Source organism: Planktosalinus lacus, assembly GCF_014640155.1.
In the GTDB taxonomy this organism is placed as follows: Bacteria; Bacteroidota; Bacteroidia; order Flavobacteriales; family Flavobacteriaceae; genus Planktosalinus; species Planktosalinus lacus.
On the sequence record NZ_BMGK01000008.1, the window covers coordinates 57672 to 154667 of the forward strand.

Annotated in this window: 95 protein-coding genes and 1 pseudogene (1 of these 96 cut by a window edge); 61 read left to right on the forward strand and 35 right to left on the reverse strand. The window is 38.1% G+C overall.

The window, feature by feature from the left end; all coding sequences use genetic code 11:
• Nucleotides 1-1456, reverse strand: partial view of a T9SS type A sorting domain-containing protein gene (locus IEV69_RS10375; protein ID WP_188442183.1) — the 5' portion only. 236 nt of this gene lie to the left of the window's left edge; only the first 1456 of its 1692 coding nucleotides appear in the window; its start codon is at nucleotides 1454-1456; its stop codon lies off the left edge, out of view.
• 231 nt (nucleotides 1457-1687) lie between these two features.
• On the opposite strand from IEV69_RS10375, the gene IEV69_RS10380 reads away from it, so the two are divergent.
• From IEV69_RS10380 to hutI, 4 genes are all read left to right on the forward strand, one after another.
• Entirely contained in the window at nucleotides 1688-2227 is a 540-nt protein-coding gene (locus IEV69_RS10380; RefSeq protein ID WP_188442185.1) for a helix-turn-helix domain-containing protein, read from the forward strand.
• A gap of 97 nt (nucleotides 2228-2324) precedes the next feature.
• A complete protein-coding gene (locus tag IEV69_RS10385; protein WP_188442186.1) occupies nucleotides 2325-3785 on the forward strand; it encodes a serine hydrolase domain-containing protein in 1461 nt (486 codons plus the stop codon).
• A 550-nt stretch (nucleotides 3786-4335) separates the two neighbouring features.
• Complete coding sequence (locus tag IEV69_RS10390) at nucleotides 4336-4488, forward strand: hypothetical protein (protein WP_188442188.1); 153 nt, start codon at nucleotides 4336-4338, stop codon at nucleotides 4486-4488.
• A 703-nt stretch (nucleotides 4489-5191) separates the two neighbouring features.
• Nucleotides 5192-6421: an imidazolonepropionase gene (gene hutI, locus IEV69_RS10395; protein ID WP_188442190.1), complete on the forward strand. Its 1230-nt coding sequence runs from the start codon at nucleotides 5192-5194 to the stop codon at nucleotides 6419-6421.
• A gap of 81 nt (nucleotides 6422-6502) precedes the next feature.
• On the opposite strand, the gene IEV69_RS10400 is transcribed toward hutI, so the two are convergent.
• A complete protein-coding gene (locus tag IEV69_RS10400) occupies nucleotides 6503-7339 on the reverse strand; it encodes an ABC transporter permease (protein WP_188442192.1) in 837 nt (278 codons plus the stop codon).
• Nucleotides 7340-7345: 6 nt separating this feature from the next.
• The gene (locus IEV69_RS10405; protein WP_188442194.1) at nucleotides 7346-8245 is read right to left on the reverse strand and encodes an ABC transporter ATP-binding protein; all 900 of its coding nucleotides are present in this window, start codon (nucleotides 8243-8245) and stop codon (nucleotides 7346-7348) included.
• 104 nt (nucleotides 8246-8349) lie between these two features.
• On the opposite strand from IEV69_RS10405, the gene IEV69_RS10410 reads away from it, so the two are divergent.
• A complete protein-coding gene (locus IEV69_RS10410) occupies nucleotides 8350-9429 on the forward strand; it encodes a hypothetical protein (protein WP_188442196.1) in 1080 nt (359 codons plus the stop codon).
• Here the strand turns inward: IEV69_RS10410 and IEV69_RS10415 are convergent, their stop codons facing one another.
• The gene (locus IEV69_RS10415; protein ID WP_188442198.1) at nucleotides 9430-10488 is read right to left on the reverse strand and encodes a nucleoid-associated protein; all 1059 of its coding nucleotides are present in this window, start codon (nucleotides 10486-10488) and stop codon (nucleotides 9430-9432) included. It lies immediately after the preceding gene.
• A gap of 523 nt (nucleotides 10489-11011) precedes the next feature.
• Between IEV69_RS10415 and hisG the strand changes: the two genes are divergently transcribed.
• From hisG to IEV69_RS10495, 16 genes are all read left to right on the forward strand, one after another.
• A complete protein-coding gene (gene hisG / locus IEV69_RS10420; RefSeq protein ID WP_188442200.1) occupies nucleotides 11012-11869 on the forward strand; it encodes an ATP phosphoribosyltransferase in 858 nt (285 codons plus the stop codon).
• An 11-nt stretch (nucleotides 11870-11880) separates the two neighbouring features.
• Nucleotides 11881-13170: a histidinol dehydrogenase gene (gene hisD / locus IEV69_RS10425; RefSeq protein WP_188442201.1), complete on the forward strand. Its 1290-nt coding sequence runs from the start codon at nucleotides 11881-11883 to the stop codon at nucleotides 13168-13170.
• Nucleotides 13163-14188, forward strand: coding sequence for a histidinol-phosphate transaminase (hisC, locus tag IEV69_RS10430; protein ID WP_188442203.1), 1026 nt, complete (start codon nucleotides 13163-13165; stop codon nucleotides 14186-14188). The genes hisD and hisC overlap by 8 nt, the downstream gene beginning before the upstream one ends.
• Nucleotides 14185-15276: a bifunctional histidinol-phosphatase/imidazoleglycerol-phosphate dehydratase HisB gene (hisB, locus tag IEV69_RS10435; protein ID WP_188442205.1), complete on the forward strand. Its 1092-nt coding sequence runs from the start codon at nucleotides 14185-14187 to the stop codon at nucleotides 15274-15276. Before hisC ends, hisB begins: the two co-directional genes overlap by 4 nt.
• Nucleotides 15273-15851: an imidazole glycerol phosphate synthase subunit HisH gene (hisH, locus tag IEV69_RS10440; RefSeq protein WP_188442207.1), complete on the forward strand. Its 579-nt coding sequence runs from the start codon at nucleotides 15273-15275 to the stop codon at nucleotides 15849-15851. The genes hisB and hisH overlap by 4 nt, the downstream gene beginning before the upstream one ends.
• Nucleotides 15848-16561, forward strand: a complete 714-nt coding sequence (hisA, locus tag IEV69_RS10445) for a 1-(5-phosphoribosyl)-5-[(5-phosphoribosylamino)methylideneamino]imidazole-4-carboxamide isomerase (protein WP_188442209.1) — start codon at nucleotides 15848-15850, stop codon at nucleotides 16559-16561. Before hisH ends, hisA begins: the two co-directional genes overlap by 4 nt.
• Nucleotides 16555-17313, forward strand: a complete 759-nt coding sequence (hisF, locus tag IEV69_RS10450) for an imidazole glycerol phosphate synthase subunit HisF (protein ID WP_188442211.1) — start codon at nucleotides 16555-16557, stop codon at nucleotides 17311-17313. The genes hisA and hisF overlap by 7 nt, the downstream gene beginning before the upstream one ends.
• Nucleotides 17304-17891 (forward strand): bifunctional phosphoribosyl-AMP cyclohydrolase/phosphoribosyl-ATP diphosphatase HisIE, encoded by a 588-nt coding sequence (gene hisIE, locus IEV69_RS10455; RefSeq protein ID WP_188442213.1) that lies wholly within the window; start codon nucleotides 17304-17306, stop codon nucleotides 17889-17891. The genes hisF and hisIE overlap by 10 nt, the downstream gene beginning before the upstream one ends.
• A gap of 215 nt (nucleotides 17892-18106) precedes the next feature.
• The gene (locus IEV69_RS10460; RefSeq protein WP_188442215.1) at nucleotides 18107-19498 is read left to right on the forward strand and encodes an anthranilate synthase component I family protein; all 1392 of its coding nucleotides are present in this window, start codon (nucleotides 18107-18109) and stop codon (nucleotides 19496-19498) included.
• A 1-nt stretch (nucleotide 19499) separates the two neighbouring features.
• Nucleotides 19500-20063: an anthranilate synthase component II gene (locus IEV69_RS10465; protein ID WP_188442217.1), complete on the forward strand. Its 564-nt coding sequence runs from the start codon at nucleotides 19500-19502 to the stop codon at nucleotides 20061-20063.
• Nucleotides 20064-20075: 12 nt separating this feature from the next.
• The gene (gene trpD, locus IEV69_RS10470) at nucleotides 20076-21068 is read left to right on the forward strand and encodes an anthranilate phosphoribosyltransferase (RefSeq protein ID WP_188442219.1); all 993 of its coding nucleotides are present in this window, start codon (nucleotides 20076-20078) and stop codon (nucleotides 21066-21068) included.
• A complete protein-coding gene (gene trpC, locus IEV69_RS10475) occupies nucleotides 21065-21856 on the forward strand; it encodes an indole-3-glycerol phosphate synthase TrpC (RefSeq protein ID WP_188442221.1) in 792 nt (263 codons plus the stop codon). Before trpD ends, trpC begins: the two co-directional genes overlap by 4 nt.
• Before the next feature lie 169 nt (nucleotides 21857-22025).
• Entirely contained in the window at nucleotides 22026-22661 is a 636-nt protein-coding gene (locus IEV69_RS10480) for a phosphoribosylanthranilate isomerase (protein WP_188442222.1), read from the forward strand.
• On the forward strand, nucleotides 22648-23832 hold the full coding sequence (trpB, locus tag IEV69_RS10485; RefSeq protein ID WP_188442224.1) for a tryptophan synthase subunit beta: 1185 nt from the start codon (nucleotides 22648-22650) through the stop codon (nucleotides 23830-23832). The genes IEV69_RS10480 and trpB overlap by 14 nt, the downstream gene beginning before the upstream one ends.
• Complete coding sequence (gene trpA / locus IEV69_RS10490) at nucleotides 23829-24599, forward strand: tryptophan synthase subunit alpha (RefSeq protein WP_188442226.1); 771 nt, start codon at nucleotides 23829-23831, stop codon at nucleotides 24597-24599. The genes trpB and trpA overlap by 4 nt, the downstream gene beginning before the upstream one ends.
• Complete coding sequence (locus tag IEV69_RS10495; RefSeq protein ID WP_188442227.1) at nucleotides 24596-25600, forward strand: bifunctional 3-deoxy-7-phosphoheptulonate synthase/chorismate mutase; 1005 nt, start codon at nucleotides 24596-24598, stop codon at nucleotides 25598-25600. The genes trpA and IEV69_RS10495 overlap by 4 nt, the downstream gene beginning before the upstream one ends.
• Here the strand turns inward: IEV69_RS10495 and IEV69_RS10500 are convergent.
• Complete coding sequence (locus tag IEV69_RS10500) at nucleotides 25597-25965, reverse strand: RNA-binding S4 domain-containing protein (protein ID WP_188442228.1); 369 nt, start codon at nucleotides 25963-25965, stop codon at nucleotides 25597-25599. The genes IEV69_RS10495 and IEV69_RS10500 overlap by 4 nt on opposite strands.
• A gap of 168 nt (nucleotides 25966-26133) precedes the next feature.
• Here IEV69_RS10500 and IEV69_RS10505 point away from each other — a divergent pair, with 168 nt between their 5' ends.
• The gene (locus IEV69_RS10505; RefSeq protein ID WP_188442229.1) at nucleotides 26134-27051 is read left to right on the forward strand and encodes an FKBP-type peptidyl-prolyl cis-trans isomerase; all 918 of its coding nucleotides are present in this window, start codon (nucleotides 26134-26136) and stop codon (nucleotides 27049-27051) included.
• An 83-nt stretch (nucleotides 27052-27134) separates the two neighbouring features.
• Here IEV69_RS10505 and IEV69_RS10510 read toward each other — a convergent pair whose 3' ends face one another.
• Both IEV69_RS10510 and IEV69_RS10515 read right to left on the reverse strand, forming a co-directional pair.
• Nucleotides 27135-28088, reverse strand: a complete 954-nt coding sequence (locus tag IEV69_RS10510) for a transketolase family protein (RefSeq protein ID WP_188442230.1) — start codon at nucleotides 28086-28088, stop codon at nucleotides 27135-27137.
• Nucleotides 28089-28129: 41 nt separating this feature from the next.
• On the reverse strand, nucleotides 28130-28975 hold the full coding sequence (locus IEV69_RS10515; protein WP_188442350.1) for a transketolase: 846 nt from the start codon (nucleotides 28973-28975) through the stop codon (nucleotides 28130-28132).
• A 91-nt stretch (nucleotides 28976-29066) separates the two neighbouring features.
• On the opposite strand from IEV69_RS10515, the gene IEV69_RS10520 reads away from it, so the two are divergent.
• Complete coding sequence (locus tag IEV69_RS10520) at nucleotides 29067-29954, forward strand: PhzF family phenazine biosynthesis protein (protein WP_229741430.1); 888 nt, start codon at nucleotides 29067-29069, stop codon at nucleotides 29952-29954.
• A gap of 241 nt (nucleotides 29955-30195) precedes the next feature.
• Here IEV69_RS10520 and IEV69_RS10525 read toward each other — a convergent pair whose 3' ends face one another.
• From IEV69_RS10525 to IEV69_RS10535, 3 genes are all read right to left on the reverse strand, one after another.
• Complete coding sequence (locus IEV69_RS10525; RefSeq protein ID WP_188442231.1) at nucleotides 30196-30774, reverse strand: YciE/YciF ferroxidase family protein; 579 nt, start codon at nucleotides 30772-30774, stop codon at nucleotides 30196-30198.
• 18 nt (nucleotides 30775-30792) lie between these two features.
• Entirely contained in the window at nucleotides 30793-31773 is a 981-nt protein-coding gene (locus tag IEV69_RS10530) for a manganese catalase family protein (protein ID WP_188442233.1), read from the reverse strand.
• A gap of 275 nt (nucleotides 31774-32048) precedes the next feature.
• Nucleotides 32049-32603, reverse strand: a complete 555-nt coding sequence (locus tag IEV69_RS10535) for a hypothetical protein (RefSeq protein WP_188442236.1) — start codon at nucleotides 32601-32603, stop codon at nucleotides 32049-32051.
• 409 nt (nucleotides 32604-33012) lie between these two features.
• Here IEV69_RS10535 and tgt point away from each other — a divergent pair, with 409 nt between their 5' ends.
• The 12 genes from tgt (at nucleotide 33013) to IEV69_RS10595 (ending at nucleotide 50460) form a co-directional block, all read left to right on the forward strand.
• On the forward strand, nucleotides 33013-34143 hold the full coding sequence (gene tgt / locus IEV69_RS10540; protein WP_188442238.1) for a tRNA guanosine(34) transglycosylase Tgt: 1131 nt from the start codon (nucleotides 33013-33015) through the stop codon (nucleotides 34141-34143).
• 29 nt (nucleotides 34144-34172) lie between these two features.
• Complete coding sequence (locus IEV69_RS10545) at nucleotides 34173-35252, forward strand: LptF/LptG family permease (protein ID WP_188442240.1); 1080 nt, start codon at nucleotides 34173-34175, stop codon at nucleotides 35250-35252.
• Nucleotides 35236-36141: a DMT family transporter gene (locus IEV69_RS10550; protein WP_188442242.1), complete on the forward strand. Its 906-nt coding sequence runs from the start codon at nucleotides 35236-35238 to the stop codon at nucleotides 36139-36141. The genes IEV69_RS10545 and IEV69_RS10550 overlap by 17 nt, the downstream gene beginning before the upstream one ends.
• Nucleotides 36142-36192: 51 nt before the next feature.
• Nucleotides 36193-37146 carry an acetyl-CoA carboxylase carboxyltransferase subunit alpha gene (locus IEV69_RS10555; protein WP_188442243.1) on the forward strand — a complete coding sequence of 318 codons (954 nt, stop codon included), beginning with the start codon at nucleotides 36193-36195 and terminating at the stop codon, nucleotides 37144-37146.
• Nucleotides 37147-37314: 168 nt separating this feature from the next.
• Complete coding sequence (gene dnaB / locus IEV69_RS10560) at nucleotides 37315-38874, forward strand: replicative DNA helicase (protein WP_188442245.1); 1560 nt, start codon at nucleotides 37315-37317, stop codon at nucleotides 38872-38874.
• 54 nt (nucleotides 38875-38928) lie between these two features.
• Entirely contained in the window at nucleotides 38929-40185 is a 1257-nt protein-coding gene (locus IEV69_RS10565; protein ID WP_188442248.1) for an asparagine synthetase B, read from the forward strand.
• Between the two features lie 7 nt (nucleotides 40186-40192).
• The gene (locus IEV69_RS10570; RefSeq protein ID WP_188442249.1) at nucleotides 40193-41209 is read left to right on the forward strand and encodes an N-acetylneuraminate synthase family protein; all 1017 of its coding nucleotides are present in this window, start codon (nucleotides 40193-40195) and stop codon (nucleotides 41207-41209) included.
• 7 nt (nucleotides 41210-41216) lie between these two features.
• Complete coding sequence (gene tilS / locus IEV69_RS10575; protein ID WP_188442251.1) at nucleotides 41217-42533, forward strand: tRNA lysidine(34) synthetase TilS; 1317 nt, start codon at nucleotides 41217-41219, stop codon at nucleotides 42531-42533.
• Complete coding sequence (locus IEV69_RS10580; protein ID WP_188442253.1) at nucleotides 42530-44971, forward strand: protein-disulfide reductase DsbD family protein; 2442 nt, start codon at nucleotides 42530-42532, stop codon at nucleotides 44969-44971. Before tilS ends, IEV69_RS10580 begins: the two co-directional genes overlap by 4 nt.
• A 317-nt stretch (nucleotides 44972-45288) precedes the next feature.
• Nucleotides 45289-47196: a S8 family serine peptidase gene (locus IEV69_RS10585; protein ID WP_188442255.1), complete on the forward strand. Its 1908-nt coding sequence runs from the start codon at nucleotides 45289-45291 to the stop codon at nucleotides 47194-47196.
• A 106-nt stretch (nucleotides 47197-47302) separates the two neighbouring features.
• Nucleotides 47303-48847: a YifB family Mg chelatase-like AAA ATPase gene (locus IEV69_RS10590; protein WP_188442257.1), complete on the forward strand. Its 1545-nt coding sequence runs from the start codon at nucleotides 47303-47305 to the stop codon at nucleotides 48845-48847.
• A gap of 71 nt (nucleotides 48848-48918) precedes the next feature.
• Nucleotides 48919-50460 (forward strand): bifunctional GNAT family N-acetyltransferase/carbon-nitrogen hydrolase family protein, encoded by a 1542-nt coding sequence (locus tag IEV69_RS10595; RefSeq protein WP_188442259.1) that lies wholly within the window; start codon nucleotides 48919-48921, stop codon nucleotides 50458-50460.
• Between the two features lie 6 nt (nucleotides 50461-50466).
• Here IEV69_RS10595 and IEV69_RS10600 read toward each other — a convergent pair whose 3' ends face one another.
• Entirely contained in the window at nucleotides 50467-51834 is a 1368-nt protein-coding gene (locus IEV69_RS10600) for an aldehyde dehydrogenase (RefSeq protein ID WP_188442261.1), read from the reverse strand.
• Between the two features lie 207 nt (nucleotides 51835-52041).
• Between IEV69_RS10600 and IEV69_RS10605 the strand changes: the two genes are divergently transcribed.
• The 4 genes from IEV69_RS10605 to IEV69_RS10620 all read left to right on the forward strand — a co-directional run bounded on the left by IEV69_RS10605 (nucleotide 52042) and on the right by IEV69_RS10620 (nucleotide 54516).
• A complete protein-coding gene (locus IEV69_RS10605; protein ID WP_188442263.1) occupies nucleotides 52042-52398 on the forward strand; it encodes a hypothetical protein in 357 nt (118 codons plus the stop codon).
• Nucleotides 52399-52415: 17 nt separating this feature from the next.
• Nucleotides 52416-53117 carry a hypothetical protein gene (locus tag IEV69_RS10610; RefSeq protein WP_188442265.1) on the forward strand — a complete coding sequence of 234 codons (702 nt, stop codon included), beginning with the start codon at nucleotides 52416-52418 and terminating at the stop codon, nucleotides 53115-53117.
• 80 nt (nucleotides 53118-53197) lie between these two features.
• Nucleotides 53198-53866: a sensor histidine kinase gene (locus IEV69_RS10615; RefSeq protein ID WP_229741431.1), complete on the forward strand. Its 669-nt coding sequence runs from the start codon at nucleotides 53198-53200 to the stop codon at nucleotides 53864-53866.
• Nucleotides 53863-54516 (forward strand): response regulator transcription factor, encoded by a 654-nt coding sequence (locus IEV69_RS10620; RefSeq protein WP_188442269.1) that lies wholly within the window; start codon nucleotides 53863-53865, stop codon nucleotides 54514-54516. Before IEV69_RS10615 ends, IEV69_RS10620 begins: the two co-directional genes overlap by 4 nt.
• Here IEV69_RS10620 and IEV69_RS10625 read toward each other — a convergent pair.
• From IEV69_RS10625 to IEV69_RS10635, 3 genes are all read right to left on the reverse strand, one after another.
• Nucleotides 54513-55205 (reverse strand): RluA family pseudouridine synthase, encoded by a 693-nt coding sequence (locus IEV69_RS10625; RefSeq protein ID WP_188442271.1) that lies wholly within the window; start codon nucleotides 55203-55205, stop codon nucleotides 54513-54515. The two genes, IEV69_RS10620 and IEV69_RS10625, sit on opposite strands and share 4 nt — an antisense overlap.
• Nucleotides 55206-55235: 30 nt before the next feature.
• Nucleotides 55236-56054, reverse strand: coding sequence for a 3-methyl-2-oxobutanoate hydroxymethyltransferase (gene panB / locus IEV69_RS10630; RefSeq protein ID WP_188442272.1), 819 nt, complete (start codon nucleotides 56052-56054; stop codon nucleotides 55236-55238).
• A gap of 143 nt (nucleotides 56055-56197) precedes the next feature.
• Entirely contained in the window at nucleotides 56198-57622 is a 1425-nt protein-coding gene (locus IEV69_RS10635) for an L-serine ammonia-lyase (RefSeq protein ID WP_373283670.1), read from the reverse strand.
• A 135-nt stretch (nucleotides 57623-57757) separates the two neighbouring features.
• Between IEV69_RS10635 and mltG the strand changes: the two genes are divergently transcribed.
• Both mltG and IEV69_RS10645 read left to right on the forward strand, forming a co-directional pair.
• On the forward strand, nucleotides 57758-58801 hold the full coding sequence (mltG, locus tag IEV69_RS10640) for an endolytic transglycosylase MltG (RefSeq protein WP_188442274.1): 1044 nt from the start codon (nucleotides 57758-57760) through the stop codon (nucleotides 58799-58801).
• Nucleotides 58802-59070: 269 nt separating this feature from the next.
• Nucleotides 59071-59727, forward strand: coding sequence for a peptidoglycan-binding protein LysM (locus IEV69_RS10645; RefSeq protein WP_308420138.1), 657 nt, complete (start codon nucleotides 59071-59073; stop codon nucleotides 59725-59727).
• A gap of 1 nt (nucleotide 59728) precedes the next feature.
• Here the strand turns inward: IEV69_RS10645 and IEV69_RS10650 are convergent, their stop codons facing one another.
• From IEV69_RS10650 to dnaA, 4 genes are all read right to left on the reverse strand, one after another.
• Nucleotides 59729-60454 carry an SAM-dependent methyltransferase gene (locus IEV69_RS10650; protein ID WP_188442276.1) on the reverse strand — a complete coding sequence of 242 codons (726 nt, stop codon included), beginning with the start codon at nucleotides 60452-60454 and terminating at the stop codon, nucleotides 59729-59731.
• 1 nt (nucleotide 60455) lies between these two features.
• The gene (locus tag IEV69_RS10655; protein ID WP_188442278.1) at nucleotides 60456-61823 is read right to left on the reverse strand and encodes a PQQ-dependent sugar dehydrogenase; all 1368 of its coding nucleotides are present in this window, start codon (nucleotides 61821-61823) and stop codon (nucleotides 60456-60458) included.
• A gap of 91 nt (nucleotides 61824-61914) precedes the next feature.
• Nucleotides 61915-62373: a low molecular weight protein-tyrosine-phosphatase gene (locus tag IEV69_RS10660; RefSeq protein ID WP_188442280.1), complete on the reverse strand. Its 459-nt coding sequence runs from the start codon at nucleotides 62371-62373 to the stop codon at nucleotides 61915-61917.
• 11 nt (nucleotides 62374-62384) lie between these two features.
• On the reverse strand, nucleotides 62385-63812 hold the full coding sequence (gene dnaA / locus IEV69_RS10665) for a chromosomal replication initiator protein DnaA (RefSeq protein WP_188442281.1): 1428 nt from the start codon (nucleotides 63810-63812) through the stop codon (nucleotides 62385-62387).
• 202 nt (nucleotides 63813-64014) lie between these two features.
• Here dnaA and IEV69_RS10670 point away from each other — a divergent pair, with 202 nt between their 5' ends.
• A complete protein-coding gene (locus tag IEV69_RS10670) occupies nucleotides 64015-64428 on the forward strand; it encodes an acyl-CoA thioesterase (RefSeq protein WP_188442282.1) in 414 nt (137 codons plus the stop codon).
• Here IEV69_RS10670 and IEV69_RS10675 read toward each other — a convergent pair.
• The 4 genes from IEV69_RS10675 to ribD are packed head-to-tail and all read right to left on the reverse strand — an operon-like array spanning nucleotide 64425 to nucleotide 67547.
• Entirely contained in the window at nucleotides 64425-65036 is a 612-nt protein-coding gene (locus tag IEV69_RS10675) for an IMPACT family protein (RefSeq protein ID WP_188442283.1), read from the reverse strand. The two genes, IEV69_RS10670 and IEV69_RS10675, sit on opposite strands and share 4 nt — an antisense overlap.
• A 3-nt stretch (nucleotides 65037-65039) precedes the next feature.
• Nucleotides 65040-65891, reverse strand: coding sequence for a DMT family transporter (locus IEV69_RS10680; RefSeq protein ID WP_188442284.1), 852 nt, complete (start codon nucleotides 65889-65891; stop codon nucleotides 65040-65042).
• Nucleotides 65888-66496, reverse strand: coding sequence for an HAD family hydrolase (locus IEV69_RS10685; RefSeq protein ID WP_188442285.1), 609 nt, complete (start codon nucleotides 66494-66496; stop codon nucleotides 65888-65890). Before IEV69_RS10685 ends, IEV69_RS10680 begins: the two co-directional genes overlap by 4 nt.
• On the reverse strand, nucleotides 66489-67547 hold the full coding sequence (gene ribD / locus IEV69_RS10690) for a bifunctional diaminohydroxyphosphoribosylaminopyrimidine deaminase/5-amino-6-(5-phosphoribosylamino)uracil reductase RibD (RefSeq protein ID WP_229741432.1): 1059 nt from the start codon (nucleotides 67545-67547) through the stop codon (nucleotides 66489-66491). The genes IEV69_RS10685 and ribD overlap by 8 nt, the downstream gene beginning before the upstream one ends.
• A gap of 36 nt (nucleotides 67548-67583) precedes the next feature.
• Between ribD and IEV69_RS10695 the strand changes: the two genes are divergently transcribed.
• Both IEV69_RS10695 and prmC read left to right on the forward strand, forming a co-directional pair.
• Nucleotides 67584-68069 carry a GNAT family N-acetyltransferase gene (locus IEV69_RS10695; RefSeq protein ID WP_188442289.1) on the forward strand — a complete coding sequence of 162 codons (486 nt, stop codon included), beginning with the start codon at nucleotides 67584-67586 and terminating at the stop codon, nucleotides 68067-68069.
• Entirely contained in the window at nucleotides 68066-68917 is an 852-nt protein-coding gene (prmC, locus tag IEV69_RS10700; protein WP_188442291.1) for a peptide chain release factor N(5)-glutamine methyltransferase, read from the forward strand. The genes IEV69_RS10695 and prmC overlap by 4 nt, the downstream gene beginning before the upstream one ends.
• On the opposite strand, the gene IEV69_RS10705 is transcribed toward prmC, so the two are convergent.
• The 4 genes from IEV69_RS10705 to IEV69_RS10720 form a co-directional block, all read right to left on the reverse strand.
• Nucleotides 68909-69856: an OmpA family protein gene (locus IEV69_RS10705; protein WP_188442293.1), complete on the reverse strand. Its 948-nt coding sequence runs from the start codon at nucleotides 69854-69856 to the stop codon at nucleotides 68909-68911. The genes prmC and IEV69_RS10705 overlap by 9 nt on opposite strands.
• A 229-nt stretch (nucleotides 69857-70085) precedes the next feature.
• The gene (gene purB / locus IEV69_RS10710; RefSeq protein WP_188442295.1) at nucleotides 70086-71429 is read right to left on the reverse strand and encodes an adenylosuccinate lyase; all 1344 of its coding nucleotides are present in this window, start codon (nucleotides 71427-71429) and stop codon (nucleotides 70086-70088) included.
• Between the two features lie 74 nt (nucleotides 71430-71503).
• Nucleotides 71504-72064: a HEAT-like fold family protein gene (locus tag IEV69_RS10715; protein WP_188442297.1), complete on the reverse strand. Its 561-nt coding sequence runs from the start codon at nucleotides 72062-72064 to the stop codon at nucleotides 71504-71506.
• A gap of 7 nt (nucleotides 72065-72071) precedes the next feature.
• Nucleotides 72072-72764 carry an SIR2 family NAD-dependent protein deacylase gene (locus tag IEV69_RS10720; RefSeq protein WP_188442299.1) on the reverse strand — a complete coding sequence of 231 codons (693 nt, stop codon included), beginning with the start codon at nucleotides 72762-72764 and terminating at the stop codon, nucleotides 72072-72074.
• Nucleotides 72765-74883: 2119 nt separating this feature from the next.
• Between IEV69_RS10720 and IEV69_RS14045 the strand changes: the two genes are divergently transcribed.
• Nucleotides 74884-76725, forward strand: a complete 1842-nt coding sequence (locus IEV69_RS14045) for an HYR-like domain-containing protein (RefSeq protein ID WP_444543917.1) — start codon at nucleotides 74884-74886, stop codon at nucleotides 76723-76725.
• A pseudogene (locus IEV69_RS14050) lies at nucleotides 76722-76895 on the forward strand (HYR-like domain-containing protein); the annotation flags it as partial. The gene IEV69_RS14045 and the pseudogene IEV69_RS14050, both read left to right, overlap by 4 nt.
• A gap of 8 nt (nucleotides 76896-76903) precedes the next feature.
• Here the strand turns inward: IEV69_RS14050 and IEV69_RS10730 are convergent.
• Complete coding sequence (locus tag IEV69_RS10730) at nucleotides 76904-77068, reverse strand: hypothetical protein (protein WP_188442302.1); 165 nt, start codon at nucleotides 77066-77068, stop codon at nucleotides 76904-76906.
• Between IEV69_RS10730 and IEV69_RS10735 the strand changes: the two genes are divergently transcribed.
• The 4 genes from IEV69_RS10735 to IEV69_RS10750 all read left to right on the forward strand — a co-directional run bounded on the left by IEV69_RS10735 (nucleotide 76998) and on the right by IEV69_RS10750 (nucleotide 80108).
• A complete protein-coding gene (locus IEV69_RS10735) occupies nucleotides 76998-78428 on the forward strand; it encodes a T9SS type A sorting domain-containing protein (protein WP_444543918.1) in 1431 nt (476 codons plus the stop codon). The two genes, IEV69_RS10730 and IEV69_RS10735, sit on opposite strands and share 71 nt — an antisense overlap.
• Nucleotides 78429-78524: 96 nt before the next feature.
• A complete protein-coding gene (locus IEV69_RS10740) occupies nucleotides 78525-79184 on the forward strand; it encodes a TrmH family RNA methyltransferase (protein WP_188442307.1) in 660 nt (219 codons plus the stop codon).
• A gap of 31 nt (nucleotides 79185-79215) precedes the next feature.
• The gene (locus tag IEV69_RS10745) at nucleotides 79216-79740 is read left to right on the forward strand and encodes an SRPBCC family protein (RefSeq protein WP_188442309.1); all 525 of its coding nucleotides are present in this window, start codon (nucleotides 79216-79218) and stop codon (nucleotides 79738-79740) included.
• A gap of 5 nt (nucleotides 79741-79745) precedes the next feature.
• Complete coding sequence (locus tag IEV69_RS10750; protein WP_188442311.1) at nucleotides 79746-80108, forward strand: VOC family protein; 363 nt, start codon at nucleotides 79746-79748, stop codon at nucleotides 80106-80108.
• Here IEV69_RS10750 and IEV69_RS10755 read toward each other — a convergent pair whose 3' ends face one another.
• The 4 genes from IEV69_RS10755 to rlmH form a co-directional block, all read right to left on the reverse strand.
• Nucleotides 80109-80879 carry a carboxypeptidase-like regulatory domain-containing protein gene (locus tag IEV69_RS10755; RefSeq protein ID WP_188442313.1) on the reverse strand — a complete coding sequence of 257 codons (771 nt, stop codon included), beginning with the start codon at nucleotides 80877-80879 and terminating at the stop codon, nucleotides 80109-80111.
• A gap of 81 nt (nucleotides 80880-80960) precedes the next feature.
• A complete protein-coding gene (locus IEV69_RS10760; RefSeq protein WP_188442315.1) occupies nucleotides 80961-82748 on the reverse strand; it encodes a DEAD/DEAH box helicase in 1788 nt (595 codons plus the stop codon).
• A gap of 97 nt (nucleotides 82749-82845) precedes the next feature.
• The gene (locus IEV69_RS10765; protein ID WP_188442317.1) at nucleotides 82846-83430 is read right to left on the reverse strand and encodes a non-canonical purine NTP diphosphatase; all 585 of its coding nucleotides are present in this window, start codon (nucleotides 83428-83430) and stop codon (nucleotides 82846-82848) included.
• 78 nt (nucleotides 83431-83508) lie between these two features.
• Complete coding sequence (gene rlmH / locus IEV69_RS10770) at nucleotides 83509-83982, reverse strand: 23S rRNA (pseudouridine(1915)-N(3))-methyltransferase RlmH (RefSeq protein ID WP_188442318.1); 474 nt, start codon at nucleotides 83980-83982, stop codon at nucleotides 83509-83511.
• A gap of 149 nt (nucleotides 83983-84131) precedes the next feature.
• On the opposite strand from rlmH, the gene nadC reads away from it, so the two are divergent.
• From nadC to priA, 3 genes are read left to right on the forward strand one after another with little or no spacing between them, the layout of a single operon-like run.
• On the forward strand, nucleotides 84132-84995 hold the full coding sequence (nadC, locus tag IEV69_RS10775) for a carboxylating nicotinate-nucleotide diphosphorylase (protein ID WP_188442320.1): 864 nt from the start codon (nucleotides 84132-84134) through the stop codon (nucleotides 84993-84995).
• Between the two features lie 10 nt (nucleotides 84996-85005).
• Complete coding sequence (locus IEV69_RS10780; protein ID WP_188442322.1) at nucleotides 85006-85947, forward strand: YihY/virulence factor BrkB family protein; 942 nt, start codon at nucleotides 85006-85008, stop codon at nucleotides 85945-85947.
• On the forward strand, nucleotides 85944-88397 hold the full coding sequence (gene priA, locus IEV69_RS10785) for a replication restart helicase PriA (RefSeq protein WP_188442323.1): 2454 nt from the start codon (nucleotides 85944-85946) through the stop codon (nucleotides 88395-88397). The genes IEV69_RS10780 and priA overlap by 4 nt, the downstream gene beginning before the upstream one ends.
• On the opposite strand, the gene IEV69_RS10790 is transcribed toward priA, so the two are convergent.
• A complete protein-coding gene (locus IEV69_RS10790; RefSeq protein WP_188442325.1) occupies nucleotides 88398-89111 on the reverse strand; it encodes a LytR/AlgR family response regulator transcription factor in 714 nt (237 codons plus the stop codon).
• 223 nt (nucleotides 89112-89334) lie between these two features.
• Between IEV69_RS10790 and rpsF the strand changes: the two genes are divergently transcribed.
• From rpsF to IEV69_RS10810, 4 genes are all read left to right on the forward strand, one after another.
• On the forward strand, nucleotides 89335-89673 hold the full coding sequence (gene rpsF / locus IEV69_RS10795) for a 30S ribosomal protein S6 (RefSeq protein WP_188442327.1): 339 nt from the start codon (nucleotides 89335-89337) through the stop codon (nucleotides 89671-89673).
• Nucleotides 89674-89675: 2 nt separating this feature from the next.
• Nucleotides 89676-89972 carry a 30S ribosomal protein S18 gene (rpsR, locus tag IEV69_RS10800; RefSeq protein WP_188442329.1) on the forward strand — a complete coding sequence of 99 codons (297 nt, stop codon included), beginning with the start codon at nucleotides 89676-89678 and terminating at the stop codon, nucleotides 89970-89972.
• A gap of 13 nt (nucleotides 89973-89985) precedes the next feature.
• Nucleotides 89986-90438, forward strand: a complete 453-nt coding sequence (rplI, locus tag IEV69_RS10805; protein ID WP_188442332.1) for a 50S ribosomal protein L9 — start codon at nucleotides 89986-89988, stop codon at nucleotides 90436-90438.
• Nucleotides 90439-90530: 92 nt separating this feature from the next.
• Complete coding sequence (locus IEV69_RS10810) at nucleotides 90531-90998, forward strand: DUF6495 family protein (RefSeq protein ID WP_188442334.1); 468 nt, start codon at nucleotides 90531-90533, stop codon at nucleotides 90996-90998.
• 1 nt (nucleotide 90999) lies between these two features.
• Here the strand turns inward: IEV69_RS10810 and IEV69_RS10815 are convergent, their stop codons facing one another.
• Nucleotides 91000-92235 carry an ABC transporter permease gene (locus IEV69_RS10815; RefSeq protein WP_188442336.1) on the reverse strand — a complete coding sequence of 412 codons (1236 nt, stop codon included), beginning with the start codon at nucleotides 92233-92235 and terminating at the stop codon, nucleotides 91000-91002.
• Between the two features lie 219 nt (nucleotides 92236-92454).
• On the opposite strand from IEV69_RS10815, the gene IEV69_RS10820 reads away from it, so the two are divergent.
• From IEV69_RS10820 to hisS, 4 genes are all read left to right on the forward strand, one after another.
• The gene (locus tag IEV69_RS10820; protein ID WP_188442338.1) at nucleotides 92455-93150 is read left to right on the forward strand and encodes a hypothetical protein; all 696 of its coding nucleotides are present in this window, start codon (nucleotides 92455-92457) and stop codon (nucleotides 93148-93150) included.
• Between the two features lie 11 nt (nucleotides 93151-93161).
• The gene (locus IEV69_RS10825) at nucleotides 93162-93866 is read left to right on the forward strand and encodes a hypothetical protein (protein ID WP_188442339.1); all 705 of its coding nucleotides are present in this window, start codon (nucleotides 93162-93164) and stop codon (nucleotides 93864-93866) included.
• A gap of 10 nt (nucleotides 93867-93876) precedes the next feature.
• Entirely contained in the window at nucleotides 93877-94590 is a 714-nt protein-coding gene (locus IEV69_RS10830; RefSeq protein ID WP_188442340.1) for a hypothetical protein, read from the forward strand.
• Between the two features lie 78 nt (nucleotides 94591-94668).
• Nucleotides 94669-96042, forward strand: a complete 1374-nt coding sequence (gene hisS, locus IEV69_RS10835) for a histidine--tRNA ligase (protein ID WP_188442341.1) — start codon at nucleotides 94669-94671, stop codon at nucleotides 96040-96042.
• Nucleotides 96043-96129: 87 nt separating this feature from the next.
• Here hisS and IEV69_RS13910 read toward each other — a convergent pair whose 3' ends face one another.
• On the reverse strand, nucleotides 96130-96546 hold the full coding sequence (locus IEV69_RS13910) for a GIY-YIG nuclease family protein (RefSeq protein WP_229741433.1): 417 nt from the start codon (nucleotides 96544-96546) through the stop codon (nucleotides 96130-96132).
• A complete protein-coding gene (locus IEV69_RS10845; protein ID WP_188442359.1) occupies nucleotides 96497-96760 on the reverse strand; it encodes a GIY-YIG nuclease family protein in 264 nt (87 codons plus the stop codon). Before IEV69_RS10845 ends, IEV69_RS13910 begins: the two co-directional genes overlap by 50 nt.
• Nucleotides 96761-96996: the final 236 nt, after the last annotated feature.

The following is a 96996-nucleotide window of genomic DNA, read 5'->3' on the forward strand; positions in this document are numbered from 1 at the left end:
GGTTTGAAAGGGAGCCATTAAGCAGTTTAATGATGTAATTGTCCCTAAAGTCTACAGCTACAGTTGGAAGTTCGTCATCGGGAAGGGGATTGAGATCCACGGTAGTTTCAAAATGGGCCGCGGTATAGATGTTGTTTTGGGCATCGACCCCCACACTGTTGGCATCCATAAAGTTGACGCCTCCAAATTGAAAGGCATTGATAAAGTTTCCGTCTGTATCCAGTATGCTCAGGTACGCATCGGTGGCGTTCCCGGACTGATGGGTCAATGAGAATTCGCCGGAAGAAGGGTCAAAATCGGCAGTATCAGTAAAGAAGCCCACGGATACTACCTCTCCTTCCCCGGTTACATCCACATCATAGCCCATAAGGAAATCGTTGCATTCCAGGTGTTTGGCCCAGGCCACATTCCCAAAGGGGTCTACTTTCATGACAAAGCCGTTGTATTGGGTGGCAGAGGTATAATTTATGGGAGTTCCATTGGGGTCGTGGTTAAAGTTTACAGTTCCTGAAAAGTATCCTGAAACATAGATATTGTCCATTTGGTCAACGGCAATACCATTATTGAACGTTTCTCCCCCGTGGGTGATGCCCGCTTTTACAAATTCGCCGGCATTGTTTAAATGGAGCACATATCCCGCAAATCCACTTCCGGTTGCCGTCAGGATGTATTCCTCCACGGCATCCGGATCCATGTCGGCTGCATCGGTAAAGTAACCCGTGATAAAGAGGTCTCCGGCTGCATTGACTGTCATATCAATGGCCAGGTCCATACCGGTCCCGCCATATTGCTGTGCTGAAATAAAGTCACCGTCCTCATCCAATCGCAGAATGAAGGTATCACTCAATCCCTCACTGGTCATAATGAATTCGTCCACACCCGGATCGAGGTCAATGGGTTCATAAAAGAAGCCTGAGAGGATCACTTGTCCGTTGGGGCTGTATACAATGGACAGGGCTTCTTCAAAATCAACACCTCCCACACTCTTGGCCCACACAAAATCACCGTTGCTGTCCAGTTTTAAGATAAAAATATCCTGAGCCCCGGCAGAGGTAATCTCGAAGCCGGCCCCTTCAGGGTCAAAGTCTACTGTGCCTTCATAATTTCCTGTGATGTAAACATTGCCTGCATCATCAGCGGTGATGGCACCTCCATGTTCAAACATTTCTGAGCCGAAATTTTTTGCCCAAAGAAAATTCCCTTGAGAATCTGTCTTTTGAACAAAGGCATCATAAAAACCATTTGATGTGAGTTCGAAGCTGCCGTTGATGTCAAAATTGGCCGTATCAGTAAAATAACCGGTGGTGTAAACGTTGCCCTCTGAATCGACATGAGTGGCTTTAATAACATCTTCACCATTCCCACCAAAGCTGCCGCCCCAGCCAAATTCCTGTGCATTGATTTGAAAACTGAATGCAATCAGACTGCATACGATAAAATACTTTTTAAAATTCATTGTTGTTTGTTTTAATTGATTGATAAAGCACAAAACAACGGTTTTTTTTATTTTAAAAAGACTTATTGGAAGCAGTGAGACGTATTTTATTCATAAAAAGGGCGCTTTGTTGACCGTCATTGTTTCAATACCGGAAACCTTAAAAAAGGGATTCTTATTGAACGTATTTTTTTTGATTAATACTATATTTGTTTTGAAGGAACCCAGAGCTTCTCGCTCATTAAACCAAAGATGAATACACTTAAAAGAATCAGGGAACAACGCAATTTGACCCAGGAAGAACTGGCTGATTTGTCCGGTATTTCCGTAAGAACCTTGCAGCGCATTGAAGCAGGAACCGATCCCAAAGGACAAACGCTCAAAATATTGGCCAAAACACTTGAAGTAAAAGAACGTGAACTCGTGAATGACCCTGAGAGTCCACCCCCTGTAAACCTTCCCCTGATCAAAGTCATCAATCTTTCTTCGCTGCCTTTTACTGTTTTTCCACCACTTAATATTTTATGTCCCCTTTTGATAATGGCGCTCAAAAAAGAATTTACCCCCCTAACGCGGCAACTCGTTTCCGTACAAATTTTATGGACCATCCTTGGGGTCATCGTTTTTATGCTGGCTGCTTTTATGAAGAATTGGTTCTCATTGGGAAATGAGTTTACCTTGGTCGTGATGATTGTACTGGTGTTGTCAAATGTGTTTATCATCCTTAGGAATGCCGCAGCAATTGACAAAAAACAACAGCTGCGCTTTCGTTTAAATTTCAGTTTTATATAAGCTTACCCTCTGCTGTCGTGGGATTGGCGGGTAATTGGCGGGCAATTTTCAAGGCTGTTAAGGGTCCTTGCCACATCTTTGTGGGAAACTAATTAAAATGAACAAACAACTCGTCGCAAGCCTACTCATTGCAGTAGCATCTATGCTAACTGTTAAGGCACAAGTAGCAAAAAACTCAGCATTATTTAAAACCCTAAAAGCACAAGACAGTGTGTTCTTTGAGCGGGGGTTTAACCAATGTGATTTGGAGTTTCTCGAAAAACATATTTCCCCAGATTTAAAATTCTACCACGACCATGGCGGACTTCAGGATAAAAAAACATTCTTTGAAAACACGAAAAAATACATTTGTACCAATCAAGATAAAAAACCCATCAGAAAATTGGAAGCAGGCAGTTTGAGCGTTTTTCCACTCTATAACAACGGGGTCCTTTACGGTGCTATTCAAAGTGGGGTGCATCACTTTTATATAAGGGAAAAAGGAAAACCCGACCTATGGACAAGTACGGCAAAATTCACTACCGTTTGGATTTTAAAGGAAGAAGTTTGGATCATGAGTGATGTTTTAAGTTATGACCATCACGATCCTGTGGTTGATACGCCAAAAAATGATATTGAAAGGGTACTTAAAGACCACAAGGTACCGGCCTTGGGTCTTGGCATCATAGAAAATGGAAAACTGACCCGGGTGGAGGTCTATGGAACCCTTGACAAGCAAACCACGGCACCTTACAATACCATTTTCAAGGTCGCATCCTTAACCAAACCCATTGTGGCATTAACTACACTAAAACTTATCGACAAAGGCATGCTGGGTTTAGAGGAACCTTTGTATACCCATTGGATAGACCCTGATATTGAACAGGATGAACGCCATAAAAAATTGACCCCAAAACTGGTGTTAACCCATCAGACAGGCTTCCCAAACTGGCGGTATATGAACAAAACAAATACCCTTGCTTTTGAATTTGAGCCGGGAACCACCTATCAGTATTCGGGTGAAGGCTTTGAATACCTGAGAAAAGCAATCGAACATAAATTCGGGAAAAGCATTGAAGAACTGGCAGAAAAACTGGTGTTTGCCCCGGCAGGAATGACCGATACCAGATTTTGGTGGGATGCCGCCATGGATGAAACCCGCTATGCCCAAAACTATGATAAGCAAGGTGAAAAGATCCCCACACACAAATATTATGAAGCAAACGCAGCAGCAAACCTGTTAACGACGGTGGAAGACTACGGGAACTTTTTAGCCTATGTGATCAACGGTGCGGAGCTTTCAGAGAACCTCTTTCAGGAGATGCTCAAACATCAGGTAACCCTGAAAGAAAATGACTTTTTTGGTTTGGGATGGGAGATTTTAACGGGTTTTAGCGATACTGAATATGCTGTGTTACATACTGGGAAAGACCCGGGGGTGAGCTCCCTGGCATTATTTTTCCCCCATTCAAAAAATGGCTACCTGATATTTTTAAACGGCGACAATGTGGAGGCCATCTATGAAGAACTTTTGACAAACCACCTGTATCGGGGTAAAGAATTGTGGGATCAACGTTAGTTAGCCTGTTTTGAAATCCCCCCTGGCCAGCATTCCTCTAAAGATGAAGTTAATTTTAATTTTGCTATCAGCTATCAGCTATCAGCTATCAGCTATCAGTAATATGCTATAGCAATAACTCACAGTCTTCTTTGCGTTTTCTTTGCGATAACTTTTGCGAACTTTGCGTGAACCCCACCTATGAGTCAGCAGCAACTAGTGAATAGGCTAAAGGAAATAACTCGTCAACCCGCTAACCCGTTTCCAAAAAATAGTATTAAGACTAAGAATTAGAAAAGAGAGCATAGAGTAGAGAGAAATGTAAGTTGTACGTACCTGAAATAGGTTGATCAATTTTCATTTTTCATTATTAACTTTTCATTTGTCCACCTTTCACCCTCCGTATCCGCCTGAGGCGGAGAAGGAGGGAGTCCACCATTCCACAGTCTATCTGTAATTTTGAAAATCTGTAATTTATGTAAACTTGTTCAGGACTTGTGTAACAAGCAATAAAGCTTAAGAGCTCATCTTTGTACCGGTATAATGAAGTACTACTTAAATAAAAAATGTTATGGAACACAAGAATAAGAAAGAGGAAAAAGGGAACAGTAACAAACCCGAACAGAAAACACAAGCTGCACAAACTAAAAAAGGCGGTGTTTCAAAAGATCAAACCTCAAAGCCCACCAATAAATCCGGCGGTGAGAGTCAAAAAAAGAAGTAGTTTCAATACTAGTGAAAACAGATTAGAAAACAACCGAATTGAACACATTGGAATTTTGAAAACCAATCAAAATAAGGTTTAATAATAGTCTGAATATAAAAAGGGAGTTCTTTGAGGAGAGGCTCCCTTTTTTTGTTTTATCACCTCTTGAGCAGCCCACGTTTGAGTAAGTGTACATCCCTGATATAGGTTGACCAAATAAGTAAGTAGTGATTAGTGACTAGTAATTAGTGAACCCTTCGATAAACTCAGGGCAGGCAGGCTCAGGGTGACAGATTTGCCCTTCGACAGGCTCAGGGTGACAGATTTGGAATTTGCCCTTCGACAGGCTCAGGGTGACAGATTTGGTGCTTGGAATTTGGTACTTTGTACGTTCCTGATATAGGTTGACCAAATAAGTAATTAGTGACTAGTAATTAGTGAACACGGTTATGTCCTGATATAGGTTGACCAAATAAGTAAGTAGTGATTAGTGACTAGTAATTAGTGAACCCTTCGATAAACTCAGGGCAGGCAGGCTCAGGGTGACAGATTTGGAATTTGGTACTTGGAATTTGGTACTTGGTGCTTGGAATTTTGGTACTTGGTACTTGGAATTTTGGTACCCATATTAATTTTATTCTTTCACTTCAATTTCTACCTTTGCAGGAATGCGCTATAGTTTGTATATTCATTCCGGTTTATCGCGCCACGTATTAATTCTATGAAACACTTAATTACCAACATCAAAGAGCTCATCGGTATCAATTCAAACCCTATTTTGATTGGGAGTGAAATGAAAGAGTTGCACACCATCAAAAATGCTTACCTGCTTATTGAAGACGGATTGATAGCCGATTTTGGCGAAATGACCGCACTTTCAGAGACCGATTATGATAAGGTAACCGATGCCTCCACTTCGCATGTGTTGCCCGCCTGGTGTGACTCTCATACCCATATTGTCTATGCCGGAAACCGCGAGCAGGAATTTGTGGACCGTATCAACGGACTCACCTATGAAGAGATTGCCAATCGGGGAGGGGGTATTTTGAATTCCGCTAAAAAACTGCAGGAAACCGATGAAGAAGAACTGTACCGTCAAAGTGCAGTGCGCCTGGAAGAAGTGATGCAGATGGGAACCGGTGCCATTGAAATTAAAAGCGGCTACGGACTGACCACTGAAGCAGAATTGAAAATGCTGCGCGTTATCAAGCGTTTAAAAGAAAACTACCCCGTTACCATTAAAGCAACATTTTTGGGAGCCCACGCCATTCCCGCTGAATATGGGAAAAAACGTGACAAGTACATTGATTTATTAATTGAGGAGATGTTGCCTCAAATAGCAGATCAAAAACTGGCAGACTACATCGATGTGTTTTGTGAAACCGGTTATTTTACGGTCGATGAAACCATTAAACTGATGCAGGCAGGAAAAGAATACGGTTTAAAATCAAAGTTACACGTCAATCAGTTTACGGCCATCGGCGGCATACGGGCGGCGGTGGAGCACGGCGCGCTCAGTGTTGATCATCTGGAGGTGTTGTTGCCCGAAGACATTGAAATGCTTACCAAAGGAGCGACCATCCCGGTGGCCTTACCGTCTTGTTCTTACTTTTTAAGCATTCCCTATACACCCGCACGCGAATTGATTGATGCCCAATTACCCCTGGCCTTGGCGACAGATTACAACCCCGGTTCCACGCCCAGCGGCAATATGAATTTTGTGGTGGCCACGGCCTGCATCAAAATGAAACTAACGCCTGAAGAAGCTATTAATGCCGCCACTATTAACGGGGCAGCCGCGATGGAGCTGTCACAAACCCACGGCAGTATTGCCAAAGGAAAAGTGGCGAACTTTATCTTTACCAAAGACATTCCTTCTTATGGGTATTTGCCCTATTCTTTCGGAAGTAACCACATCGCTCAGGTGATGCTGCAAGGGGAGTTTATTTGACCCTGTTAAGCCATTTTTTTCTCCCGCTGATTGCGCAGATGAGCGCAGATTCTTTGAGAACAATAATTTCATCAAGTGGGTTTATAGATCCCTTTTTTTCAGGATTACATACGACAACCAGCTAAAAATAAAGGTCCAGGCCAGGACAATTATAAAGGCGCTCCAGGAAACATCATAGCTTTTAGCAAATCCTTCCCCCAGTTGTGAAGCTGCGGTTTTAATGGCGCCGAGACGCGAAAGGGGTTCCACGATTAAATTGGACATGGCCTGCAAAGGAAAAAACTGACTGATGTGGTTGGCGATATCGGTATCTTTAAAAAATTGCCATTTCATCAAACCAAACGCAATGCTTTCCAGTATAAACCAAATCAATAAAAAGCCCAGTGCAAAAGCGGAACGTTTTACCAGGATGCCCAAAAACAAACAAAAGGAGAAAAAGCCCAGCAGTTTGACAAAGTAAGCCAGCAGGTATTCCATTTGACTGAAGATGATGCTTACCTCATTAAAGTCAGAAAACATCAGGCCAAGGACCATGGAAACAATAAATACAAAGAGTGTGGAAACAAACGCAAAGCCCACCACGGTGATGAACTTGGAGAGTACAAACTCTCTTTTACTCAGTCCGTCGATGAGGTTTTGTTTGAGGGTGCGGTAACTGTATTCATTTGACATCATCGATACAATCACGATGGCGAGAAACAGCTTGAGCATGGCCGCTACCCAGGTGTTGAAATGCCAGATGTAAGGAAAGTTGAAAATCCCCTGATCGGCCACCCTGAAGTTGACGTTTCCAAAACTAAACTCGATGGAGGCAATCAGGGCAATAAAGGTGATCAGCACAAAATAGACGATGGAGATTACCTTCGCCGATTTGTTGTAGCGCAATTTGTGAAGTTCTATAGATAATAAGCGTTTCATAGCGGGTTAGTTTAAGGATTTTGTGAGTTGTAAAAACTGCTCTTCAAGGCTTTCTTTTCGGTGTACCAGATGTGAGAGGACCACCCCTTTGTCAAACAAATACCGGTTGATTTCTGAGGCTTCCATAGGGTGCTTTAAAAAGGCAACCAGCGTTCCGTTTTCTTCTTTAACCGAAGCAAAATCAGGGTGTTGTTCCAGTGCTGCTTTCAGGCTTTCTAAGTTGTCACTTTTTAAGGTAAAAAATCCGTGACTGGCATTCATCCCATCCACAGTACCCGAATACAATTTTTTACCTTGTCGTAAAATCACCACATGCGAGCATACTTTCTCTACTTCATCCAGCAAGTGGGATGCCAGCAATATGGTGGTTCCCCCCGAAGCAATTTTTTTTATGATTTCCCTGATTTGATGAATGCCCTGCGGGTCCAGTCCGTTAGTGGGCTCATCGAGGATTAATATTTCAGGGTCGTTGAGCAGGGCAGAGGCAATGGCCAGGCGTTGTTTCATTCCCAATGAAAAGGTGCTGAACTTGCTGTTTTTGCGTTCTAATAAACCCACCAGTTCTAACTTTTCTTCAATTTTGGAGGTGTCAACTTCTTTGATTTTACACACCAGTTGCAGGTTTTGTGCGGCCGTCATAAAGGGATAGAAATTGGGTCGCTCTATGATGGCACCCACTTTTTTGAGTGCGTTGTGGGTGGAATCGCTTCCGTCAAACCAGTGAAAATTTCCATCGGTTTTATTGACCACATTGAGCACCATTCCCAGGGTGGTTGATTTTCCGCTGCCGTTGGGACCCAGGATGCCATAGACATTTCCTTTTTCGATAGTAAACGAGAGCTCCTGTACTGCCTTGATAGGGCCGTAGTGCTTGGTGAGCTTATTTAAAGTGAGGATGGTGTTCAAAATGAATTAATTTAATGGTTTGTTTGTATATGACTAAATATCTTTTATATTGTTACATTCTCAGCTTTAATAAAGATTGTAACTTTGCTGACACACTCAAAGGTATGGAAGAAAAATTAATGTCAAAAAAGAAACCCTCCTTTCCCGTAAAGGACTTTCTTTTTCAATATTTAAAAAAATACAACCGTGATATGACCATTCCGGTGTTTTATGATGACTTGCAGCGGTTTACGGGCTCGGTAGCGGTTTATGACAAGGATGATAATGATACCCTGTGGGTAAGTGTTTACTATTCAGATTCTGAACGCAAAGAACTGGATCACAACCTGAAACAGGTCTATACCATCCTGTTTTCAGACGGCGGGGATGACATCACCGAATTCCTGAATGTGGATGCCATCGATTACTGCACCTTTGGGAACTCCAAACCTTTCAGGATCAAGATAAGAAACATCCTGAACGACAATTACACTTATTTTTACATCAAACGCGCCGATGCCTCCCGTATTTACGGATTGGAACTGGAACATATACTCTCACCCAACAGGATCAACTTTGTAGTGCACGGAGACACCTTGATTGAGGAACATATTGCAGGCATCCCCGGTGATGTGTTTATAGAACAGGAATTGGAAAATTTAGACACCAATGGGAAAACACAAATCGCCAAGGAGTTTGTCAAGTTTAATGAGCGCTGTATGATGTTGTTGCTGGGCGATATGCGTTCATACAATTATGTGATTGTGCCCACCCACGACTTTGATCAGGTGAAATACAAGATCAGGGCCATTGATTTTGACCAGCAATGTTATGAAGGAAATTTAAAGGTATACCGCCCCCAGTTTTTTAAGGAAAACTTTAAAATGGTTGATTTGGTAGCTTCCAAACTGCACGAAACGTCCATCGAGCAATATCGTAAGGAAGAACGCTCCTTGCTGGCCAAACGGATTATATCTTCCCAAAGCCGCTTGCGGGCATTGGTTCGTTGTATGATGCGGGATCAGATTTCATCCACATCCAACTTAAAGGAGTTACGGACTCAGCTGTATGATTTGACTTATGATATGAAGTTTAAACGTTGCAAATCCATGGGGCAGATTGTTAAGACTGCACTCGATTTTATCAAGCGAAACTACGAAACCGTAAGCACTAAAAAAGTAGCCGAAATAAAAGCGCTGCAGTAATTAAGTTTTCTGCTCTTTATTGAAGTACACCAGGTAATAATACATTTGCTTTTCTTCGTCCCAGCCTTTTTCGATAAAACGTTCAGCAGAATCGGGATTGATAAAATCCATTTTTATCTGGATGTTGGTATCGAGGTTGATGATGTTTTTGATTTTTTTCCGTGCTGCCGTTACTGCATTGTTGGCGATGGGGAAATTTGAAACGTCTTCAATGTGGTATTTGGGTGCTTTTTCCTGTTTGTAATGTTTGAATTCAGGATGTAACTCAGGGTTGTCTATCACCTCGTTCATAAAGTTACTTTCCTCAAACTCGTCGTTTTTAGCAAAGTAGTTTACACTGCGGTTCATAAACATCACTTCCTGCTGCTTGTCTTCCGCCGGAAGGACTACATCACGGGCAAAGTCCTGACAGAACTTGAGGTATTTTTTAGTGTAGAAGTTTTCATCTTCAAACAATGAAACCCCCAGGAAGCTTTCCAGCCAATAGCGGGTGTCATATTTGTTGGAATCTACTGAAAGCACTTTATAACCTTCTTCTTTTTTAGTGTTGAAGATCAAACAACCCTTATCCAGTTTGTTGAGGTTGATGCCTTGCTGAAGGATGAGGTCCAGCTGGTTTTCTTTTTCGTCAAACAGTAAAAAGTCCTGTTTGATTTCAGATTTAAAAATCCCCACACCATCTACTTTCTCATTATCAATCTGCATGTTTTCCAGATAGGTCACATACACTTCACCGCTTTTAATGTGTGGATGTTCTGATTGTGCATAGAGGTGTTTGGTGATTTCCAAGCTCAATTGATGGGCATTGTCCGGGTTGTCAAACAGTTGACTGATAAGATTGTACAAAGGGTGAAACTCTAAATCACTTTCATGAGTAAATTGATAATAAGTTTCCTCTTTATCCCTGAAGGGTTTGAAGAAGAACTCTTTGATTAAGGGCGTTAATTCGTCGTCCAGTTTGTAAGGACTTTGTGATAAAATCACCGATTCATTTCTGCTTTTGTTTCCCACTTTATGAATGGAAAGTGACTCGATTTGGGTATTGTATAAATTGATCATTGGGAGTTAATTCTTTGATTATGTGCACTCTGAAACTCAGATAGCCACTGAATTTGAAAAGTTTAAAAATACTACATTTTAAATGGGTTCAAAGGATTTCGGGTTTTATTTATTAACCATTTTTAATAACTGATACAATTTCTCTAACATTGATTAAAAGGTAAATCAGTTTTGATAAATCACATCAATAAGTCTAATTTTCCTCAATTTCACCTTTTAGGGTTGGGGCAAAAAATCGAGGAAAATATTGCGAAAATTATGATTAAGTCAAGCACAATCTTTGTTTAGTTTCTTAATTTTTTGGTAAAACAATTTTCTATTTAAAAAAATCAAATATATTTGCAGCATCAATAAGCAACAAATGAATTTCATCACACTACATCACCATCATCATACCGGGCTCCAGGCGCGCTGATGATTCTATGTAGTATGCACACATAAAATTTAAAACCCGTCTGAGTACTTCTGACGGGTTTTTTCATGACTTCCTTTTGGTTTTACTCAGACACAACAAAAACAGAAAATGAGTAAACTAAAAATTGCCATCCAAAAAAGTGGCCGCTTAAGCGAAAAGTCCATACGACTCATCCAGGAGTGTGGCATCCAGATATCAAACGGCGAACGCAAACTCAAAGCCGAGTCTTCAAACTTTCCCATCGAAATCCTCTTTCTGCGCGATGATGACATTCCCCAATATGTGGAACAAGGGGTAGCCGATCTGGGAATTCTCGGCGAAAACGAGGTGTGGGAAAAGGACAAAAAAGTAACCGTCATTACCAAACTGGGTTTTGCCAACTGCAAAATGTCACTTGCCATTCCCAAAGATGAAACGTATACAGGCATCCGGTATTTTTCCGGAAAGCGCATCGCTACTTCTTATCCCACCATCCTTCAAAAGTATTTTAATTCCAACAAGATCGAGGTTGAAATTGAAGAGATAGGCGGCAGTGTTGAAATCGCCACAGGAATCGGCCTGGCCGATGCTGTTTTTGACATTGTCAGTACCGGAAGCACACTTTTGATGAACGGTCTCAAAGAGGTGGAAGTAGTGACCAAGAGTGAAGCTGTTTTGATTTCCAATACAGGCCTCAGTGACGAAAAACAAGAGATTCTCAACAGGCTGTTATTTAGAATCAACGCTGTTCAAAACGGTAGTGGTAACAAATACATCCTTCTCAATTGCCCGGTAAAAGCCCTCGATCAAATCACCCGGTTACTCCCCGGAATGAAATCACCCACTATTTTGCCTTTAGCAGATAAAGACTGGTGCAGTTTGCATTCGGTCGTCAAGGAAGATGAATTCTGGGATGTCATCGACCGGCTAAAAGAAAACGGCGCAGAAGGAATTCTGGTTGTCCCTATTGAAAAAATGGTACTCTAAAAATAGAACAGATGCAAAAAATACAATTTCCCAATCCTAAATCCTGGGCTGAGTTATCAAAGCGCCCTTTGATAGATTACAGCTCCATTTCAGATACTGTTCAAAAGGTATTCCAGGCCATACAAAACAATGGCGATGAGAGCGTCAGGTCTTATACCAACCTGTTTGATGCCGTGGAGATAGAAAAACTTCAAGTCACTGAAGAAGAAATTCAACAGGCCGTTTCAAATGTGCCGGAGGATCTACAACAAGCCATTCAACAGGCGGCTGCAAACATTGAAACGTTTCACAAGACTCAAATAGAACAACCACAAAAAACAACCACCACCCCGGGCGTAGTTTGCTGGCGCGAAAGCAGGCCCATAGACCGCGTAGGAATTTATATTCCGGGAGGAACAGCACCACTTTTTTCAACGGTTTTGATGTTGGGAATACCCGCAAAAATTGCCGGTTGCCCCGAAATTGTGTTGTGCACCCCACCTGATAAAAACGGAAACATCCATCCGGCGATCTTATATACTGCCCAACTCATAGGAATTACAAAGCTATACAAAGTGGGTGGCATTCAAGCCATTGGCGCGATGACCTTTGGAACTGAAAGCATCCCCCGGGTGGATAAAATATTTGGTCCGGGCAATCAATATGTCACGGCTGCCAAGCAACTGGCACAAAATTATGGCGTCGCCATCGATATGCCCGCCGGACCCAGCGAAGTGTTGGTTATTGCAGATGCAAGTGCCGTTCCTGCCTTTGTCGCCGCCGATTTACTTTCCCAAGCAGAACACGGCACAGACAGTCAGGTGATGTTGCTTTCTGATAACGAAACAATCATCGCTGCCGTGCTTGAAGAAATCACCATCCAACTGGAAGCGCTTCCGCGAAAGCAACTGGCAGCACAAGCGCTTTTGAGCAGTAAAGCCATTCTATTCAATTCGATAACCGAATGTATCAACTTCAGCAATCAATATGCTCCTGAACACTTGATTTTAGCGATTGAAAATTATACTGAAGTACTTCCAAGTATTTCCAATGCAGGCTCTGTTTTTCTTGGAAATTACAGTTGTGAAAGCGCCGGCGATTATGCCAGCGGCACCAACCACACCCTGCCCACAAATGGCTATGCCCGCAATTACAGCGGGGTTTCACTGGATAGTTTTGTAAAGAAAATCACCTTTCAGGAACTCAACGCCCGGGGAATCAAAAACATTGGCCCTGCAATCGAACTAATGGCTGCTGCTGAAGAACTTCAGGCACACAAAAATGCGGTCACATTAAGACTTAAAAGGTTAGAAAATGAATAGGTTAGAACGTTTAGTAAGAGAAAACATTCGTGCGCTGAAGCCTTATTCCAGTGCGCGTGACGAATTTAGCGGTTCAGAAGGTATTTTTCTGGACGCCAATGAAAATCCGTTTGGCACGTTGAACCGCTATCCCGATCCGTACCAAAAAGCATTGAAAGAAAAATTGAGTCAGCTTAAAGACATTCCTTCCAAAAACATCTTTATCGGAAATGGAAGCGATGAAATTATCGATCTTGTTTTTCGCATTTTTTGTGAACCGGGAACAGACAAAGTAATTACGTTTCCACCTACCTATGGAATGTATGAAGTGTCAGCCGGTATCAACAATGTGGAAGTTATAAGGGTTAAGTTAACCCCCGATTTTCAGATTGACTTTGAAGCCTTCTTTCAGCAAATGGAGCAAAACAAAAACATCAAAATTGTGTTTGTTTGTTCGCCAAACAACCCCACCGGAAACAGCATTTATAACATTGAAAAGTTGCTTGAATACAACACCATTGTAGTCGTCGATGAAGCCTATATCGATTTTTCAGAAAGAGCTTCCTTAATTGAAAAGCTTCCTGAATATCCTAACCTGATTGTCTCACAGACATTCAGCAAAGCCTTTGGTCTGGCAGCTGCCCGAGTAGGTGTTGCCTATGCAAATGAATCGATTGTTGCATTGTTGAACAAAGTAAAACCGCCCTACAATGTGAGTGCACTCAATCAAAAAGCAGCTTTGGAGATGCTTGAAAATTACTCGCTTGTTCAGGATAGGATTCGTTTGATTCTTAATGAAAAGGAACAGCTAATCAATCAGTTGTCAGAACTCGATGAGGTCATTAAAATCTATCCGTCAGACGCCAATTTTCTATTGGTCGAGTTTAAAAATGCCAACGAGATTTATGAAAACCTTGTCAACCATAACATCATTGTCAGAAACCGGAATAGCAGTATCAAAAACTGCATCCGTATCACTGTCGGGTCTGCTGAAGAAAACTCACAACTCATCAACACTTTAAAAAATTACAAACTATGAAAAAAGTCCTATTTATAGACCGCGACGGCACACTTGTCATAGAGCCTCCTATTGACTTTCAGTTGGATAGTCTGGAAAAGCTCGAATTTTATCCAGGGGTATTTCAATATTTGGCCCGTATTGCCAACGAGCTGGACTTTGAATTGGTGATGGTGACCAATCAGGACGGATTAGGGACAGCCTCTTTTCCCGAAGATACCTTTTGGCCGGCGCAGAATAAAATCATCAAAGCCTTTGAAAATGAAGGCGTACACTTTTCGGAAGTCCTTATTGATAAATCGTTTCCTGAAGAGAATGCTCCCACCCGAAAACCCGGTACGGCTTTGCTTACTCACTACATCAAAGGAACGTATGATTTGGAAAACTCCTATGTGATTGGTGACCGAAATACCGATGTACAGCTGGCAAAAAACATCAACACCCAAGCTATTTTTATAGGTAACGAAACAAATCCGGATGCGGCTTTGACTACCACTTCCTGGAAAGAAATATACACCTTTTTAAAAGCGCTGCCGCGAAAGGAAACTGTGGAGCGCACCACCAATGAGACCCAAATCAATGTCACTGTCAACCTTGATGGCTCGGGCAAAAGCAGCATTCAAACGGGGCTTGGTTTTTTTGACCATATGCTGGAGCAAATCGCCAAGCATGGGAATCTCGATCTGGAGATTGCCGTTCAGGGGGACTTGCATATTGACGAACACCACACCATTGAAGACGTCGCCATTACGTTTGGGGAGGCGTTTTTAAAGGCTTTGGGTTCTAAGAAAGGGATTGCCCGTTATGGATTTTTACTACCAATGGATGACTGTCTTGCACAAGTAGCCATTGATTTTGGTGGCAGACCCTGGTTGGTTTGGGAAGCCGATTTTAAACGAGAAAAAATAGGCGAGATGCCCACTGAAATGTTTATGCACTTTTTTAAATCTTTCAGCGACCATGCCAAATGCAACCTAAACATCAAAGCTGAAGGTGACAATGAACACCACAAGATTGAGTCGATTTTCAAGGCATTTGCGAAAGCGATTCAAACTGCCGTCTCAAAAACCGAAAATTATTCCATCCCCAGCACAAAAGGAACCTTATGATCGCAATTCTAAAATACAACGCCGGAAACACCACCTCTGTAAAAAACGCTGTGGAGCGACTTGGATACTCGTGTGTGGTGACCGATGACCCGCAAGTTTTACAAAAAGCAGCTAAAGTCATCTTTCCCGGAGTGGGCGAGGCAAGCACCGCTATGAGGTATCTGAAAAAACGGGAACTGGACATATTGATTCAATCGTTAAAACAACCTGTTTTGGGAATTTGTTTGGGGTTGCAGTTGCTCTGCAAACACAGCGAAGAAAATGACACTAGCTGTATTGGAGTTTTTGATGCTGAAGTAAAGCGATTTCCCAATGAGTTGATCGTTCCGCATATGGGTTGGAATGTATTGGAAGTCAAAGAGAGTAAGTTGCTCAAAGGTATTTCAGTAGTAGACGATGTCTATTTTGTACACAGTTATTATGCGGAAGTTTCAAAGGATACCAAAGCTATCTGTAACTACGGAATTGATTTTAGTGCAGCCATGCAAAAAGACAACTTTTATGCCACCCAATTTCACCCTGAAAAGTCCGCTGGGATAGGTGAGCAAATCCTAAAAAACTTCTTGGAAATATGAAAATAATACCAGCCATAGACATCATCAACGGAAAATGTGTGCGACTCACCAAAGGTGATTATGACACGCAGAAAACGTATAGCGAGCATCCGCTTGAAGTCGCCAAATCGTTTGAAGACCACGGCATCCAATACCTGCATCTCGTAGATCTTGACGGTGCCCGGTCAAAACACATTGTCAATCACAAGGTGTTGTATCAAATCGCCTCGCAAACGAGTTTGAAAATCGATTTTGGCGGCGGTTTAAAAACAGATGCTGACCTTACAATTGCTTTCGAAAACGGCGCCCATCAGATTACAGGGGGGAGTATTGCAGTGAGTGAACCCGTTATTTTTGAAAATTGGCTGCAAGTGTATGGAGCAGATAAAATAATTTTAGGCGCAGACGCCCTCGACCGAAAAATCGCTACCCATGGTTGGAAAGAAACCTCACGGCTTGATGTAGTTGAGTTTATAAAAAGCTATACATCCAAAGGCATCCAACAAGTGATTTGTACAGACATCTCCAAAGACGGAATGCTCCAAGGGCCTTCATTTAAGCTCTACACCGAAATAATAAAAGAAACCAACGTCCAACTCATCGCCAGTGGTGGTGTTTCAGAGTTTGATGACCTGATAAAACTCCGCGAACTGGGTTGCGCCGGGGTGATATTAGGAAAAGCGATTTATGAAGGACGGATCACCTTAAAAGAATTAGAGAAACTATGCTAAAAAAGAGAATCATACCCTGTCTGGACATCGCCAATGGCAGGACCGTTAAAGGCGTTAATTTTGTGGATATCCGCGATGCGGGTGACCCCATCGAACTCGCCAAACGCTATGTGGAAGAAGGCGCAGACGAGCTCGTTTTCCTTGACATCACCGCCACCCTTGAAAAGCGAAAAACACTGGTTGCATTGGTGACTCAAATAGCTTCGGCTATCAATATTCCGTTTACTGTGGGCGGTGGGATCAATTCGTTGGAAGACGCCAAAGCTGTCATTCTTGCGGGTGCCGATAAAGTGAGCATCAACAGTGCCGCCATTAAATACCCCCAATTGATTACAGAAGTTTCAAACTATTTTGGCAATCAGTGTGTTGTGGTGGCTATGGATGTAAAAAACACCCAAGGAAACTGGAAGGTATTCAGTCACGGTGGAAAAACATCCACAGAACTCGATGCGTTGGAATGGGCATTGGAAGCAGAACGCCGCGGAGCCGGTGAAATCCTGCTCACCTCCATGAACAACGACGGAACTAAAAATGGTTTTGCAATCGAAATCACAAACACTATAAGTGAGGTAGTCAACATTCCGGTGATTGCTTCGGGTGGGGCAGGGACGATGGCTCATTTTAAGGAAGTTTTTCAGGAAACCAAAGCCGGTGCTGCGCTGGCGGCTAGTATTTTTCACTTTGGAGAAATACCCATCCCGCAGCTTAAAACCTATTTACAAAACCAAAAAATACCCGTAAGATGTCTATAGAATTTTCAAAAACAAACGGCCTGGTGCCGGTCATTATTCAGGATTTTGCCAGCAGTCAGGTATTGATGCTTGGTTATATGAATGAAGAAGCCTACGCTAAAACCAAAACTGAAGGCAAAGTCACTTTTTTCAGCAGAAGTAAAAACCGCTTGTGGACCAAGGGTGAAACATCCGGCAATTTTTTGTTGGTTAAGGATATTTTAATTGATTGTGATCAGGACACTCTGCTTATCAAAGCCAAAGCGATGGGACCTACTTGCCACACCGGGAGTACTTCCTGTTTTAAAGAAGAAACGTCTAAAGGATTTCTTTACCAACTGGAACAAACCATTCAACAACGTGTGGAAAGTGGTGATGAGAAATCATACACCCGGGATTTAATGCAAAAAGGCATCAATAAAGTAGCACAAAAGGTGGGCGAAGAAGCTGTAGAATTAATCATCGAGGCCAAAGATTCCAACGATGAGTTGTTTAAAAATGAAGCAGCCGATTTACTGTTTCACTTGTTGATTTTGCTCAAGGCGAAAGGATTTTCGTTGGAAGAAATTGAACACGTACTCCAATTGAGGGCAAAATAATATTTTCATAAAAAAAGTGGGATTTTAAAATCACTTGGTTATATTTGTCTTTCATTATGAGAAATTCAAATCAATACAACACTTGGTGGTGGCAATCTAAATCCCAAATAGGATTCAGATAGTTGTGCCATGTTGTTTTGTAACCAAAATAAACCAAGCCCGCTGAATCCAGCGGGTTTTTTTATGCAAAAAAATGAGAATTAAAGAACAAACCAATGACATTTACGTTTCAAACAAACATTAAGAAAACACTCAGCGATACTCACACACCGGTGGAAGTGTACCTCAAATTCAGGGATAAATACCCGGGTTGTTTTTTGCTGGAAAGTTCTGATTACAAAAGCAAGGAAAACAGTTTTTCATACATCTGCCTGCAATCCATTGCTTCCTTTTCAGTGGAAAGAAATCTTACTAAAATGGTTTTTCCCAACGGTCAAAAACAGGAGTTAAAAAACGGTGAAACCCGGATTGCTGAATCATTGAACACCTTTGCAAAATCGTTTCAATCAGAAGGGAAGGACTATGACTTTGTGACCAGCGGTCTTTTTGGCTACACCTCTTATGATGCGATTCCGTTGTTTGAGGAAATTGACTTTAAGAATGACAATTTTGACCTGCCTCTCATTGAGTACCATCTTTTTAAGTACATCATTGTATTCAATCATTTCAACAACGAACTTTTCCTTGTTGAGCAATTGGCTCAGGATGAAAACTCCAATTTATCTGAAATCGAGGATGTATTAAACCACCGCACCATTTCTCAGTATAAATTTTCAACAGTGGAGGCCGAAACATCCAATTTTAATGATTCAGACTTTGTAACCAAAATCAAAAAAGGCATTGACCATTGCTATAAGGGCGATGTCTTTCAGGTCGTGCTTTCGCGAAAGTATTTCCAGAAATTTAAAGGCGATGAGTTCAATGTGTACAGGGCATTGCGGTCCATTAATCCGTCGCCTTATTTGTTTTATTTTGATTTCGGAAACTTTAAAATATTTGGTTCTTCCCCTGAAGCCCAACTCACCATTTCCAATCAAAAAGCCATCATCAACCCCATTGCAGGCACCTTCAAACGCACCGGAAACGCCCAAGAAGATGCCGAACTTGCCAAAGCCTTAAGCGAAGACCCCAAAGAAAATGCAGAGCACATTATGCTGGTGGATCTGGCACGAAACGATTTGAGTAAAAACAGCAATGCAGTGACTATTGATAGTTTTAAGCAGGTGGAATATTACTCACACGTAATCCATTTGGTTTCTAAAGTGAGCGCACAACTGTCCGAAGATTACAACCCAATTAAAATTTTAGGAGACACCTATCCGGCGGGTACTTTATCCGGCGCACCCAAACACAGAGCGATGCAAATCATTGATGAAAATGAACCCCAAAGTCGGGGTTTCTACGGAGGAACCATCGGGATTATTGGTTTGAACGGTTCCTTTAATCACGCTATCTTTATCCGTTCTTTTTTGAGCAGGAAAAACACCTTGACTTATCAGGCAGGATGTGGTATTGTGGCGAAATCGGTTCCCGAAAGTGAACTTACTGAAGTCGAAAACAAGCTATCCGCTTTACGTCAATCTATAGAACTTGCAAAAACACTTTAAAATGAAAATATTAGTTATTGATAATTATGACTCCTTTGTGTACAACATTGTGCATTATCTGGAAAATCTGGATGTGAATCAAGTGCATGTTATTAAAAATGACAAGTTTAACCTCGAAATCATCGAAAGCTATGACAAAATTGTTCTATCACCGGGTCCCGGAATTCCTAAAGACGCCGGTTTGATGCCCCAAGTGATTAGCGAATTTGGTGCGTCAAAACCCATTCTTGGTGTTTGCCTGGGCCATCAGGCCATTGCCGAAAGTTTTGGAGGGCTGCTCCACAACCTGAAAAGCCCTTTGCACGGTATCGCCTCACAAATCGAAGTAACGACCGACGATTATTTGTTTAAAAACATTCCAAAACAGTTCAAAATCGGGCATTATCATTCATGGGTGGTAAAACCGTTAATACCCGCAGATTTGGAAGTGTTGGCGCAGGATGCCTTCGGAAACATTATGGCATTAAAACACAGAAGTTTTGATTTGCGTGGTGTGCAATTTCATCCGGAATCGGTATTGACAGAACACGGCAGCCAATTGCTTGAAAACTGGGTAAAACAATAAAAGAGAATACACATGAAAGAGATTTTAGAATACCTCTATCAGCATAAAACACTGAGCAAAAAAGAAGCCAGGCAAATCTTGATGGACATTGCTTTAGAAAAATACAATCATAATGAAATTGCCTCTTTTTTAACGGCCTTCATCATGCGGAACATCACCATCGAAGAATTAAGAGGCTTTCGGGAAGCCTTGCTGGAGCTTGCCATCAAAGTGGATTTATCAGATTTTAACCCGATGGATGTGTGCGGTACTGGTGGAGACGGTAAAAATACTTTTAATGTTTCCACGCTCACTTCCCTTGTGGTGGCGGGAGCGGGCATTCCGGTTGCCAAACATGGGAATTATGGGGTTTCCTCCATTTCAGGCTCCTCCAATGTGCTGGAAGCGATGGGTGTTGTTTTTCATACCGATGAATCCAAACTCAAACAGCAACTCGACCAAGCAAACATCTGCTTTATGCACGCGCCCTTGTTTCATACTGCAATGCGGTTTGTGGCTCCGGTGAGAAGAGAGCTGGGTGTTAAAACCTTTTTCAATATGCTGGGTCCGCTGGTAAATCCCGCCCAACCGAAAATACAGATGACCGGTGTATTCAGTATGGAACTCGCCCGAATGTATCACTATCTTTTTCAGGAAGACGATATGCAATATGCCATAGTGTTTGGACTGGATGGCTATGACGAAATCACCCTGACTTCAGACACCAAAATCCTGACCAATGAGGAAGAATATATTACAAATGCGGCAGCTTTTGGTTTTGAAAAAACAACCCAAAGTGAAATTTACGGTGGGGAAACTATAGAAGACTCAGCCACAATTTTCAACAATATCCTTGACGGAAAAGGCACCCGGGCACAGAATCAGGTCGTGCTTGCCAATGCTGCGGTCGCCATGAAGAGCTATCACAACAAATACAACACAGAAACAGCTATACAGTTGGCTGAAGCATCCCTACTTGGAGGCAAAGCAAAACAAACACTCACAAAATTAATCGCGCTGCAATGAACATACTCGAAACCATCAAACAACATAAAATCAAAGAGGTAGCAAAGCAAAAAGCCATCTACCCCATAAAACTCCTGGAACAAAGTATTTTCTTTGAAAGTCCCTGTGTTTCTTTCTCTGAATATGTGGGAGATCCTAACCGCAGCGGAATCATCGCTGAGTTCAAACGAAAATCCCCCTCAAAAGGGGATATCAACAAATATGCAGACCCTGAAGACGTGACCATTGGTTATATGCAGGCAGGAGCAGCAGCTCTTTCTATTTTGACCGATGAACATTTTTTTGGTGCCAAAAAAGGAGATCTGTCCACGGCAAGGCGTTTTAATTACTGTCCCATCCTCAGAAAGGATTTTATCGTTGATGAGTATCAAATCATAGAGGCAAAATCCCTTGGCGCCGATGCGATTTTGCTGATTGCAAAAATGATTTCGGTCAGTGAAATTGATAACTTTACGGCCCTGGCACACCAACTGGGAATGGAAGTATTACTGGAAACCCATACGGAGGCTGAGGTATTAAACCATAGCGATAGCAAAGCAGATGCTTTTGGAATTAACAACAGGAATTTATCCACTTTTGAAGTTTCAGTGGAAAACAGCATCCGTTTGGCAGCAATGCTTCCAAAATCAAAACTAAAAATAGCCGAAAGCGGTATTGATTCCATAGCAACCATCAAGCAACTAAAGGCAAATGGGTTTGACGGATTTTTAATTGGCGAATACTTTATGAAACACAGCAATCCGGCGGCCAAATGTAAAGAATTGATAAATCAGTTACTAAAAGTTTAGTTGTTGATTTTTTAGTATTGATATTCTTTGTGTAACTCTGCGGTACAACTTTGAAAGACTCTAATAATAAAACTATACCACAGAGTAACACAAAGTATCGCAAAGTTTCACAGAGAAATTATAAATAAGAGTATTTAAAGACCTTAAAAATAAACTTGAGATTGTTATTATGAAAATTAAAATTTGCGGACTCAAAGACACGAATAATATAAGACAGGTTTCAGAAGCAAATCCGGACTATATGGGATTTATCTTTTATCCGAAATCACCCAGGTATGTGGGCCAGGAGCTCTCAAAAGATACATTGGAAACGATTCCTGAAAGTATCGTAAAAACTGCTGTGTTTGTCGATGAATCAGTAGAGAATATAATGAACAAAGTGAACAACTATGGTTTTGAGGCGATCCAGTTGCACGGCGATGAATCACCGGCAATATGCAAGGAACTTAAAGAACAAAATCTAACAGTTATCAAAGCGTTCGCCATTGAAGAAACCTTTGATTTTACAAAGCTGATTCCTTATGAAACCCATTGCGATTACTTTTTATTTGATACCAAAACACCGGCTTTCGGCGGAAGCGGAAAAACGTTTGACTGGACCTTATTGTCACAACACCAATTGGTAACCCCGTTCTTTTTGAGCGGCGGATTGGGAGTTGAAAATCTGGATGCCATTTTAAAATTAAAAAACGATAAGCTCTATGGGCTAGATTTCAACAGCAAACTGGAAGACGCTCCGGGTTTAAAAAATATACAAATGATAAATAAGGTGCTGGACACCATTAGAAACTATGAACACATTTAGTCCGAATAAAGAAGGGTTTTACGGCGAATTTGGAGGTGCTTTTGTGCCCGAAATGCTGTATCCCAATGTGCAGGAACTTCAAAACCGCTATCGAGAAATCATTGAAACCGATGACTTTCAAAAAGAATTCAGGGAGCTGATGCGGGATTATGTGGGGCGTCCTACACCGCTGTTTTATTCTAAAAACCTTTCAGAAGAACACAATGCACAGATATATTTAAAACGGGAAGATTTGAACCATACGGGGGCACATAAAATTAATAACACGATTGGACAAATTCTCGTTGCAAAAAAGCTAAACAAAAAGCGCATCATTGCTGAAACCGGTGCCGGTCAGCACGGTGTTGCCACAGCTACAGCCTGTGCCCTGATGGGAATGAAGTGTGTGATTTATATGGGCGCGGTTGATATCGAAAGACAAAAACCCAATGTTGACAGAATGAAACTTTTGGGAGCAGAGGTGGTTTCCGCTACCAGTGGAAGCAAGACATTGAAAGACGCCACCAATGAAGCCATCAGGGCGTGGATCAACAACCCTGTGGATACCCATTATATCATCGGCTCTGTTGTGGGTCCCCATCCTTATCCCGATATGGTGGCGATGTTTCAAAGCGTGATCAGTGAAGAGATAAAGGTTCAGCTTCTGGAAAAAACCAGGAATGAAGATCCTGACTATGTGATTGCGTGTTTGGGTGGCGGCAGCAATGCCATCGGGGCTTTTTATCATTTTATTGATAACAACAAGACAAAACTTATCGCCGTGGAGGCCGGAGGGGAAGGGGTTCATTCCGGAAAAACGGCAGCAACCATTGCCCTTGGTAAAAGAGGTATCATTCACGGAAGCAAAACGTATCTCATTCAAACAGAAGACGGCCAGGTTGTAGAACCCCATTCTATTTCCGCCGGGTTGGACTATCCCGGGATTGGTCCCGTGCACGCTTATTTGAACGATACCCAAAAAGCAACGGTTGTTTCTGTAACGGATCAGGAAGCACTTGTGGCAGCTAAAGAACTATCACAAAAAGACGGAATCATACCTGCATTGGAATCGGCACACGCGCTGGCCTATTTAAAGAAGATGACCTTTAAAAAAGAAGATGTCGTGGTGATCAACCTTTCCGGAAGGGGTGATAAGGATATGGCGACTTATCAAAAACATTTTAAGCTATGAGTACCAGGATACAATCAATTTTTAAAAGGAGGGACAATATTCTCTCCGTGTATTTCACCGCAGGATATCCCGCGCTTGAAGACACGCTGGAGATTGTTAAAAACCTCGATGCAGCCGGTGTTGATTTGATCGAAATAGGGATGCCTTTTTCAGACCCGCTGGCAGATGGTCCGGTAATACAGGAAAGCAGTCAGCAGGCCATCAAAAATGGAATGACCATCAAGTTGCTTTTTGAGCAATTAAAGGGGTTGCGTGACATAACTGAAATTCCGGTCGTGTTGATGGGGTATTTAAATCCCGTGATGCAATATGGCGAGGAAGCTTTTATATCTAAATGTGCTGAAGTGGGCGTTGACGGAATTATTTTACCCGACTTGCCTTTGGATATCTACACAAAACATTGGAAAACGATGTGTGAGAAGGAAGGTGTTTCAAACATTTTTTTAATCACGCCCCAATCTTCAGTAGAACGCATCAAAGCCATCGACGATGCTTCCAATGCGTTTGTTTATGTGGTTTCATCAAACAGCATTACCGGTTCCAACAAGAAATTTGACCGTCAAACAGCGTATTATAAAAGCATCCAACAACTGGAATTAAAGAATCCCACCCTGATTGGTTTTGGGATACACGACAAAGAAACATTTGAAAGCGCCTGTACATACAGTAAGGGTGTGATTATTGGCAGTGCATTCATCAGGCATATCACCGCAGAAGGCATCAGCAAAGAATCCATTCAGGAATTTGTAAAAAATATAAAGTCATGATTATACAATTAGATAGAAATATTTCGCTTCAGCACATGGAAGCTATTGAAGAAGTATTGGAACAATTCAAGATCAAAGCGGTGGATATCAAAACCCAGAGCCAATTTTACAAGGTGGCTGTGTTGAAAAATGAATTTGACCTGAGGCGGCTGGGAAGGTTGCCGGGAGTCAAAGACATTCATCGCGTAACCGACGCCTATAAACTGGTATCCCGAAAGTGGAAAGTGAATCCAACTTCCATAGACTTGGGCGATGGTGTGCAGATTAACGAAAATAATTTCACCCTCATGGCCGGCCCGTGTTCCATTGAAAGTGAGGAACAAATAGAAGCTGTAGTTGAACAATTGGTTAAAAATAATATTAAAATAATGCGGGGTGGCGTATACAAACCACGCAGTTCGCCCTATGCTTTCCGGGGGTTGGGTATTGAGGGGTTAAAATCATTTCACCGCATTTGCCGTGCTAATGGCATAAAAATCATCACTGAAGTGATGCAGGTCTCCCAGATAGAAGAAATGATGGAGTATGTTGATATCTTTCAGGTGGGCGCGCGCAATACGCAGAATTTTAACCTACTGGATGCATTGGGAGCGGTTGACAAACCGGTGATGATCAAACGAGGCATATCAGGAAGTATCGACGAACTCCTGCAATCTGCCGAATATGTTTTTTCTGCCGGTAATGAAAAGCTGTTGCTCTGTGAGCGCGGCATCCGCACTTTTGAAGGAGCTTACAGAAATACTTTTGATATCAATGCCATTCCCATTTTAAAAGAAAAAAGTCATCTGCCGGTCATTGCAGATCCATCGCACGGCATTGGAATAAGAAAACACGTGGAGCGCATTACTTTAGCGGCGCTTGTGGCAGGAGCAGACGGTGCGATTGTCGAGATGCATCACGAGCCTGAAAAAGCCTTTTCAGACGGGCAGCAAACACTGGACTTTGATGAATTCTCAACCCTGGTTGCCAAAATTAAAAAACTCCGGGAAGTAGCAGTTTAATCTTCTTCCACAAAGTCATCCAGGTCCCGGCGGTCTTTTTTAGTGGGACGGCCGGTGCCTTTTTTGCGGTAATAGTCTTTTGAATATTTAAGAAGTTCCAGTTTTTCAAGGTTTTCTTTGGGTGTAATATCCTTTCGGTAGATATCAACAAGCTTGGCTCCCAGTCTGGATTCAGGGATGTCGAGCACTTCGAGTACATAATCCACCTGATTTTTACGCACTTGAACCTGATCACCGGGATACACTTCCCGTGAGGGCTTTACATTGTCTCCTTGTATCTTTACTTTTCCGGTCCTACAGGCATTGGTAGCAATGCTTCTGGTCTTAAAATAGCGCACACACCATAAATATTTATCCACTCTCATACTAAGCCCACTTAAAAATAGTTAATCTTTTAGACAAAAATAAGAGATTATTGTATCTTCGCCAGCAAAATAAAAGAGAATCAACGCCCATAGTGGGTTCAAAATAAAAAACAGTTATTTTCAAGCATTTAATGTATTGAAAAACAACGGCTAATAAACTTAATTTAAATGAAAAGCACCTATAGATTTTTAACTTTGATTTTATTAACTGCATTGGTAGTTAGTTCTTGCAGAAGAGATGATGAAGGCCCTGAACGAATTCCTGAGCGTGATCGTGCAGCTGAAGTAACAGCTGCAACGGCAGAGATTGAAGCTTTTCTTCAGACACATTTTTATAATTATGAGGATTTTGAAAATCCGACACCCAATTTTGATTATAAAATTGTCTTTGATACCATAGCAGGTGAAAATGCAGATAAAACTCCGTTAATTGAGCAGGTAATGACCAAGCAGGTATTTGACAGAGTAAAGCCTGAGGTTATTTATACTTTATACTACTTAAAAGTAAAAGAGGGCGAAGGAGATTCACCACTTTATGCTGATGAAGCATTGGTTACTTACAAAGGACAGTTTTTAAATCTAGACACCTTTGATGCTTCTGACGCACCAATCAAATTTGATTTAACACAAGTTGTTACCGGATTTCAACAGGGAGTTATTGAATTAAGTGGAGCCACAAACATAATAGAAAACCCTGATGGCACACTTACATTTGAAGGCTTTGGAGCCGGTGCTGTTTTTGTGCCTTCAGGATTGGGTTATTGGCTTAATTCTCCTTCCGGAATACCGGTATATTCTCAACTTATTTTCACCTATAAATTGTATGATGTCACCACAGACATTGATCATGATTCGGATGGGGTTCCTTCTTTACTGGAGGATTTAAATGGCAATGAATATTTGGGAGATGATGATACTGATGAAAATGGTGTTCCAAACTATTTGGATACTGATGATGATGGAGACGGTGTAGAAACTATTGATGAAATTATCATTAACCCTGACGGTACTGTTGAGTATCCCGATTCAAGCGGGAATGGTATACCTGATTACCTAGACCCTGATTATCCTGTTTTAAATAATTAATTCCAAAAATTTAAATAAAATAAAAATCCCCCGAAAATACTTCCGGGGGATTTTTTTTGAAGCAAACGTAGGCGTTGTTCAATTTATTTTCGCTGTAGTACTTTTTTTACAGCCTTGACAATGGCATCTGCATTGAGACCATATTTTTCCATCAGCTGTGCGGGTGTGCCTGATTCGCCAAAGGTATCCTGTGTGGCAACAAATTCCTGTGGGGTAGGGTGATTTTCAGCGAGCACACGGGCAACGCTTTCTCCCAGTCCACCTAAAAAGTTATGTTCTTCGGCAGTGACGATACAGCCTGTCTTTTTAATACTGTTTAAGATAGCTTCGTTGTCAAGGGGCTTGATGGTGTGTATGTTGATGATTTCGGCGTGTATGCCTTCCTTTTCAAGAGTTTCAGCAGCTTGAATAGCTTCCCATACCAAATGACCGGTCGCGACGATCGTCACGTCGTTTCCTTCGGTGAGTTGCACGGCTTTACCAATTTCAAATGTCTGACCTTCCGGAGTGAAGTTTGCTACTGAGGGCCTTCCAAATCTGAGGTAAACAGGTCCCTCGTGTTCAGCGATGGCAAGGGTTGCGGCTTTGGTCTGGTTATAATCACACGGATTGATCACCGTCATCCCCGGCAACATTTTCATTAAACCGATGTCTTCCAGGATCTGGTGGGTGGCACCGTCTTCTCCAAGCGTTACGCCGGCGTGGGATGCACATATTTTTACATTCTTACCGCTGTAAGCTATGCTTTGTCTTATCTGGTCATACACCCTTCCGGTAGAGAAGTTGGCAAAGGTTCCGGTAAAGGGAATTTTACCGCCTATGGTCAGACCGGCAGCAATGCCCATCATATTGGCTTCAGCAATGCCCACCTGAAAGAAACGCTCCGGGTGGTTTTTCTGAAACTCATCCATTTTCAAAGAACCGGTAAGGTCGGCACAAAGGGCTACCACGTTTGGGTTTGTTTTTCCTAATTCGGTCATGCCTGCTCCAAAACCGCTTCGGGTGTCCTTATTGCCTGTGTTTGTGAATTTTTTCATATTATGTCCGCCTTCGGCGGGTAGCTTTTAATTATACTTTTTTAATAGTCCCCTAATGTTTCAGGGTTTTGCGCCAAGGCCGTTTCGAGCTGCTCATCATTGGGTGCCTTGCCGTGCCACGCGTGGGTGTGCATCATAAAGTCCACGCCGTGGCCCATCACCGTATGCATTAGCACACAAACAGGCTTTCCGTTGCCTGTTCTTGACTTGGCCTCCTGCATGGTTTTGATGACCGCTTCGAGATTGTTTCCTTCCTTCAGGATAAGTACATCCCATCCAAAGGCTTCCATTTTTGCTGTCAGGTTGCCTAATGGCAATACGGTATCGGTAGCACCATCAATTTGCTGGCCGTTGTAATCCACTGTTACGATGAGGTTGTCCACCTTGTTTCCGGCTGCATACATAATGGCCTCCCAGTTTTGACCTTCCTGCAACTCACCATCCCCGCACAGGGTATAGACGAGTTTGTCATCGTTGTTTAGTTTTTTGGAAAGGGCAGCACCAATGGATACTGAAATCCCTTGTCCCAATGAACCGGATGCAATGCGCACACCGGGCAGTCCTTCGTGGGTGGTGGGGTGGCCTTGTAGCCTGGAATCCAGATGACGAAAGGTGCGCAGCTCTTCAACGGGAAAATATCCGCTGCGAGCCAACACACTGTAAAAAACAGGGGAGATGTGACCGTTTGAAAGAAAGAAAAGGTCTTCACCCTTTCCGTCCATATTAAAATTGGTATCGTGCTCCATCAGGACGTTGTAGAGGGCCACAAAGAATTCTGTACAACCCAAAGATCCTCCCGGGTGGCCTGAATTAACTTTGTGAACTTGTCTCAGGATGTCCCGTCTTACCTGGGTTACCAGATTTTCCAGTTGATTGATGTCTGTCATAACAGTGAAGTAAAATTTATCCGTCAAAAATAAGACTTTATATGCCCCCGTCAAAGGAAATAAAAATGAGTTTTTAACGAACTGTTGTTAATTGTTTTTTTGTTTCCTCATTCACCGGCTTGTCCTGTTTTGTTTAATTCTCTACTTTAGCGGAAGCTACCACACAGGAACTTTAATGCACACAACGATGAACAAAACCATCTATCAGGTAGATTCTTTTACCGATGTACCCTTTAAGGGAAACCCCGCCGGCGTGATGCTGCTGGACACGGAACTTACTGAAGAGCAGATGCAGAACATTGCCATGGAGATGAACCTATCAGAAACGGCCTTTGTCCTTGCAGCGGGTGACCACTTCAACATCCGGTTCTTTACGCCCACGAGCGAAATTGCCCTCTGCGGACACGCCACCCTGGCAAGCGCCCACATCCTGTATGAGACCGGAGGCGTAAACCCTCAGGACGCCATTCGTTATAAAACGACACAGACAGTCTTGAACATCATCAAAGTGGATAACTGCATCCAAATGGGCCTGCCGGAATATGCCCTTGAAAGAACCACGCTTGACTATGACTTCCAAAGCATCCTGGGCTGGGAACCTTTGGAAACCTGGTACAGCAATAAATGGTCCATCGCTGTGGCCGAAACCGAAGCACAAATACAAAACACCCGGCCTGATTTTGCCCTGCTAAAGAAACACAATATGGAAAGCCTCATCATCACTGCCAAAAGCAGCAGAGAAGATGTGGATATCGTGGCGCGTTGTTTTGTGCCCGAAGTGGGTATCAATGAAGACCCGGTTACCGGCTCTGCCCATTGTGCGCTGGCACCCCTATGGGCGGGAAAGCTCAACAAAAAGGAACTCACCTCAAGACAACTCTCCACCCGCGGCGGATTGTTGGACCTGAAACTCAACAAGGGCTTGGTCGAGATTACCGGCAAAGCGGTCACCATCTTTAAAGCAACGCTTGTTATTTAATGCCTTTTTGTTTAAACCTTTACACAGCAAAACATAGAAATGTACTACTCTAAATAGATAGAAGCCACGTTGGCTAATGACGTGGCTTCTTTATATTAAATGTATAGATCTTATTAAACCATACCCAAGATCCACCAGATCACAAAAAAAGCGATGATGGTTCCAAAGCAACCACAGCCTAATTTTTTTGCTCCGTACCCTGCAATTAATCCTTTGAAAAGTTTATTCATGGTGGGTGGGTTTATACATCTGCTTGCGCAGCTTCTATGTTTATAGCGTTTTTAGCTACTTCAGAGAGTTTTTGATCAGCTGCTTTTTCTTCTTTGAGTGTCTTTTCAAGCAGTGATGCTGCTTCATTTAAGCCCAGTGTTTCTGCAAACTGTCGAAGGGTACCATAGGTTGCAATTTCATAATGTTCTACTTTTTGACCGGCCGAAATAATTCCTGCATCGCGCATTACACCTTCTTCGCTTGATTCCATGATTTCTTCTGCTTCTTTGATCAGACCGGCCATGGCCTCACATTTTTTAGCTTCCGGTTTTTTGTCTATGGATTCAAAAACCTCTTCCAATCGGGTGATTTGGTCTTCTGTTTCGGCAAGATGACTGCTGAGGGCGTCAATTAATTTTTTAGAGGTTGCTTTTTTAACCATCTTAGGGATGGCTTTGGTCAACGCTTTTTCAGCCCAGTAGATGTCTTTCAATCCATCCTCAAACAATTCCCTGAGTTGAGATGATTTCATACTGTCCTTTGTCGAACTTCCATTTGACTGATTTCCGTTTTGTGAAATAGTCGCTGTACTTGATTTATTGTTTTCCATTTTTTTTGTTTTAAATTGTTATTTATTCTTGTTGTCGTTGTTTTTTTGGGCTTCGACCTGCTCTTCATAAACAGACCAACTCATCACCCCGTTTTCCGGTTTGTTGGCCTTTTCTACTTTTTCTTTGCGTTCTTTACTCAGTGTCTTGTTGTCTTTTTGAACAGACTTTTCTGTTCTGTCTGTGCCCTTGGCTTCTTCATCCAGCAGGCCATTGGTGTCTTCAACGCGTTGCTGTGGGTTGTCTATAAACTGCCAGTCTTCGCCCATCTCAGGGCTTTTGCCTTCATTCCAGGGGCCTTTAAAGTCATTGCCTTTGGACATGTTGAAATATTTGTTGCTGTATCGGGGGTCGCTTTGCAAGATACCGGGAGGGAAGTTTGGCTTGATGTTTTCCAGGGCTGCCTGAAACATCTGAAAGTGTGCCACCTCACGGGTCATTAAATACCGCAAAGATTCTTTGACATAGACATCGTCTGTAAATTTCAAGAGGTTTTCATAGACCATTTTGGCACTGGTTTCTGCACCCACATTCAAACGAAGGTCTGCCGTCAAATCGCCCATTCCCATAATGTAAGAGGCACTCCAGGGGTTGCCAACGCTATCGGTAAGGGTGGGGGTGCCGCCGCTTACCAGAAAGAAATGCGGATTGATCATCGCATCGTTGATATACGTTTCCTTGGCTGCTGTGCCGTCCAGCATCTTGGTGAGGTCAGATTCGTCAGCAGCATTTTTCAGTTCTCCGTTGACACCGGTGAGCAGCATTTGAATGGTTGCACCCACAATCTCGAGGTGACTAAATTCTTCGGTAGCAATGTCCATGAGCATATCATACTCGGCAGGATATGCTTTCCGGCAGCCAAAGGCCTGTACAAAATACTGCATGGCAGCTTTGAGCTCGCCGTTGGGCCCTCCAAATTGCTCCAGGAGTAGTTTAGCAAAACGCACATCCGGCTTTGAAACCCGTGCATTGAATTGTAATTCTTTTACATGATGAAACATACTTTAAGGTATTAGGTATTTATTAGAAATTTAGTGATAAACAGATTTTATCACGCATTTTTGAGTACATAAAAGTATGGCTGTTAGTAAATTAGGGCGTTACACAAATAATGGGAATCGTTACATATTTTACAGTTAGCGCTTTGGATACAACGCACAATGTGCCCCCTGCCGGGTAGCCGCTTTGTATTCAGTAGTTTTTGTTTGTAAGGAGGGTGGGTATGAAAAACGGAATGACCGTTAAAGCCATTCCGTTTGTATATACTCTAGGTATTCTAACTGTGAATTTCTTCAGCTTTGTTTGAACGCCAGTTGTTCTCAAGATATTCAGCATCTTCTTCGTTACGTGGCTTGACACCGATAACAATCTGTCCTTCTTTGATTCCCGATTCGTATAACTCAGCACGTGCTTCAGGAATTCCTGAACCTACCAGTGCACCAATTACACCTCCTGTGATTCCGCCGGCACCTGCACCGGCCAAACCTGCTGCGATGGGGCCTGCAATAACAATCCCAAGACCGGGTATTGCAATACTGGTCCCGATGGCTGCGATAACACCTGCAGCGGCACCTATCGTGCCACCAATGGCAGAACCTTTTCCTGCACTTTCGGCAGCTTTGGTTCCTATTTCAGTTTCTTTGGCTTCATCAGAGAAATGTTTTTTACGGGTCTCATCAGACATTACTAAATTGATTTCGTCTTTTTTGTACCCTCTATCCTGCAAAGTGTTGTATGCTTGTTCTGAACTTTCACGGTCCCGAAACATACCTGTTAATAAAACTCCGTCATTTTCCTGGTTATCATCCCTGCGATTTTGATCTTCTCTCATTTTAATTTTTATTTAAATTGTGAAGAGTTAATTATATAACTCATTATTAGTTCACAAAGGTGCTACACATGAATTTAAATAGCTTTACACCTTTAGAACAAGATGTTACACCTTTCGCAGATGTTGTGTTCAAGAGAACATCAAATGGGCTTATGGAAAATGGGCTTATGGAGGTGAAGGTTTGCTGTGTTTAAGGTGTTTTAAAAAAATGTAAAGTTGTATCTTCTTATGTAGTTATTTGAACTTAGACAAGCTCAAGGCTGTTACTCATAGATACTTTATGTTACTTGAAATCATAATAAACCAAGTCACGAACAAGTTTTAATAGATGTAAAAATTTATATGAAAAAAGGGGACGCAATTTTTCACTTCTATTGGTTACCTTTGCCGCTCATTTGATTTATGAACCATGAAGTTTGAATTAAAATCCAAAGACCCGGAAAGTAAGGCCAGAGCAGGAGTTATCACAACTGATCACGGGCAGATTGAAACACCCATTTTTATGCCTGTGGGAACTGTGGGAACTGTAAAAGGTGTGCACCAGCGTGAGCTAAAAGATGATATAAACCCGGATATTATATTGGGTAATACCTATCATTTATATCTGAGGCCACAAACAACGATTTTGGAAAAAGCAGGGGGGTTGCACAAGTTTATGAATTGGGATAGAAATATTCTAACAGACAGTGGAGGGTATCAAGTATATTCGCTTTCTGCTAATAGAAAAATTAAAGAAGAGGGTGTAAAATTTAAATCACATATTGATGGCAGTTATCATTTTTTCACTCCTGAAAATGTGATGGATATTCAGCGCACTATTGGCGCAGACATTATAATGGCTTTTGACGAATGCACTCCCTATCCTTGTGATTACAGGTATGCGAAACGCTCGATGCATATGACTCATCGCTGGTTAGACCGCTGTATTGCCCATCTCGATAAGACTCCACTTAAATATGATTTTGGACAAGCATTCTTTCCAATTGTACAAGGGAGTACTTATAAAGATTTGCGACAACAGTCTGCAGAGTATATTGCATCAGTTGGAGCTGAAGGGAATGCCATTGGCGGACTTTCAGTGGGTGAGCCTGCTGAGGAAATGTATGCTATGACAGAAGTTGTAACGGCAATACTACCGGAAGATAAACCACGTTATTTAATGGGTGTTGGAACGCCCATCAATATTCTTGAAAATATAGCTTTAGGAATAGATATGTTTGATTGTGTGATGCCTACTCGTAATGCGCGCAACGGGACCCTATTTACAGCACACGGCACCATTAACATTAAAAACAAAAAATGGGAAGATGATTTTTCTCCATTAGACGAAATGGGAATTACTTTTGTGGATATTGAATATTCCAAGGCGTATTTAAAACATTTATTTTCTGTGAATGAATTGTTAGGGAAACAAATTGCCACCATTCACAATTTAGGTTTTTATTTATGGTTGGTTCGTGAATCCAGAAAACATATATTAGCAGGAGATTTCAACACTTGGAAAAACAAGATGGTAAAACAAATGGACAAGCGCTTGTAGTTAACCAATAAGTAAAAGCTTATTTTAGTATGCTTACAATAATAGACCGCTACATTTTAAAAAAATACCTGGGCACATTTTTAATGCTGCTGTTGTTGTTTATACCAATTGGAATTACTGTTAACCTTGCAGAAAAGATTGGAAAAATTCTTGAAAGTGAGGTTCCGTTGATTGAAGTGATTACTTATTATGGTTACTTTACAATCTATTTTGCCAACCTGTTATTTCCATTGTTTTTATTTCTTTCTGTTATTTGGTTTACTTCCAAAATGGCCAATAATACAGAGATTGTTGCAGTGTTGAGTAGTGGTATTTCTTTTTATCGGTTTTTGAGGCCTTATTTGATTGGAGCAACCATTGTATGTATAGGTGCTTTGGTTATGGGAATGTATTTAGCACCAATGGCCAGCAAGGGCTATAATGAGTTTTCTTACCGTTACTTAAAAAAAGGGAAATCTGATCGTGACCAGGCAAATGTGTACAGGCAAATCAACGACAATGATGTTATTTTTGTAAGCAGTTTTAATGCCGCAAATAAGTCGGGCACTTTTTTTACCCTGGAGCATTTTGAGGGAAATGAACTTGAATATAAAATTTCAGCCAACCGCATCAATTTTAATGAAGCAGATTCAACGTATACCTTATTCAATTATGTGAAACGAGAAATTGGTAAAGAAAATGATGTTTTAATCACAAAATCACGTTTTGACACTATTTTTCCATTTGAGATGGATGACTTGACTCCGGTTAACTACATTGCCGAAACATTGAACTACAACGAGCTGAATGATTTTATTGACAAAGAATTGAAGCGGGGCTCTTCCTATATAAACCGCTATGAGGTTGTGCGTCAAAAACGTTGGAGTCTTCCTGTAAGTGCTTATATATTAACTCTGATTGCCGTTGCAGTATCTTCTAAAAAAAGACGAGGTGGAATGGGAGTAAACCTGGCCATAGGTATCTTAATAGGAATGGTTTTCGTCTTTTTTGATAAAGTTTTTGGGACCATGGCAGAACAATCTGATTTTTCACCTTTTGTAGCTACATGGTTCCCCAATATAATTTTTGGTGTATTGGCTATTTACTTACTCTATGGGGCAAAACGATAAATTACTCAACTATTTACACCTTCATTTTATAGTATTTATCTGGGGGTTTACTGCGGTTTTAGGAGCACTCATCACATTAGAAGCAACCCCATTGGTGTGGTTTAGAATGTTGATTGCCTGTGTATTGATTTATGTTTATGTTGTTTGGAAGCGCATTAAACTTCAATACCCACCACTTGTTTTGATGGGTTTTTTTATTGCCGGTTTTATCATCGCTCTTCATTGGGTTACGTTTTTTGCAGCCATTAAAGAATCAAATGTTTCAATAACCCTTGCTATACTTTCAACAGGCGCCTTTTTTACTTCATTGCTGGAGCCGCTTTTTTACAAGCGAAAAATTATTTGGTATGAGGTCTTATTTGGTATGTTTGTCATTTTTGGACTCTACATAATTTTTGAAGTTGAAACCCAATATTTGACCGGTATTCTACTTGCTTTAGCTTCTGCTTTTTTAAGCGCTTTATTTTCAGTAATTAATGGAAAATTTGCGGTTAAATATCCGGCCACATCCATTTCATTTTGGGAACTCTTATCAGGAACACTTTGTATTACATTATTTTTGATTATTGGTGGGCATTTTGATATCAGCTTCTTTACACTTTCTGGATCAGACTGGGTGTATTTATTCATTTTAGCATCTGCCTGTACAGCCTATGCTTTTATCGCCTCAGTACATGTGATGAAGTGGATCAAACCCTATACTGTAATGCTGACCATCAATTTGGAACCTGTATATGGAATTTTATTAGCCCTTCTTATTTTGGGTGATACCGAGCATATGAGTCCGCAATTTTATTATGGTGCATTGGTCATTATTGCAACCGTTATTTTAAACGGAATAATCAAAACCCGTAAAAAGCGAAAAAGCAAACCAATATACAATGCCTAATCAAACAAAGTTTTTATCTTTGTAGGCTAAGTTTACTAAAAACCAAAACCAATGGAATATCTTGATTTTGAACTCCCCATAAAGGAACTTAATGAACAACTGGAAAAGTGTACAGTTATAGGTAAGGAAAGTGATGTTGATGTAACAGAAACCTGTAAACAGATTGAAAAAAAATTAATTGCTACAAAGAAAGATATCTATAAAAATCTAACTCCCTGGCAGCGTGTATTACTTTCAAGACACCCCAACCGTCCCTATACCCTAGATTATATCAAAGCCATTTGTGGTGAAACCTTTCTAGAACTTCACGGTGATCGTGGTGTTAAAGATGATAAGGCTATGATTGGTGGTTTAGGAAAAATTGGTGACCAAAGTTTTATGTTTGTTGGTCAGCAAAAAGGATACAATACCAAGACCCGTCAATACAGAAATTTTGGTATGGCAAATCCCGAAGGTTACAGAAAGGCCCTTCGTTTGATGAAATCTGCTGAAAAATTTCGCATTCCTGTGGTCACATTTATTGATACCCCCGGAGCTTATCCCGGACTGGAAGCTGAAGAGCGCGGTCAAGGAGAAGCGATAGCCCGAAATATTTTTGAGATGTCTAAGCTTAAAGTTCCCATCATTGTTGTAATTGTTGGAGAGGGAGCCAGTGGTGGAGCATTGGGAATCGGCGTAGGTGATAAGATCTTAATGCTTGAAAACACATGGTATTCTGTAATTTCACCTGAAAGTTGTTCTTCAATTCTTTGGAAAAGCTGGGAGTTTAAAGAACAGGCGGCTGAAGCATTGAAACTTACAGCAACTGATATGAAGAAAAACAAGCTTATTGATGCTATTGTTAAGGAACCACTTGGAGGAGCTCATACTGACAGAGAAACAACTTTTAAAACAGTTTCCAAAGAAATTTTAAAGGCATATGAAGAATTAAAAAACTTATCCCCAAAAGATTTGGTAGAAAAAAGAATGAATAAATATTTTGAAATGGGACCCTATAAAAGTTAACCACTAATAATTTCACTCGCTTACAAAAATCCGGTTTTTTTAAATCGGATTTTTTTTACGATATTAACAATATTTAAAAGTTATTAACAATTAAATTGTTGATGAAGTGTTAAGAGTTCTGAGTTCAAAAAACTATCTTTGTCTTAACATTTTATTTACATTCGCATAATGGAAAAAGTACAGCCTCACATATCATATTCTTCTAAAAAATCGCAGGTGATTTCTTTGGAAAAAGGAAAAATACCTCCACAAGCAGTTGATTTAGAAGAAGTTGTACTTGGGGCTATGATGATTGACAAAAAAGGAGTTGATGAAATCATCGACCTGATCAATCCAGATGTGTTTTACAAAGAAGCTCACCAACACATTTTTGCAGCTATTTTTCAGTTGTTTAAAACCGGTCAACCCATTGACTTATTAACCGTTGCTTCTCAACTTAAGAAGGATGGAAACCTTGATGTTGTGGGAGGGGAGTATTATTTGATTCAACTTACTCAGAAAGTATCTTCCTCAGCACATATTGAATTTCACGCCCGTATCATTTTACAGAAGTTTATTCAGCGCAGTTTGATAAAAATTTCCAATGAAATCATTGAAGATTCTTACGACGAATCGACGGATGTTTTTGATTTGCTGGATACTGCAGAGTCAAAATTGTATGAAATTACACAGGGTAATATTAAGCGGTCTTCAGAGACTGCGCAAAACCTGGTCATTCAGGCTAAGAAGAAAATTGAGGAGATAGCCAATAAAAAAGGACTATCAGGAGTACCCTCCGGTTTTGAAAAACTCGATAAACTCACTTCAGGCTGGCAACCCAGTGACTTGGTGATTATTGCTGCTCGTCCAGGTATGGGTAAAACAGCGTTAACGCTTTCGATGGCCAGAAATATTGCTGTATCCAACAATATTCCTGTCGCCTTTTTTTCGCTGGAGATGTCATCGGTGCAATTGATTACGCGTTTAATTTCTTCTGAAACCGGATTGAGTTCTGAAAAATTAAGAACGGGACAATTAGCTAAACATGAATGGGAACAGCTCAATGTAAAAGTGAAGCACCTTGAAAAAGCGCCGCTTTTTATAGACGATACCCCTTCCTTATCAATTTTTGATTTACGCGCTAAAGCCCGAAGGCTCGCTTCTCAACATGGTATTAAAATTATATTTGTTGATTATTTACAATTAATGACCGCCGGAGGCAGTCAAAAAGGAGGCGGAAACAGAGAACAGGAAATTTCAACCATCTCCAGAAACCTCAAAGCCTTGGCTAAAGAGCTTGATATTCCTGTAATTGCACTTTCTCAATTGTCACGTGCTGTTGAAACCAGAGGTGGCTCAAAAAGACCCTTGCTTTCTGATTTACGTGAATCAGGTGCGATAGAACAGGATGCCGATATCGTTTCCTTTATTTATCGTCCTGAATATTATAAAATCGATCAATGGGATGATGACGAACAAGCGCCCACCGATGGTCAGGCAGAGTTTATTGTAGCCAAGCACAGAAATGGTGGTTTGGATGAAATCAGATTGAAGTTTATTGGACATCTCGGTAAATTTGAAAACCTAGAAACTTTTGACACCCCGGTTGAGTTTCATTCAAGAATGAACAGTGCAGCAAATGATGACACCTTTAAGCCAGATAATTTACCTTCAGCAAATGATGCTTTTGGTCCTGACTCTTTAGATGATTTACCTCCTGAAGATGATGACCACGGCGTGCCTTTTTAGTTAAAATCTACCTAAGTTAATTCATAGATACAAAAACTTTTTTATCTTGCTGAGATGAAGAAATTAATACTATTATTTGGTTTATTTCTGAGCATGCAAGGCTTTGCTTCCTATATTTTAGTTCCAATGGATGCTGAAACACAGCAGGAGCACCTCAAAGCTTATGGAATTACTTATTGGGTTTTGGAAAAGCAACAAAAAGTACAATGGCTCCTCAACTATCGGGGTGGTTCATTTTTAATGCCTGATACAGAAGAAATCAGAAAAGAATGTCAAATTAGGGGGGTGAGTTTTGAGATTTTGTCCAATTCAAAAACTGAACAAATCCTCTCAGAAATTGAAAGTCCCTCAAGAAATATGAGTGCTGTGCTACTTGAAAAAGCACCTCGCATTGCGGTTTACTCTCCTAAAGGCAATCTTCCCTGGGATGATGCCGTAACCTTGGTTTTGACTTATGCTGAAATTCCTTATGATATTGTATATGATCAGGAAGTGTTGGAAGATCAACTCTTGCTTTATGATTGGTTACACTTGCACCACGAAGACTTCACAGGTCAATATGGAAAATTTTACAGAGCTTACAGAACCGCGCCCTGGTATATTGAAGAAAAGCAAAAAGCGGAAGCACTCGCTTCCAGTCTGGGTTTTAATAAAGTGTCTGAAGCTAAACTGGCGGTCGCTTTAAAAATAAGAGATTATGTAGTGGGTGGAGGGTTTATGTTTGCGATGTGTAGTGCGACAGATTCATTTGATATTGCCCTAGCGGCAGAAGGAGTGGATATTTGTGAGCCCATGTTTGACGGGGACCCCAGTGATTCAAACTATCAAAATAAAATTGATTTCAATAAGTCGTTTGCCTTTAAAGACTTTCTATTGGAACGAGACCCCATGGTGTATGAATTTAGTTCCATTGATATGACGGCTAAACGTTCTATCAAAAAAGAGGTTGATTATTTTTCATTAATGGATTATTCTGCCAAATGGGATCCCATTCCCACGATGCTGGTTCAAAATCACACTTCTTTGGTTAAAGGTTTTTTTGGACAAACCACTTCATTTGATCCTAGGTCAGTGAAGTCAAATGTATTGGTAATGGGCGAAAGTGACCTGAACGGTGAAGCCAAGTACATTCACGGTATTAAAGGAAAAGGCTTTTTTACGTTTTACGGTGGTCACGATCCTGAAGATTACCAACACCGTGTGGGGGACTCACCAACAGAATTGGCTTTACACCCCAACTCACCCGGATATCGTTTGATTTTAAATAATGTTTTATTTCCTGCCGCTGAAAAGAAAAAGCAAAAAACGTAATTTTTAAATGCAGAAGACTCCCTCTCCTTTTCTGATTGCAGAAGTTGCACAAGCACACGATGGTAGTTTTGATAAAGCTATTGCCTATATTGACGCTGTTGCTAAAACCGGTGTGCAAGCCATAAAGTTTCAAACCCATCTCGCTCAAGCTGAAAGCAGTATTTATGAACCTTTTCGTATAAAAATGCAAACGGATGATAAATCCCGTTATGACTACTGGAAACGAATGGAGTTTAGCATTGAAGAATGGCAGAAATTAAAAGAGCATACTGAAAAGAACGGACTGGAATTTATGTCATCCCCTTTTAGCAATGCCGCAGTGGATTTACTTGAAAAAGTTGGAGTAAATCGCTATAAGGTAGGCTCAGGTGAGGTCACCAATTTTCTCTTGCTTCAAAAAATTGCCCAAACAAAAAAGCCGCTCATCCTTTCAAGCGGAATGAGTTCTTATGCTGAACTTGACAAAACGGTTGAATTCTTAAAATCATTGCATGTGGAGTTTTCAATTTTACAATGCACAACGAGCTATCCCACACAACCTGAAAATTACGGATTGAATGTCATTGCAGAATTAAAAAAACGATATGGAGTACAGGTAGGTTTTTCTGATCATTCTGCTAGAATTGATACAGGAATTGCTGCAGTTACCCTGGGTGCTGAACTTTTAGAGTTTCACGTAAAACTGGACAACAACGAATCCAACCCCGATGCTTCGTCCTCCCTTACAATTGATGAAACAAAGCAATTGGTAAAAGCTGTTCAATCAATTTCGACTGCACTCAACACCCCTGTTGATAAAAATGATGCTTCTGCATTTGAAACTGTAAAATCAATTTTCGAAAAATCACTGGCTGTAAACAAATCACTGAAGGCAGGCGACAAACTCTTGTTTGAAGATTTGGAGGCAAAAAAGCCCAAAGGATATGGAATTGATGCTTCCAGGTTTCAGGAGGTTCTTGGAAAGTCTTTGTTGAAAGACAAACACCCGTGGGAATTTTTAACAACGGACGACGTTCAACTATAAAATTGCCATGAAAGAACAATTTCAAACCCATCTCATTCAACAATTTCCCGAATTTCAAAATCAACAATTGTTGGTGGCTTGTAGTGGCGGGTTAGACAGTGTTGTAATGACTCATCTGCTTGTGAACTCTGGTTATTCGGTAACACTGGCACATTGTAATTTTTCATTACGCGGAAGTGAAAGTGATTCAGACTCAGCATTTGTAATCCGATTTGCAAAAAAATTAGGGGTCCCTGTTTATACTGAGACATTTGAAACTGTTTCGTTTGCTGAAGAAAAAGGGTTGAGCATCCAAATGGCGGCACGTGTGTTACGTTACAACTGGTTTGATGAGCTTGCTGATATGCTGAGTTTAAAGTATATTCTCACAGCACATCATTTGGATGACGATTTGGAAACGTTTTTTATAAATTTCTCCAGAGGGACCGGTTTGAAAGGCCTTACAGGAATTCCTGAACTTTCGGGGAACTTGAGAAGACCTTTGTTGGAGTTTTCGCGTGAAGCTATTTTAGAATATGCACAGGCCAACAAGTTGAAGTGGCGTGAAGACAGTAGTAATGCTTCAGATTATTATTTGCGAAATGCATTGCGACATCAGGTGATTCCACATTTTAAAGAAATCAACCCGCAGTTGCTACAAAGTTTTAAAGTTACTCAGGAACACTTAAAATCAAGTCGTTTATTGCTAGAAGATTACGTGGGCTTGATTTTTAGTTATGTAGCAGAAAAAACTGAAAATGGGTATCAATTTTCGGTTGAAAAACTCAAAAAACTTCCCAACACCAAGGCACTTTTATTTGAACTGTTTCAATCCTTTGGTTTTACGCAGTGGGAGGATGTATTGCAACTTCTTGATGCTCAAACAGGAAAAAGAATATACTCTCAAACCCATGTCCTACTAAAAAACAGAACTTATTTAGAGCTTGAATTAATGAAGGAATCAAACTCAAACCCTGAAGCTGAATACCTTATTCCAAAAGGAGTTTCCAAAATTGAAACCCCTATTTATCTGACATTTCAAATTGTAAAAGCCATTGAACAACAAGAATCAGGAATTTGTTATGTTGATGAAGCGTTGATACACTATCCTTTAAAACTTAGGAAATGGAAAAAGGGCGATGTATTTCACCCATTGGGAATGAGCGGAAAAAAGAAAATTAGTAAGTTTTTTAAAGATGAAAAGTTATCTTTGCTCGAAAAGCAAAACATCTGGTTGTTATGCAGTAATGAAACTATTGTATGGGTTGTGGGAATGCGTGCCGATAACCGATTTAAAATTACAGAAAATACCCAATCTATATTAAAAATACAATTGCAGCTATGAAGAAAATTCTAGTACTTCTACTTACTTTTTTTGCCTTAAACAGTACCTACTCCCAAATATTTGATCCCATAAAATGGCAAACCGAATTAGAAAAAATTGATGAAGAAAACTATCTATTGAGATTTAAAGCCAATCTGGATGCCGGTTGGTATTTATATTCTCAACAGGATGTGGGCGATGAAGGCCCCATTCCAACTGAATTTGTGTTCTTAGATTCAGAAAATGGAGACTTCGAGCTCATAGGTACTACCACTGAACCTGATGGCGAACCGGTTTTTGACCCTATTTTTGAAATGGACATCAAAAAGTTTAAAGGGAATGTTGTTTTTGAACAGCAAATCAAAATCATAAACCCAGCTTTAAATGACATCAATGCTGAAGTTTATTTTATGGTGTGTGATGATGAAAAGTGCCTGCCACCTGATTTGCTTGAGTTTAGTTTTGAATTGAATCAAAATGAGGTCGTCAATTTTGGAAGTGAAGAATTTGTAAATCCTGTTGATTGGACCGGAAAACTCACCAAAGCATCTGAAGGTGTTTACACTTTTGTTTTTGATGCTGAAATAGAAGAGGGCTGGTCAATCTATTCTCATAAAATGGACCCTGATTTAATGGGACCATTACCCACAGTTATCGTTCTCAACGAAACATCTCAATTTGAAATAATCCAGGATATTTCAGAAACGGGGTCCAATATCGTTTCGGGCTTTGATAAGTTTTTTGAAATGGAGACGATCAAACTTTATAAAGATGGAAGGTTTGAAATTACTGTAAAATTATTAGACGACACAAAGCCCATTACCGGTTTTTTAGAATTTATGGCCTGTGACGATGAAATGTGTTTGCCCCCTACCGGACTAGATTTTAGTTTTAATCCTGAAACCGGAGAGTTTAATTTTCAAGGGGAGGGTTTAAAATCTGATGCTGATGCGGAAAACAAAAATGGTTTTGGTACTCCTGTTCATTTTGAGTTTGATCATTCCTTAGCAAATAGCAATTGTGACGGAACCGAAACTGAAAAAGAAGATTCGAGTAATTTTTGGTGGGTATTCATCGCCGGATTTTTAGGTGGCCTGCTTGCTTTGCTCACACCTTGTGTTTTCCCTATGGTACCATTGACAGTAAGCTTCTTTACTAAAAGCAGTACCAGTAAAGCATCAGGAATTAAAAATGCGATTATTTATGGTATTTCAATTATTGTTATCTACGTCATATTAGGATTGCTCATCACTACCATATTTGGAGCAGATGCACTGAATTTACTTTCTACCAATGCCTGGTTTAATCTCGCGTTTGCGGTATTGTTCATCGTTTTTGCCATTTCATTTTTCGGATTTTTTGAAATCACATTACCCACTTCTTGGATAAGCAGTACCGACAAGGCTTCAAGTCAAGGTGGATTACTTGGTATCTTCTTTATGGCTTTCACGTTATCGTTAGTTTCGTTTTCCTGTACAGGACCAATTATTGGAACCTTACTGGTCGAGACTGCAGTGGGTGGGGGACCAGTTTTATTTGGAAGAATTCCAGTAGGGCCACTCATTGGAATGCTTGGTTTTTCATTTGCGTTGGCATTGCCTTTTGCATTATTTGCTGCATTTCCCGGCTGGCTCAATTCGATGCCAAAATCGGGCGGTTGGATGAACAGTATCAAGGTAACATTAGGGTTTATAGAAATTGCTTTAGCGCTTAAGTTTTTATCAATTGCAGATATGATTTTAGGCTGGAAAATACTACCCTATGAACTGTTTTTAATTTTATGGATTCTATGTGCATTAGGATTGCTGCTTTATTTCCTAGGTTTACTAAAGTTTCCTTTGGATAGTCCGGTTAAAAAAATCACTTTGACCAGAAGTCTATTGTCTATTTCGATGTTGATTTTGATTATATATATGGCCATGGGTTTTAGAGTGAGTGATCAATCAAACGGATTTGTCACACCCAATCTTTTAAGTGGACTGGCTCCCCCAGCCGGACACAGTTATATTTACCCCGGCAAATGTCCTTTAAATTTAAATTGCATCAAAGATTTTCAGGAAGGAGTGGCCTTTGCAAAATCAGTTAACAAGCCCATTTTACTTGATTTTACCGGCCATGGCTGTGTAAACTGCAGAAGAATGGAAGACCAGGTGTGGAGTGACCCAGAAATTTATTCCATCATAAATGATGACTATGTTCTCATCTCTTTATATGTAGATGAACGCACCCCATTAGATGAGCCTTATACCTCAGCATTGAGTGGAAGACAAATGAGAAATATTGGTAATAAATGGGCAGATTTTCAAGCAATCCACTTTAATAGAAATTCACAACCATATTATGTACTTATTAGCCCAGAGGGTAGTGTGTTGAATCAGCCGGTTGGTTATTTACCAAATAAAAAAGATTTCAAAGCTTTTTTAAACTGTGGGAAAGAGCGATTTTTAGAAAGCCAATAGGTTAAAAAATAGGAGGCCATCCAATATAGACGGCCTCCTTGCTAAGCTTAGTAAAATAATTTTAACTAATTCTACACTTAGAAAAAAATCAAATTATCATCCCCACAATAATTCAATAAAAACCAGTGTAGTTTTTTTACTAATTCAAATTCAAAGATATTAAAAAAAGCAGGTGATTACTATACGTATATATACGTATGTTTGTTTTTTATTTTTAAAGTATTTAATAAAGGAGATAATTTTTCGTCAAAATTATTGTAATCATTTTATTTTCTTAAATTAGCAAAAAAAAATTCTATTCATTTAATTGTAATTCCATGAAAATCAGTTCCCCTTTTATTACAGGTATGTTAGCGATTGCTATTTCTATATCAGCTTTTGCTCAAACCCCTTCAGAACGTGAGAAAATCAAATCATCTTTAGATTTGAATAAAATAAATCAACTAAAACAGGAAGTAGAAGTTGACTTTGAAAAAAAGAGAGCAGTAGCTTTAGAAATTGCTCAACAAAAAGGTTGGCCAGAATCTTATGAAACTGAAAACGGTGGAGTAGGCTATTTGGTTGATGTTGTTGATGGTGAATTTCCGATCTATTTACAGACAACAAATTTAGGTGCAGTAATAACGGCCAGAGCCAACCATGTTCATACAGGTGGTTCATCTGGGCTCGATTTAAATGGCGAAAATATGTTGGCCGGAGTTTGGGATGGTGGTAAAGTGCGTGAATCTCATCAACTTTTAGAAGGAAGAGCAGTTCATATTGACAATGCAACATCTTTTAGTTCACATGCGACACACGTAACAGGAACTGTTATCGGTTCTGAAGAATTTCAAAACGGCACTGCAAAAGGAATGGCTCCTGCTGCTGAAACCATTAACTACGCGTTTAATACTGGTAACGTAGCTGCAGAAGTTTTAGCAGCGATCAACGATCACGGTTTATTGGTTTCTAACCATTCTTATGGTGTTCCTGCCGATGGGGGAAGCGGTTCTCCACTTCCGGTCTACCTTTTAGGAAAGTACGACAACAGTGCCAGGTTATGGGATCAAATTCAGTTTGCTTCTCCTTATCATTTGCCAGTATGGGCAGCCGGAAACGACCGTGGTACTGCACATAATAATCAAGGTGATTTGGGTTTTGACCTTTTAACCGGACAGTCAAATTCAAAAAACAACCTAGTTGTTGCAGCTACTTTCCAAGTATTAAATTACATAAATGCTAATAGTGTAAATATGGCTACATTTAGTAGCTGGGGCCCTACTGATGATGGTAGAATAAAGCCTGATATTTCTGCTAAAGGAGTAAATACCTTTTCTTCAACTGCTTCAACCGATGCAAGCTATGCTAATTTTTCAGGCACCTCTATGGCTGCACCAAGTGTTGCCGGTGCTTTATTACTCTTACAACAACATTATAACAATTTAAATAGTGAATTTATGCTTGCTTCGACCTTAAAAGGGTTGGTAATTCACACTGCAGATGAAGCAGGTTCAGATCCAGGTCCTGATTATAGATTTGGTTGGGGGTTAATTAATACAGAACGAGCAGCTTCAGTTATTTCTAACAACGGTACTTCTTCTACTATTATGGAGTTAACTCTAAATGACGGTGATGGTTTTGAAATTACAGGTCAGGCAATACCTGGAGAACGTCTAGTAGCAACCATTGCTTGGACAGACAAACAAGGAAACATAACATCAGGACAAATTGAAGATGATGATACCCCTATGTTAATTAATGATTTAGATATCAGAGCAACTGATGAAAATCAAGACACATTTTTCCCTTGGATTTTAGATCATATAGAATTTACAGACCCTGCTACTACAGGTGATAACTACAGAGATAATGTAGAAAAAATAGAAATTGATGAAGCATCGGGAACCTATACTTTCAACGTTTCTCATAAAGGGAGTTTAGATGGTGGTCAACAAGTAATGTCATTGATTATTTCAGGTATGGAAAATGTTGTTTTAGGAACTCCTTCAAATGAGTTTGCCCAAACCTCTATCTATCCAAACCCAGCTTCTTCTGAATTAAATGTTAAAGCCATCACTCAAATTTCAACTATCGAAATTATGAATGTACTTGGACAATCAATGGGCGTTTATGATGTAGAATCAAACTCAACAAAACTAGATGTCGCCCATTTAAACTCAGGCACCTATTTTGTGAGAGTAACAATTGACAATGCCTCAAAGGTTTATAAGTTCATAAAAAGATAAACTAAAATATTTTTTATAAATTTAAACCTCCCCATTCATTTGAGGAGGTTTTTTATTTTAAAACCTTTTCAAAAGTCATTTTTTAGTAATCTTAAATTATTAAACTATGCTTGCAAAGGTTTTTGGAAGTGCTTTCTTTGGAGTTGAAGCTACCACGATTACAATTGAAGTCAATGTAGGTTCCAAGGGAGTGGGTTACCATCTGGTTGGATTACCTGACAATGCTATACGAGAAAGCAATTACAGGATAGCAGCAGCGCTGCAAAACAATGGATATCGAATTCCGGGTAAAAAAATTACCCTGAATATGGCACCTGCAGATTTAAGAAAGGAAGGCTCTGCTTATGATCTTCCGCTCGCTATAGGGATTTTAGCAGCCACTGAACAAATCCAATTAAAAAACAATCCCGAAGAGTATATCATTATGGGAGAACTTTCTCTAGATGGGAATCTTCAAGCAATAAGAGGAGCACTTCCCATTGCATTTAAGGCACGGGAAGAAGGTTTTAAAGGATTTATTCTTCCCAGTCAAAATGCAAAAGAAGCTGCCATTGTTGAAGGCTTAGAAGTATATGGTGTTGATTCAATTTCTGATGTGATTCAATTTTTTGATAAAGACGCGCCATTGGAACAAACAATTGTTGATATCAAAGCCGAGTTTTACGAACACCTTAATCGGCCTGAGTTTGATTTTTCAGATGTCAAAGGACAGGAATCAATTAAACGAAGTATGGAAATTGCTGCAGCCGGTGGCCATAATATAATTTTAATTGGTCCTCCGGGATCAGGCAAAACAATGCTTGCCAAGCGGTTACCATCAATATTGCCTCCATTGACATTGAATGAAGCCCTCGAAACTACAAAAATTCACAGTGTTGCCGGCAGAACCAAAGATGATTCCGGTATTATGACACAGCGCCCTTTTCGAAGTCCTCATCACACAATTAGCGATGTGGCCCTCGTTGGGGGCGGTACTTATCCACAACCCGGTGAAATCTCCCTATCACACAACGGGGTATTGTTTCTCGATGAGCTGCCGGAGTTTAAAAGAGGTGTGCTGGAAGTAATGAGACAGCCTTTAGAAGATAGAGAAGTGACTATTTCCAGGGCGAAATTTACAGTTACTTACCCCAGTAGTTTTATGCTGGTTGCAAGTATGAATCCCAGTCCAGGGGGGTACTTTAACGACCCCGATGCACCAGTAACCTCATCTCCTGCAGAAATGCAACGCTATTTGAGTAAGATATCAGGACCTTTACTGGACAGAATAGACATACATATCGAAGTAAACCCGGTACCTTTTGATAAATTAAGTGAAGACCGAAAGGGGGAGAGCAGTGTGGTCATCAGAGAACGTGTTACAAAAGCTAGGGATATTCAAACCATTCGATTTAAAGATTTTGATTCAATTCATTACAACGCCCAAATGGGAGTTAAGCAAATCAGAGCGTTTTGTAAACTTGATGAAGCTTCGCTGGCTTTATTAAAAACTGCGATGGAACGGTTGAACTTATCTGCAAGGGCTTATGATCGAATTTTAAAAGTGGCTCGAACAATTGCTGATTTGGAAAACAGCACTGACATTCAAGGCTCTCATATTTCAGAAGCGATACAATATCGCAGTCTGGATCGCGATGGCTGGTTTGGCTAATCGTTAAATTGCTATTAAAAAATTTTCTTTTTTATAAATTGAAGTATATTTAGTGGCATATAAAACTTTTTATGGAAATTTTAGATCAAGCACCCAAAATTGAACTTCGGAACCTGGTAGTTTCAGACTATATCGAATTAAAAAAATCGATGATAGAGTCCTATAATGGAATGCCTGAAGACTATTGGACAGAAAAAGAGATAAAAAGTCTCCTCAAAAAATTTCCACAAGGGCAGTTGTGCATTGAAATTGACGGGCGCATTGCCGGTTGTGCATTGAGTATCATTGTTGAATCAGCAAAATATGACGACGACCACTCGTATAAGCAGATTACCGGAAACTTCACATTCAGCACGCATTCAGATAAGGGAGATGTGCTTTATGGAATAGATGTATTTATCCATCCTGAGTTCAGAGGAATGCGTTTAGGCAGAAGACTTTATGAAGCAAGAAAAGAATTGTGTGAACAGCTCAATCTAAGATCTATAATTTTTGGAGGAAGAATTCCCAATTACAGTAAATATGCTGATGAATTAACGCCTAAACAATACATTGAAAAGGTTAGGAGAAAAGAAATTGAAGACCCTGTTTTATTGTTTCAGCTGGCTAATGAATTTCACGTGCGAAAAGTACTGAAAGGATACCTTGACGGAGACACAGAATCAATGGAATATGCGGTATTGATGGAGTGGATTAATATTTACCACACCAAATCAACCAAAATCCTTAATTCAGAAACCAAAGTTGTAAGATTGGGGTTAGTGCAGTGGCAAATGCGCTTGTTTAAGGATTTTGAGGCTGTGGTCAATCAGATTGAATTTTTTGTGGATGCCATCTCAGATTATCAGAGTGACTTTGTTTTGTTTCCTGAGTTTTTTAATGCCCCGTTGATGGCAGAATTCAACCATATGAAAGAAGCAGAAGCTATTAGAATGCTGTCTGATTACACAGAACCTTTATTGGAGAAATTCAGGGAGTTTGCCATCTCATACAACATTAATATTATTACGGGAAGTATGCCTATGAAAGATGGAGACCACTTATATAATGTTGGCTTTGTATGTCGAAGAGATGGAAGTTATGAACGGTATGAAAAACTACACATTACCCCTGCAGAAGAGTCAGCCTGGGGAATCAAGGGCGGAAATAAAATTAACACCATCGATACTGATTGTGGAAAAATTGGTGTATTAATTTGTTATGATGTTGAGTTTCCTGAAATCCCCCGGTTATTGGCTGATGAAGGCATGAAAATACTTTTTGTACCATTTATGACAGACACTCAAAATGGGTATGAGCGTGTTAGAAACTGTGCCAAAGCAAGAGCAATCGAAAATGAGTGTTATGTAGCGATCGCCGGCAATGTTGGAAACCTACCTAAAGTAAACAACATGGATATTCAATATGCACAAAGTGCTGTTTTTACACCTTCAGATTTTGCTTTTCCGGTAAACGGAATTAAAGCCGAAGCAACCCCAAATACTGAAAGCACACTGATTGCCGATGTGGATATGGATTTGTTGAAAGAGCTTCATAACTTTGGGAGTGTAAGAAACCTTAAAGACAGAAGAACGGATTTGTATTCACTTCGCAAGAAAAAAAATGCTAAATAAAAAGATTTAGAAAATTTTTTTTATCCATTTCAGCTTGTTTTTATACGGAGCGTATCGCAGTGGAAGGTCAATCCATGTAGCTCTTTTAGTAATTGATTTATGGTGAGAAAATGTTTCAAACGAATGTTTTCCGTGGTAAGCTCCCATGCCGCTGTTTCCAACACCTCCAAAAGGTAATTTATCATTTATAAAATGAACTAATGTGTCGTTGATTGTTCCGCCTCCAAAGCTGTACTTTTTGATAATTTTTTCAGCAAAATCTTTCTTTTGAGTAAAAACATACAACGAGAGTGGATTGGGAAATTTTCTCAAAATTGTATCAATGTCTTGTTCCGTTTGATACACCAGAACTGGCAATATGGGACCAAAAATTTCTTCCTGCATTAACTCACTTTGCAAAGAGGGATTTAAAATAACCGTGGGAGCAATAAAAAGGTCATCTTCATCAAATTTACCACCAATAATTACTTTTTCTTTTTCAATTAAATCGATGAGTCTTTCAAATTGTTTGCGGTTGATGATTCGGGCAAAATCTTTTGAACTCTTAGGATTGGTTCCATAAAAACCGGTGAGTTCTATTTTTAAAGCGGTTAAAAATTCATTTTTTACATTTTCATGAATCAACACATAATCGGGGGCGATGCAGGTCTGGCCGGCATTGATGAATTTACCAAATACAATGCGTTTTGCAGCTTGTTTAATTTTTGCAGAACTGTCAACAATAGTAGGGTTTTTTCCTCCAAGTTCAAGCGTAAAAGGGGTGAGGTGTTCTGAAATTGCCCGTGCCACAATACGACCCACAGGGACACTGCCGGTAAAAAACACATAGTCCCATTTGTGATAGAGTAGTTCTTTTGAAATTTCAACGCCACCCTGAACAACTTTAACGTAGTTTTCTTTAAAAGCAGCCAAAATCAACTCTTCAACAATTGCTGCAGTATGAGGGGCGTGTTCACTGGGTTTAATGACCGCAGTGTTTCCTGCAGCAAGTGCGCCAATTAAAGGTGCAAGCACTAGTTGAAAAGGGTAATTCCAGGGAGCTATTATTAGTGCAGTTCCGAAGGGCTCTTTATAGATAAAATCTTTTGAAGGGAAATTTAATAGAGAGGATTTGACTTTTAAGGGTTTGGCCCATCGATCAATGTTTTTAATAGTAAGCTTCAATTCTTTGATTACCACCAGGGTTTCTGTTGCTGCACTTTCAAATTTTGGCTTTTTAAAATCTTTATAGAGTGCATCCCATATTTTGTGTTCTTTTTTTTGAATTAACAGCAGTAGTTTTTTGAGATTTTGTTTTCTAAAAGAAACATCCTTGGTTTTTCCGGTTTGAAAAAACTGATGATGTTGTTTTAAAATTTCAGGGATTGACTGCATTTAATAAGTTTATCTCAAAAGCATAGCTAAAGTAATCAATTTATAGTTTGCATCTATTTTAACTTTAATTGATATAAAAGAAAAATTAGACGGAATTCGCATAAACATAAAATAAAAGTAATGAATAATCAATTTTATACCCTCAATTAGGAGTATTTATTTATTATAATACGTATTTTTGGTTACAACCATCAAAATTGAGACCCTATGAACAAGCCAATAAAATGTATTACTGTAGAAGAAGCTCGTAAGCTTCAAGATAACTGGGTTAGTACCAGAGCAAAAATCATTGACAGTAACCTAGGTATTGTAGATTCCAGAGAAGTTCATTACAGTATTGAAGAACTTGAGGAATATCTTGCCTATGTGAAAGAAGAATCTCAAAAACAAGGGATTAATACTCCCGGAATCCGTGTTTACTTTGGAGCTTATGATGATTCAAAATCTAATTATGCTACTATTTTTATGGCTCCAACTGAAGGAGAAACCGAAAGCTCAAATAACAATTATAACATTGAGCCTTTTAATTTTGGTCAATCTGGACATCCACCAAAAGCATACTAAATTGTTGTTTTTTTAAAATGTGGAACTCCCTGTTAATCGTAAATGTTTTTGAAATAATTGCAGCATTTTCAGGCCTCTATTATTTAAAAAAGGGTAATCCAACAAAATGGGAACGCTATTTTGTTTATTATTTATGGATTTTAACCATTAACGAAATTATTGGGTTGTATACCTCTATTGCTTACTTTTCAGAATATAAATATTTTTCATTTGTAGAAGGAACACCGTTTATTGCAAACTATTGGTTATACAATATTACGTCATTGATTTATTTTTGTTTTTTAATACTTTATTTTCGTTCATTAATTACAATTGATTTTTGGCGTAAATTATTAAAATTAGCGCTCTACCCATTTGTAACTATAGCTATATTAGATTTTTTCATTAATGACACATACTTTAATGAAAACTCTAAATTTGTATTTTTTACAGGGGTGCTTCTTTTAGTAATTAGTATATTAGTTTATTATTATGAATTGTTGAAAACTGACAAGATTTTTAGTCTTAAATATAATTTGTCTTTTTATTTTTCAGCAGGATTATTATTATTTTATGTTGGTATTGCTCCATTGCTAATACTCTCAAATTATTATGTTTCAACAAATTTGGAATTTGTTGAATTAAGAAAGCTAATAATTATATTTGGCAACATTTTTTTATATACACTTATATCAATGGGATTTTTAATATGCTCGAAAAAGAACAAATCCTCCTCTTAGTTTATTTTATTTCAATCATTGTATTTGTAATAACTTTTGTTGTGATATTTTTTATTGCTTTTCAAAAGCGTAAAAACAATATGCTAATTCAAAAGTTTAAAGCAGAACAAGCATTTGAAAAGGAACTTGCTTCAACCAAAATTGAAATACAAGAGCAAACTTTAAAAAACATATCTTGGGAACTACACGATAATATTGGACAATTACTCTCAGTTGTAAATATGCAATTGAATATGATGAAAATACAAGCTTCTGATGATTTTAAGTCTTCTATTGATGAGACCAAAGAGGTCGTAAACACAACCGTTGAGGAAGTGAGGACACTTTCAAAAACCCTGAACAGTGAAGTCATTCAAAAAAATGGATTATTACGTACCGTAGAAATTGAGTTGGAGCGAATAGAACGCCTGAAATATGCTCAAACAGTTTTTGAAATTAAAGGGGATTATTTTAAAATACCTGATACAGAAGAAATTATTATTTTTAGAATTTTACAGGAGTTTTTATCAAATTCGATAAAATACTCAAGGGCCAATACCATCAAAGCGTTTTTTAATTATCATAACAACAGTTTGACTATTAACCTTGAAGACGATGGTGTGGGTTTTGACACCACTCAAAAAACCGAAAGTTCAGGACTGCAAAATATGGCTTCCAGAGCTCAAATGATAGGTGCTCATTTTAGCTTGACTTCAAAAATAAATGAGGGAACAAAATTAAGACTTACACATTTAAATAATACACAGTGAAAAACTCCCCAAACCATAAAATTGTTATTGTAGATGACCATTTGCTTTTTGCAAGTTCTTTAGGAAAATTAATCGCTTCTTTTGAAGATTTTAGCTTGTTATTCACAGCTTCCAATGGTCTTGATTTACAAGAAAAAATGACAAAGGCAGAAGCAATTCCTGATGTAATTCTACTAGATGTCAACATGCCTGTTTTAAATGGCTATGAAACGTTGGTTTGGTTAAAAGAAGTATATCCCAACATAAAAGTTTTAATGCTTTCAATGGATGACGATGAAGATTTAATCATTAAAATGATCAAAACCGGTGCAAAGGGATATTTGTTAAAAAATATAAACCCCGAGGATCTGCAACACGCATTAATTCAAACCATTGATAAAGGTTTTTATTATTCAGAGCAGATTAACGAAATCCTCTTAGATGTATTAAACGGAAAGGAAACCAGTCATACTGTTGAATTGAAAGAGAACGAAATAACTTTTATTAAACTGGCTTGCACTGAAAAAACCTATAAAGAAATTGCTGATATAATGAGTTTAAGCCCAAAAACAATTGACGGCTACAGGGAAAAGTTGTTTGAAAGGTTACAGATTAAGAGTAGGGTTGGGTTGGTGATGTATGCAATTAAAAATAATTTAATCGAAATTTAACCGCAACAATTCCAAAGCACTTCATCTGGAGTGGGAGCGATGATATTGATGAGTTCTTTTTTCACCGGGTGGATTAGACCCAAAGATCTTGCGTGAAGGTGAATACCGCCATCAGGATTGCTACGGTCAAAACCATATTTTAAATCTCCTTTTATTGGACAATTTAAAGCTGATAATTGACTTCTAATTTGATGGTGTCTTCCGGTTAATAATTCAATTTCTAATAAATAATAATTTTTGAGTACTTGGAGGACTTTATACTCTAAGATCGCTTTTTTACTATTGGGCACTTCTTTTTCATAAGCATATGATTTGTTTTGCTTCGGGTTTCTTTTAAGGTAGTGAATGATTGTTGCACTTTCAAGAGGAGGCTGGTTTTTTACAATGGCCCAATATGATTTTTTGGTTTCACGTTCTTTAAACATTTTGTTGAGTCTGGTGAGTGCTTTGGAGGTTTTTGCAAACAGAACAACTCCTGTAGTTGGTCTGTCCAGTCTATGAACCACACCCAGATATACAGCTCCCGGCTTTTTATATTTTTCTGCAATGTAATCTTTTACAATTTCACTTAAAGGCTTGTCGCCTGTGCTATCTCCCTGAACAATATCTCCCACTCTTTTATTAATAGCAATCAAGTGATTGTCTTCAAAAAGTACCTGCAGGTTGTCTTTAGTTGAAACAGTTTTCAAAGAAGTGTTTTTATTTGTAAAATCTACAATTTAATATTGTTCATTTTCATTTGGAAAGTCACCAGATTTTATATCAGTGCTATACTGTTGAAGTGCTTTGGTCATTTCGGTATGTAAATCCATGTAGCGTCTTAAAAATCGCGGACTAAACTCAGTATTCATACCTAACATGTCATGAATTACTAGCACTTGACCGTCCACGCCACTGCCAGCTCCAATGCCAATCACGGGGATTGAAACACTTTTTGCAACTTCTTCAGCTAGTTTTGCAGGAACCTTTTCAAGTACAATTGCAAAACAGCCTAATTTTTCCAACAACAGGGCATCTTCTTTTAACTGTTTTGCTTCTGTTTCTTCTTTGGCTCGCACAGTGTATGTTCCAAATTTATAGATTGATTGGGGAGTTAAACCCAAATGTCCCATCACAGGTATTCCTGCATTCAGTATACGTTTTATGGAATCTTTTATTTCTTTACCACCTTCCATTTTTACTGCATGTCCTCCACTTTCTTTCATAATTCGAATAGCAGAACGCAGGGCTTCTTTGGCATCACTTTGATAGCTTCCAAAAGGTAAATCAACCACCACAAGGCTGCGATTGATTGCTCTCACGACAGAAGCAGCGTGATAAATCATTTGATCTAATGTAATGGGCAACGTTGTTTCATGACCAGCCATAACATTGGATGCAGAATCACCTACTAAAATAACATCTATGCCGGCACCATCAACAATTTGAGCCATTGTAAAATCATAAGCGGTAAGCATTGAAATTTTCTCACCCCGTGATTTCATATCAACCAGTGATTTTGTTGTAATTCGTTTGTATTCTTTTTTTGCTACCGACATTTAATTAAAATTTAAGTTTGTGTAAAAGTAATAAATATGTCAACTACTTTCAATATTGTTAGAATGATTATAGATTATAGAAGACAATTCATTTCAGATTATAACGTCAATTTAAAACTCATATCAGAAAGAATGAGTTGATTTTAACAATCACTCAGATTAACCCTAACAGCGAGACCTCCTTCACTAGTTTCTTTGTATTTACTACTCATATCCTGGGCTGTTTCCCACATGGTTTGTATTACTTTGTCTAGTGGAACTTTTGCTTTAGAAGCATCGCCGTCAAGTGCCATTTCACTTGCATTGATTGCTTTGATAGCTCCCATTGCATTTCGCTCTATACATGGTATCTGAACAAGTCCGGCAATTGGGTCACAAGTAAGCCCAAGGTGATGTTCCATAGCAATTTCACTGGCCATAAGTACTTGTTCAGGAGTGCCGCCCATAAGCTCTGTTAGGGCTCCGGCAGCCATCGATGATGACACACCAATTTCTGCCTGACAGCCACCCATTGCTGCAGAAATGGTTGCTCCTTTTTTAAACAGACTTCCAATTTCACCGGCTACCAGTAAAAATTGTTTGACATCTTCAAAATCTGCATCGTGGTTTTCGATAACCATATAATACATTAAGACAGCCGGAATTACTCCTGCACTTCCATTGGTGGGTGCAGTAACCACTCTTCCCAACGAGGCATTAACTTCATTTACTGACAAGGCAAAACAGCTTACCCATTTTAAAATTTGTCGAAATTTTACCTCTGTATTTCGAATAGAAGCTATCCACTCTTCCGGTGAATTGTAGGTTGCATCACCAATTAAATTTTTATGCGTATTAAATGATCGTCTGGTGACATTAAGACCTCCCGGCAAAATGCCTTCAGTGTGACAGCCGGTGTACATAGACTCCAGCATTACTTTCCAAATAGCTTTAAGGCCTTCGTCAATTTCTTTATCAGATCGAAGAGAGCGTTCATTTTCTAAAACTATTTCTGAGATTTTTTTATTCTCCTGTTTACAAATTACTTGAAGTTCTGTTGCATTATGAATAGGAAAGGGAAATTTGTTAAAGGCAATTTTCTTTTTCTTGGCATTTTTCCGTTCTTTTTTTACCACAAAACCACCACCTATTGAGTAAAAAGTAGAGGAAATCTTTTTGTTATTCTTGAGTGTGGCTCTAAAGGTCATTCCGTTTGGATGAAACTCAAGAAATTTTTTGTGAAAAGTCACATGTTTTTCAATTGAAAAGTCAATTATCTTTTCACCGTTTAAAACTAAATGGTTATTTTTTTTAACCAAGTTAATTTCAGTGTCAATAGTTTCAATAGGTATCGTTACAGGGTCATAACCGCTCAATCCTAAAACTGCAGCAAGGTCGGTGGCGTGCCCTTTTCCTGTAAGGGATAATGAGCCGAATAAATCAATATAAATTTCTGAAACTTCTTCAAACTGTTTGGCAGCTTTCAATTCTTCAATCCAACGCTGTGCTGCTCGCCAGGGCCCAAGAGTATGTGAACTAGAGGGACCAACACCAATTTTAAGCATGTCAAAAACACTAATACTTTCCATAAATTTTATTTGGTTTCAAAGATACTAACTAAAAGACTACTCCAATAAGTTTTCGCTTATTTTTAAAATATTGATTGGAAGTGAAACGTATAAAATGTGTTAACTTTGGAGCCAATTATATTGAACTGAATTAATATGTATATAAAACGAATTTTATTAATTGTGGTGTTACTTGGATTGGTTGTCGCCGGATTTTTTTCATATTATATCTACACCAGTGTTTTTTCACCAAATACAGCTTTTAATGAAAATGAAGTGATGGTGTATGTGCCGAGTGATGGTTCCTACAGAGTAGTTAGAGATCAGTTAAAAGACGATTTAAAGGACATTGAAAGTTTTGATATTGTTGCTCAAAAAAAGGGATATGTTAATCATGTTAAGCCTGGTAGGTATGCTATCAAAAAAGGAATGAATAACAATGAGATTATCAATAGCCTGCGAAGTAACAATATTCCTGTTATGGTTTCTTTTAACAATCAGGAAACCATTGGGCTCTTAGCAGGTAGAATAGCAGAACAAATTGAAGCAGACAGTAGTGCTTTAGTAAAATCTATGGCCGATCAATCATTTTTAGATTCCAATGGGTTCTCTCAAGAAACCCTACTAGCGATGTATGTTCCGAATACCTATGAATTTTACTGGGACACTTCTGCCGAAACCTTTAGAGACAGAATGCTAAAGGAGTATAAAACATTTTGGAATGAAAACAGACTTCAAAAAGCAGCAACACTCAACCTAAGCCCTCAGGAAGTTATCACTTTGGCTTCCATAGTTCAAAAAGAAACTGCAAGGGTGGACGAACGGCCCAAAGTAGCCGGTGTTTATATCAATCGTTTAAGAGCCGGGATGCTATTGCAAGCAGACCCTACTGTAATTTATGCAATTAAAAAGAAAACAGGTGATTTTGACACTGTCATCAAACGTGTTCTGTTTAAAGATTTAGAAACAGACTCTCCTTACAATACTTATAAATTTACAGGATTGCCTCCGGGTCCTATTTCAATGCCTGATATAAGCTCCATCGATGCAGTTTTAAATTTTGAGGAACATTCTTATTATTATTTTGTTGCCGATGTGTCCCGCCCGGGATATCATTTATTTGCTAAAAATTTACTACAACACAACCGGAACAGACAGCAATATATCAATTGGATTAACCGGCAAGGTATTAATCGATAGCGTATTTTTTTACTTAATATAATCATCCAATTGGCTTTCAACAAGCCTTTTTAATGAAACACATACTCATTTTTAACAAAAAATTAAGAGTTATTACAGGTTTAAGAAAATTCTCTCAAACACTATAAATAGGGTTATGAGAGTGTTGTTAATCCCAAAAAAATGTACTTTATCAATTGCTTAACATATTGACAGACATCATATTGTAAATTTGTGTATATTTGCACGCAATTTTGAGGGGTAAGAAAATTACTTCAAAAAAATTAAATATGATGAAAAAATTACTTTTTAGTATTTCAATAATCAGCATCGCTTGCCTACTGGTAAGCTGGGGATTTTTGTCTAAGAACAGTTATGACTTTTCATACTATTCTACTGATGGACTAGAACTTAACTATTTGGTTCCTTTTGAGGAAGACATAATAGTCGAAGAAGAGGTTGAATTGGTTGTTTATCCATACCTAGGTAAAACATATATGGGTTTCAGAGAAGCCCTGGCTTTTAAAGAGTCTAGGGGAGATTATTTTATAATCAACGATTTTGGTTATATGGGTAAATATCAATTTGGTCGCGCAACACTCAATTTAATTGGAATTAAAGACTCAAAATTATTTCTGAATAACCCTAAACTTCAGGAAACTGCCTTTAAAACTTATACTGCCCGAAATAAATGGGTATTGCAACGCGATATTAAAAGGTTTTCTGGCACTTATGTAAACGGTGTTTACATCACTGAGTCTGGAATCCTTGCAGCAGCGCACTTGGCAGGACCGGGTAATGTGAAAAAGTTTTTAAGAAGTGGTGGCCAGGATGTTTTTACTGATGGCTTTGGAACTTCTGTAAGGTATTATTTAAAGAAGTTTTCAGGTTATGACACCTCTCATATTTTACCTATAAAAAACGCCAAGGTAATCTATAAGGGTTAAACTAAAACTCTTTATGAAAAATAAACAAGGTTGGTCTTTTATGTAGATCAACCTTAATTTTTTTCCACTCCTCAACTGTTTTTGTTTGAATCATTTCAGTGGGTAAAGTTATATCACAGGCAACACATACATTGGTTTTTGGATGTAACGCACCAATCAAGTCACTTAAAAAAGCATCATTTCTATAAGGGGTTTCAATAAACAATTGAGACTGGTTTTCGACCTGTGATCTTTTTTCGAGGCGTTTTATCTCTTTTTTTCGTTGTTGCTTGTCAATTGGTAAATAACCGTTAAAAGCAAAGCTTTGGCCATTCATTCCACTAGCCATCATGGCCAAAAGCATTGAAGAGGGCCCCACTAAAGGAATCACTTTAATTTGTTTTAGGTGTGCAAGTTTGACAATTTCTGCTCCGGGATCGGCGATTCCCGGACAACCGGCTTCAGAGATAATTCCAACATCATTTCCCTCAAGACAAGGGTCAAGAAAGTCTGGAATTTCAAGAGGATCTGTAAACTTATTAAGCAATGATATGATCAATTTGGGTTGTGATTTTCCCGGGCAAATACTTTTTATAAATCCTCTTGCTGATTTTTCATTTTCAACTATATAAAAGTCTATTTGTTCTATGATTTTTTTTACTGAAAGCGGTAAAACTTCCAATGGGCTCGTTTCGCCTAAAGTTGTAGGAATTAAATAAACTTTACCTTTTTGTGGGGAATTTGACACCTTATTGAATCATTAGTTTTTTATAGGATACTTTTCCTGAATTTGAAGTTACAGCAATAAAATAAACCCCTGTCTTTAAATGAGAAACATCAATAGCTTGGGTTTTATTATGTTCTCCTTTATATTTTTTTAATACAGTTCCTCTTAAGTCCATGATATTGATTGATGAAATTGGTTGAACAGTTGAATTGATTGTAACAATATTTTGAGCAGGGTTGGGAACTATATTGAACGAATTAGTATTTTCATCTTCCAGAGAAAGCGGGGTGTTGTCGATAATTTTGTAAATAGAGCCTCCCGAAAAAGCTGCTAGAAATAAATTGTTTTGATGGTCTACACCAAAACTTGTAATGGTGCCGGCGCCAAAATTACCATGGAACACTAAATTATCATCTTGATCAACTGTTCCTATCTCACCACTACAAAGATCTGCGAAGAAGTACAACCCTTCTATAGCGGGAAATTCATCACCGCGATAAACATAACCACCGGTAATTGAACACCTTGAGCCTGAGCTTGCATATTCAGCTATTGGAAATGTTAACTCTTCAACAGGTGGACAACCTGCCGTGTTGAAAGGGTTTGTTCCTTCATAACAACGCCAGCCATAGTTTAAACCTGCGTCCACTGAAGGCATTTTGTTGATTTCTTCCCAAGCATTTTGACCTACATCTGCTATCCATAAATCACCGGAATCAGTGTCAAACGAAAACTTCCATGGGTTACGTACACCAAATGCCCATATCTCATCGAGGGCATCAGGGTTGCCTATAAAAGGATTGTCAGCAGGAATATAAGGAGCAGGCAGGTCAACGTCTAGTCTTACTATTTTTCCTAATAATGTGGATAAATCTTGAGAATTGTTTTGGGGGTCACCACCACTGCCACCATCACCACTGGAAATATATAATTTGCCATCAGGACCAAAAGCAATGTGGCCACCATTGTGATTTGTAAAAGGTTGATTGTAACTCAGCATTTGAAGTTCGCTGTTTTCATCTGCAATATTAGGGTCGCCACTCACGGTAAACCTTGATATTTGTGTGTTTCCAGATGTGTTAGTATAATTTAGATAGAAGAAACCGTTATTGGTATAATCAGGATGAAAAGCCAGTCCCAATAAGCCACGTTCTCCTCCAGAACTCACAAGCGAAGATATGTTAAGAAAGGGAGTGGGGTTTATACTTCCATCAGGGTTTAGTATTTTAATTTGGCCACCTTGTTCAACAATAAACAAGCGATCATCTCCCGCGTGCTTAATTTCTAGTGGGCTGCTAAAGCCATCAGCAATGAGTTCCAACTCCAGTTCCTGACTAAAAACAATCGTTGAAATAAAAATGCCGGCTAAGAGTATAAGATGTTTTTTCATGGGAAAAGAGTTAAAAATTATCAGTAATCAATATTTTCTGTTACTAAAATAGAAAAAAAGATGCTGGGATTCATTATTTTAAAGAAATTGTTTACACTGAGAGCTTTTTTGAAATTATTGAGGAAGCCTCATCGAGGAGTTTATATACGTGTTCAAAATCGTGATCACTTCCGTAGTAAGGGTCGGGAACGTCTACATTTTCGTTTTCAAACAATTCATTGAGAATGAGTTTTACTTTTTGTTTTGATTCGTCATTTGGAGCCATCTTTAACAAGTTTTTTTTATTTTCTATATCCATGACGTATATAATATCAAACTCATTAAAGTCTTTTTCAGCAAACTGTTTTCCTCTTTGATCTGTAATGTCAATGCCGTATTTTTTTGCAACTTTAATGCTTCTTTTGTCGGGCAATTCACCTATATGCCAATGACCAGTTCCTGCAGAATGGACTTCGAAACGGTCAGGATTGAGTTTAGATTTTAAAATGCCTTCCGCTAGGGGAGACCTGCAGATATTTCCGAGACAAACCATTAAAATTTTTGTCTTCATATCAAAGAATTTTATAGAGTGAGCTTCTTGTTCAGGTCTTCTACATATTTTCTGAACTGCTTATCTGTTGAAGTTAGGTTGTCAACGGTTTTGCAGGCGTGAAGTACGGTGGCATGGTCGCGTCTTCCAATTTGAGACCCTATACTGGCAAGAGACGCTTTAGTAAATTTTTTAGCAAAAAACATAGCCAGTTGCCGCGCCTGAACAATGTGTCTTTTCCGGGTTTTTGATTGAAGTGTGTCAACATCCATTTGAAAATAATCAGAAACGACTTTTTGGATATAATCTATAGAAACCTCTCGCTTGGTATGCTTTACATAGTTATCAACAATTTTTCGGGCTAAATCAATTGTGATTTCTCTTCTGTTGAAAGATGAATGTGCAATTAAAGAAATAATGGCACCTTCTAATTCGCGGATATTGGTTTTTATATTGTTTGCTAAAAACTCGACAATATCTTCGGGCATATCAACGCCGTCTCTGTACAACTTGTTTTTTATGATTGAAACGCGGGTTTCAAAATCGGGGTGTTGTAATTCTGCAGAAAGACCCCATTTAAAACGTGATAAAAGGCGTTGTTCAATGTCAATCATATCAACAGGGGCTTTATCACTGGTTAAAATGACTTGTTTCCCATTTTGGTGCAGGTGGTTAAAAATATGGAAAAATACGTCTTGTGTCCCTGATTTTCCTGATAAAAACTGAATATCATCCACAACAAGTACATCCATTATTTGATAAAAATGAATGAAATCATTTCGGTTATTTTTTTTAACAGATTCAATGTACTGTTGTGTAAATTTCTCTGCAGAAATATAGAGAACTGTCTTTTCAGGATACTTGTCTTTAATTTCAACTCCAATAGCGTGTGCTAAGTGAGTTTTTCCAAGACCAACGCCTCCAAAAATCAATAAGGGATTGAAGGAGGTTCCTCCAGGTTTGTTAGCAACTGCAAGCCCAGCAGAACGTGCTAATCTGTTAGAGTCACCTTCCAAGAAGTTGTCAAAACTGTAATTGGGATTAAGCTGAGACTCAATCTTTACATTTCTGATTCCGGGAATTACAAAGGGGTTTCTCAGTTCAGGATTTTTGTTTTTTGTGGGAACATCTACTTCCTGAGATTTTACCTGAGAACGGTTTGAACTAGGTATTTTTTCTGTAAAGGGTTGTTTATTGCCATAGGTGTTTTCCATTTTAATCACATAGACTAATTTGGCATTTTCACCTAATTCTTTGGTTAAAGAGACTTTTAAAAGCTTGACATAATGTTCTTCCAACCATTCATAAAAAAACTTGCTGGGAACCTGAATACTTAGCGCGTTATCAGTTAGCTTCACTGCTTGAATGGGTTCAAACCATGTTTTAAATGCTTGTGGGGAAATGTTATCTGCTATAAAAGACAGACAATTTGTCCAAACTGATTGCGCAGTTTTACTCATGCCAGTGTGCGTAGTTTTTAAAAATTAGTTAGTTATGAAAAAAAAAGAGAAAATGAATTTCTCTTGGATTTTATTTACGCAAATATGTGAACAAATTATTTAAAAAAAAAACCTAAAGGGTATTGAATATTCAAATTTTTTTTCTCATACTGCGAGTGTATAAACATACAAAAAAAAAGTACCCTTTCAAAAAAATTAACCTTTGAAAAAAGATACAATCCATGTTCGCGTTCGCTATGCAGAAACAGACCAAATGGGAGTGGTTTATTATGGCAATTATGCTCAGTATTTTGAGATGGGACGCACCGAATGGCTAAGGAAATTCGGCATTTCATACAAATGGATGGAGGAGAACGGCATCATACTTCCTGTGATAGATTTGAACGTAAAGTTTAAACAATCTGCCAGTTATGATGACTTGTTGACAATAAAAACTGAGCTTCAGAAACTTCCTACAATTAGAATTGCATTCAATTATGAAATTTTAAACCAAAAAAATGAACTGATTACCACCGGTTCAACAACTTTAGTTTTTGTTGATAAAGCGACTAAAAAACCCATGATGGCTCCGGACTATTTAATTGAAAAATTAAAAGATATAGATTTCGATTCTTAATCGATTTGTTTAATGCTCACTTCATAAATAGAATCAAAAACACCTTCAATTTCTTCTGCCTTCGATTTTCTAATAGAAAGTATGATTTTACAATCCATTTCTAATTGTTGACTTATAACATTCAGATTTTTCTCTTTTATGATGCGCATCACTTTATTGATGTTTTGATAATCAAATATAACTTCAAATTGAACATCAATGGTTTTTTTTATGATTTTTGAAGCTTCTAGAGTAAGTTTTGCACTTGTTTTATATGCACTGATTAATCCACCAACACCCAGTTTTGTTCCTCCAAAATACCGCACTACTACTATTAAAATATTTGTAATCTCAAATGACTGAATTTGTCCATAGATGGGCATTCCGGCACTGTTTGAAGGTTCGCCGTCATCGTTGACACGGTAGTAGATCGATTCAGTGCCGTGTTGATAAGCATAACAAAAATGCCGGGCGCTTTTATGTTTGGATTTGACTAGTTCAAGCACGGTGTTTACTTCAGTATTATTTGAAACCGGAAACGCATATCCATAAAACTTACTTCCTTTTTCTTTAAATAAGGTTTCTTTTGATGGCTTTTTAATTGTTTTGTAATAATCTGTATCAGGCATAATTTATGTGTAAATCACTAGAATAATGCTTAAGATGGCCAATCCAATTCCAACCCAATTTTTCAATAACAATCGTTCTTTAAAAACTAAAAGCCCAAGCAATGTAGAAAACATTACGACACTTACATTGTTTACTGTAAAAACTGTTGAACTTTCCAGTCCTTTAGTGGAAAGTGCATTTAAAATAAAGACGATTGAATAATAATTGGGAATCCCCAGAGCTATGCCGCCTAAAACGCTTTTCCAATGAATTTTTAAGTTACCTTTAAGTAGAATGTAAAAGGTTCCAAAAAGTCCGGCAAACCCAAAAATAGAAGTTGAGAAAATTTCTATTTGATTGGCTGGAACATAATTGGTCTCCAGGTATTTTAATGAGGTATCAATAATTCCGGAACCCAAAAATAATAAGATGGGAAAAAGAATGTTACGCCACTTAAAGCCTTCTTTGCTTTTCACTGAAGATAAATAAACCGCCACCAGTGCAAGTAATATTCCAATAATTTTAAAAGCACTTGCTGTTTCATTGTAGACTAAAATTCCAAAGATTACAGGTATAACCACTGACATTTTTGTAGCTACCGATGTTACTGCCACACCACTTCTCTGAGCAGTAATGCCCATAATATTAAAAATAACGATGAAAAGAATTCCTAAAATTAATGTACCCCAAATCCAGGATGCTTTAATAACTTCACTGAGACCCAATTGTGAATCAGACATTGCAATACCAAAAAGAAAAGCGACATAATAGTTGCAAATAATTGCATGTAGTGTGTTGATTTTAAATTGTTTGAATAACTTAAAAACTACATACAATAGGCTTGAAACCAGTATGCTAAAGATCAAATAAATCACAGTAAATGGCTGTATTTAGTGAATAGTTCAGTGATATCGTCTTCTTTTGGGTTTAAATTCCATGTATGAAAACCCAAACGCTTTGCAGCTTCTGTATTCTCAAAAGTATCGTCTATAAACAGAGTTTCATTTGCATTTAGTTCATGAGTTTGCAATATAAATCGAAAAACCTCAGTATCGGGTTTTCTTAATTGAATTTCGTGAGAAAGATAAAACACATCAAAACAATTTTTAAACTGTTCATATACCTTAATATGCTTCTCTACCCAATCAATATGCAACTGGTTTGTGTTGCTTAACAGTAGTAGTTGGTATTTTTTTGAAGCGGATAATTTTTTAAGGAATGCCAGACGGTATTCCGGAAAATCCAGTAAGATGGAGTTCCATGAATCTATGAGCTGTTGGTGGGTTGCATTTGGAAGTTGGGTTTTATAGAACTCAATAAACATTTTAGAGCTTATTTCACCTTTTTCATACTGGTTGTTAAGCTGAAGCATTTCAGGAGTAAATTCTTGTAAGCCCAGTTTTTGAAGTTCAAGAATTGTTGCTTTCTTATTGAGGTTTAAGAAAACATCACCAAAATCAAAAAGTATGGTTTTAATCATTGTAATAATAGCTTAACAGATCCTGATTGATGGAGTGAGATTTTGTGGCAATGAAATCGAAATTTGGAGCTTTGACACCTGTTTTAATATTTATACTTCCTCTAAAAACCAGGGCTTCATCCCACAAATTTTCCTGAATAAAAGTATTTAAAGTTTGTGCACCACCTTCAACTATTACTGATTGTATTTTATGTTTGAAAAGCACTTCACAGATTTGCTGCGGAAGGTTTTTCTCAAAATCAACCAATTCAAAAAGAATGTTTTGATTGGCTGCCGGGATTTTGTTTTTTAAAGAAGTGAGTATGATTGTTTTTGCGCTGTCATCATAAATTGCAGCTGTTTTATCAATTTTAAGGTGCTGATCAAGAACCACTCTAACCGGACTTTTTCCTTCCCAATGACGATTTGTTATTTGTGGGTTGTCTTTTAAAACAGTAGTTGTACCAACTAAGATAGCTTGCTCCTCACTGCGCCACTTATGCACCAGTTGTTTGGATGCAGTACTTGTAATCCAGAAAGGCTTGCCAGTTTGTTGATTGTTGGGAGCAATAAATCCATCTTTGGTTTGTGCCCATTTTAAAATGATGTAAGGGCGATTCTTTTGATGGATTGTAAAAAAACGTTTGTTTAATGTTTGGCATTTTTCTTCCAATATTCCCACCATCACTTTTCTTCCTGCTTCCAGAAGCTTTTTTACACCCCGCCCGGCAACTTCTGGATTGGGGTCTAAACAACCAATTATAATTTTAGGGATGGTCTGTGAAATTATCAAATCGGCACACGGAGGTGTTTTGCCATAATGACTACAAGGCTCGAGGCTTACATAGATTGTGGATTTTTCAAGCAACGATTTATCTTTAACTGAATTGATTGCATTCACTTCAGCATGGGCTTCACCGGATTTCTGATGCCAGCCTTCACCAATAATTTTATCATTATACACCACCACACTGCCAACCATTGGGTTCGGGTATGTTTTACCTTTGGCATTTTGAGCTAAATCGATGCAGCGTTGTATGTATTTTTGGTGTTTAGACAAGAAAAATTGCATTACCTTTATCACACAAAAATAGCATATTTTAATCGAATGAACGATTGTATTATTAGACCCATTACACAAAAAGATAATGCTCAAATCGCACAGGTTATCAGAAGTGTTTTAACTGAGTTTGGTGTTCCCAAAGTGGGTACTGCTTATGCAGATAAAAGTCTGGATTGTATGTTTGAAAGCTATACTCAAGAAAAGAAAGCTTATTTTGTAATTGAAGAAAATAATCAAATAATTGGCGGAGCAGGAATTTGTCAACTGGATAATTTTGACGGCAATATTTGTGAACTTCAAAAAATGTATTTTGCACCTGAGGCAAGGGGAAGGGGTATTGGCACCAAAATGATGAAAACCTGCCTTGACAAAGCCCGCGAATTTGGATTTGAGAAATGTTACCTAGAAACGATGCCCTATATGGATGATGCCCGAAAATTATATTACAAATCAGGGTTTGTGAATTTAGAAAAACCGATGGGAGATACCGGTCATTATTCGTGCAATGTCTGGATGATTAAAGAGCTATGACTTTAAAAGAGTATAGAAGTTTATTTAAATCAAAACTGGAAACGCTCTATCCAGAAGAGGAAATAGGCTCCTTTTTTTATCTTTTGACTGAAAAGTTTCTGAAATTAAAAAGGGTTGAAGTAGTACTTGAATTACAACGAAAATTAACTTCAGACGAAACCTTTCTTTTTGAAAATGCATTGCAACAATTGGAAAAGGAGGTTCCCATTCAATACATAATCGGTGAGACCGAATTTTTCGGGCTAATTTTTCAGGTGAATCCTTCTGTGCTTATTCCCAGGACAGAAACAGAAGATCTCGTGGATTGGATAATTAGGGACTGTGCTGACGACATTCCGGAACCATCTAAGATACTCGATATTGGGACAGGTAGTGGCTGTATTGCCATTTCGCTGGCTAAACATTTACCTGATGCAGAAGTTACTGCTATGGATATTTCTTTATCAGCATTGGAAACGGCTAAAGCAAATGCCACTCAAAATGATGTAGATGTAATTTTTTTAGAACAAGATATTCTGTCTTTAAACGAATTCAAGTCAAGATTTGATATAATTGTTTCAAACCCACCATATGTCAGAGATTCTGAGAAACAATTAATGCATACCAATGTGCTTTCTTATGAACCACACAATGCGCTATTTGTTTCTGATAAAAATCCGTTGTTGTTTTATAAAAAAATTGCAGAAATTAGTTTAAAAAGCTTAAACCAGAAGGGTAAGTTGTATTTTGAAATTAATGAGGCTTTTGGAGAAGAAGTCACAGCGATGCTTGAAGATATAGGTTTTAAAAACATTCTGTTAAATAAAGATTTATTTGGGAAAGACAGAATGATAAGCGCATCAATCTAACTCTTCCTTTTTATAAAAATCTCTGTGTGGTTTTACAATTACTTCTACGCGGCGGTTTAATTGTTTTCCTTCCTCTGTATCGTTTGTAGCTCTGGGTTTTGTTAGTCCAAATGCAATACTGTTAAACTCATACGTTCCTTTGTCATTGAGTTTGGCTTTTAATTTTCTCAACACACTTTTAGCTCTCTGTTCTGAAAGGCGTAAGTTGTATAAAGCATTACCATCACTGTCAGTATGTCCTTCAATAATTATTTCTGCCATACCAACTTTCTCAATTTGATAGGCCAAACTATCAATGGCTTGTTTTGATTTTTCTTTTAAATTAAACTTGGCCGTGTCAAATAAAACATCGGCACTTAAATTTATTTTCAATACACCACTAATTGTTCCCACAGCATCAATATCTGCGCCGGGAGTATTTCCTGTGCAAATTTCTTTTTTGTCTGTAATTCTTACAAAGTAAAAAATATCCCGAATATCATTGACCACTGGTGCTATATCAATAAAAGATTTACCGCCTTCAATAATACCAAGGTCTACCCAATTTTCTCCGTCTTTTGAAATTTCAAACTGAAACGATTCAACTGAAGGGCCAACTTCCCATACATAAAGGTCAGGGCCTTCCATATCTACAAACCCATTGTCTGTAAACTCTAAGGTAAGCTGACCACCACAACCCAGAGAGACATAACGAGCTACTTTATAATGAATATAGTTGGGTTCTCCTAAAGATTGCATAGGGTCTGTAAAATCTTTTGAAGCATTTGGTATTCCCTGCTTAAAATCAATTACTTTATCTGCAAAAGAAATTTTACCTATTGGCATATAGATTGGCTCTCCACGAGTAGAGTTATAGTATTTTCCCTCAATAACTGTGTTTTGAGCAAAAATCACTATAGTGGAGAAAATAAATAAAAAGCAAGCATATTTAGCAATCATTTAGTCAATGCTTTCCAAATTTTAGTATGAATATACAATAATTTTGGAAAGAATTGAAAGTCAGCTTATTTTTGTTCAATTACTAGATTTCGATTTCTATGTGAAACCTTAGTTACTAATTATTTTTGCTTGGACTTATTGATAGTGATGGTTGTTCAAGAGAGACTGCATCCTAAATTTTTAACAATTGATCTCAGATACTTTTGTAAACCTAAAAGAACACATTCCTTTAAATTCCGGTATAATTTGTTGGTCGAATGTTTTTTAATTCAGTCTTTAAAGAATTAGATAAATCTAAAGAATCAATAAATTCTGAAATGATTTGCTCATTGATTTTCTGATTGGTTCGGGTGAGGCCCTTTAAAGCTTCATATGGATTGGGGTAGCCTTCTCTTCTCAATATGGTTTGAATGGCTTCTGCCACAACAGCCCAATTGTTTTCAAGGTCTTCGTTAATTTTGGTCTCATTTAAAACAAGTTTTTCCAGGCCTTTCAAGGTTGAATGCAGGGCAATTAGGGTGTGTCCAACAGGGACACCAACATTCCTTAAAACGGTACTGTCTGTCAAGTCACGTTGCAAGCGGCTGATGGGTAATTTTGCAGAAAGATGTTCAAACAATGCATTGGCAATTCCGAGGTTACCTTCTGAATTTTCAAAATCAATTGGGTTTACCTTGTGAGGCATTGCTGAAGACCCCACTTCGCCGTCTTTGATTTTTTGTTTGAAATAATCCATTGAGATATAGGTCCAGAAGTCGCGGTCTAAATCAATGATAATGGTGTTGATGCGTTTGTAAGCATCAAATAAAGCTGCGAGATGATCATAATGTTCAATCTGGGTAGTGGGGAAGGAGTGGTTTAATCCCAAACTGTTTTCAACAAAGTTTTTGCCGAATTTTTTCCAGTCAACTTTGGGGTAAGCTACAAAATGTGCGTTGAAATTCCCGGTAGCGCCACCAAATTTTGCTGCATTCTTCGTGTTTTTTAAAATGTGGAGTTGCTCTTCAAGTCTTACGACAAACACTTCAATTTCCTTCCCCAGTCGGGTAGGGGAAGCGGGTTGCCCGTGTGTTTTTGCCAGCATGGGAATGGATTTCCATGTTTCGGAAAGACTTTTTAGTTTGGAAATTAATTCATCAAGCAAAGGCACATATACTTTTTCAGTTGCTTCTTTTATTGATAACGGAATTGCCGTGTTGTTGATGTCCTGAGAGGTTAATCCAAAATGGATAAACTCTTTATATTCCTGCAAGCCTAAGGCATCAAATTTTTCTTTTATAAAATACTCAACAGCTTTCACATCGTGATTAGTTACTTTCTCGATATCTTTAATTTTTTGGGCATCTGCTGTTGTGAAGTTTTGATACATTTCACGTAAAGCAGAAAAATGAGAAATATTAAAGCTTTTCAACTGCGGTAAGGGGAGTTCACAAAGGGCAATAAAATATTCAATTTCTACGAGCACTCGGTATTTGATGAGTGCCTCTTCAGAGTAAAAAGGAATGAGGGATTTTGTTTTGGACCGGTATCTTCCGTCAATGGGTGAAATTGCCTGTAATGCGTTGGTTGCCATAGTCTTTTGAAATAAGCTGCAAAGATAACCAATTATCCTTATTTGGTAAGTATATTAAAGAAGGATTCTCCCTTTTATTGAACTGATAATTTTTTAAGAATGTGTCTTGCCCGGGCTTTAAATGCCGGCTGTTCTTCATGATAGTCTTTGTCTAAAATAATTTTTAATTCAGGGTGAATCCATTTAAACTCTTTACCCAAAAGAAACAAACAATGCATCGCATAGGCTTTTACAGCCACTTTTTGGTCTGTAATCAACCAGTCAAAACAGATTTCTGTGAGTTGCTCCCGTTGTTGTTTAGTAAGTACAAATTGTAAGGAGATTGCTTTTTTTGAGTAATAATGCAGCGTGAGCTCCTCACATATTTTTGCCATAGGTCTTACCGCCTGGGGTTTGTAAACTTTCGAAATATTGTCAAGAAACCTATCCAAATGAGGGATTAATAGTTTAATGTTTTTCAGGCAAACTAACTCCAGAATCCACGCTGCCTTGTATGAAATAGCTTCATCAACTTGAAGGCAGGTGTCCAGCAATGGCCCAAAACAGTGAGGATTCTCAAGAATGTAATTGGCCAATACTTCCCGATCTTTTCGATAAGCTTTTAGCTCCAGTAATTGTTGTGTAAAAAATTTCAAAACGGGCTTACAGGCTTTTTAATTTTTCAATAAAAACAGGGACTCCCAGTGTTGCGGTAGCCGGAATAATTTCGACTTTATTTGCCATTCCGTAAACACTGGCCGGTTTTGGGTCAATATAAAAAACAGGTGAATGTGAAGGAGCATAATTCATCAGTCCGGCAGCCGGATATACTTGCAAAGAGGTTCCTATGACCACGACGATTTCTGCAGTTTCGGTTATTGTTATCGCTTCTTCTATTGCGGGAACGGCCTCACCAAACCAAACAATATGGGGTCTTAACTGACCGTTTTTAGGACAGCAATCACCGATATTAATATCTTTTTTCCAATCTAAAATATAGCTTTCATCCAAAGTGCTTCGCACCTTAAGGAGTTCGCCGTGCAAGTGTAATACCTTTGAGCTTCCGGCACGTTCATGAAGGTCATCTACATTTTGGGTAATGATGTGCACATCATATTCACTTTCCAGTTCGGCAAGTGCTTTATGGGCAGTATTGGGTTTAACATCCAGTAACTGCCGTCTTCTTTTGTTGTAAAAATCCAAAACGATGTCAGGATTTTTATTCCATCCTATGGGAGAGGCTACTTCCATAACATCGTGCCCTTCCCACAGGCCGTCATCACCCCTGAAGGTATTAATGCCGCTTTCAGCGCTCATTCCTGCTCCGCTAAGGACTACAAGTTTTCTTTTAGCCATATAATTTTGGGTAATTTCTTAATAGAGAATATAAATATAACGTAAAAAAATTATTGGCAAACAGCTTTAAAATATGTAAGTGGATTGTCGCCTAAAAAATTAAAAACTAAATATAAATCGAATGTTTATTGAGGTTAATGTACGTGTTTACACGTAGTTATAAGTAGGAATTAAATTAAAAATTAATGTTACTTATGTATTTTGTGCAATTTTTCTCACCATTCGTCTAAAAATCAAAAAACCGGGTTAATAATAATTTTAATATAGATAAAATAGACAAATACGTTAAAAATTCCTTGGTAGAACAAACTGATTTTCAAAAATAGCAACCTTATCGTAGCTCTTAAATAGCTATAAGAATCAACGAGAAATCAATTCAAATGGATTCTTAATGAATTGTTTTTCATTATTAAGAAATACCCTTTTTAAATCCAATTAAATATCCATAATAATAAAATTATTTTTAAAACTTGATGAAGGCCGATGTTAAAATATAATTTCTGAGAACTTGATTGAAAAACATTGAATTTATGTATTTTGTGTTATCTTTTATGCCTTTCATCTAAATATATTGCTTATTTCGTTAAAAAGAATAATGAATGATTAAATTTGTGTATCTCCTCAAAGGTTTTTTAACCAAAGCACAATCAACATATTTTTTCTCCTCTATGGTACTTTTACCATGTACATTTTTCATATTATTTATCTCCTCTATGGCTCTTTAGCCACACATTTTACATATTTATTTATCTCCTCAATGGTTTATTAACCACAAGCCATATACATTTTTATTGCTCCTTATTTATTAAGCTGTAACATTTTGATGCCTAGGCGATTAATTGTTACGGTGACTTATTTGACCTGTTTTGCTTGTATAAAATTTTAATTAATAATTCTAACACAAAATCTAACAACTATGTTAAAAGATTACTATTGTAGGTTTTCTCCTCCAAATGAGGTTGAAAATCTAAATGTGAAGAGGAGAAAACAAAATCCGTTAAAAGATTTTGTGAGTAGCATGACGACACTTGCTGTGGTTGTGCTATTTGTATTTGGAGGACCGCAAGTGTTCTCGCAAATTATTATTGAACAAGGAGCCGAACGGGCAAATTTTGGTGTAGATTCCGATGTTTGTGCTGATGAAACAACTTTCATTTTTGATCCTTGTACTGACATTCAAGAACCATCCGGTGATACTGCCGATGACTGGTTTAAGTGTGGCAGTGCGCTCAATAAAGGAGTGATAGATGAAAACAATTCAGGGCCTACAGGAAATCAATCCGTTACTTACGGTATGTCAGAAGACCAATTTTTTGAATTAAACAACATGGTTTGGCTCGATGCACTTTATGTAAGAGACCCAAACTCTGCTGGCAGCAATAAAGACTTTTCGGTTTTTAGAGCAGGTTCAAACAAAAACGCTGATAATCCGGGAACCTGGAATATTGGAAACGGTAGCATCCCACAAAAAAATGACATTATTGATGTGTATGCACATTTACGCAGAGATGTCACTAACACTGAAAATTCCGATTTATGGGCATTTTTAGGTGCTTCTACTCGTTCAGGAGACGGATCTGCGTATGTCGACTTTGAATTTTTCAGAGAAGAATTAGCCTATAATACAGGTTCAGGTGATTTACAAAATTTGGGACCTGATGGTGGCCATACTGCCTGGAATTTCGACGGAAGTGGAGATATCTCCCAACTTGGAGATATCATAATGTCTTTGAATTTTGAAAACGGAGGTGAAATTATTGACGGTCATATCTTTGTATGGGTAAAACCATCAGAATTGCCCGGAGGAAGTATTATAGCATTAAACGCTTTATTGGAAAGCAATCCAGATGCTAAATTCCAATTTGTAGTTAACAATGGTCAGCCCGTTTTTGAATCGGGTGATGGAACTAATGGTTATGGTTATGCAGAAATCGAGCTTAAAACCCCGACGACATGTCCACTTGGAGAGCCAAATATTGCTTTTGCTCAAATCAATTCGACACCTGTACCTGCTGCACCCTGGGGGACTCTTACAGGGCCACAGGCCAATCAGGTAGCTAATTATCCAGCTTTTACTTTTATCGAATTTGGTATTAATTTTACTGAGTTTGGTTTTGATATGGTATCAATAGGAGGCAGTGGCAATGGAGGTGATCCTTGCGGCGCATTATTTGGAGGAATTATAGTCAAAACCCGTTCATCGGCTTCTTTTACTTCAGAGCTAAAAGATTTTGCCGGACCATTTCCATTTGGAGATGTTGAGGAACCTACTGTAGCAATTGACGGAAATAACCTTGATTGTAATTCAGAATCAGTAACCTTAACAGCTGAAACTAACGGTCAAGTTGATTTACAGTATGAATGGTATCAAGATGGTGTATTAATTCCCGGACAAGTTACCAATGAATTAATTGTTACTGTTGCCGGAGTTTATAAAGTTATCGTTACGGCCCCCGGAATTGGAGGACCTGGAACAGGATGTATTTCTGAGGATGAATTTGAAGTTCTGGTAATTATCCCTGATTCTATAGTGGTAAATTGTCCTGTGGATGGAGAAATTGTAGCTTGCTTATCTCAGGAAGCTATTGATACTGCTTTAAATGAATGGTTTGAAAATTTCACCTACTCAGGTGGTCAAGGCGAATTGAATGCAGTGTATGAAGTAAACGGTCAAGAAATAGACATAAACACTTATACATTACCAACGTTCACACCTTGTACAGGAGGAGTTATAACGGTTTCACTTACCGTTACTGATGAGTGTGAACAAGAAGAAACGTGTTCTTCAACATTTAGTGTGGCGGGAGATGATGAAGCACCAACTGCTTCAAACCTTGATCCTATAACTGTAGCTTGTATTGATGATATTCCTAATGCGGATATCACCGTAGTTACAGATGCTGCAGATAATTGTGGAGCGCCTATTGTAACACACGATGGAGACGTATCTGATGGTGATTCTTGTGAACCCATCATTACGAGAACCTATAAAGTTGCTGATGCTTGTGGTAACTTTATTAATGTGACACAAACCATTAATATCGAGTTTGAAGACTTTACACTTCCAGCAGATGAAGACAGTCAGATTGCCTGTGTATCAGAGGCATTAGTGCCTGTACCACCAGTTGTAAATGATAACTGTGGTAATGTGATCACACCAATCGGACCTGTTCAAGGTGGCACGTGTGGTCCTTGTGAGGGTACTATTACCTATACGTGGAACTATTTAGATTGTGCTGGCAACAGTAACGACTGGGTATATACATACAATGTAGTAGTAGAAGATTTTGCGAGCAATATGCCTGCAAATCAAGGAAGCACAGTAGCTTGTGCATCAGATGCTATAGCACCTGTACCACCGGTAGTCAATGACTATTGTGGTGCTCCAATCACACCAACGGGTCCAACGCAAGGCGGCACTTTTGATAACTGTGAAGGTACTATTACCTTTACCTGGAACTATGCTGATTGTGTAAACAACAATCACGACTGGGTATATACATATACAATAGAGGGTGGTGATATCACATTACCCGCTAATGCAGGAAGTACAGTAGCTTGTGCATCAGAAGCAGTAGCACCTGTACCACCAGTTGTAAGTGACAGCTGTGGTAACGTGATCACACCCATCGGACCAACGCAAGGCGGAACGTATGTAGACTGTGAGGGTACTATTACCTATAGCTATAGCTATGCAGACTGTGAAGGCAACAACCATGATTGGGTATATACATACACTATCGAGGTGGAAGACTTTACGCTTCCAGCAAACGAAGGTAGTTTAATAGCCTCTGAATCAGAAGCAGTAGTACCGGTGCCACCAGTTGTAAATGACAACTGTGGTAACGTGATCACACCAACGGGTCCAACGCAAGGCGGAACGTATGTAGACTGTGAGGGAACAATTACCTTTACCTGGAACTNGACAACAATCACGACTGGGTATATACATATACAATAGAGGGTGGTGATTTCACATTACCCGCTAATGAAGGAAGTACAGTAGCTTGTGCATCAGAAGCAGTAGCACCTGTACCACCAGTTGTAAGTGACAGCTGTGGTAACGAAATCACACCCATCGGACCAACGCAAGGCGGAACGTATGTAGACTGTGAGGGTACTATTACCTATAGCTATAGCTATGCAGACTGTGAAGGCAACAACCACGATTGGGTATATACATACACTATCGAGGTAGAAGACTTTACGCTTCCAGCAAACGAAGGTAGTTTAATAGCCTCTGAATCAGAAGCAGTAGTACCGGTACCACCAGTTGTAAATGACAACTGTGGTAACGTGATCACACCAACGGGTCCAACGCAAGGCGGAACGTATGTAGACTGTGAGGGTACAATTACCTTTACCTGGAACTATGCAGACTGTGAAGGCAACAACCACGATTGGGTATATACATATACTATCGAGTTGGAAGACTTTGCGATCAATATGCCTCCTGATCAAGGAATCCAGACCACTTGTATATCACTGGCAGTTCAGAATGTACCGATTGAGGTAAATGATAGTAATGGTAATCCAATCACACCAACGGGTCCAGCAATAGGCGGAACGTATGTAGACTGTGAGGGTACTGTTACCTATACCTGGAATTACGCTGATTGTGCAGGCAACAACCATGACTGGGTATATACATATACCATAGTAGTGGAAGATTTTGCAATCAATATGCCTGCAAATGAAGGCAGCCAGATTGCTTGTGCATCAGATGCAGTAGCGCCAGTACCACCAGTTGTAAATGACAATTGTGGTAATCAAATCACACCAACCGGTCCAACGCAAGACGGAACCTATGATGGCTGTGATGGAACAATTACCTTTGTCTGGAACTATGCTGATTGTGCAGGCAACAACCACGATTGGTTGTATACGTACACTTTAGAGGGTGGTGATATTACATTGCCCGCTAATGAAGGAAGCATAGTAGCTTGTGCATCAGAAGCAGTAGCACCTGTACCACCGGTTGTCAATGACAGCTGTGGTAATGTAATCACACCAACGGGACCAACGCAAGGCGGAACGTATGTTGACTGTGAGGGTACTATAACCTATAGCTATAGCTATGCAGACTGTGATGGTAACAACCAAGACTGGGTATATATATACACTATCGAGGTGGAAGACTTTACAATGCCTTCTAATGAGGGTAGCACAGTAAATTCTGGACAACAGGCTGTAGAGCCCGTACCACCTACAGTATATGATAATTGTGGTAATCTGATAACACCAACAGGTCCAACCCTTGGTGGAGGCTTTGTAGATTGTTATAGTTTTACCATAACCTATACTTGGAACTATGCTGATTGTGAAGGTAACAATCATAACTGGGTGTATACATACTTAGTAGTTCAGGAAGAGCGTTTGAACGACACAAGATGTATGATGTCTATTGATTTCAAAGCATATCCTGTACCGTTTGATGGTAAATTGAATATTGAATACAAATTTGAATTTGATACCAAAGTTACTCTTGAAGTATTTGATGTCAGAGGAAGGTTAATCAATACTGTTGAAAACTACAATTACTCACAAGGTAAACTAGAAACAACAGTGATAGACATGTCTCGTGCAAACGATCAAGTTTATTTCATTCAGTTAACTACCAATAGAGGAGTTGTTATTAAGAAAGTTGTATCGTCAAACAAATAAGACGTAACAATTAAGCTTACAATTTTAAGTAGGGTTGCCAATTGGCAACCCTACTTTTTTTTATTCATTTTTATACTTTTACAAAAAATAATATAAATGGATACAGTTGCCCTCTTAAAATACCTTGAATCATATTTAACAGATAAAAGAAAAGAATTGTTCAGGGAAGTGTTAAAACAGCGGACCCGGCATTTTACTGTGGTTACTGAAGATGTATATCAGCTTCATAATACCAGTGCGGTGATGCGCACTTGTGACATTTTTGGGATACAAGACCTTCACGTAGTTGAGGAAATTCAGGGAAAACGCATTGATAAGGAAATAGCGATGGGTGCTCAAAAATGGGTTGATTTGTACCGCTTTGAAAGTATTGACGAATGTATCACTAGTTTAAAAGATAAAGGATATCGCATTATAGCTACCACACCACATAAGGATTCGCAGTTTTTGGATGATTTTGATGTAACCCAAAAAGCCGCTTTTTTCTTCGGAAAAGAATCTACCGGTTTATCAGACAAAGTTTTTAAACAAGCAGATGGATTTCTAAAGATTCCTATGTATGGTTTCACTGAAAGTTTAAATATTTCTGTTTCGGCGGCAATTATTTTACAAAACACTGTGTCGAAATTAAAAAAATCTAATATCTCCTGGCAACTATCTGAAGAAGAACAATTAAAGAAACGTGTTGATTGGGCTAAAAAAACAATTAAAAGTGTAGACACTATCTTAGAAAGATACACAGGAAGAAAAAAATAATTATATTTAAATATCTAAAAACAAACTAACTATGATATTCCTATATATATTGGCAGCAATAGTGTTGATTTTGATAATTTTAATGAGTATAGCCCCCAAAAATTATCACGTAAACCGTTCTGTAATCATTCAACGTCCACTCAGTGAAGTATTTGAATATATCAAGTATATAAAAAATCAGGATAATTGGTCTCCCTGGGGAAAGAAGGACCCTGATATGGAAAAAACTTTTACAGGAACCGATGGAACTGTAGGTTTTATTTCGCACTGGAAAGGCAATAAACAAGTGGGTGAAGGGGAACAGGAAATTACCGGAGTTTTTAAAAACGAACGTTTAGAAACAAAACTACGATTTTTGAAACCCTGGAAATCTGAAAGTGATGCCTATATAAAAGTTGAAGAAGTGACCCCAGAAACAACTAAGGTCATATGGGGTTTCAGTGGGGTGAATAAACCACCCGGAAATTTGTTTATGGTATTTTTCAATATGGATAAAACAGTTGGAAAAGATTTTGAAGAAGGCTTATTAAATTTAAAACAACAACTTGAAAAATAAATAGTATGGTCACTTGGTTTGAAATTCCTGTAAACGACATGCTTCGCGCCAAAACATTTTATGAAAAAGTTTTTGGTGTATCGATTGAACTTCACAATTTTGGTGGACTTGAGATGGGATGGTTTCCTCATCGAGAAGGAGAAACATTGGCTACCGGCACTCTTATTAAACAAGAAAGTTACGTACCAAGTGCTGAAGGTACATTAATCTATTTTGCTTCGAAAGATGTTCAAATAGAACTGGACAGAGTAGAAAAAGCAGGCGGAAAAATTTATCAACAAAAAACTCAAATATCACCTGAGCACGGCTTTATGGGTGTATTTAATGACACTGAAGGCAACCGGGTTGCTTTACACTCTTTGAAATAATTAATTTTTCCTTCGGTTCAATACACGATATTCTTCATAACACTCACTCATAGCATCCAAAATTTGAAGATCATTGGCAGTGCGGATAAAGGTTTCTGAGTAGTTACAATTATTTAAAATTTCATCGATATCGACTTTTTCGAGTTGTAAAACAACCATCAGGGTTTCTCTGTCAAATTTACTTTGCAAAAGGTTTCGAATGTTGTCATCAGTTTTCATTTGACGTAGTTTTCTCATTTGTGCAGGCCGTTTACCAAACACATTATACAGGAAATCAGCAGGGTTGAAGACAGCACTCATAGCTTTGCTTACTGCAGATGGCTGATTTTGCCCTCCTTCATAACCGGTATTTAAACCAGAGATACTATATCTATAATTGTCATAAATGGGAATAATTTTAGCATCCACTTCAAGGTAACCGGTCAATTGTACCGGGCGTAAAACAACTTCCTCTAGAGCTATTCCCAACTCAGTCATTTTAATTTTAATTTCACCAAATTTAAACCAATCATTTGTAACTCTAACCCTGATTGATTTAAATCCTAAATAAGAAAAATAGAGGGTGTCATTCACCTTAGCAGAAATTGAAAATGAGCCGTCTTCTTTTGAAATGGAACCAATCACCTGGTTCATATTAACAATATGAACATTTTCAATTGGGGTATCGTTAGCATCATTCAGAACTTTTCCATTAATCTTTTGGTTTTCATCTTGTGAAAAGATGTTTAAGGAAATGGTTAGAAGAAATATTAAAAAACCTATTTTTTTCATTGCAAAATCTATTGCCTAAAGATAAAAATATAGCACAAACTAACGAATGAAATTAAAAACATTAATCAAAAATTAACAGCCTTATGAACGACGGCGTCTTCTACCACCTGTTCCGGGTGCTGATGAGTCTGAGCTTCTGCGTTTTCCTCCGCCGGCAAATTTTGAATTGTTTTTGCTTTTAAAGTCTGGTTTCCCTTTACCTTTTGAAAAATCATTATTTCGACCTCTCTTGCCACCGTCGTCTCTTCGTCTGCGATTGCCACGATCTTTTCCGCCTCCATCTTTAGATACTTCTACATTGACGTTTCTTCCTTCCAATTTAAAATCTTCAAAGATACCAAGAACCAGTTCCTGATGTTTTGCATCGGTATTAAAAAAGGAAAAGCTATCTTTTACATCTACGCGATATACATCATCTTTGCCTAAACTGAGCAAATCTCTCAAGAAATCTTTTAAACTCATCCAGTCAAAACCGTCTTTTGAACCTACATTTAGAAAGTATCGTGTGGTATCTTCATTGTGGGCATCGTCTCTTGAGCTGCCTTCGTTTACATTGAGATCTTTAGCGTTTTTATATCGGCTGAAGAATCGACTGAACTCAACGGAAAAAACTTTTTTAATCAAGTCTTCTTTACTAAGTCCTTCAAGTACTTCTTCAATGTTGGGTAGATACGCATCAATATCGTGATTGATTTCGGTATTTTTGATGCTATTTGCTAAATGAAACAATTGAATTTCACATATTCCCATCCCATTGGGAATTTCTTTGGAAATAAATTTTTGTTGAATTATTTTTTCAATAGAGCGTAACTTACGCACTTCACTCTTAGAGACAATTGTCATTGAAACACCATTTTTTCCGGCACGTCCTGTACGACCGCTTCGGTGTGTATAGATTTCAATTTCATCTGGCAATTGGTAGTTGATCACGTGAGTGATGTCGTCTACATCAATTCCGCGGGCAGCTACATCTGTAGCTACCAACATTTGAATTTGACGATTTCTAAACGATTTCATTACCAAATCACGTTGATTTTGACTTAAATCACCGTGGAGGGCGGCAGCGTTATACCCATCTTCAATTAGGTTTTCTGCTACCTTTTGAGTATCTCTTTTAGTTCTGCAAAATACCACTGAAAATATATCCGGATTTGCATCGGACAGTCTGCGTAATGCCTGATAACGATCACGTGCATTGACTGTATAATACTCGTGTGTAACGTTTTTTGTACCAGTATTTTTTGTTCCCACAGTTATTTCAACCGGGGTGTTCATAAATTTTTTGGCAATATTTGAAACTTCTTTGGGCATGGTTGCCGAAAAAAGCCAGGTGCTTTTATCTTTTGGAGAATGTGAAAGAATATCTGTGATGTCTTCATAAAAGCCCATATTGAGCATTTCATCTGCTTCATCGAGAATGCAATATTCAATTTTTGAAATATCAATCATTCCTCGGCTGATCATATCTTTCATTCTGCCGGGAGTTGCAACTATAATTTGTGCGCCTCGTTTTATGTCTCTAGCCTGATCGTTGATACTGGCACCTCCATAAATGGCTACAATGTTTAAACCCGAAACATATTTGCTGTAGTTTTTTAATTCATTGGTAATTTGCAAACATAATTCTCTAGTAGGAGAAAGGATTAAACCTTGGGTGGTTCGGCTACTAGCATTTATTTTTTGAATTAATGGAAAACCAAATGCGGCGGTTTTTCCTGTTCCTGTTTGCGCTAGTGAAACCATATCGGTTTCTTTAGAAAGTAAAATGGGTATTGTTTTTTCTTGAACTTCAGAGGGGGTTTCAAACCCCATGTCGGCCACTGCCCGCAATAAAGCCTCGTTGAGACCTAAATCTTTAAAATTTGTCATATTTATTTTTAAATTGGCTGCAAAGGTACGCTTATTTATTGATTTGTAGGATGCTATGTGTTAGTTATTTGTTTGACAAGTGTTTAGGCAAAATATTTTATTTTTTATTTTCTGAATTTAAAAATAAAAGTAATTCTTGCACAGCTTTACCACGGTGTCCGATTTGATTTTTTAATTTTAAATCCATTTCTGCGAAGGTGCGATCATATCCTTCGGGTTTAAAAATCGGGTCATATCCAAATCCTTGATTACCTGTTTTTTGATGTGTAATCGTGCCTTTGCATACTCCTGTAAATGTGTAGTTCTTTTTGCCAATTAACAATGAAATGACAGTTTTGAATTGTGCGTTTCTATTTTTGGAGTGTTTTAGATTTTCCAAAAGTTTGTCCATATTCTCGTTTGCGTCCTTATTATTACCGGCATAGCGGGCACTGTAAACACCTGGCGCTCCGTTGAGAGCTTCCAATTCAAGACCGGTGTCATCAGCAAAACAATCATAACCGTAATTGTCTTTGATAAAAGTTGATTTTTGGAGAGCATTGCCTTCAATGGTGTTTGCTGTTTCGGGAATATCAATGGTACAACCAATTTCCTCTAAACTTAATAGTTCAATTTGAGCAGGGAGTTGAACTTTAACTTCTTTTATTTTATTAGAGTTGTTTGTTGCAAATACAAGTTTCATAATTAATATGATTTCAAGGTTCAAGGCTCAAAGATAAAGGGTTTGAAATTTGGTGCTTGTAATTTGGAATTTATTTTTTTATCGGTGGTGGTAGGGTTCGTTTTTTAAAATTGTGAAGGCTCTGTATAGTTGTTCAATGAAAAACAGACGAATCATTTGATGTGAAAAAGTCATTTGTGAAAGAGAAATTTTACCGTTGGCTCTCATATAAATGACGTCATCAAATCCATAAGGACCTCCAATAATAAATACTAATTGCTTAATACCACTGTTCATTTTTTTCTGAATATATTCTGAAAACCCAACAGAAGAAAGTCCTTTTCCTTTTTCGTCTAGTAAAATGACAACATCTGTTGCATCAATATGCTTCAGTAATAACTCACCTTCTTTGACTTTTTGTTGCTTCTCAGTAAGTGACTTTGTGTTTTTGATATCGGGTAGTATTTGAAAATCAAAACTGATATAAAATCCCAGGCGTTTTACATACTCATCAATCATTAGCCCCATGTATTTATGGTCTGTTTTTCCAATGGCGATTAGTTTGATTTTCATTTAAATCTTAAATTTTCGTGTTTGTTTCAGTTTTTAAAAACTGAACTGGGCTAACATCCATTAATTGCAATTCAAAAATAGTTCTTTTTGAGTGAATCTCTTTGCCCAATATAGATTTGAATTCATTATTTTAGCTAAAAAATGGCACAATGATAACACCAGAGCAGTTTAATAAAGAAATTAACCTAATCATAACCAATGCTATAAGGGAAGATATTGGCGATGGCGATCATAGTTCGTTGGCCTGTATCCCTTATGATGCCATGGGTGAAGCAAAGCTTCTTATTAAAGACAAAGGCATTCTTGCCGGGGTAGAGTTTGCCAAACAAGTTTTTGATTATGTTGATCCGGGACTGGAAGTAGAGGTCTTGATTCCTGATGGAGAAAGAGTGAAGTATGGAGACGTTGCATTTTATGTTTCCGGCTTATCGCAGTCAATTTTAAAATCTGAACGTCTTGTGTTAAATGCGATGCAAAGAATGAGTGCCATTGCTACTAAAACAAATGAATTTGTAAAACTGCTGGATGGCACAAATACAAAAATACTGGACACCAGAAAAACCACTCCCGGAATACGCGCACTCGAAAAGTGGGCTGTAAAAATTGGAGGAGGTGAAAACCATCGCTTTGCTTTATATGATATGATCATGCTCAAAGACAATCACATAGATTTTGCCGGAGGAATTACCAAAGCAATTCAAACCACAAAACAATATTTAATCGAAAATAAACTAAATTTAAAAATTATAGTTGAAGCCAGAAACCTCAATGAAATAAAAGAGATATTGCAAAACAAAGGTGTGCATCGCATTTTGATTGATAATTTTAACTTTGATGACACAAAAAAAGCAGTAGAGATGATAGGGAATACCTGTCAAACAGAGTCATCAGGCGGGATAACTTTAGAGACAGCAAGAAAATATGCCAATTGTGGAGTTAATTTTATTTCAACGGGTTCAATTACGCACTCGGTTTCAAATTTAGATATGAGTTTAAAAGCAATTGACGGATAAGACCTTTTTTATGTCTGAAGAAATAGAAGAAAAGTTATTAAAAATTCCGCTGTTGCGAAATTTAGTTTTGATTGGAAAGCGCATCAAATTTCCTGTATTTAAAGGACTTTCTTTATATGACTTGATAGAAACTTACATTGTTGGTATTGCGAAAGGTGCGTTTTCAGCCAGGGCAGGAGCCATTGCTTTTAGTTTTTTTATGGCACTGTTCCCTTTTATTTTATTTGTTTTAAACTTGATTCCATATGTTCGTATTCAAAATTTTCAAGAAGAATTTTTAAGACTTATTGACGAATTATTACCTCCGCAAACAGCAGAATTTTTTCAACCCATTCTACTTGATATTGCTGCCAATCCGCGCGGAAGTTTACTTTCTTTTACTCTTTTATTGTCTATTTTTTTAATGGCCAATGGAGTCAATGCTATTTTCTCAGGATTTGAGTATTCTTTTTATGTTGATAAAAACCGTTCAGTTATCAGGCAGTATGTAATTGCTTTGGTTGTCTCCGTTTTTTTGGCTTTTGTGTTATTTGTATCTGTTATATTATTGTTGTTAGGTCAATATGTTATTCATTTTCTGAGTGATGAAGGTTTGATGCTGGATGTTGTTTTGTGGGTGAGTGTGCTTAGGTATGTTTCCTTTTTTGTATTAATTTATGTGATTATTGCCACGCTCTATTATTTTGGAACTAAAGAAAGCAGAAAATATAGGTTCTTCTCTGTTGGAGCCATCTTAACTACACTACTGTTTTTGGTCACTACTTATCTTTTTGGGGTTTATATAGAAAACTTTTCCTCATATAATGAACTATACGGATCTATTGGTGCGATATTAATTATGATGCTTTATATCTGGATTAACTCCAACTTGCTTTTACTTGGATTTGAACTTAATGTTACTATTTATAAATTGAAGGGTCGAAAACGAAAACACAGTACATTTGAAGAATGAATTATTTTATAGATGTAATCGTGCCCATTCCAATTCAAAATCTTTTTACATACAGTGTAAATAAAGATGAAGCACTGTTTTTAAAGCCGGGAATGCGTGTGACTGTTCCATTTGGGAAATCAAAAGTGTATACGGCCATAGTTTTCAGTGTGCATTCTCAAGAGCCCGGAAGCTACAAAACCAAAGAGATTGAACAAATTCTCGATGAAAAGCCCATCGTTACTGAACTTCAAATACAACATTGGCAATGGATGGCAAGTTATTATATGTGTACTTTGGGAGAAGTATTAAGAGCTGCCGTCTCCAAAGCATTTCTGCTGGAGAGCGAAACAATCATTGCACTTAATAATACCATTGAAATTGATGATGCATTGTTGAATGATGATGAATTACTCATCGTAGAAGCGCTTCAGCTGCAAAAAGAACTTAGAATACAAGAAGTTCAGGATATTGTCAATAAAAAGGCTGTGTTTACCATGTTGCATCGCCTGGTTGATCAAAAAATAATTGTATCAAAAGAAGAGGTTGTTGAGCAATATAAACCTAAAATGGTAAAGTTTGTTCAAATTCACAGCAACTTTTCATTACCCGAAGGACTGCAAAAATTATTAGAACAATTGGCTACTGCAAAAAAGCAAAAAGAAGTTGTGATGCATTATTTCACAATGAGTTCAAAATCAAAACAACCAATTCAATTAAAAGAACTTCAACAATTAAGCAATGTGTCAGATTCTGTTATCAAGGCACTTGAAAACAAGGGGGTTTTAGAAATTTATGAATTGAGAAAAGACCGAATTGATTTTGATGGTGAAGAAATACAAGCCATAAAAAACTTAAGTGAGCCTCAACAAAAAGCGTTTTTAGAAATAAAAGAACATTGGAAATCAAAACCTGTAACACTTCTGCACGGTATTACGTCAAGTGGAAAAACTGAAATTTATGTAAAACTGATTGAAGAAGTTTTAAAAAACGGAAGACAAGTGCTTTATATGCTTCCGGAGATTGCACTCACTACACAGCTAATTAACAGGTTAAAATTATATTTTGGAGATAAAATAGCAGTGTACCATTCAAAATACTCTACAAATGAACGGGTGGAAGTCTGGCAAAACGTACTCAATCAAAAAGAAAAAGCTCAATTGGTCATAGGAGCGCGGTCGTCTATGTTTTTACCATTTCAGAACCTGGGTCTTGTTATAGTAGATGAAGAACACGAACCTTCTTACAAACAATACAGTCCGTCGCCCAGATATCATGCCAGAGATGCTGCAATTGTTTTGGCAAATCTACATAAAGCTAATGTTATGCTGGGTTCTGCAACACCAGCATTGGAAACTTATTACAATGCACAAAACCATAAATATGGACTCGTGAGTTTAACCAAACGCTTTGGGGATGTGAAATTACCAGATATTGAATTAATAAATCTTCGGGATTCTTACCACAAAAAGCAAATGCAAGGCCATTTTTCAAAGCAACTGCTTGAAGCCATAAAAAAAGCATTATCTGAAAATGAACAAGTGTTGTTGTTTCAAAACCGCAGGGGATTTTCCCCTACAGTTGAGTGTCTTACCTGTGGAAATTCACCGCAATGTCCAAACTGTGATGTAAGTTTGACTTATCATCAACACAAAAGACAATTGCGATGTCACTACTGTGGTTACCACATAGCTATGCAAGAAGCCTGTATGGCTTGTGGAAGTTCACATCTTGACACCAAAGGGCTAGGTACAGAACAAATTGAAACAGAGTTGAAATCAATTTTTCCTGATAAAAATATTGCACGCATGGACCAGGACACTACCCGAGGCAAACACGCCTATGAAAAACTGATAGAAGGTCTTGAGCAAGGTGAAATTGACATTATGGTGGGTACTCAAATGCTCGCCAAAGGGCTGGATTTTAGAAATGTAAGCTTGGTGGGGGTTATGAATGCTGATAACCTTCTCAATTATCCGGATTTTAGAGCTTTGGAAAGAAGTTTTCAATTACTGCTTCAGGTTTCAGGCAGAGCAGGGAGGACCTCCAAACAAGGAAAAGTTTTTATTCAGTCATTCAATCCCAAACATCCCATTTTGCAACAAGTGGTATCTCAAAATTATGAAGAAATGTACAACATGCAAACTGTTGAACGTTTTGATTTTAAGTATCCCCCATACTATCGTTTGATTAAGATAACTGTGAAAGACAGAAAGTTTATAAAAATGCAAACTGCTGCAACATGGCTGGGAGCGTCCTTAAGAAATGTTTTCAAAGAAAATATTTTGGGGCCAGAGCAACCACCAGTTGGTCGTATTAGAAATGAGTACATCACCAACTTATTGGTCAAAATACCCGGAAATCAATCTGTAAAAAAATCTAAAGAAATTATCAGAAAAATTGAAAGAAGTTTTCTCTCAATCAAAGATTTTAGAAGTGTAAAGCTAACGATTGATGTAGATAATTATTAATTAACTATTAAATGAAGAGCTTAACGCTTCCACTAAAGCTGTTTTTTTGTTTCGGCTTAAAGGTAAAAACTCTTTTTCAACTTCAACAGTTTTGCTATTATAGCGTTCCACACGATCAAGGTTGACAATGTAAGATTTGTGGATTCTCATAAAGCGATCCTGGGGCAGCAATGCGGCGAACGACTTCATGGTTGAAAGCACTACGAGCGATTCGTGGTCTGTTACCAATTTTACATAATCGCCAAGAGCTTCAATATATTTTAGCTCATTTAGGAAAACTTTTCGTTTTTTGAGATTGCTTTTCACAAAGATAAAATCTTCATCATCAAAGCCTTCGTCGTTTTTGAGTTTGAAATTTGTAATTGCTTTATGCACTGCATTGAGAAAACGTTCTTTGGTAATGGGTTTTCTCAAATAGTCAACAGCATCATAGTCAAATGCCTTGAATGCATATTTAGTTTTTCCAGTTATAAATATGATTTGTGGTTTTTGTGTCAAATCATCTAACAAGTCAAAGCCAGATAAAATTGGCATTTCAATATCTAGAAAAACCAAGTCAATTTTATTGTTAAGTAAACCCATTTTAGCCTCAATTGCATTGTTATATTCGGCAACAAGGTTTAATGATGGATGGTTTTGAACCAGTCTTACAATCGATAAACGTTGCAAACTGGAGTCATCTACGATAACACAATTTAATACAACTTTTTCCACTAATTTCCCAATTATTTAATCATGACAATATTAATTAAAATATCGATAAACTGCAACTTTTATTAACTTTTAACGAATTAAAGATTAAAATATATGCCTTTGTGTAAGAAAAATAGCTTCTTATAACGCTTTGAATATTCCAAATTAAATACTATTTTTGCACCCTCATTTACAGAAGTATAAACTGTAGGTGAACAATAATAATTAATTTAAACATATTTTTATGAATCATTATGAAACTGTTTTCATCTTAAATCCCGTTTTATCTGAAGACCAGATAAAGGAAACAGTTAAGAAATTTGAAGATTTTCTTGTTTCTAACGGTGCTAAGATGATATCCAAAGAAAATTGGGGCTTGAAAAAACTTGCTTACCCAATTCAACACAAAAAAAGTGGTTTTTATCACTTATTTGAATTTACTGTACCCGGTGAGGTGATTACACCTTACGAACTTACATTTAGAAGAGACGAGCGCGTGATGCGTTATTTAACTGTAAAGCTGGACAAGCACGCAATTGCCTGGGCTGAGAAAAGAAGAAACAGAAACAAAGAAAACGCTTAATTATGGCCACTTTAGAACAACAATCAAAAGGAAAAAAAGACGGAGAAATCAGATATTTGACTCCCCTTAATATTGACACCAGTAAAAACAAAAAGTACTGTAGATTTAAAAGATCAGGTATTAAATATATTGACTACAAAGACCCAGACTTCTTATTGAGTTTCGTAAACGAGCAAGGTAAATTGTTGCCTAGAAGACTTACAGGAACTTCTTTAAAGTACCAGCGTAAGGTTGCCGTAGCTGTAAAACGAGCGCGTCACCTGGCTTTAATGCCTTATGTAGCAGATTTATTAAAATAAAAAATAGCACGACATGGAAGTTATATTAAAAAATGACGTTGAGAATCTAGGATTTGCAGACGACTTAGTAACTGTTAAAAACGGTTATGCAAGAAACTTTTTGATTCCTAAAGGCCACGCTATTTTAGCTACACCTTCAGCAAAAAAAGTACTTGCTGAAACATTAAAGCAGCGTGCATATAAAGAACAAAAATTAGTTGATGAAGCAAAAAAGCAAGCTTCTAAATTAAGTAATCTTGATATAAAATTAACTGCAAAAACAGGTGAAGGAGATAAACTTTTTGGTTCTATTTCCAATGCCGATTTAGCGGATGCACTTGAAAAAGAAGGAATCTCAATTGAGAAGAAATTTATTAATGTTGCAGGTGGTTTGGTTAAAAGAACCGGGCAATATGAAGCATCTATCCGTTTCCACAGAGAAGTTGTTGAAACTTTAAGTTTCTCTGTAGTAGCAGAAGCAAAATAAATTTTAAATTATTTTATTTAAAATAAGCCTTTTGAAGAAATTCTTAAGGCTTTTTTAATTTTTCATTTCTATTTAAAAGTCAATTAATACCAATGAAATACTCACGACTCACCAAAGAGCAATTTGAAAGTCTTCATGAAGAATTTACAAGGTTTTTAGCAAGTCAATCCATCACTGCCGATGAATGGGAAAAAATTAAAAAAGAAACCCCTCAGGTTGCAGAAGATGAGCTGGATGTTTTTAGTGATTTAATATGGGAAGCAACGTTGTCTAAAGTTGAATTTCTGGAAAACTGGAGTCAAAATCAGGTATATCTGTTTGCTTTCGGCGAAAGCCAAATCAACCTTATAGCCGTGAAAATTAAAAAAGCTGATGTTGATTTGTTAACCAATGAAGGCATTCAATGGCTTGAAAAAAATATTGGAGCAGACGAAGTTGAGCTTTATGAAGGAACAAAAAACTTCAACGACGAGCGAAAAATTGAAATATTTGATTACATCAAAGAAGGGGCAATTATAACGGATGGAGGTTTTTACAACACTTTAAGAGAGTTGTTATAACTTACTCATATCTAAGTGATTCAATAGGATCCAGTTTTGCTGCTTTTGCCGCGGGATAAGAGCCCGCAATCACTGCAACAACAAATGAAATTATAGTTGCCGCTATCATAGCAGCCCAAGGCAAACTATAGTCAAACTTTAAGGCAAGTGCAAATAAGTATCCTCCCACAATTCCTAAAAAAATTCCAAGCAAACCACCCAATTGGCCAATCAGTACAGTTTCAATGATGAATTGGTTTGCGATGGTTTTGCTTTTAGCCCCTAGAGATTTTCTTACACCAATTTCTCGGGTGCGTTCTGTCACTGAAACCAACATAATATTCATCAGGGCAATTGACGATCCAAAAATGGTAATGATGCTGATAATCCAGGCTGCAGCTTCAAGGTAACCGGTGATACTTGTAATTCGGTTGATTAAATCATCACTTCTTACCATTCCAAAGTTAGATTCTTCTAGCGGGCTCAATCCTCTTATATTCCTGAATGTAATAATGGCCTCTTCCTGAGCGATATCAAGCATTTCGGCATTGTCTACCATTACACTTATATTGTAGTTGATATTGGGTTGAGTAAAGATGCTTCTTGCTGATTGTATGGGCAATAACACCCTTAAATCCTGGTTGTTACCAAATGTGGAGCCTTTTTCTTCCAAGACGCCAATTACTTTAAATTTGGCGCCGCGTATGCTTATTGTTTTGTCAATTGGATTTTCATCTTTGAATAAACCTTTCAAAAAATCAGACCCCAAAACACATACATTATTGTTATTTCCTATATCAAACACATTAAACTCTCGTCCTAATTGAAGTTTCAATCCGGAGTTGTCTATATAATTTTCATTTACCCCTAGGACCTGAACTTCTGGATCGGTTTTATTGCTTTCATATTTTACTTCTGCTCCAACGGTACCTGTGAAAGAAACCGCAGTTTTGGTGAGGGGAAAATTATAAGTGTCTTCAAACTGCTTAATGTCTCTGTAACTGATGACTGGGTTAACTTTTTCACGTTCTCCTGAACGTTGTATTTCGAAGTCATAACGCTGAAGTGAAAAGGTATTGGATCCCATTGAAGCAAAATCACCTGTAATGGTGTTTTCAAGAGATTTAACTGCGCTTAAAATCATTACCAAAGCAAAGACTCCAATACCTATAATTAGAACAGTTAAAATCGTGCGCAGGAGCTGGGTTCTTATAGAATCTAAGGCAATGCGAATATTCTCTCTTAAAAGGCCAAACATTGAATGTTATTTAATTCAAAGATATGTATTAGTAGTAAACAAAATGTTACAAAATATAAAAATTAAATTATCATGTTTAACAAGAATAGTTATGTGATTCAAGTATATTAAGTAAGAAAAACCCTATTAAATATTGCATTATATCGAAAATATAAGTAATATAACGTATATTTATTGTTTTGTATTATATTTGAAGTGCCCATTATTAAATCTTAACCTATGAAAAAGCAGATATTACTTTTGTTTTGCTGCCTTATTTTTGAGAGTTCTTTTTCTCAGGAAGGTTTTGTAGGTATCAATACTTCAGATCCTCAACAAACACTTCATATAGCGGAAAGTGATTCTTCTTTTAGAGTTGAAATGCTGGATAGTATTAATAACCTATCTAACCGTAACGTGATGAATGCTCCTTTATTTGTGGATGAAAATGGTGTTTTAACCTTAGAGTTTGAGTTACTCCACAATACTAATTCAGGAGATGAAATTGATATTCTTGCACCTTCTTCCTCAATTACACAGTTTGGTGTTGAAAATATAGATCAGGAAATTTTCAGTAAGATAGTTACTGTCGACCGGCCTTCCTATTTGGAAATTAAATTCAGTTTGAGTTTTGAAGTATTTTTAAATGACCAAAATGACAAAATTACTGATCAGTTAGCCAGAGTAATTAGAAACTATGTGTTGTTAAATGGAAGTACTGCCAGAAAATATGGTATGACATCCAAATGTTATATCAATTCACACTTAAATGGCGTAAGTACAACCTATTATAACAATGCTTCTACTTATATTTTTCTTCCGGCAGGAACACACACCATAAGTTTTTATGGAAGTGTTGGAAGTGGATCTACAACCGATTCAACTCATGTTAAGTTTGGGGTTGCTCAAGATCAAATATTAATGAGAATATATTAATTAGTGCACTTATGAAAAATTATTACTCAGCCATATTTTTTATTTTTGTCTCAACAAGCATCTTTGGTCAAGTGGGCATTGGAACAACAAATCCTGATGCAACTTTGCATATTGCAGGTGAACAATCTACAGTCAGAATTGAAGCTTTGAACGAAGTAAACAATCCACTTAATGATGGTATTAAGTTGGCTCCTACGTATGTTCAAAAAAATGGTGAAATTACGCTTAAACCTTCCGAAGTTATCTCTGAATCTATCCATATCATAGATGCCTCTTCTGCATTTTCAGTTCCTGTAGTTGCTGAAAACAATAATAGTTCAAGTACAATTACAAATGTTTATAATTATCAAATTACACTGCCTTCAGAATCATTTATTGAAGTAAAATACAGTTTGTCATATAATATTTTTGAAACTTATGATCCGGTAAGTGAAACCGGAGTTAGAATTTTTGATGGTCAATCCAGGCAGATAAAAACTTATTTTACAATTGACTCTGGCGTTGACAAATTTGGTCAAATAAGTCAAAATTATTACAATATTTCAACAGGTGGTGGTCCGGGCACCTTTTACAACAATGGATTTGCCTATATTTCTTTAGCCCCAGGTACTTATACACTTAATTTTTATGTTGATTTAGCCGGTCATGTAGATAATACTACGGCGGTATTGCTTGGAGGGTCTGAATCACTACTAAGAATTAGATTTTATAATTAATTTAAAGATTATGAAAAATATATTATTTTTTTTACTCCCTTTATACACTTTTGGTCAAGTGGGCATTCACACATCGAATCCGGAATCAACGTTGCACGTTGCCGGAGAGAATTCTAATGTAAAAGTGGAAGGTTTGAATGCTATTAACAATCCAAATAATTTAGGGTCAGAATCAACAAGTAGAGTGTATGTTGATGCAAATGGCGATTTGGTTTTAGGTGACAGAGATGATAATTTACGCTTCATAATGGATAATGAAGATTATATACCAAACAACAGAGAACAGAAAGTGGTTCAAACAGGAACTGGTGATAATTTTACCTATTTGGTCCCCAATAATCACACTTTTCCATCTTTTACACTTACTGATGACGCAGTCATAGAAATCAACTATTCACTTAGCTGGCGTATTGAAAGAAATATTCCCCAAAAAATTAGTGATAATGGCGCGAGGACTGTAAAATCTACAATTTTTATATATGACCACGCAACTTCGACCTATTTACCCACTACTTATGCTTTAACAGCCCAATTTTATTCCAATGGGGATTCATCCAAAGGTGCAGACCGGTTTTTTTACAGTACGGGCTCAGATTATGTTTCATTACCTCCCGGAACTTATACCGTTCATTTTGGAGGGCTGGTAGCTGGTTTCGGGAATGATAATATCTTCGCTTATTTTGGAGCTGATAAAGACCAGTTGCAAATATTGGCCTATTACTAGAACATTTTAAATACTTCTTATTTTTTTTTGTCGCTTTTTGACAAGAATTAAAGATATTTGTGCCTCAAACTTTCAGTTATGGCAAAGAAACCTTCTATTCCTAAAGGCACACGCGATTTTTCACCACAAGATGTGGCAAAGCGAAATTATATTATGGATACCATCAAAAGCAGTTTTAAGCTCTATGGTTTTCAACCCATTGAGACGCCTTCTTTTGAGAACTCTGAAACATTGATGGGGAAATATGGTGAAGAAGGGGACCGGTTGATCTTTAAAATTTTGAACAGCGGAGACTTTCTAAAAAAGCTTGATGCTTCCGCTTTAAGCGAAAAAGACAGTCAGCACATCACCTCTCACATTTCTGAAAAAGCATTGCGGTATGATCTAACAGTGCCCTTTGCACGCTATGTAGTCCAGCATCAAAACGAACTCGTCTTTCCTTTTAAACGCTACCAAATGCAGCCCGTGTGGCGTGCAGATCGTCCTCAAAAAGGACGCTTCAGAGAGTTTTGGCAATGTGATGCAGACGTAGTGGGATCAGACTCACTGTGGCAAGAAGTGGAGTTAGTTCAACTTTATGATGAAGTGCTTTCAAAATTACAGCTTCACAGGTGCACGATTAAAATCAATAATCGAAAAATTCTATCAGGGATTGCCGAAGTAATTGGGGCAGAAGATAAACTCATTGACTTTACGGTAGCGCTTGATAAATTGGACAAAATAGGTGAGGAAGGCGTTAAAAAAGAAATGTTGGAAAAGGGAATCTCTGAAAGTGCTATTGAAAAACTACAAACACTGTTTAGCTTTAAAGGAAATACATCAGAACGTTTGAACAGCCTTTCTGAGTTATTGACAAACTCTCAATTAGGTCTTCAAGGAATTGAAGAAGTAAAATTTGTAATTGATACAGTACAAAACCTTGGGTTAATATCGTCTCACCTGGAGCTTGATGTTACTCTTGCACGCGGATTAGACTATTATACTGGAGCCATCTTTGAGGTATCTGCACCTGAGCGTGTGCAAATGGGAAGCATTGGGGGTGGAGGCCGTTATGACGATCTCACCGGTATTTTTGGCTTAAAAAATATGAGCGGAGTGGGAATTTCTTTTGGATTGGATCGTATTTATCTGGTACTGGAAGAGCTGCAATTATTTCCTAAAACAGTGGAACAAAATACCCGTGTACTTTTTATAAACTTTGGTAATGAAGAAGCATTTTATGCTATGCAAGCTATTTCTTTTTTAAGAAAACATAACATTGCAGCCGAATTGTACCCTGATGTTGCAAAAATGGGCAAACAAATGACCTATGCCGATAAAAGGGAAATTCCCTTTGTAGTTCTTGCTGGAGGAAATGAGATTGCTTCAAAAACCTATACTTTAAAAATTATGCAAACAGGAAGCCAGGAAAGTTTTAGCCTGGATGGATTAATAGAGACAGTCAAGCATTGAGTAAATAAAAAATTAATCTTCATCAGGGATTTTTTGTAGCGAGAGGGGGGCACGATCCCCCGTCCGCCTCTGGCGGATATGAATCCTCTATCTATTTTTATAAAAAGGAAGCACTTTTTCTGAGATAATTTTTCTCCCAATCCCGGATTTTAGAAACTTTTCTTTTTTCATGGCCTCTTTTTTAATTGAAAAGAATTCAACATAAACAACAATCCAAGGTCTGAACTTAACTGTGTATCCTTTATTTGAAAATGTGTTGTGAGAATAGAATCTTTGAATTAAAGATGAGGAATATCCAATATATATTTTATCAAATTTTATTGAATACAGTACATATGTGACAAACTCATTCATTCTGTAAAAATAAAAAAATCCCCAATTTTCATTAGGGATTTTTTGTAGCGAGAGGGGGGCACGATCCCCCGTCCGCCTCTGGCGGATATGAATCCTCCATCTATTTTTTATAAAAAGGAAGCACTTTCTCTGAGATAAATTTTCTCCCAATCCCGGATTTTAGAAACTTTTCTTTTTTCAAGGCCTCTTTTTTAGTTGAAAAGAATTCAACATAAACAACGATCCAAGGTCTGAACTTAACTGTGTATCCTTTATTTGAAAATGTGTTGTGAGAATAGAATCTTTGAATTAAAGAGGAAGAATATCCAATATATATTTTATCAAATTTTATTGAATACAGTACATATGTGACAAACTCATTCATTCTGTAAAAATAAAAAAATCCCCAATTTTCATTAGGGATTTTTTGTAGCGAGAGGGGGGCACGATCCCCCGTCCGCCTCTGGCGGATATGAATCCTCCATCTATTTTTTATAAAAAGGAAGTATTTTCTCTGAGATAAATTTTCTCCCAATCCCGGATTTTAGAAACTTTTCTTTTTTCAAGGCCTCTTTTTTAGTTGAAAAGAATTCAACATAAATAACGATCCAAGGTCTGAAC

What these genes read in the sequence shown, in the direction of transcription:
- IEV69_RS10380 (WP_188442185.1), top strand. Translation starts at nt 1,688, where the DNA reads ATGAATACACTTAAAAGAATCAGGGAACAACGCAATTTGACCCAGGAA.
- IEV69_RS10385 (WP_188442186.1), top strand. Translation starts at nt 2,325, where the DNA reads ATGAACAAACAACTCGTCGCAAGCCTACTCATTGCAGTAGCATCTATG.
- IEV69_RS10390 (WP_188442188.1), top strand. Translation starts at nt 4,336, where the DNA reads ATGGAACACAAGAATAAGAAAGAGGAAAAAGGGAACAGTAACAAACCC.
- hutI (WP_188442190.1), top strand. Translation starts at nt 5,192, where the DNA reads ATGAAACACTTAATTACCAACATCAAAGAGCTCATCGGTATCAATTCA.
- IEV69_RS10400 (WP_188442192.1), bottom strand. Translation starts at nt 7,339, where the DNA reads ATGAAACGCTTATTATCTATAGAACTTCACAAATTGCGCTACAACAAA.
- IEV69_RS10410 (WP_188442196.1), top strand. Translation starts at nt 8,350, where the DNA reads ATGGAAGAAAAATTAATGTCAAAAAAGAAACCCTCCTTTCCCGTAAAG.
- IEV69_RS10415 (WP_188442198.1), bottom strand. Translation starts at nt 10,488, where the DNA reads ATGATCAATTTATACAATACCCAAATCGAGTCACTTTCCATTCATAAA.
- hisG (WP_188442200.1), top strand. Translation starts at nt 11,012, where the DNA reads ATGAGTAAACTAAAAATTGCCATCCAAAAAAGTGGCCGCTTAAGCGAA.
- hisD (WP_188442201.1), top strand. Translation starts at nt 11,881, where the DNA reads ATGCAAAAAATACAATTTCCCAATCCTAAATCCTGGGCTGAGTTATCA.
- hisC (WP_188442203.1), top strand. Translation starts at nt 13,163, where the DNA reads ATGAATAGGTTAGAACGTTTAGTAAGAGAAAACATTCGTGCGCTGAAG.
- hisB (WP_188442205.1), top strand. Translation starts at nt 14,185, where the DNA reads ATGAAAAAAGTCCTATTTATAGACCGCGACGGCACACTTGTCATAGAG.
- hisH (WP_188442207.1), top strand. Translation starts at nt 15,273, where the DNA reads ATGATCGCAATTCTAAAATACAACGCCGGAAACACCACCTCTGTAAAA.
- hisA (WP_188442209.1), top strand. Translation starts at nt 15,848, where the DNA reads ATGAAAATAATACCAGCCATAGACATCATCAACGGAAAATGTGTGCGA.
- hisF (WP_188442211.1), top strand. Translation starts at nt 16,555, where the DNA reads ATGCTAAAAAAGAGAATCATACCCTGTCTGGACATCGCCAATGGCAGG.
- hisIE (WP_188442213.1), top strand. Translation starts at nt 17,304, where the DNA reads ATGTCTATAGAATTTTCAAAAACAAACGGCCTGGTGCCGGTCATTATT.
- IEV69_RS10460 (WP_188442215.1), top strand. Translation starts at nt 18,107, where the DNA reads ATGACATTTACGTTTCAAACAAACATTAAGAAAACACTCAGCGATACT.
- IEV69_RS10465 (WP_188442217.1), top strand. Translation starts at nt 19,500, where the DNA reads ATGAAAATATTAGTTATTGATAATTATGACTCCTTTGTGTACAACATT.
- trpD (WP_188442219.1), top strand. Translation starts at nt 20,076, where the DNA reads ATGAAAGAGATTTTAGAATACCTCTATCAGCATAAAACACTGAGCAAA.
- trpC (WP_188442221.1), top strand. Translation starts at nt 21,065, where the DNA reads ATGAACATACTCGAAACCATCAAACAACATAAAATCAAAGAGGTAGCA.
- IEV69_RS10480 (WP_188442222.1), top strand. Translation starts at nt 22,026, where the DNA reads ATGAAAATTAAAATTTGCGGACTCAAAGACACGAATAATATAAGACAG.
- trpB (WP_188442224.1), top strand. Translation starts at nt 22,648, where the DNA reads ATGAACACATTTAGTCCGAATAAAGAAGGGTTTTACGGCGAATTTGGA.
- trpA (WP_188442226.1), top strand. Translation starts at nt 23,829, where the DNA reads ATGAGTACCAGGATACAATCAATTTTTAAAAGGAGGGACAATATTCTC.
- IEV69_RS10495 (WP_188442227.1), top strand. Translation starts at nt 24,596, where the DNA reads ATGATTATACAATTAGATAGAAATATTTCGCTTCAGCACATGGAAGCT.
- IEV69_RS10500 (WP_188442228.1), bottom strand. Translation starts at nt 25,965, where the DNA reads ATGAGAGTGGATAAATATTTATGGTGTGTGCGCTATTTTAAGACCAGA.
- IEV69_RS10505 (WP_188442229.1), top strand. Translation starts at nt 26,134, where the DNA reads ATGAAAAGCACCTATAGATTTTTAACTTTGATTTTATTAACTGCATTG.
- IEV69_RS10510 (WP_188442230.1), bottom strand. Translation starts at nt 28,088, where the DNA reads ATGAAAAAATTCACAAACACAGGCAATAAGGACACCCGAAGCGGTTTT.
- IEV69_RS10515 (WP_188442350.1), bottom strand. Translation starts at nt 28,975, where the DNA reads ATGACAGACATCAATCAACTGGAAAATCTGGTAACCCAGGTAAGACGG.
- IEV69_RS10525 (WP_188442231.1), bottom strand. Translation starts at nt 30,774, where the DNA reads ATGGAAAACAATAAATCAAGTACAGCGACTATTTCACAAAACGGAAAT.
- IEV69_RS10530 (WP_188442233.1), bottom strand. Translation starts at nt 31,773, where the DNA reads ATGTTTCATCATGTAAAAGAATTACAATTCAATGCACGGGTTTCAAAG.
- IEV69_RS10535 (WP_188442236.1), bottom strand. Translation starts at nt 32,603, where the DNA reads ATGAGAGAAGATCAAAATCGCAGGGATGATAACCAGGAAAATGACGGA.
- tgt (WP_188442238.1), top strand. Translation starts at nt 33,013, where the DNA reads ATGAAGTTTGAATTAAAATCCAAAGACCCGGAAAGTAAGGCCAGAGCA.
- IEV69_RS10545 (WP_188442240.1), top strand. Translation starts at nt 34,173, where the DNA reads ATGCTTACAATAATAGACCGCTACATTTTAAAAAAATACCTGGGCACA.
- IEV69_RS10550 (WP_188442242.1), top strand. Translation starts at nt 35,236, where the DNA reads ATGGGGCAAAACGATAAATTACTCAACTATTTACACCTTCATTTTATA.
- IEV69_RS10555 (WP_188442243.1), top strand. Translation starts at nt 36,193, where the DNA reads ATGGAATATCTTGATTTTGAACTCCCCATAAAGGAACTTAATGAACAA.
- dnaB (WP_188442245.1), top strand. Translation starts at nt 37,315, where the DNA reads ATGGAAAAAGTACAGCCTCACATATCATATTCTTCTAAAAAATCGCAG.
- IEV69_RS10565 (WP_188442248.1), top strand. Translation starts at nt 38,929, where the DNA reads ATGAAGAAATTAATACTATTATTTGGTTTATTTCTGAGCATGCAAGGC.
- IEV69_RS10570 (WP_188442249.1), top strand. Translation starts at nt 40,193, where the DNA reads ATGCAGAAGACTCCCTCTCCTTTTCTGATTGCAGAAGTTGCACAAGCA.
- tilS (WP_188442251.1), top strand. Translation starts at nt 41,217, where the DNA reads ATGAAAGAACAATTTCAAACCCATCTCATTCAACAATTTCCCGAATTT.
- IEV69_RS10580 (WP_188442253.1), top strand. Translation starts at nt 42,530, where the DNA reads ATGAAGAAAATTCTAGTACTTCTACTTACTTTTTTTGCCTTAAACAGT.
- IEV69_RS10585 (WP_188442255.1), top strand. Translation starts at nt 45,289, where the DNA reads ATGAAAATCAGTTCCCCTTTTATTACAGGTATGTTAGCGATTGCTATT.
- IEV69_RS10590 (WP_188442257.1), top strand. Translation starts at nt 47,303, where the DNA reads ATGCTTGCAAAGGTTTTTGGAAGTGCTTTCTTTGGAGTTGAAGCTACC.
- IEV69_RS10595 (WP_188442259.1), top strand. Translation starts at nt 48,919, where the DNA reads ATGGAAATTTTAGATCAAGCACCCAAAATTGAACTTCGGAACCTGGTA.
- IEV69_RS10600 (WP_188442261.1), bottom strand. Translation starts at nt 51,834, where the DNA reads ATGCAGTCAATCCCTGAAATTTTAAAACAACATCATCAGTTTTTTCAA.
- IEV69_RS10605 (WP_188442263.1), top strand. Translation starts at nt 52,042, where the DNA reads ATGAACAAGCCAATAAAATGTATTACTGTAGAAGAAGCTCGTAAGCTT.
- IEV69_RS10610 (WP_188442265.1), top strand. Translation starts at nt 52,416, where the DNA reads ATGTGGAACTCCCTGTTAATCGTAAATGTTTTTGAAATAATTGCAGCA.
- IEV69_RS10615 (WP_229741431.1), top strand. Translation starts at nt 53,198, where the DNA reads ATGCTAATTCAAAAGTTTAAAGCAGAACAAGCATTTGAAAAGGAACTT.
- panB (WP_188442272.1), bottom strand. Translation starts at nt 56,054, where the DNA reads ATGTCGGTAGCAAAAAAAGAATACAAACGAATTACAACAAAATCACTG.
- IEV69_RS10635 (WP_373283670.1), bottom strand. Translation starts at nt 57,622, where the DNA reads ATGGAAAGTATTAGTGTTTTTGACATGCTTAAAATTGGTGTTGGTCCC.
- mltG (WP_188442274.1), top strand. Translation starts at nt 57,758, where the DNA reads ATGTATATAAAACGAATTTTATTAATTGTGGTGTTACTTGGATTGGTT.
- IEV69_RS10645 (WP_308420138.1), top strand. Translation starts at nt 59,071, where the DNA reads ATGATGAAAAAATTACTTTTTAGTATTTCAATAATCAGCATCGCTTGC.
- IEV69_RS10655 (WP_188442278.1), bottom strand. Translation starts at nt 61,823, where the DNA reads ATGAAAAAACATCTTATACTCTTAGCCGGCATTTTTATTTCAACGATT.
- IEV69_RS10660 (WP_188442280.1), bottom strand. Translation starts at nt 62,373, where the DNA reads ATGAAGACAAAAATTTTAATGGTTTGTCTCGGAAATATCTGCAGGTCT.
- dnaA (WP_188442281.1), bottom strand. Translation starts at nt 63,812, where the DNA reads ATGAGTAAAACTGCGCAATCAGTTTGGACAAATTGTCTGTCTTTTATA.
- IEV69_RS10675 (WP_188442283.1), bottom strand. Translation starts at nt 65,036, where the DNA reads ATGCCTGATACAGATTATTACAAAACAATTAAAAAGCCATCAAAAGAA.
- IEV69_RS10685 (WP_188442285.1), bottom strand. Translation starts at nt 66,496, where the DNA reads ATGATTAAAACCATACTTTTTGATTTTGGTGATGTTTTCTTAAACCTC.
- ribD (WP_229741432.1), bottom strand. Translation starts at nt 67,547, where the DNA reads ATGCAATTTTTCTTGTCTAAACACCAAAAATACATACAACGCTGCATC.
- IEV69_RS10695 (WP_188442289.1), top strand. Translation starts at nt 67,584, where the DNA reads ATGAACGATTGTATTATTAGACCCATTACACAAAAAGATAATGCTCAA.
- prmC (WP_188442291.1), top strand. Translation starts at nt 68,066, where the DNA reads ATGACTTTAAAAGAGTATAGAAGTTTATTTAAATCAAAACTGGAAACG.
- IEV69_RS10705 (WP_188442293.1), bottom strand. Translation starts at nt 69,856, where the DNA reads ATGATTGCTAAATATGCTTGCTTTTTATTTATTTTCTCCACTATAGTG.
- purB (WP_188442295.1), bottom strand. Translation starts at nt 71,429, where the DNA reads ATGGCAACCAACGCATTACAGGCAATTTCACCCATTGACGGAAGATAC.
- IEV69_RS10720 (WP_188442299.1), bottom strand. Translation starts at nt 72,764, where the DNA reads ATGGCTAAAAGAAAACTTGTAGTCCTTAGCGGAGCAGGAATGAGCGCT.
- IEV69_RS10740 (WP_188442307.1), top strand. Translation starts at nt 78,525, where the DNA reads ATGGATACAGTTGCCCTCTTAAAATACCTTGAATCATATTTAACAGAT.
- IEV69_RS10745 (WP_188442309.1), top strand. Translation starts at nt 79,216, where the DNA reads ATGATATTCCTATATATATTGGCAGCAATAGTGTTGATTTTGATAATT.
- IEV69_RS10750 (WP_188442311.1), top strand. Translation starts at nt 79,746, where the DNA reads ATGGTCACTTGGTTTGAAATTCCTGTAAACGACATGCTTCGCGCCAAA.
- IEV69_RS10755 (WP_188442313.1), bottom strand. Translation starts at nt 80,879, where the DNA reads ATGAAAAAAATAGGTTTTTTAATATTTCTTCTAACCATTTCCTTAAAC.
- IEV69_RS10760 (WP_188442315.1), bottom strand. Translation starts at nt 82,748, where the DNA reads ATGACAAATTTTAAAGATTTAGGTCTCAACGAGGCTTTATTGCGGGCA.
- IEV69_RS10765 (WP_188442317.1), bottom strand. Translation starts at nt 83,430, where the DNA reads ATGAAACTTGTATTTGCAACAAACAACTCTAATAAAATAAAAGAAGTT.
- rlmH (WP_188442318.1), bottom strand. Translation starts at nt 83,982, where the DNA reads ATGAAAATCAAACTAATCGCCATTGGAAAAACAGACCATAAATACATG.
- nadC (WP_188442320.1), top strand. Translation starts at nt 84,132, where the DNA reads ATGATAACACCAGAGCAGTTTAATAAAGAAATTAACCTAATCATAACC.
- IEV69_RS10780 (WP_188442322.1), top strand. Translation starts at nt 85,006, where the DNA reads ATGTCTGAAGAAATAGAAGAAAAGTTATTAAAAATTCCGCTGTTGCGA.
- priA (WP_188442323.1), top strand. Translation starts at nt 85,944, where the DNA reads ATGAATTATTTTATAGATGTAATCGTGCCCATTCCAATTCAAAATCTT.
- rpsF (WP_188442327.1), top strand. Translation starts at nt 89,335, where the DNA reads ATGAATCATTATGAAACTGTTTTCATCTTAAATCCCGTTTTATCTGAA.
- rpsR (WP_188442329.1), top strand. Translation starts at nt 89,676, where the DNA reads ATGGCCACTTTAGAACAACAATCAAAAGGAAAAAAAGACGGAGAAATC.
- rplI (WP_188442332.1), top strand. Translation starts at nt 89,986, where the DNA reads ATGGAAGTTATATTAAAAAATGACGTTGAGAATCTAGGATTTGCAGAC.
- IEV69_RS10810 (WP_188442334.1), top strand. Translation starts at nt 90,531, where the DNA reads ATGAAATACTCACGACTCACCAAAGAGCAATTTGAAAGTCTTCATGAA.
- IEV69_RS10815 (WP_188442336.1), bottom strand. Translation starts at nt 92,235, where the DNA reads ATGTTTGGCCTTTTAAGAGAGAATATTCGCATTGCCTTAGATTCTATA.
- IEV69_RS10820 (WP_188442338.1), top strand. Translation starts at nt 92,455, where the DNA reads ATGAAAAAGCAGATATTACTTTTGTTTTGCTGCCTTATTTTTGAGAGT.
- IEV69_RS10825 (WP_188442339.1), top strand. Translation starts at nt 93,162, where the DNA reads ATGAAAAATTATTACTCAGCCATATTTTTTATTTTTGTCTCAACAAGC.
- IEV69_RS10830 (WP_188442340.1), top strand. Translation starts at nt 93,877, where the DNA reads ATGAAAAATATATTATTTTTTTTACTCCCTTTATACACTTTTGGTCAA.
- hisS (WP_188442341.1), top strand. Translation starts at nt 94,669, where the DNA reads ATGGCAAAGAAACCTTCTATTCCTAAAGGCACACGCGATTTTTCACCA.
- IEV69_RS10845 (WP_188442359.1), bottom strand. Translation starts at nt 96,760, where the DNA reads ATGAATGAGTTTGTCACATATGTACTGTATTCAATAAAATTTGATAAA.